Origin of the sequence: Ectothiorhodospira marina, assembly GCF_900109495.1 — a bacterium.
In the GTDB taxonomy this organism is placed as follows: Bacteria; Pseudomonadota; Gammaproteobacteria; order Ectothiorhodospirales; family Ectothiorhodospiraceae; genus Ectothiorhodospira; species Ectothiorhodospira marina.
On record NZ_FOAA01000007.1, the window covers coordinates 57,672 to 143,237 of the forward strand.

Annotated in this window: 84 protein-coding genes, 1 tRNA gene, 1 other RNA gene and 1 riboswitch (1 of these 87 cut by a window edge); of the genes, 56 read left to right on the forward strand and 30 right to left on the reverse strand. The window is 63.7% G+C overall.

Going from position 1 to position 85,566, the window contains the following annotated elements; genetic code table 11:
* The 3 genes from BMY52_RS07700 to BMY52_RS07715 all read left to right on the forward strand — a co-directional run.
* A protein-coding gene (locus tag BMY52_RS07700) for a molybdopterin oxidoreductase family protein (RefSeq protein WP_090253006.1) crosses the window boundary here: on the forward strand, positions 1-2,314 show its 3' portion. It extends 587 nt beyond the left edge of the window; the window shows 2,314 of its 2,901 coding nt (coding positions 588-2,901); its start codon lies beyond the left edge, outside the window; it ends in the stop codon at positions 2,312-2,314.
* 172 nt (positions 2,315-2,486) lie between these two features.
* Positions 2,487-3,182 carry a 4Fe-4S dicluster domain-containing protein gene (locus BMY52_RS07705; RefSeq protein ID WP_090253008.1) on the forward strand — a complete coding sequence of 232 codons (696 nt, stop codon included), beginning with the start codon at positions 2,487-2,489 and terminating at the stop codon, positions 3,180-3,182.
* 187 nt (positions 3,183-3,369) lie between these two features.
* Positions 3,370-4,308: a dimethyl sulfoxide reductase anchor subunit family protein gene (locus BMY52_RS07715; protein WP_090253014.1), complete on the forward strand. Its 939-nt coding sequence runs from the start codon at positions 3,370-3,372 to the stop codon at positions 4,306-4,308.
* A 130-nt stretch (positions 4,309-4,438) separates the two neighbouring features.
* Here BMY52_RS07715 and rhlB read toward each other — a convergent pair whose 3' ends face one another.
* Positions 4,439-5,755: an ATP-dependent RNA helicase RhlB gene (rhlB, locus tag BMY52_RS07720; RefSeq protein ID WP_090253016.1), complete on the reverse strand. Its 1,317-nt coding sequence runs from the start codon at positions 5,753-5,755 to the stop codon at positions 4,439-4,441.
* A gap of 140 nt (positions 5,756-5,895) precedes the next feature.
* On the opposite strand from rhlB, the gene trxA reads away from it, so the two are divergent.
* Together trxA and rho are read left to right on the forward strand one after the other, a co-directional pair.
* Positions 5,896-6,222, forward strand: coding sequence for a thioredoxin TrxA (trxA, locus tag BMY52_RS07725; protein WP_025280414.1), 327 nt, complete (start codon positions 5,896-5,898; stop codon positions 6,220-6,222).
* 219 nt (positions 6,223-6,441) lie between these two features.
* Positions 6,442-7,701, forward strand: a complete 1,260-nt coding sequence (gene rho / locus BMY52_RS07730) for a transcription termination factor Rho (RefSeq protein ID WP_090253019.1) — start codon at positions 6,442-6,444, stop codon at positions 7,699-7,701.
* A 603-nt stretch (positions 7,702-8,304) separates the two neighbouring features.
* On the opposite strand, the gene BMY52_RS07735 is transcribed toward rho, so the two are convergent.
* From BMY52_RS07735 to BMY52_RS07755, 5 genes are all read right to left on the reverse strand, one after another.
* The gene (locus BMY52_RS07735; protein ID WP_177169892.1) at positions 8,305-10,779 is read right to left on the reverse strand and encodes a glycogen/starch/alpha-glucan phosphorylase; all 2,475 of its coding nucleotides are present in this window, start codon (positions 10,777-10,779) and stop codon (positions 8,305-8,307) included.
* 234 nt (positions 10,780-11,013) lie between these two features.
* On the reverse strand, positions 11,014-12,306 hold the full coding sequence (gene purD, locus BMY52_RS07740) for a phosphoribosylamine--glycine ligase (protein ID WP_090253021.1): 1,293 nt from the start codon (positions 12,304-12,306) through the stop codon (positions 11,014-11,016).
* Between the two features lie 368 nt (positions 12,307-12,674).
* A complete protein-coding gene (gene purH / locus BMY52_RS07745; protein WP_090253024.1) occupies positions 12,675-14,255 on the reverse strand; it encodes a bifunctional phosphoribosylaminoimidazolecarboxamide formyltransferase/IMP cyclohydrolase in 1,581 nt (526 codons plus the stop codon).
* A 324-nt stretch (positions 14,256-14,579) separates the two neighbouring features.
* Complete coding sequence (locus BMY52_RS07750; RefSeq protein ID WP_090253027.1) at positions 14,580-14,885, reverse strand: (2Fe-2S) ferredoxin domain-containing protein; 306 nt, start codon at positions 14,883-14,885, stop codon at positions 14,580-14,582.
* A 1-nt stretch (position 14,886) separates the two neighbouring features.
* Positions 14,887-15,624, reverse strand: a complete 738-nt coding sequence (locus tag BMY52_RS07755) for a DUF481 domain-containing protein (RefSeq protein WP_090253030.1) — start codon at positions 15,622-15,624, stop codon at positions 14,887-14,889.
* Positions 15,625-15,786: 162 nt separating this feature from the next.
* Between BMY52_RS07755 and BMY52_RS15940 the strand changes: the two genes are divergently transcribed.
* From BMY52_RS15940 to BMY52_RS07835, 16 genes are all read left to right on the forward strand, one after another.
* Positions 15,787-17,502, forward strand: a complete 1,716-nt coding sequence (locus BMY52_RS15940; protein WP_425429227.1) for a (Fe-S)-binding protein — start codon at positions 15,787-15,789, stop codon at positions 17,500-17,502.
* A 476-nt stretch (positions 17,503-17,978) separates the two neighbouring features.
* Positions 17,979-18,620 carry a 2-polyprenyl-3-methyl-6-methoxy-1,4-benzoquinone monooxygenase gene (gene coq7 / locus BMY52_RS07765; protein ID WP_090253033.1) on the forward strand — a complete coding sequence of 214 codons (642 nt, stop codon included), beginning with the start codon at positions 17,979-17,981 and terminating at the stop codon, positions 18,618-18,620.
* A 74-nt stretch (positions 18,621-18,694) separates the two neighbouring features.
* Positions 18,695-19,123, forward strand: coding sequence for a 50S ribosomal protein L13 (gene rplM, locus BMY52_RS07770; RefSeq protein ID WP_090253036.1), 429 nt, complete (start codon positions 18,695-18,697; stop codon positions 19,121-19,123).
* Positions 19,124-19,184: 61 nt separating this feature from the next.
* Positions 19,185-19,577, forward strand: coding sequence for a 30S ribosomal protein S9 (gene rpsI / locus BMY52_RS07775; RefSeq protein WP_090253038.1), 393 nt, complete (start codon positions 19,185-19,187; stop codon positions 19,575-19,577).
* Between the two features lie 72 nt (positions 19,578-19,649).
* Positions 19,650-19,723, forward strand: a tRNA-Gln gene (locus tag BMY52_RS07780).
* 262 nt (positions 19,724-19,985) lie between these two features.
* Complete coding sequence (locus BMY52_RS07785) at positions 19,986-21,386, forward strand: sigma-54 interaction domain-containing protein (RefSeq protein WP_177169893.1); 1,401 nt, start codon at positions 19,986-19,988, stop codon at positions 21,384-21,386.
* A 382-nt stretch (positions 21,387-21,768) separates the two neighbouring features.
* Complete coding sequence (locus BMY52_RS07790) at positions 21,769-23,016, forward strand: capsule assembly Wzi family protein (RefSeq protein ID WP_177169894.1); 1,248 nt, start codon at positions 21,769-21,771, stop codon at positions 23,014-23,016.
* 15 nt (positions 23,017-23,031) lie between these two features.
* Entirely contained in the window at positions 23,032-25,569 is a 2,538-nt protein-coding gene (locus BMY52_RS07795) for an SLBB domain-containing protein (protein ID WP_090253044.1), read from the forward strand.
* A 24-nt stretch (positions 25,570-25,593) separates the two neighbouring features.
* Positions 25,594-26,580 carry a Wzz/FepE/Etk N-terminal domain-containing protein gene (locus BMY52_RS07800; RefSeq protein WP_090253218.1) on the forward strand — a complete coding sequence of 329 codons (987 nt, stop codon included), beginning with the start codon at positions 25,594-25,596 and terminating at the stop codon, positions 26,578-26,580.
* Between the two features lie 162 nt (positions 26,581-26,742).
* Positions 26,743-27,003 (forward strand): hypothetical protein, encoded by a 261-nt coding sequence (locus BMY52_RS07805; protein WP_090253047.1) that lies wholly within the window; start codon positions 26,743-26,745, stop codon positions 27,001-27,003.
* A 162-nt stretch (positions 27,004-27,165) separates the two neighbouring features.
* A complete protein-coding gene (locus tag BMY52_RS07810) occupies positions 27,166-27,762 on the forward strand; it encodes a YjbF family lipoprotein (RefSeq protein ID WP_177169895.1) in 597 nt (198 codons plus the stop codon).
* A 58-nt stretch (positions 27,763-27,820) separates the two neighbouring features.
* A complete protein-coding gene (locus BMY52_RS07815) occupies positions 27,821-28,567 on the forward strand; it encodes a capsule biosynthesis GfcC family protein (protein WP_177169896.1) in 747 nt (248 codons plus the stop codon).
* A gap of 5 nt (positions 28,568-28,572) precedes the next feature.
* Complete coding sequence (locus BMY52_RS07820; protein ID WP_218140410.1) at positions 28,573-30,648, forward strand: YjbH domain-containing protein; 2,076 nt, start codon at positions 28,573-28,575, stop codon at positions 30,646-30,648.
* 204 nt (positions 30,649-30,852) lie between these two features.
* On the forward strand, positions 30,853-31,914 hold the full coding sequence (locus tag BMY52_RS07825; RefSeq protein ID WP_090253054.1) for a porin: 1,062 nt from the start codon (positions 30,853-30,855) through the stop codon (positions 31,912-31,914).
* Between the two features lie 225 nt (positions 31,915-32,139).
* On the forward strand, positions 32,140-33,261 hold the full coding sequence (locus BMY52_RS07830; RefSeq protein ID WP_090253056.1) for a porin: 1,122 nt from the start codon (positions 32,140-32,142) through the stop codon (positions 33,259-33,261).
* 578 nt (positions 33,262-33,839) lie between these two features.
* The gene (locus tag BMY52_RS07835) at positions 33,840-37,685 is read left to right on the forward strand and encodes a DUF3683 domain-containing protein (RefSeq protein ID WP_090253059.1); all 3,846 of its coding nucleotides are present in this window, start codon (positions 33,840-33,842) and stop codon (positions 37,683-37,685) included.
* Between the two features lie 147 nt (positions 37,686-37,832).
* Here the strand turns inward: BMY52_RS07835 and BMY52_RS07840 are convergent, their stop codons facing one another.
* Both BMY52_RS07840 and rpiA read right to left on the reverse strand, forming a co-directional pair.
* A complete protein-coding gene (locus tag BMY52_RS07840) occupies positions 37,833-38,009 on the reverse strand; it encodes a DUF2905 domain-containing protein (protein ID WP_245740705.1) in 177 nt (58 codons plus the stop codon).
* A 455-nt stretch (positions 38,010-38,464) separates the two neighbouring features.
* On the reverse strand, positions 38,465-39,124 hold the full coding sequence (rpiA, locus tag BMY52_RS07845; protein WP_090253061.1) for a ribose-5-phosphate isomerase RpiA: 660 nt from the start codon (positions 39,122-39,124) through the stop codon (positions 38,465-38,467).
* A 387-nt stretch (positions 39,125-39,511) separates the two neighbouring features.
* Between rpiA and ilvA the strand changes: the two genes are divergently transcribed.
* A complete protein-coding gene (gene ilvA / locus BMY52_RS07850; RefSeq protein WP_090253064.1) occupies positions 39,512-41,026 on the forward strand; it encodes a threonine ammonia-lyase, biosynthetic in 1,515 nt (504 codons plus the stop codon).
* Between the two features lie 120 nt (positions 41,027-41,146).
* On the opposite strand, the gene BMY52_RS07855 is transcribed toward ilvA, so the two are convergent.
* Complete coding sequence (locus tag BMY52_RS07855; RefSeq protein WP_090253067.1) at positions 41,147-41,470, reverse strand: hypothetical protein; 324 nt, start codon at positions 41,468-41,470, stop codon at positions 41,147-41,149.
* 133 nt (positions 41,471-41,603) lie between these two features.
* Between BMY52_RS07855 and BMY52_RS07860 the strand changes: the two genes are divergently transcribed.
* Both BMY52_RS07860 and BMY52_RS07865 read left to right on the forward strand, forming a co-directional pair.
* Positions 41,604-41,879 carry a BrnT family toxin gene (locus BMY52_RS07860; protein ID WP_090253226.1) on the forward strand — a complete coding sequence of 92 codons (276 nt, stop codon included), beginning with the start codon at positions 41,604-41,606 and terminating at the stop codon, positions 41,877-41,879.
* Entirely contained in the window at positions 41,857-42,138 is a 282-nt protein-coding gene (locus BMY52_RS07865; RefSeq protein ID WP_090253068.1) for a BrnA antitoxin family protein, read from the forward strand. Before BMY52_RS07860 ends, BMY52_RS07865 begins: the two co-directional genes overlap by 23 nt.
* A gap of 12 nt (positions 42,139-42,150) precedes the next feature.
* On the opposite strand, the gene BMY52_RS07870 is transcribed toward BMY52_RS07865, so the two are convergent.
* From BMY52_RS07870 to BMY52_RS07895, 6 genes are all read right to left on the reverse strand, one after another.
* Entirely contained in the window at positions 42,151-42,612 is a 462-nt protein-coding gene (locus tag BMY52_RS07870; protein WP_090253071.1) for an EVE domain-containing protein, read from the reverse strand.
* Positions 42,613-43,415: 803 nt separating this feature from the next.
* A complete protein-coding gene (locus BMY52_RS07875; RefSeq protein WP_090253074.1) occupies positions 43,416-43,955 on the reverse strand; it encodes a transposase in 540 nt (179 codons plus the stop codon).
* Between the two features lie 706 nt (positions 43,956-44,661).
* A complete protein-coding gene (locus BMY52_RS07880) occupies positions 44,662-45,282 on the reverse strand; it encodes a 5-formyltetrahydrofolate cyclo-ligase (protein ID WP_090253076.1) in 621 nt (206 codons plus the stop codon).
* Positions 45,283-45,357: 75 nt separating this feature from the next.
* Positions 45,358-45,542, reverse strand: a non-coding RNA gene (gene ssrS, locus BMY52_RS07885) — 6S RNA.
* Between the two features lie 92 nt (positions 45,543-45,634).
* On the reverse strand, positions 45,635-45,937 hold the full coding sequence (locus BMY52_RS07890) for a cell division protein ZapA (protein WP_090253079.1): 303 nt from the start codon (positions 45,935-45,937) through the stop codon (positions 45,635-45,637).
* Positions 45,934-46,167 carry a TIGR02449 family protein gene (locus tag BMY52_RS07895; protein WP_090253081.1) on the reverse strand — a complete coding sequence of 78 codons (234 nt, stop codon included), beginning with the start codon at positions 46,165-46,167 and terminating at the stop codon, positions 45,934-45,936. Before BMY52_RS07895 ends, BMY52_RS07890 begins: the two co-directional genes overlap by 4 nt.
* Positions 46,168-46,385: 218 nt before the next feature.
* Between BMY52_RS07895 and BMY52_RS07900 the strand changes: the two genes are divergently transcribed.
* From BMY52_RS07900 to BMY52_RS07965, 13 genes are all read left to right on the forward strand, one after another.
* A complete protein-coding gene (locus BMY52_RS07900) occupies positions 46,386-46,688 on the forward strand; it encodes a hypothetical protein (RefSeq protein ID WP_245740693.1) in 303 nt (100 codons plus the stop codon).
* A gap of 104 nt (positions 46,689-46,792) precedes the next feature.
* A complete protein-coding gene (locus BMY52_RS07905; RefSeq protein ID WP_090253084.1) occupies positions 46,793-47,341 on the forward strand; it encodes a UPF0149 family protein in 549 nt (182 codons plus the stop codon).
* 15 nt (positions 47,342-47,356) lie between these two features.
* Positions 47,357-48,682: a Xaa-Pro aminopeptidase gene (gene pepP / locus BMY52_RS07910; protein WP_090253086.1), complete on the forward strand. Its 1,326-nt coding sequence runs from the start codon at positions 47,357-47,359 to the stop codon at positions 48,680-48,682.
* Positions 48,679-49,881, forward strand: a complete 1,203-nt coding sequence (gene ubiH, locus BMY52_RS07915) for a 2-octaprenyl-6-methoxyphenyl hydroxylase (RefSeq protein ID WP_090253089.1) — start codon at positions 48,679-48,681, stop codon at positions 49,879-49,881. The genes pepP and ubiH overlap by 4 nt, the downstream gene beginning before the upstream one ends.
* Positions 49,882-49,926: 45 nt before the next feature.
* Positions 49,927-51,126 (forward strand): UbiH/UbiF/VisC/COQ6 family ubiquinone biosynthesis hydroxylase, encoded by a 1,200-nt coding sequence (locus tag BMY52_RS07920; RefSeq protein ID WP_090253092.1) that lies wholly within the window; start codon positions 49,927-49,929, stop codon positions 51,124-51,126.
* Positions 51,127-51,383: 257 nt separating this feature from the next.
* Complete coding sequence (locus BMY52_RS07930) at positions 51,384-51,986, forward strand: class I SAM-dependent methyltransferase (protein ID WP_090253097.1); 603 nt, start codon at positions 51,384-51,386, stop codon at positions 51,984-51,986.
* A 100-nt stretch (positions 51,987-52,086) separates the two neighbouring features.
* Positions 52,087-52,174: riboswitch (glycine riboswitch) on the forward strand.
* A gap of 153 nt (positions 52,175-52,327) precedes the next feature.
* A complete protein-coding gene (gene gcvT / locus BMY52_RS07935) occupies positions 52,328-53,437 on the forward strand; it encodes a glycine cleavage system aminomethyltransferase GcvT (protein WP_090253101.1) in 1,110 nt (369 codons plus the stop codon).
* 104 nt (positions 53,438-53,541) lie between these two features.
* The gene (gene gcvH / locus BMY52_RS07940; protein ID WP_090253104.1) at positions 53,542-53,934 is read left to right on the forward strand and encodes a glycine cleavage system protein GcvH; all 393 of its coding nucleotides are present in this window, start codon (positions 53,542-53,544) and stop codon (positions 53,932-53,934) included.
* Positions 53,935-54,000: 66 nt separating this feature from the next.
* On the forward strand, positions 54,001-55,365 hold the full coding sequence (gene gcvPA, locus BMY52_RS07945; RefSeq protein ID WP_090253106.1) for an aminomethyl-transferring glycine dehydrogenase subunit GcvPA: 1,365 nt from the start codon (positions 54,001-54,003) through the stop codon (positions 55,363-55,365).
* A 178-nt stretch (positions 55,366-55,543) separates the two neighbouring features.
* Positions 55,544-56,044 (forward strand): thiol peroxidase, encoded by a 501-nt coding sequence (tpx, locus tag BMY52_RS07950; RefSeq protein WP_090253109.1) that lies wholly within the window; start codon positions 55,544-55,546, stop codon positions 56,042-56,044.
* A 149-nt stretch (positions 56,045-56,193) separates the two neighbouring features.
* Positions 56,194-57,690: an aminomethyl-transferring glycine dehydrogenase subunit GcvPB gene (gene gcvPB, locus BMY52_RS07955; RefSeq protein WP_090253111.1), complete on the forward strand. Its 1,497-nt coding sequence runs from the start codon at positions 56,194-56,196 to the stop codon at positions 57,688-57,690.
* Complete coding sequence (locus BMY52_RS07960) at positions 57,690-58,052, forward strand: diacylglycerol kinase (RefSeq protein WP_090253113.1); 363 nt, start codon at positions 57,690-57,692, stop codon at positions 58,050-58,052. The genes gcvPB and BMY52_RS07960 overlap by 1 nt, the downstream gene beginning before the upstream one ends.
* 122 nt (positions 58,053-58,174) lie before the next feature.
* On the forward strand, positions 58,175-58,678 hold the full coding sequence (locus tag BMY52_RS07965; RefSeq protein WP_090253116.1) for a GlcG/HbpS family heme-binding protein: 504 nt from the start codon (positions 58,175-58,177) through the stop codon (positions 58,676-58,678).
* A 179-nt stretch (positions 58,679-58,857) separates the two neighbouring features.
* Here BMY52_RS07965 and znuA read toward each other — a convergent pair whose 3' ends face one another.
* The gene (gene znuA, locus BMY52_RS07970) at positions 58,858-59,841 is read right to left on the reverse strand and encodes a zinc ABC transporter substrate-binding protein ZnuA (protein WP_090253119.1); all 984 of its coding nucleotides are present in this window, start codon (positions 59,839-59,841) and stop codon (positions 58,858-58,860) included.
* Between the two features lie 220 nt (positions 59,842-60,061).
* Here znuA and BMY52_RS07975 point away from each other — a divergent pair, with 220 nt between their 5' ends.
* Together BMY52_RS07975 and znuB are read left to right on the forward strand one after the other, a co-directional pair.
* Entirely contained in the window at positions 60,062-60,865 is an 804-nt protein-coding gene (locus BMY52_RS07975; RefSeq protein WP_245740697.1) for an ATP-binding cassette domain-containing protein, read from the forward strand.
* The gene (gene znuB / locus BMY52_RS07980) at positions 60,865-61,677 is read left to right on the forward strand and encodes a zinc ABC transporter permease subunit ZnuB (RefSeq protein ID WP_090253234.1); all 813 of its coding nucleotides are present in this window, start codon (positions 60,865-60,867) and stop codon (positions 61,675-61,677) included. Before BMY52_RS07975 ends, znuB begins: the two co-directional genes overlap by 1 nt.
* Positions 61,678-61,705: 28 nt before the next feature.
* Here the strand turns inward: znuB and BMY52_RS07985 are convergent, their stop codons facing one another.
* The 4 genes from BMY52_RS07985 to BMY52_RS08000 all read right to left on the reverse strand — a co-directional run bounded on the left by BMY52_RS07985 (position 61,706) and on the right by BMY52_RS08000 (position 65,026).
* Entirely contained in the window at positions 61,706-62,218 is a 513-nt protein-coding gene (locus tag BMY52_RS07985; protein ID WP_090253122.1) for a dihydrofolate reductase, read from the reverse strand.
* 10 nt (positions 62,219-62,228) lie between these two features.
* The gene (locus BMY52_RS07990; RefSeq protein ID WP_090253123.1) at positions 62,229-63,062 is read right to left on the reverse strand and encodes a thymidylate synthase; all 834 of its coding nucleotides are present in this window, start codon (positions 63,060-63,062) and stop codon (positions 62,229-62,231) included.
* Between the two features lie 6 nt (positions 63,063-63,068).
* Entirely contained in the window at positions 63,069-63,884 is an 816-nt protein-coding gene (lgt, locus tag BMY52_RS07995; protein ID WP_090253126.1) for a prolipoprotein diacylglyceryl transferase, read from the reverse strand.
* A 629-nt stretch (positions 63,885-64,513) separates the two neighbouring features.
* Entirely contained in the window at positions 64,514-65,026 is a 513-nt protein-coding gene (locus BMY52_RS08000; RefSeq protein ID WP_090253128.1) for a protease complex subunit PrcB family protein, read from the reverse strand.
* Positions 65,027-65,103: 77 nt separating this feature from the next.
* Between BMY52_RS08000 and BMY52_RS08005 the strand changes: the two genes are divergently transcribed.
* Complete coding sequence (locus tag BMY52_RS08005) at positions 65,104-65,874, forward strand: lysophospholipid acyltransferase family protein (protein ID WP_090253131.1); 771 nt, start codon at positions 65,104-65,106, stop codon at positions 65,872-65,874.
* 38 nt (positions 65,875-65,912) lie between these two features.
* Here BMY52_RS08005 and BMY52_RS08010 read toward each other — a convergent pair whose 3' ends face one another.
* From BMY52_RS08010 to BMY52_RS08030, 5 genes are all read right to left on the reverse strand, one after another.
* Positions 65,913-66,743, reverse strand: a complete 831-nt coding sequence (locus tag BMY52_RS08010) for a symmetrical bis(5'-nucleosyl)-tetraphosphatase (protein ID WP_090253133.1) — start codon at positions 66,741-66,743, stop codon at positions 65,913-65,915.
* Entirely contained in the window at positions 66,743-67,405 is a 663-nt protein-coding gene (locus BMY52_RS08015) for a class I SAM-dependent methyltransferase (RefSeq protein ID WP_177169898.1), read from the reverse strand. Before BMY52_RS08015 ends, BMY52_RS08010 begins: the two co-directional genes overlap by 1 nt.
* An 80-nt stretch (positions 67,406-67,485) precedes the next feature.
* On the reverse strand, positions 67,486-67,869 hold the full coding sequence (gene apaG / locus BMY52_RS08020) for a Co2+/Mg2+ efflux protein ApaG (RefSeq protein ID WP_090253138.1): 384 nt from the start codon (positions 67,867-67,869) through the stop codon (positions 67,486-67,488).
* A 111-nt stretch (positions 67,870-67,980) separates the two neighbouring features.
* The gene (locus tag BMY52_RS08025) at positions 67,981-68,499 is read right to left on the reverse strand and encodes a hypothetical protein (protein ID WP_143050448.1); all 519 of its coding nucleotides are present in this window, start codon (positions 68,497-68,499) and stop codon (positions 67,981-67,983) included.
* Positions 68,500-68,515: 16 nt separating this feature from the next.
* Positions 68,516-68,752: a hypothetical protein gene (locus BMY52_RS08030; RefSeq protein WP_090253142.1), complete on the reverse strand. Its 237-nt coding sequence runs from the start codon at positions 68,750-68,752 to the stop codon at positions 68,516-68,518.
* 210 nt (positions 68,753-68,962) lie between these two features.
* Between BMY52_RS08030 and BMY52_RS08035 the strand changes: the two genes are divergently transcribed.
* Complete coding sequence (locus BMY52_RS08035; protein WP_090253145.1) at positions 68,963-69,643, forward strand: hypothetical protein; 681 nt, start codon at positions 68,963-68,965, stop codon at positions 69,641-69,643.
* Positions 69,640-70,101: a YcgN family cysteine cluster protein gene (locus BMY52_RS08040; RefSeq protein WP_281244075.1), complete on the forward strand. Its 462-nt coding sequence runs from the start codon at positions 69,640-69,642 to the stop codon at positions 70,099-70,101. The genes BMY52_RS08035 and BMY52_RS08040 overlap by 4 nt, the downstream gene beginning before the upstream one ends.
* A 9-nt stretch (positions 70,102-70,110) precedes the next feature.
* On the opposite strand, the gene BMY52_RS08045 is transcribed toward BMY52_RS08040, so the two are convergent.
* The gene (locus BMY52_RS08045; protein ID WP_177169900.1) at positions 70,111-70,782 is read right to left on the reverse strand and encodes a glutathione S-transferase family protein; all 672 of its coding nucleotides are present in this window, start codon (positions 70,780-70,782) and stop codon (positions 70,111-70,113) included.
* Positions 70,783-70,831: 49 nt separating this feature from the next.
* On the opposite strand from BMY52_RS08045, the gene BMY52_RS08050 reads away from it, so the two are divergent.
* Positions 70,832-71,224 (forward strand): RNA-binding S4 domain-containing protein, encoded by a 393-nt coding sequence (locus tag BMY52_RS08050; protein ID WP_090253149.1) that lies wholly within the window; start codon positions 70,832-70,834, stop codon positions 71,222-71,224.
* A gap of 7 nt (positions 71,225-71,231) precedes the next feature.
* Positions 71,232-71,645: an NUDIX domain-containing protein gene (locus tag BMY52_RS08055; RefSeq protein ID WP_090253153.1), complete on the forward strand. Its 414-nt coding sequence runs from the start codon at positions 71,232-71,234 to the stop codon at positions 71,643-71,645.
* Between the two features lie 57 nt (positions 71,646-71,702).
* Here the strand turns inward: BMY52_RS08055 and BMY52_RS08060 are convergent, their stop codons facing one another.
* Together BMY52_RS08060 and phaE are read right to left on the reverse strand one after the other, a co-directional pair.
* Positions 71,703-72,776 carry a class III poly(R)-hydroxyalkanoic acid synthase subunit PhaC gene (locus BMY52_RS08060; protein ID WP_090253156.1) on the reverse strand — a complete coding sequence of 358 codons (1,074 nt, stop codon included), beginning with the start codon at positions 72,774-72,776 and terminating at the stop codon, positions 71,703-71,705.
* Between the two features lie 14 nt (positions 72,777-72,790).
* Positions 72,791-73,996 carry a class III poly(R)-hydroxyalkanoic acid synthase subunit PhaE gene (gene phaE / locus BMY52_RS08065; RefSeq protein ID WP_090253158.1) on the reverse strand — a complete coding sequence of 402 codons (1,206 nt, stop codon included), beginning with the start codon at positions 73,994-73,996 and terminating at the stop codon, positions 72,791-72,793.
* 321 nt (positions 73,997-74,317) lie between these two features.
* Here phaE and BMY52_RS08070 point away from each other — a divergent pair, with 321 nt between their 5' ends.
* The 12 genes from BMY52_RS08070 to panD all read left to right on the forward strand — a co-directional run bounded on the left by BMY52_RS08070 (position 74,318) and on the right by panD (position 84,847).
* A complete protein-coding gene (locus BMY52_RS08070; RefSeq protein WP_090253161.1) occupies positions 74,318-75,505 on the forward strand; it encodes an acetyl-CoA C-acetyltransferase in 1,188 nt (395 codons plus the stop codon).
* A gap of 117 nt (positions 75,506-75,622) precedes the next feature.
* A complete protein-coding gene (gene phaR / locus BMY52_RS08075; protein WP_177169899.1) occupies positions 75,623-76,177 on the forward strand; it encodes a polyhydroxyalkanoate synthesis repressor PhaR in 555 nt (184 codons plus the stop codon).
* Between the two features lie 134 nt (positions 76,178-76,311).
* Positions 76,312-76,680 (forward strand): phasin family protein, encoded by a 369-nt coding sequence (locus tag BMY52_RS08080; RefSeq protein ID WP_238627790.1) that lies wholly within the window; start codon positions 76,312-76,314, stop codon positions 76,678-76,680.
* A gap of 56 nt (positions 76,681-76,736) precedes the next feature.
* Positions 76,737-77,483 carry an acetoacetyl-CoA reductase gene (gene phbB / locus BMY52_RS08085; protein WP_090253166.1) on the forward strand — a complete coding sequence of 249 codons (747 nt, stop codon included), beginning with the start codon at positions 76,737-76,739 and terminating at the stop codon, positions 77,481-77,483.
* Between the two features lie 524 nt (positions 77,484-78,007).
* A complete protein-coding gene (locus BMY52_RS08095; protein WP_425429228.1) occupies positions 78,008-79,309 on the forward strand; it encodes a peptidoglycan DD-metalloendopeptidase family protein in 1,302 nt (433 codons plus the stop codon).
* A gap of 130 nt (positions 79,310-79,439) precedes the next feature.
* Positions 79,440-79,727, forward strand: a complete 288-nt coding sequence (locus BMY52_RS08100) for a sll1863 family stress response protein (protein ID WP_090253171.1) — start codon at positions 79,440-79,442, stop codon at positions 79,725-79,727.
* 201 nt (positions 79,728-79,928) lie between these two features.
* Positions 79,929-81,281: a polynucleotide adenylyltransferase PcnB gene (pcnB, locus tag BMY52_RS08105; protein WP_245740701.1), complete on the forward strand. Its 1,353-nt coding sequence runs from the start codon at positions 79,929-79,931 to the stop codon at positions 81,279-81,281.
* Positions 81,278-81,769 (forward strand): 2-amino-4-hydroxy-6-hydroxymethyldihydropteridine diphosphokinase, encoded by a 492-nt coding sequence (gene folK, locus BMY52_RS08110; protein WP_090253177.1) that lies wholly within the window; start codon positions 81,278-81,280, stop codon positions 81,767-81,769. The genes pcnB and folK overlap by 4 nt, the downstream gene beginning before the upstream one ends.
* 238 nt (positions 81,770-82,007) lie before the next feature.
* Positions 82,008-82,670 (forward strand): deoxynucleoside kinase, encoded by a 663-nt coding sequence (locus BMY52_RS08115; RefSeq protein WP_090253179.1) that lies wholly within the window; start codon positions 82,008-82,010, stop codon positions 82,668-82,670.
* 49 nt (positions 82,671-82,719) lie between these two features.
* Positions 82,720-83,535: a 3-methyl-2-oxobutanoate hydroxymethyltransferase gene (gene panB, locus BMY52_RS08120; RefSeq protein WP_090253182.1), complete on the forward strand. Its 816-nt coding sequence runs from the start codon at positions 82,720-82,722 to the stop codon at positions 83,533-83,535.
* A gap of 2 nt (positions 83,536-83,537) precedes the next feature.
* Positions 83,538-84,398, forward strand: a complete 861-nt coding sequence (gene panC, locus BMY52_RS08125) for a pantoate--beta-alanine ligase (RefSeq protein ID WP_090253184.1) — start codon at positions 83,538-83,540, stop codon at positions 84,396-84,398.
* 68 nt (positions 84,399-84,466) lie between these two features.
* A complete protein-coding gene (gene panD, locus BMY52_RS08130) occupies positions 84,467-84,847 on the forward strand; it encodes an aspartate 1-decarboxylase (RefSeq protein ID WP_090253187.1) in 381 nt (126 codons plus the stop codon).
* A gap of 84 nt (positions 84,848-84,931) precedes the next feature.
* On the opposite strand, the gene BMY52_RS08135 is transcribed toward panD, so the two are convergent.
* Both BMY52_RS08135 and BMY52_RS08140 read right to left on the reverse strand, forming a co-directional pair.
* Positions 84,932-85,129, reverse strand: coding sequence for an SAP domain-containing protein (locus tag BMY52_RS08135; RefSeq protein WP_143050449.1), 198 nt, complete (start codon positions 85,127-85,129; stop codon positions 84,932-84,934).
* A 192-nt stretch (positions 85,130-85,321) separates the two neighbouring features.
* Positions 85,322-85,566, reverse strand: a 245-nt coding sequence (locus tag BMY52_RS08140) for a phosphoenolpyruvate carboxylase (RefSeq protein WP_143050450.1), incomplete at its 5' end; no start/stop codon positions are given.

Consider the following 85,566-nt stretch of genomic DNA (forward strand, 5'->3'; position numbering starts at 1 on the left):
ACAGGTCAAGCGCCACGGCGCCAAGTTCGTTTCCGTGAACCCGGTGCGCACCGGCTATCAGGCGGTGGCCGACGAGTGGGTGTCCATCCGCCCGGGCACGGACGGCCTGCTGGCCCTGTCCATGATCCATGTGCTGCTGCGCAACGACTGCATTGATCAGACCTTCCTGGTGCGCTACACCAACGCCCCGTGGCTGGTGGTGGACACCCCTGGGCAGAAGGGCCACGGTCTCATCCTCCGGGACAAGCAGGGCCAGCCCCAGTGCTGGGATCAGGAGGCCAACGCCGTTACCGACGCCTCCCAGGTGGAGATCCAGCCCGCCCTGTTCGGCGAATACACCGCCCCGGATGGTCGCCCGGTGAAGACGGTCATGACCCTGCTGGCCGAACGCTATCTGGATACGCAGTACGCCCCGGAGAACGTGGCCGAGCGCTGTGGCGTGCCCGCCGAGCAGATCGAGCGCCTGGCCCTGGAGATGGCCCACGTGGCCTTCAAGGAGACCATCGAGATCGAATGCGAGTGGACCGATGCCTACGGTCGCACCCACGACCGCTTCGTGGGGCGCCCGGTCTCCATGCACGCCATGCGGGGTATCTCTGCCCACTCCAACGGTTTTCAGACCTGCCGCGCCATCCACCTGCTGCAGATCCTGCTGGGCACCATCGATGTCCCCGGTGGACATTTGTCCAAGCCGCCTTATCCCAAACACATCCCCCCGGGCATCAAGCCCGCCCGGGAGATGGCCCCCAACACGCCCCTCAAGAGCCCGCCACTGGGTTTTCCCACCGGCCCCGAGGACCTGGTGATCGACAAGCAGGGCAATCCCTTGCGCATCGACAAGGCCTATTCCTGGGATGCCCCCATGGCCAACCATGGCCTGATGCACATGGTGATCACCAATGCCGTGAAGGGGGATCCGTACCCCATCGATACGCTGATCCTGTTCATGGCCAACATGACCTGGAACTCCAGCATGAACACCCGTCAGGTGATGGACATGCTGCGGGAGAAGGGCGAGGACGGGGAATACAAGATCCCCTTCCTGGTGGTATCCGACGCCTTCCACTCGGAGACGGTCAACTTCGCCGATCTGGTGCTGCCGGATTGCACCTATCTGGAGCGGCACGACACCATCTCCATGCTGGACCGCCCCATCTCCGAACCCCACGCGGCGGCGGACTCCATCCGCCAGCCCATTCTGGAGAAGGATCGGGATGTACGTCCCTGGCAGGAGGTGCTGGTGGATCTGGCCGGGCGGCTCAAATTCCCGGCGTTCACCGGTGAAGACGGCAAGCCCCGCTATACCTCCTATCAGGACTTCATCGTCAACTTCCAGAAAGAGCCGGGCATCGGCTTTCTGTCCGGCTGGCGAGGGGAGCAGGGCGATCAGGGGCTTCGCGGCGAGCCCAATCCGCGGCAGTGGGAGGCCTATGCCGAAAACCAGTGCTTCTTTGTGCATCATCTGGAAGACAGCCAGAAATATTACCGCTACTGCAACCAGGATTACCTGACCCTGGCCCGGCATGCGGGCTGGGTGGGGTCCACCGACCCCATCGTGCTGGAGTTGTACTCCGAGACCCAGCAGCGCTTCAAGCTGGCGGGGCAGGGGCTCTATGACGGGCCAACCCCCACTCGCGAGGAGCACAAGGAGCGGCTCACCCGCTACTTTGATCCGTTGCCTATCTGGTATCCCCCGCTGGAACACGGCCGCATTGATACCGATGCGTATCCCTTCCATGCCATCACCCAGCGCCCCATGTTCATGTACCACTCCTGGGATTCCCAGAACGCTTGGCTGCGGCAGATCTGTGCCGGCAATCGGCTATACATGAATCGGGGGCGGGCCCAGTCCATGGGCATTGAGGACGATGCCTGGGTCTGGGTGGAGTCCCACCACGGCCGCATTCGTGCCCAGGTGAAACTGATCGAAGCGGTGGAGCCGGACACGGTCTGGACCTGGAACGCCATCGGCAAGCAGGCCGGCGCCTGGGGGCTGTCAACGGATGCAGATGAATCCCGCAAGGGCTTCCTGCTCAATCACCTGATCTCCGAGTTGCTGCCCCAGCAGGGGGACGGACTGGACAATGTCACCAATTCCGACCCCATCACCGGCCAGGCGGCCTGGTATGACCTGCGCGTGAAGATCACCCCCGCCAAGCCGGGGGAGGTGGGTTCCTGGCCCCAATTCGATCCGGTGAAACCTCTGCCGGGCATGGGGGTATCGCCCAGCGCTGTACGCTATCAAACGCACCGTGGCGTGAATCTGAAACGCGGCCTCTGGGATGTACTGACGCGGGGCAAGCACCGGCGGTGAACCGGGCCCTCACCCCAACCCCTCTCCCGCGAGCGGGAGAAGGGCTCTAAACTTCCTTCTCCCCCAAGGAGTGAGAACTAACGCCCCCCTTCTCCCCTCGGGGGAGAAGGGACGGGGATGAGGGGAGCGGAGGGCACATGCCTTCGAGGCAGACGACTTGAGGAGCGATTCAATGCGATTGGGTCTGGTAATCGACCTGGACACCTGCGTGGGCTGCCATGCCTGTGCCGTGGCCTGCAAACAGTGGAATACCTCCGGCACCACCGGTCCGCTGACCGACATCTCCGCCTATGGCGCCGAGCCCAGTGGCGTCTGGTTCAATCGCATCCGTCACTACGAGGTGGGCGACTACCCCAACAACAAGACCGTGAACATGCCCATGTCCTGCATGCACTGCGAGGATGCGGATTGCGTGACCGTGTGTCCCACCGGGGCCTCCTACAAGCGCAAGGAGGATGGCATCGTCCTGGTGGATCAGGACAAGTGCATGGGTTGCAACCTGTGCGCCTGGGCCTGCCCCTACGGTGCCCGGGAACTGGATCCGGTGGATGGCGTGATGAAAAAGTGCACCCTGTGCATCGATCGCATCTACGACAAGACCCTGGACCCGGAGGATCGCCAGCCCGCCTGTGTGATCACCTGTCCGGCCCACGCCCGCTTCTTCGGCGACCTGGATGACCCGGATTCCGAGGTGAGCCGCCTGACCCGGGAACGGGCCGGGCAGAAACTCATGCCCGAGCTGGGCTACAAGCCCACCAACACCTATCTGCCGCCGCGCCTCACCCGGCCGGTGCCCACGGCAGACGTGCGGCGCAAGAGCCTGATCAGCAGTGTGAAGGAATGGGTGAATCAGGCCATTGTTCGTTGATGTGGACCTCGGCCCTCACCCCAACCCCTCTCCCGCCAGCGGGAGAGGGGCTCAAGGGCTTCCCTGCAGGCGCGGAGACCCAGACGCCCTTCTCCCCTCCGGGGAGAAGGGCCGGGGATGAGGGGGCGGCCGGCACGTTGCCCTTCGATCCGGGAGCAAACCAGAGCAACCAACAGGATGACACCCCATGCACCCAGCCCTTTCCGTGATCTTCTTTACCGTGCTTTCCGGCGCCGGCTATGGCCTGTTCATGCTGGTGGCCGTGCTGCATCTGGCCGGCGGGTACCCGGACGCCTCCGGGAGTGAGCTCCAAACGCAGCTGGCCGTGGCCCTGGTGCTGATCACCATCGGGCTCATGTCATCCAGCCTGCACCTGCACAACCCCCGTAATGCCTGGCGTGCCTTCATGCGGGTGCGCACCTCCTGGCTCTCCCGGGAGGCGGTGCTGGCCGTGGCCTTCTATCCCTTTGCCCTGTGGTATGCCTGGGAGACCCGGACCACCGGCGGTGATGTGGGTCAGGTGGGCAGGATCATGGGCATCATCGCCGTGCTGCTGGCGGGGCTGACCATCTTCTCCACCGGCATGATCTACGCCAGCCTCAAGACCATCCGCCAATGGCACACGGCCCTCACCCCGGCCAACTACCTGCTCCTGGGCCTGGCCCTGGGCGCCGTGGCCCTGGTAGCCATTCACGGCTGGTTCGTGGGGGCCAGCCCCCTGCTGGCGGGAATCGCCCTGGCCTTGCTGGTGCTGGCGGCGATCATGAAAGGCATCTATTTCCTGTGGATCCGCGAGGTGACCGGCCCCACCATCAACACCGCCACCGGATTCACCCGCGCCCCGGTGCGGATTCTGGACCCGGGCCATACCGCCGGCACCTTCCTCACCCGTGAGTTCGGTTTCGACCCGGGGCGCCGGGTCATCCAGCGCGCCCGCCTGGGCGTCTTTGCCCTGGGCTTTGCCCTGCCCATCCTGCTCCTGGCCTGGGTACTGACCGGCGCCCCGGTCCACTGGCTCAACCTGGCCCTGCTCTCCGCCCTGGCTGGGATCGGCCTGGAACGCTGGCTGTTCTTCGCCGAGGCCCGCCACGGGGTGATGCTGTATCACGGGAGGCAGCATACATAATCGAAAAGGGGGGGGGAGAAAAAGGGGGGAGAAAAAGGGGACAGACCCCTTTTCCGCGCGCCAGCGGCGCGCACAGAAAAGGGGTCTGTCCCCTTTTTCTCCCCCCTTTTTCTCCTTTTTCCGCCCTTCGCTATGACGGCGTGGCGGGCCGTGGTTTGCGTGAGCCACGTTTGCGGGGGGCGTTGCCGCCGGAAGGCTTGCCCGATCGCCCGCCGGAGCGGCCACGGGGTGAGTCGGCGGATTCCCTCTTGCGCTTGGCCGGGGGGGCCAGGTCGGTGGCCAGGACCGACGGGTCGGTCATCTCCGAGGTGATCTTGAAGCCGATGTATTCCTCGATCTCCGGCAGATGAAAGGCGAAGTCCTCGCAGGCAAAGCTGATGGCGTCGCCCTCGGCGCCGGCGCGTCCGGTGCGTCCGATGCGATGGACATAGTCCTCCCCCGACTGCGGTAGATCGAAATTGAATACATGGGAGACATCCGGTATGTGCAGGCCCCGGGCCGCCACATCGGTGGCCACCAGCACCTGATACTCGCTCTGCTCGAACTTGGCCAGCAGGCTCTGACGCTTGCGTTGTGGCACATCCCCCGAGAGCAGGGCCACGCGGATGCCGTTGCCTTCCAGCCAGGCCGTGACCTTCTCAGCCCAGTGCTTGGTGTTCACGAATACCATGGACCGCTCCGGCCCCAGTGTCTGCATCAGGCCCAGCAGCAACGGGATCTTCTGGTCATTGGCCGGATAGTACACGCACTGACGCACCCGTTCGGCGGTGACCTGTTCATCCTGGGTTTGTACCTTGGCCGGGTTGTTCATGTGTTCATAGGCCAGCTCCATCACCCGCCAGGAGAGGGTGGCGGAGAACAGCATGGACTGGCGCTCCGCGGGTGGGGGCATGCGCCTGAGCAGGAAACGCACGTCCTTGATGAAGCCCAGATCGAACATGCGATCCGCCTCGTCCAGCACCAGGGTTTGAGCATGGCGCAGATCGAAGACCTTCTGCTTGAAGTAATCGATGATGCGGCCAGGGGTGCCGATGAGGATGTCCACGCCCTCGGCCAGTTGCTTGCGCTGCTTGTCGTAATCGGTGCCGCCGTAGGCCAGTCCGAGGGTGAGGCCGGTATGGCTGCCGAGCACCTGAGCATCCTTGTGGATCTGGATGGCCAGTTCCCGTGTGGGCGCCAGGATCAGGGCCCGCACCTGGTTGGGCCGGCGCTGCTCCGGGGCCGGGTGACGCAGCAGATGCGTAAAGACGGTGATCAGAAAGGCTGCCGTCTTGCCGGTGCCTGTCTGAGCCTGCCCGGCCACGTCCTTGCCTTCCAGTGCTGGGGGCAGTGCAAGACCCTGAATCGGGGTGCAATGGGTGAATCCGGCGTCCTTCAAGCCCGCGCGAACCGGGTCCGGGAGGTCGAAACTTGCGAAGTGGGTATCAGAAACGTGTTGATCCGTCATGGAGTTGGGGCCTTTCCTCGCGGTATCATGTATGGACTTGAAATGGTGTGCCGAATCGGCTCCAATGATTCAATGCGCGGTGCATGCAGGCGAAATTCGCCAATTGCCCGTGCAGACATTCTAACCGGAGGTCAATCGCAGTGAGTGAAAACATCACCTATGTCACGGATGGAAGTTTCGAGGAGGATGTCCTCAAGTCTGATCAGCCTGTGCTGGTGGACTATTGGGCGGAGTGGTGCGGTCCCTGCAAGATGATTGCCCCCATCCTCGACGAGATCGCCGCGGAATACGACGGCAAGCTCAAGGTGGCCAAGCTCAACATCGACGAAAACCCGGCCACCCCACCCAAATTCGGCATCCGCGGCATCCCCACCCTGATGCTGTTCAAGGGCGGTAACGTGGAGGCCACCAAGGTGGGTGCACTGTCCAAATCCCAGCTGACAGCCTTCATCGATCAGAATATCTGAGCCTTTTTCGGGGTGTCCCGGTCGTTTCGGGCTGGACGCCCCGAAGATTTAATGGTAACGTCACAAAAAAATAATCTATACCCGGCTTGCCGTCCTGGCATTGTCGGTTCTCGACCCCAAAGCCGACCTCACGATCATGCGCCTTAGGCACGCCCTCCCTGGGCCTGCGCTGTCTGCGCGATAAAACCGATAGCCCACTCCCGCCTCCGCGAACCCTTTATGAACCTCACCGAACTCAAGCATAAGTCGGCCTCCGAGCTGGTGGAAGTCGCCCAGTCCATGGATCTCGAAGGGATGGCGAGGTCGCGCAAGCAGGACATCATCTTCTCGATCCTCAAGGCGCATGCCAAGGGCGGCGAAGACATCTTCGGGGACGGCGTGCTGGAAATCCTGCAGGATGGCTTTGGTTTTCTGCGCAGTTCCGACAGTTCCTATCTGGCCGGGCCGGACGATATCTACGTCTCACCCAGCCAGATCCGCCGCTTCAGCCTGCGCACCGGGGATACCATCTCCGGCAAGATCCGCCCCCCCAAGGAAGGCGAGCGTTACTTTGCGCTGCTCAAGGTGGACAAGATCAACTTCGAGGCCCCCGAGGCGGCCAAGAACAAGGTCCTGTTCGAGAACCTCACGCCCCTGCATGCCTCCCATCGCATGCGCATGGAGCGGGGTAACGGCTCCACGGAAGATATTACTGCCCGCATCATCGATATTGTCGCCCCCTTCGGTAAGGGGCAGCGTGGTCTGATCGTCTCGCCACCCAAGGCGGGTAAGACCATCATGTTGCAGAATATCGCCCAGAGCATCACCGCCAACTACCCTGAGTGCTACCTGATCGTGTTGCTCATCGATGAGCGCCCGGAGGAAGTGACCGAGATGTCGCGCATGGTGCAAGGGGAAGTGGTCTCATCCACCTTCGATGAACCGGCCAGCCGGCACGTGCAGGTGGCTGAAATGGTCATTGAAAAGGCCAAGCGGCTGGTGGAGCATCGCCGCGACGTGGTCATCCTGCTGGACTCCATCACGCGTCTGGCCCGGGCCTACAATACCGTGGTGCCCTCGTCGGGCAAGGTGCTCACCGGTGGCGTGGATGCCAACGCCCTGCACCGGCCCAAGCGCTTCTTTGGCGCAGCCCGTAACATTGAGGAGGGGGGGAGCCTCACCATCCTGGCCACTGCCCTGGTAGAGACCGGCTCCAAGATGGACGAGGTCATCTACGAGGAATTCAAGGGTACGGGCAACATGGAGGTGCACATGGATCGCCGCATCAGCGAGAAGCGCATCTACCCGGCCATCAACATCAATCGCTCCGGCACCCGTCGCGAAGAGTTGCTCACCGATCCGGAAGAGTTGCAGAAGCTGTGGATCCTGCGCAAGTTCCTGCATCCCATGGACGAGCTGGAGGCCATGGAATTCCTTCTGGCCCGCCTGCAGTCCACCAAGACCAACAACGAATTTTTCGACATGATGAAGCGCAGCTGACAGCGGCGAGCCTCGCCTGGGTGCGAGGCATGCTCATGTCGCGAATCACGGGTCACCCGTGTGTGTCGCAGAAAGCCTTCCCCGCGGACACCATCCCGTAGGGGCGCTTCGCGAAGCGCCCGGCCGGTGCCGAGGCTGTCATCGTACCCATCCGACAGGTCTTGGCAGTCAGACACACCGCCCGGGTCGTTCGCGAACGACCCCTACGTTACCCGTGTGTCTTCATGCCATACGGAGCATCGTAGAGCGCCCGGGTCGTTCGCGAACGACCCGAGCGAATCACGGGCCACCCGTGTGTGTCGCAGAAAGCCTTCCCCGCGGACACCATCCCGTAGGGGCGCTTCGCGAAGCGCCCGGCCGGTGCCGAGGTTGTCATCGTACCCATCCGACAGGTCTTGGCAGTCAGACACACCGCCCGGGTCGTTCGCGAACGACCCCTACGTTACCCGTGTGTCTCCATGCCATACGGAGCATCGTAGAGCGCCCGGGTCGTTCGCGAACGACCCCTACGTATCCGTGTGTCTTCATGTCATACGGGCCATCGTAGAGCGTACGGGTCGTTCGTGAACGACCCTTGCTGCCCCTCGGGCTCAGTCCCGCCAGTCAGTCCCATCCCTCCGGCGTGATCCCCCACACCTTCTCGGCATACTCCGCCACCGTCCGGTCGATGGAGAAATAGCCCATGCGTGCAGTATTGAGCATGGCGTGTCGCGTCCAGGCCTCCTGATCCCGGTAGAGTTCATCCACCCGCTCCTGCTCGCGGATATAGGACTCGTAGTCCGCCAGCACCATGAAGGTGTCCACCTCCAGCAGATGATCCACCAGATCCCGGTAGCGTCCGGGATCAGAGGGTGAGAAGAATCCATCACGGATCATGTCCAGTGCCCGGCGCAGCTCCTGATTGGACTCGTAGTAATCCCGTGGTCGGTAACCCTCGGCTCGCAACTGATCCACCTCGTCCGCGTTCAGGCCAAAGATGAAGATGTTTTCTTCGCCCACAGCCTGACGAATCTCGATATTGGCGCCGTCCAGGGTGCCGATGGTCATGGCCCCGTTGAGGGCCAGCTTCATGTTGCCCGTCCCCGAGGCCTCGGTCCCGGCTGTGGAGATCTGCTCCGATAAATCTGCCGCCGGGATGATGATCGAGGCACTGCTCACATCATAGTTGGGGATGAAAGCCACCTGTTGTTTGCCGGCCACCACCGGGTCGTGGTTGACCACATCGGCCACATCGTTGATCAGATGAATGATCTGCTTGGCGCGCACATACGAAGGCGCTGCCTTGCCGGCAAAGATGCTCACCCGCTCCACCTGCTCTTCCGTGCAACCGTCACGGATGCGGTTGTAATAGTTGATGATATGCAGCACGTTCAGGAGCTGGCGCTTGTACTCATGGATGCGCTTGATCTGCACATCGAACATGGCGTCCGGGTTCACCGTCAGCCCCAGCTCAGTCTTGATCATGGCGGCAAGGCGCTGCTTGTTGGAGCGTTTTACCTGCTGGAAGCGCTCCCGGAAGCCCGGGTTGTCGATCAGGGGCTCCAGCTGGGCCAACTGCTGCAGGTCCATCACCCACTTGTCGCCGATGTGTTCACTGATCAGGTCACGCAGATCCGGGTTGGCCTGGTTCAGCCATAGCCGCGGCGTGATCCCATTGGTGATGCTCACGAAACGACCCGGCCACAGGCGGTGAAAATCCCGGAACAGGTTTTTCTTCAGCAACTGGGTGTGCAGGGCCGCCACCCCGTTGACCCTATGGCTGCCCACCACGGCCAGATGGGCCATGCGCACCCGCCGGCCATTGGCCTCGTCGATGATGGACAGGCGCTGGACGATGTCATTGTCGCCAGGGAAGTTGTGGCGCACCTCGTTGAGGAAGTGGAAATTGATCTCGTAGATGATCTGCATGTGCCGTGGCAGTACCCGCTCCATCAGGTGTACCGGCCAGGTCTCCAGGGCCTCGGGCATCAGGGTGTGGTTGGTATAGGAGAACACCCCGCAGGTGATCTGCCAGGCCTGCTTCCAGGGCACATGATGCTGGTCCACCAGCAGGCGCATGAGTTCCGCGATGGCGATGGCCGGGTGGGTGTCGTTGAGCTGGATGGCCACCTTGTCGGGCAGCTCCTTCATGCCATAGCCCAGCTGGAGATGGCGCGACACGATGTCCTGGATGGAGGCGGAGACAAAGAAATACTCCTGCTTCAGGCGCAGTTCCCGGCCAACGGCGGTGGCATCGTTGGGGTAGAGCACCATGGAGATGGTTTCCGACTCGATCTTCTCCTGCACTGCGCGGATGTAATCGCCCTCGTTGAAATAATCCAGGTCGAAGTCCCGGGTGGCCTTGGCAGCCCACAGCCGCAGGTTGTTCACGTTCTTGTTGCCAAAGCCTGGGGTGGGCAGGTCGTAGGCCATGGCGATGACCTCTTCGCCATCCTCCCAGTGATGCCGGGTGACACCCCGTTCACGGTGCTCCACCACGTAGCCATAGAAGTGCACCGGGTAGATCTTTTCCGGGCGCGGAAACTCCCAGGGATTGCCGTAGCGCAGCCAGTTGTCCGGGTGTTCCACCTGCTCGCCTTCTTCCACATGCTGATGGAACATGCCGAACTCATAGCGGATGCCATAACCGTAGCCGGGCAGGCATTGGGTGGCCATGGAGTCCAGGATGCAGGCCGCCAGCCGGCCCAGGCCACCATTGCCCAGGGCAGCGTCCGATTCCAGGCCGACGATCTCATGGAGGTCCACGCCCATCTCCTGGAGGGCCTCCTTGCAGTTCTCGTAGAAGCCGAGATTCATCAGGCTGTTCACCAGCATGCGGCCGATGAGGTATTCCATGGAGAGATAGTACACCCGCTTCACCTGTTCCTGATTGAACAGGCGCTTGGTGTACATGCGGCGCTCGATGATGCGTTCGCGGGCGGCGTAGGACACGGCCTGCAGCCAGTCGCGCCGGGTCGCGTTAAGCGGGTCCTTGCCCACGGTGTGTATCAGTGCCTCGCGGATGGAGTCCTTGAGTGCGTCCTTGTCGCAAGACAACGGGGTCGGGTCGTAGTCGTGCACCATTTCCAGCTTTTTCATAGGCCTGTATCCGTGGGGGTGGTAGGTTCTGTATCCAGTCTCCGGACTTACGCGCTCACTGGCAAGGGGTGAGCCAGACGGTAGAATCGCGGTTCAGGCCGGCTCCGGCGGGGCCGTTCCCGAACGGCCCGTACAGGGGGCCGTGGTGGGTGTTGGGTGGGTGTCTTATCAAGCGCGTACGGGCCGTTCGGGAACGGCCCGGGCCCAGGCGTCCGGTTGACGGGTTGCCCGGAATTACGCTCCCGTCGATTCCCGGGCCACCGCGCGATGGCCGATGTCGGTGCGATAATACACGTCCCACCAGCAGATGTTGCGTGCCAGGGCATAGGCCCTGGCCTGGGCATCGCTGACCCGGTCCCCCAGGCCCACCGCGCACAGCACCCGCCCCCCCTGGGTGACCACCTTGCCATCCTGCTCGGTCGTGCCGGCATGAAAGATCTTGGCGTCGGTTCCCGTGTCCGTATCCAGCCCCAGGACCTCGTCCCCCTTGCGGTAACTCCCGGGATAGCCCCCGGCCGCCAGGACCACCCCCAGGGCGGCGCGTGGATCCCAGTCGGCGGCTACCTGATCCAGACGTCCCGCCAGGGCCGCCTCCACCAGATCCACCAGGTCGGAGCGCAGGCGCATGAGGATGGGCTGGGTTTCCGGGTCTCCGAAGCGGCAGTTGAATTCCAGCACCTTGGGGATGCCCTGGGCATCGATCATCACCCCCGCATAGAGGAAACCGGTATAGGGATGACCCTCGGCCGCCATACCTCGCACCGTGGGCAGGATCACCTGTTCCATGATCCGATCGTGGATCTCCGGGGTGACCACCGGTGCCGGGGAGTAGGCCCCCATGCCGCCGGTGTTGGGGCCTTGATCGCCATTGTCCCGGGCCTTGTGGTCCTGGGAGCTGGCCATGGGCAGCACGTGTTCACCGTCCACCATGCAGATGAAGCTGGCCTCCTCACCCTGCAGGAACTCCTCGATCACCACCCGACTGCCGGCGGCGCCGAAGGCGTTGCCCGCCAGCATGTCGCGCACGGCGGCCTCGGCCTCCTCCAGGGTCTGAGCCAGGATCACCCCCTTGCCGGCCGCCAGGCCATCGGCCTTGACCACGATGGGGGCGCCCTGTTGCTGCAGGTAGGCCAGGGCCGCGTCCAGGTCGGTGAAGCTGCCATAGGCGGCGGTGGGGATGTGATGCCGGGCCAGAAAGTCCTTGGAGAAGGCCTTGGAGCCCTCCAGCTGGGCGGAGGCCCGGCTGGGCCCGAAGATGGCCAGGCCCTGGGCCTGAAAGGCATCCACGATACCCGCCACCAGGGGGGCCTCAGGGCCGACGAGGGTCAGGTCGATGCCTTGCTCTTGGGCAAAGGAGAGCAGGGCGTCGATGTCGGTGGCCTCGATGGGGGTGTTCTCACACTTGGGCTCGCGCGCCGTGCCCGCGTTGCCCGGCGCCACGAAGACACGCCCCACCCGGTCCGACTGGGCCACCTTCCAGGCCAGGGCGTGTTCACGGCCGCCGTTACCGATGATCAGGATCTTCACTGTTGGCACCTCAATACCACTCAAAGTCAATTATTCACCGCGGGAGCGGCCCCGAAAAATGGGGACAGACCCCTTTTTGCCCCCCCCTTTTTTTGGGACCTGTTTTCTGCAAGGCCAAAAAGGGGTCTGTCCCCATTTTTCCTATCCCCATTTTCCGCCATTTTTCCGTACTCCTTTCGCGGCCAAGGGCCGCTCCCACGCTCTTCCGAACGACACCGGAGCCCCCGCCCTTGTGGGAGCGGCCCCCGGCCGCGAAAGGCGGAGCCCATGAACCCTGCATGCCCCTTTCGCGGCCAAGGGCCGCTCCCACATTGTTCGGGGCCTCCTGGATTGTCCCAGGGCTGTCCCGGATTGTCAGGGCCTTGCGCCTAGTGCCGGAAGTGGCGCATGCCGGTGAACATCATCGCCATGCCGTGCTCGTTGGCGGCGGCGATGACCTCTTCGTCCCGCATGGAGCCGCCGGGCTGGATCACGGCGGTGATGCCCGCCTCGTGGGCGGCATCGATGCCGTCGCGGAAGGGGAAGAAGGCGTCCGAGGCCATCACCGAGCCGGCCACCTGCAGGTTCTCATCGGCGGCCTTGATCCCGGCGATGCGGGCGGAATACACCCGGCTCATCTGCCCGGCACCCACGCCGATGGTCTGGCCGTCGCGCACATAGACAATCGCATTGGACTTGACGAACTTCGCCGCCCGCCAGGCAAACAGCAGATCCGACTGCTCCTGCACGGTAGGGGCCCGCTCGGACACCTGGCGCAGGTCTGCTGCCAGCACCTGCCCCAGGTCGCGATCCTGGACCAGCAGGCCGCCATTGACGCGCTTGAAGTCCCAGGCGGGCGAGGGGTTGTCATCCCACTGACCGCACTCCAGCAGGCGCACATTGGGCTTGCCGGCCACGGCCTGGGCCGCCTCGGGCAGCACCTGCGGGGCGATGATCACCTCCACGAACTGGCGGGCGACGATGGCCTGGGCCGTGGCGCCGTCCAGGGGGCGGTTGAAGGCGATGATGCCGCCGAAGGCGGAGGTGGGGTCGGTCTGAAAGGCCTTGTCATAGGCGGAGAGGCAGTCATGGGCCACCGCCACGCCGCAGGGGTTGGCATGCTTGACGATCACGCAGGCCGGCTCGGCAAACTGCTTCACGCACTCCAGGGCGGCATCGGTATCGGCAATATTGTTGAAGGACAGGGCCTTGCCCTGGATCTGCCGGGCCGAGGCCACGCCGGCCTCGGCGGGCTGGTGCTCACGGTAGAAGGCGGCGGCCTGGTGCGGGTTCTCCCCGTAACGCAGGTCCAGGGCCTTCTCGAACTGCACCGAGAAGGTACCCGGGAAGGCCTCACGGCTGCCGTCCTCGGCCATGGTGGTCAGATAGTTGGCGATGGCGCTGTCATAGCGACCGGTATGGGCATAGGCCTTGGCCGCCAGTTCAAAGCGCAGGCGTTGGGGTAGGGCACCGTTGCCGCTCTCCAGGGCGTCGAGCACCCGATCGTAGTCGGCCGGGTCCACGACGATGCCCACCGAGGCGTGATTCTTGGCCGCGGCCCGCACCATGGCGGGTCCGCCAATGTCGATGTTCTCGATGGCGTCTTCCAGGGTGCAGTCGGGCTTGGCCACGGTGGCCTCGAACGGGTACAGATTCACCACCACCAGGTCGATGGGCGGGATGTCATGTGCCTGCATGGCCTCATCGTCCACGCCGCGACGACCCAGGATGCCCCCGTGAATCTTCGGGTGCAGGGTCTTCACCCGCCCGGCCATCATCTCGGGGAAGCCGGTGTGGGCCGACACCTCCTTGACGGGCACGCCAGCCTCGGCCAGCAAACGGGCGGTGCCGCCGGTGGAGAGGATCTCCACTCCGCGCCCGGCCAGGGCCTGGGCAAAGGGCAGCAGCCCCGTCTTGTCGGAAACGCTGATCAGGGCGCGGGTCACGGGTCGGGAATCGGCTTGGGTCATGGTCGTCTACTACGGTTGGGGGCGAAAAAAACGGGAATTATACGCGGCGGGCACAGCACAAGGCCAACGATGCCAGGCTGCTGCGAAAGGGCCTGACCCTGACGATCGGCCAAAAAAAAGCGCGGCTTGAGGAGCCGCGCCAAAACCACCAAAGGAGGATGGAGGAGTATACCGAACCCCGGAATTGCTCCAGGAAACAGTATGGCTCTAATATCGTATGCTGCAGTGCACATGTCAAGCCCCACAGTGGGTTAGCCGCGATCTGGGTGATGAGCGGCCGGACTCCGGGGATGAATGGTGCGATGCACCATCGGGGTGCGGCCATCAGAGCTTGAGACGCTCCACCACCCGTCCATGCTGCAGGTGCTCATCGACGATCTCGTCGATGTCCTGCTCATCCGCAAATGTGTACCAGACCCCTTCCGGGTAGACGACGGCCACCGGTCCCTCGTTGCAGCGATCCAGGCAGCCAGCCACGTTTACCCGCACGCCGCCCTTGCCGGTGAGGTTCAGGGCCTTGGCGCGTTGCTTGGCGTGGTTGCGCAGCTCGCTGGCGCGGAAGTGCTCGCAGCAGTTGCCGTCGTCACGGTCGTTGGTGCAGAAGAAGATGTGTCGCTTGTAATAGGCCATATCAGTTCCACAGATCGTAGACCAGGCTGATGGAGGTGACGGTATCCGTCTTTTCCCGATCCTCGGGCACATCGGTATTATGCTTCACTGTGAGGGCAAATCGAGTGGTGAACTTGTCATTCAGGCGATAGCGCAGGGCGCTGATGGATTCCACCTCGGTATTGTTGTCGCCCGCCTGGATCAGCAGGTCCTCCGTGAAGCGCAGGGCGTCGTTGATGCGGTAATCCAGGGCGCCAGCGCCTCGAAGGATCGTTTCATCTTCGTTTCCCCCCCCTTCAAGTCGAGCCTGCCGCAGACCGGCACCCGCCTCCAGGTCCAGTCGGAAGTGTTCGGTATCGGCCACGCGGCGACCGTAGCCTGCCGACAGGGCGCGTTGGTAATCATAGCCGCTGAAGCGATCCTTCTCGCCGCGCAGCACCCCGAACAGGTAATCCCGTTCGGTGAGTTTGCGATCCGTCTGGAAGGTGCCCAGGTAGCGTTCCTGGGTGGTTGCACCATCCTCCGAGCCGCTATAAGCCTCCAGCTGCAACGTGTGTCGCCACAGGGGGATTTCGTAGCGCAGGCGGCTGCGCGCGGTGATGTTCTGCGCATCGGTGTTGCCAGTGGAGAGCATGGCCCCGAACTCCGCATCTCCGCTCCAGCCTGCATCTTCTCCCCACTCGGCGGACAGGATGGGGGAGACCAGCATCAAGGCACTGCTACAATAGGCGCAAAGCAACCGCGTACGAAACACGTTCATCACTCCCTTTATGATCCAGTTTGAGGGCGAACCCTAACAGATCCGCCGCTTGCAGTTCTCGGTCACCGCCTGAAACCCAACCCGAGTCAGCACCGCATGAATCCCCTTGCCCTGTTCCGCAGATCCCAACCAGCACCCGCGCGGAAACCCGGATCCTCCCTGGTGCCCTTCGCGCCCCGGAAGAAGGACTATACGTCCCTCGAGGATACGGACCTGTGCGTCAAGTGCGGCCTGTGTCTGCCTCATTGCCCCACCTATCGGGTCACCCTGGACGAGGGAGACTCGCCCAGGGGTCGGATCACGCTCATGCAGGGGCTGATGCAGGGCCATCTTCAGGATGATGCGGCGGTGCGCCGGCATCTGGAGAGCTGCGTGCAATGCCGGGCCTGCGAGGCGGTGTGCCCCTCCCTGGTGCCCTTCGGGCGTCTCATGGACGCGGCACGTGCCGAATTGATCCCCCCAGGCGGTCGCGGGCCGATGAAGGGCTACCTGCTGCGCCACGAGCGGGGTCGGCGCGTGGCGGCGCGTTCCTTCCGTTTGGCACAGATGCTGGGCCTGGTGCGCCTGGCCAGCTGGCTGGGCTCCCGTCGCCGTCCCGGGATGGCCCGGGCAGCTTCCTACGTCCTGGGCATGCCGCTGACCCGGGGCCTTCGGGTCATTCCCGTGAAAGAGGTGCCCCGGTTGCCCGCGCCTGGGGTGGATACATCGCCGGCCGACACATCCGGTCGCCCCCTGCCAAGCCTGTCGGCCCCAAGACCGCCGCAGCAGTCGGTGGCTCCGGAGGCGGATACGTCATCATCGCAGTCGGAACGGGCAGGGCGGCCGGACGCTGGTGCACCTCCGGCAGGGCGTCAGGAGGCCTCCCGGCAGGGTCAGCAGGGTCAGCAGGGTCAGCAGGGTCAGCAGGGTCAGCAGGGTCAGCAGGGTCAGCAGGATAAGCAGGATAAGCAGGATAAGCAGGATAAGCAGGATAGGCAGGATAGGCAGGATAGGCAGGATAGGCAGGAGGCTGACGGCGCGGCCGGTCAGGGCGCCGCGAAGCCCGCGGCTGCCTCGGTGGTCGCCAAGATGCCGCGTGCCGAGAAAGGCCAGGGAAACAGTCAGGACAAGCTTCCGGTGTTGACTGGCAAGGCCCAGACCCAGGCCCAGGCCCGGGCCATCACCCTGTTCACCGGCTGCACCGGCGAGGCCCTGGATGCCCAGGCCGTGCAGGCCACCCGTCAGGTGCTGGAATGCCTGGGTTATCGGGTGGCGGTCCCCGAGGGACAGGTGTGCTGCGGTGCTCTGGACCAGCACGCCGGTCGCCCCAAGGCCGCCGCCGACCTGGCGCGGCGCAACCAGGCGCTCATGGGCGGGCAGGGCGGCCCGGTGCTCAGCCTGAACAGCGGCTGCCGGGCACATCTCAAGTCCGAGGCCTATGCCTTCCCCGAGTTGGGCGATCATGCCCTGATGGGCCGGGTGGCCGACCTGTGCGTGTTGCTGGCCAAGGAGGATCTCAAGCCCCTGAAGCTGCGTCGCGAGCCGCTCAAGGTGGCCGTACACACCCCGTGCACCCTGCGCCATGTCCTCAAGGAACACGAGGCCCTGGAGGCCCTGGCCCGTCGTCTGCCGGGTGTGGAAGTGCTCACCCTGCCGGAGAATGCCCTGTGCTGCGGCGCCGCCGGCAGCTACATGCTCACGCATCCTAAAATGGCCGATCAACTGCTGGCGCCAAAACTGGATGCCCTGGCGCAGATGGCGCCGGATGTACTGCTCACCGCCAATGTGGGCTGCGCCATCCATTTCGTCACAGGCCTCAAGCGCCGCCGCCTCCCCATCCAGGTGCTGGGCCCGGCTGAGTTACTCCAGGCCCGGACCACCCAGGGCCACCCCGGCTGACCGACGATATGACCGTTGTAACCGTTGTGAATGATATGTAGGGGTCGTTCGCGAACGACCCGCGCGGTGTATTCGAGGTACATGCCCTGTCAGTCAGGCGCAGTGGCATCCGAAGCAGCGGCCGGGCGCTTCGCGAAGCGCCCGTACGAAAAAGGGGTCCGTCCCCTTTTCACGCAGGCCCGGACCACCCAGGGCCACCCCGGCTGACCGACGATATGACCGTTGTAACCGTTGTGAATGATATGTAGGGGTCGTTCGCGAACGACCCGCGCGGTGTATTCGAGGTGCATGCCCTGTCAGTCAGGCGCAGTGGCATCCGAAGCAGCGGCCGGGCGCTTCGCGAAGCGCCCGTACGAAAAAAGGGGTCCGTCCCCTTTTTCTGCTTTTCACTAGGGCCGCTCCCACTAGGGTTCCGGCTTGAGTGGTGGCGGTGTCACCCTGTACTCTTGTCAGGTATCCACCCGAGACTTGCACCCATGCGCCGACTCTCCCCCACCGATCGCCTGCTGTCTGCGTGCGACGAGGCCCTGTGTACGCTGTTTGGTCGCCCCCGGGCCACCGAACGCCCCAATCCCGCCGAGCAGATCCCCGAGCCCGATCTGGATGACAACGCACGGGCGCTCTCCGCCCGCCTGATGCGGGTGAATCACGCCGGCGAGGTGGCAGCCCAAGGGCTGTACCAGGGCCAGGCACTCACTGCCCGCAGCGAGGAAGTGCGTCAGCGCATGGAGCGCTCCGCCCGGGAGGAGAACGATCACCTGGCCTGGTGCTCCCGCCGCCTGGAGTTCCTGGATGGGCACACCAGCCTGCTCAACCCCCTATGGTATGCCGGCTCGTTTACCCTGGGGGCCCTGGCCGGTGCGGCCGGGGACAAGTGGAGCCTGGGGTTCGTGAACGAGACGGAGCAGCAGGTGGTACGCCACCTGGATGAGCATCTGGGGCGCATTGTTCCCGAGGATGCCCCCACTCGCGCCGTGCTGGAACAGATGAAGATCGACGAAGCCCATCATGGCGAACTGGCCATGTCCCTGGGGGGCGCACAACTGCCCTGGCCGGTGCGGCGATTGATGATGCCCATGGTGGCCAAGGTCATGACCCGGACCGCGTATTGGGTTTGAGACTTGAAACAGTGGGCGGATATAGCTAAACTTCCGCGCTTTCCGTAATTCAAGACCACCCTGGAGTTCAGGCAATGAAGACCTTTAGCGCCAAGCCCGCTGAAGTCAACCGCGATTGGTACGTGGTGGACGCCTCCGGCAAGACCCTGGGCCGGCTCGCCACCGAATTGGCTCGTCGCCTGCGTGGCAAGCACAAGCCCGAGTACACCCCCCACGTGGACACCGGTGACTACATCGTGGTCGTCAATGCCTCCAAGGTACGCCTGAGTGGCAACAAGGACTCCGACAAGATGTACTACCGGCATACCGGTTACATCGGTCACATGAAATCCGCCAGTGCCCAGCAGATCCGGGACACCCACCCCGAGCGGCTGATTGAAACCGCCGTGAAGGGCATGCTGCCCAAGAACCCTCTGGGTCGGGCCATGTTCAAGAAGCTGAAGGTCTACGGCGGCAGCGAACATCGCCACACCGCCCAGCAGCCGCAGCCGCTGGATATCTGAATCACATTACCCGTGCGCCGCCCCGTTGCGGCGCCGGACAGCACACAGAGCAGGTCAAGCCATGGCAACAACCCAGAACTACGGAACCGGACGCCGCAAAGAGGCCTCTGCGCGTGTCTTCCTGCGCCCGGGCAACGGTGACATCGTCGTCAACAAGAAGCCGCTGGAAGAGTTCTTCGGCCGCGAAACCTCCCGCATGGTGGTTCGCCAGCCGCTGGAAGTCACCGAGAACCTGAATCGCTTCGACGTGGTGGCCACGGTCGCCGGTGGCGGCGCCAACGGTCAGGCCGGCGCCATCCGCCTGGGCATTGCCCGCGCCCTGGTGGAATACGACGAAAACCTGCGCGGCAAGATGCGCGAGTTCGGCTACCTCACCCGCGACGCCCGTGAGGTTGAGCGTAAGAAGGTCGGCCTGCGCAAGGCCCGCCGCGCCACGCAGTACAGCAAGCGCTAAGCTTTTCTGTTGCTGCCCAGGATCGGCACTTGAATTGTCAAGTGCCGATCCTGTAGCGTTAAAGCCATCCCTTGGGGGATCGTCTAGCGGTAGGACTACGGACTCTGACTCCGTCAACCCAGGTTCGAATCCTGGTCCCCCAGCCATATCCACAGAAAAGGCCCCCTTGCGGGGCCTTTTCTGTGGGTATCTGTTTGAGGTGCTCCAGGGTTCGAACCTGGAAGGTTCACGGTGGGAGCGGGCCTCGCCCGCGAAAGCGGTGGGCACATAGCTTGGCCCAGGCGCTGCTGTCGCAGCGCATCGCCGGCAGGCCGGCTCCCACAAAAAGGTGTCCCCTTTTCTTTCCTTTCTGTTTCCCAGTTGTCCCCCCGCCCCCGGATTGCTATCGTCTCTCCCATGACTCCACCCGTGAAACCACCCGCATCCTCGGGTCGCATGTTTTCACTGCATCAGTCACCGCCGCCGCTGGTTCACCCAGACGGGGAACAGGTGATCGAACTCATTCCCGAACCCTTTCTCATCCTGGATAACGCCCACCGTGTGGTGGCGGCCAACCAGGCCGCCGCCCGGCTGCTCTCCCAGACCCGGGGCATGCTGATGGGGCAGGGCTGCCAGGAGTTGCTCTTTGGCCGGCCTGGCCCCTGTCCCGGCGGCGACGCCTGCCCGCTGACGCTCCAGTCCGGGGCTGGGCAGGTCACCGAGCAAAGGGTGGAGGCCCGCAACCATCAGGGACGGTCCCGCCCATTGAAGATCCGGATGAGCCGCGTGGCAGGCGATGCCGAGGGCCTGGTGGGCCTGCAACTCCTGGCAGAAAACGGAACGCAGGCACACAAGGAGAAGATGCCAGCACGGGTTGTGGGTCGCTCCCAGGCCATGGCCAGGCTCATGCACGTGGTGGAGCGTGTGGCCCCCACCAGTGCCACCGTGCTCCTGCTGGGGGAAAGTGGGGTCGGCAAGGAGCGGGTGGCAGAGCACCTGCACCGCTGCTCGGAGCGGGCCGACGGCCCCCTGGTGGTGGTGGACTGCTCGGCCCTGGGTGAACAACTGATCGAGGCCGAACTGTTCGGCTATGAAAAGGGGGCATTCACCGGCGCCGACCGGCGCAAGATCGGCCTGTTCGAGGCCGCCCAGGGGGGGACGCTCTTCATCGACGAGGTGGGGGAGATGCCCCTGGCCATGCAGAGCAAGCTGCTGCGGGCCCTGGAGGCATCCCGCATCCGCCGCGTGGGGGGAACCGACTATATCGACGTGGACGCCCGCGTGGTGGCCGCCACCCACCGGGATCTGGGGGCCATGGTCGCTCGGGGCGAGTTCCGCGAAGACCTCTACTACCGTCTGGCTGCCTTTCCCGTGGACATCCCGCCGTTGCGGGAGCGCCGCGAGGATATCATCGCCCTGGCCGAACACTTCCTGGAAGAGGCGGGCGGCGCCCACCAATTGCCTCTGGCCCGCTCCGTGGCGGAACTGCTCACCGATTATCAGTTCCCCGGCAATGTCCGCGAACTCAAGAACATCATCGGTCGCGCGGCAATACTGGCCGGCCCCGGGCCGGTGCTCCCCGAACATATTGCCTTTCAGTCCCGTCAGGGCCCCGCTGTGCCATCGACCCAGGACGCGTTCGATGTTCCCTCTGGCGCGGATGCCTTGCCTTTCCCGCCACCTCGCCGCACCCGCAATGGCCTCACCCGCGAACGCATTCGTGCCGCCCTGGAGGCCAGCGATGGCCATCGTTCCGAGGCCGCTCAGCGCCTGGGGGTGAGTGAACGCACCTTGTATCGTCACCTGCAGCGTCTGAGTTCGGGCCCTTGAATGCCCGCGTCCGAGGGCCTGGCGGGTTTGCCGCGATCCATTGGATGGGGTAATGTCACGGCCCATCGAGTATCACCCCCGGCGAGTCGGGCCGTCATGTCATGGACCTGCCTCAAAGTGACTTTCTTGTCTACTGGAACCCATACCATTGGCTTTTGATGTGAAATCGCTCAAGGCGTCTTCACCGCTTCCATGTGGCCTCCGCGGGTTCCTCGTCATCATGCTCGCCGGAGTGGCGGCCTCATCGCCAGTCCAGGCATCCCCATGGATTGATCCCGGTGATGTGCGGATGCGACACAGCCTGCAAAGGATGTCGGACGCCGGCCATTCCCCCCTATTGACGAGCACCTGGCCTCTTCCCTGGTCCGATGTGGCACAGGCCGTGCGGCTGACACCCGGACGGACGGGAGCAGAGGTCGATGTATTTCACCAGCGCTCCTATGTCCAGTTTGAACTCAATCGCGCCACCCGTCGTGCATGGTCATCCGAAGCCGTATTGGGGGGGGCTACCCAGGCGCCGTTGCTACGCGGTTTTGCCGCGCTCCCGCGTGAGCAGGCAGAACTGGGCGTGGACAGGCACTGGCAAGGAGATCGCTTCGCTGCGGCCCTGGATCTGACCTATGCCGATGATCCTGTGGAAGGCTTTGAACTACGCTTCGATGGGAGCTACCTGGCGGGGCGCATTGGCGGCTGGGTGCTGGGGGGCGGCTCCATCGATCGCTGGTGGGGGCCCGGCTGGCAATCGAGCCTGGTACTCTCCACCAATGCCCGTCCCGTGATGGGTGCATGGTTCCAGCGCCAAACGACCGAACCCTCCCAATGGCCGGGGCTCTCCTGGATGGGACCCTGGCAGTTGACGGGCTTCACGGGGGAGCTGGATGATGACCGCGAGGTGTCCGGGACTCAGTTAAGTGGCATGCGGCTCACCATGATGCCGATTCAGGGGCTGGAAATCGGCGCGAGCCGAACCGTGTTGTGGGGTGGGGACGGCCAATCGGGCGGGCTGTCCGGCCTGAGGGATGCCTGGTTTCGGGATCAAGAGGACGATGACGCCGCACGGGACCTCCTGGCACTGGATATGCGCTACGGCTTCGCCCTGGGTGGCCGCACGGCAGGTGTTTACGCCCAGACCAGCGTGGTGGATGATGGCCACGGATTTTCTTCCCGCCACAGCCATCTTCTGGGTCTGGATTGGACCACGCCCTGGTGGGGAGCAGACCAGCAATGGTTCCTGGAGGCCGTGGAAACGGCAAGGGATGAACACGACACCTACGCCAGCGGATACCGCTACAATGGCCGCGATCTGGCCACAAGTTTTGATGGTGATGCCCTGGCCGTGACACTCGGGCTACACCATTTTTTCCGCAATGGTCATCACCTGAGCGGATCATTGACCCGCGCCGAACTGAATCGGGGTGGACAGCTGGACTCACGATTGATCGATGCGCCAATCCCTTACGCCGTGGCGGATGCGGAGACGCAGTTCTGGGCGGCCAGCATCGGTTACCAGCGTACGGCACTCGGGGGCTGGCTCGAACTGCGGGGCGAATGGCGGGATCACGCATTCAGCACCCTGGACCAGGACGAAGACCGCTGGCAATGGGCCGGGCGGTGGCGTTATCGCTTTTAATGGATAGAGAGACAGATGGGCTACACACGAAAAATCACCTACTGGCTGCTGGTGCTGGTCATCATCGCCCCAGCGGCTGTCCTGTCCAATCAGGTGCTTGCTCAGGGTCTCCCGCCCGGAGTGTCCCAGCAGCAGGTTGAGCAGTTCCGGAGCCTGCCCCGGTCACAGCAGGAGGCCCTGGCCCGTGAGCACGGGGTGGATCTTGACGATTATTCGTCCAATGGTTCCAGGGTGGAGCGGTCGCAAACCGCTGACAGGCAAGACACCGGGCGGTCACAAACCGTCGACGCGCAGGACCTCGTGCAGCCGATCCAGGATCCTGACGGCCTCGGTGAACAAGCCGAGAGGCTCTACGATGGCCTCAAGCCCTTCGGGTATGACCTCTTTGCCGGCCGGCCCACCACCTTCGCGCCAGCGACCCAGATCCCCGTTCCTTCGGAGTACACCCTGGGCCCCGGTGACGTCCTACGAATTCAGATGTGGGGCAATGAAAACCGGCAGATGGAATTACCGGTGAGCCGGGACGGCAGCATCGACATGCCCAATGTGGGCCCTGTCCCGGTGGCCGGGCAGAGTTTCGACAACGTCAGGTCGCAATTGCAGTCCATCATCCAGGAAACCTTTATCGGCGCCCAATCCCACGTGGGGCTGGGCGAATTGCGCAGCATCCAGGTATTCGTGCTGGGTGAGGCGCGCAACCCCGGTGCCTACACCGTCAGTTCCCTCTCCACCATCACCAATGCGCTGATGGTGTCCGGAGGTGTGCAACACACCGGTTCCTTGCGCAACATCCAGCTCAAGCGCCGCGGTGAGGTGGTCGGGGATCTGGACCTCTACGACCTGCTGTTGCGCGGCGACACCCGCAATGACCTGCGCCTGCAGCCCGGCGACGTGATCTTCGTGCCGCCCGTGGGCCCCACGGCCGGCATCCGTGGAGAGGTGCGCCGACCCGCGGTGTACGAACTCGATGGGCGCCAGAGCCTGGAGAGCCTGGTCAGGCTGGCCGGAGGATTTACCCCCGATGCCAGTCCACGTTTTACCCAGGTGATGAGAGTCACCGAAAGGCGCCAGCGCAACGTGATTGACGTGAACATGGCAACGTCCAATGGCGCCCGCACAGCGGTCAATAATGGCGATCTGGTGCGGGTGGGTTCCATTAATGACCTGGTGGAAGGGTTTGTCTCCATCAAGGGTGCCGTGGTGCGGCCGGGATCCTATCGCTGGGAGCCAGGGCTCAGGGTCAGCGACCTGATCGGCTCACTCAGCCACGATCTGGATCCGGATGCCGACCTGGACTACGGATTGATCGTGCGTGAAATCGATCCTCGTCGCCGCATCGAGGTGTATCAGTTCAGTCCCGGCGACGCCATCCACCGCCCCGGCAGTGACCGGGATCCACGCCTTGAGGATCTGGATCGCGTGCTGATCTTCTCCGCCCATCACCAGGAAGATCAGTACCTGGAGAATATGACAGCAAGACCCGTCATGCTTGAGAGTGTCATCGAGCGGCTTGAGCGTCAGGCACGACCCGGTGATCCGCTTCGCGTCATCACCGTGGGCGGCGCCGTGCGATTCCCCGGTGATTATCCCCTGCCGGCCGACGGTACCCTCAAGGACCTGATCACCGCCGCCGGCGGACTCCTGGACTCGGCTCACATCCTCAAGGCCGAGATTGCCCGATTCCAACGCACCGAATCGGGGGAGGCCCACACGCGCATCATTCCGGTATCGCTGGAGGAGGCGCTGCGAGGGAGTGGGCAAGGCCCCGACCTGCAAGGCCGGGATCGGCTTTTGATCAAACATGTGCCCGAATATGGTCAGCGCATCACGGTGACCCTGGATGGCGAAGTGCGGTTCCCGGGCGACTATACCGTCCGGCGGGGTGAAACCCTGGGCGAACTGCTGGAGCGGGCCGGTGGCCTGCGGGATGTGGCCTACCCGGCGGGCGCCATCTTTTCCCGGGAACAACTGCGCGAAATGGAACGGGAACGTCTTGATGATGCGCAGCAACGCCTGCGTCGGGACCTGATCGGCCTCACGCTGGACCAGGAGGCCGCCGGGGAAAACGCCCAGGTGGTGGGACAGCTGGAGTCGTTGTTGGCGGCCGTTGAGCGGGCCGAACCCCTGGGGCGCATGGTCATCGACCTGCCCGCCATCCTTGAGGGAAGATCAGCCCAGAAAATCGTTCTGCAGGACGGGGATGAATTGCGCGTGCCGCCTCAACCCCAGTCGGTGAGCGTGTTCGGCGAGGTGCAGTTTGCCACCAGCCACCTCCACCAGAGCGGTCTGACCGTGGATGATTATCTGGAACGCAGTGGTGGCACCACTGGAGAGGCCGATGACTCGCGGGTCTACGTGGTCCAGGCCAATGGCTCGGTCTGGTTGCCGCGGCGTTCCGCCTGGTACGAGGGCGCCAGTCGCAGGTTGCAGCCGGGCGATACCATCGTCGTGCCCCTGAAGGTGGACCGGGTCGATCAGTTGCAGTTGTGGAGCGGTGTGAGCCAGGTGTTCTATCAGCTCGCTCTCGGCGCTGCCGCCATCAACAGTTTCTGATCCGCTGAATCCCGGGGTATGAACATGAATGAACAATCCGCACAGCCGGTTTCAACGCCTCCCCATGCGGGGGGGCAACCGGCGGTCCATGGTGACGATGAGATTGATCTGCTGGAACTCATCGGGGTTATCTGGGAAGGCAAATGGTGGATCATCCTTTCGGTCTTCCTGTTTGGTGCCGGTGGAGTGGCCTATGCCCTGATGCAGCCCCACCAGTATCAGTCAGAAGCGCTGCTGGCTCCCTCCCAGGAAGAGGGGGGCGCCGATATCAGTGGCCGTCTGGGGGGGCTGGCCTCGTTGGCCGGGGTCCGCATGGGCGGTGGAGGAGGGCAGGAGGCCAAGATCGCCATGGAAACCCTCAAATCCCGGGCCTTTCTCATCGACTTCATCCGACGCCACGACCTGCTGGTACCGCTGTTTGCCGTGGAGGAATACAACCGGGAAGACGGCACCTGGACCATCGATCGGTCCCGCTACAACCCGGAAACCGGGCAATGGCTGGGGGAAGAAGAGCCTGTGGCGCCCACGCCATGGGAGGCGTATCGCAAACTGAACAACATGCTCAATGTCTCGAGCACCGATGATGGCCTGCTACGCATCTCCATCACCCATCAGGTGCCCGAGTTGACGCGGGACTGGGTGGCCTGGCTGGTGCGGGACATCAATGATTACATGCGTGATGAGGCCGTGACCGAGGCCGAGCAGACCATCGCCTATCTGGAGGCCAAGATTGACGAAACCTCCGCAGCCGGCATGCGGCAGGTGTTCTATCAGCTCATCGAAGAGGAAATGCAGACCATGATGCTGGCCAACGTGCGTGGCGAGTATGTGTTTCGCACCATCGACCCGCCCATGATGCCGGATATGCCCAGTGCGCCCAATCGCAAACTGATTGCGGTGCTTGCCGTGGTGCTGGGCGGGATGATCGGCGTCTTTGCCGTGTTTGTGCGCCAGATGGTGCGTTCCGCGCGCGCACGGAGCGCACCCGTGGAGACATCTTCTTCCGCCTGACATCAGCGTGATCCGGTTCCGTGCCGGGGTGGGGGATGGTGCTTGTGAGCAACCCCCTCGTGCGGTATTGTTTGACGCGTGCATCCTCAACGCATCGCCCGTGGGTTGATACCCACGACCCATCAAGAACACTCGAATATCGAGTGGCAAGGAGGTAGAAACATGAGCAGCAAGTACGCAGCAATCGCCCTGAGTGCAGCCATGCTGGCGGTATCCCCGCTGGCCTTTGCCCAGACCACCGGGGGTGAAGCGGGTGCAACCGCTGGAACCGGTACCGCCGCCGGGGCCGGTGCCGCAGGCGCCGCCACCGCCGTGACCACGGGTGCCATCGTCACCGGTGTGGCTGTGGTGGGCGTTGTCGCCGCCGCCTCTTCCAGCAGTGGTAGCTCCTCGGGCACCACCACGGGAACCGGTACCGAGTAAGTGCAGTACGGCAACATGAACGCCGCTCAAGGCCGCCTCCGGGCGGCCTTGAGCGTGTCTGGGCCCGGGGCAGGGTGGGCCTGGCTGCCCCTCATGGCTTTGGTGGGGGGCATCACGGGAGGATGTGCCACCGGCTCGGCGGTCAATCCGGTTGCCGAGACGATGGCTTCCCTTCTTGGGAGCACCCCCGACTTCTCCGAGCGCGCCGCTGACTTGCCCTATGCCTCCATGGAACTCACCGCCGGCCGCAGTTCCGCCCTTGTGGTGCTGGCCTATATCCAGGGGGATGACCCGGAATACACCTACTGGCAGTCCAGCAACCGGGTCACCTTCCAGTTTCGTGATGGCCGCCCGTTTGCCACGGCCGGGCTTGAGGGGCGCTTGCTCAGCCTGGAACGGCTGGAGAATGACCTGCCCACGCCTCAGGGCGATGCAGACACCTATCGCGTACGAGCCCATTGGGTCGACCCACAGGACCAGGAGCATGTGGCGGTGGGCGAGGCCCACTGGGCATGCGCCGCCCCCGCATCCGTGGAATTGCCCCTGCGCACGTTGGAACTGCGGCGCTGTGAGGAAACCATCCGCTGGGAAGGATTCGGTAGGCAAGTGAATGTCTTTCACCTCTCACCGGACAGTCAGCGCGTATGGGCCGGTGAAACCCGTCAGTGGCCGGGCGGCCCCGCCCTGAACTGGCAAGTGGCACGTCCCTGGTGGTCGGCTACCCCGAATGCTGATGCCCCCCCAAGGGATGCTCCCTGAAACCGCCTCGACCCATGACCGCACGCATGCCCCCAAGCGCCTGCTCCAGGATTGCCCCATGTCGCTCCTTGCACGTACACCTCTGATCTGGATGGTCGCGGCGGTTGCCGGCCTGGGCGCATGGCCTGCCGCTGCCGCTTCCCCAACCCTGAGCCAGCAATGGCTCGCCAGCGGTGAGGCACCCGAGCATCCCGGTTATGCCTTTTTCCAGCTTCATCGGGACGAGCCAGCCCAGCAGGATCAGGCACGGGAACTCCTTGAGCGCTTGCAGCGCCTGGAGGAGCGGGTGGGTACGGGGCGGGGGCCGCGAGTGCCCGAAGGCACCCCCGCTGCCTGGCGGGGTCAACTGCGGGCACAGGTCGACCAGCCGGGTCGTTCCCATGGCAGGGCCGACCCCGCCGGCCTGCTGGCGGCCCCGCGCCATGATCCGTCCCTGAATCTCATCCGCCACTATGGTCACTGCACCCCGCCCACCTGGGTGGAGCTATGGACACTTGAGGGGGTTGAACGTGTGCCCTGGGAGCCGGGCATGAGCGTGAGCAGCGTTGTCCGGGCCTTGCCGGCAGCAGCCCGGCGCCGTGTGGACAACGCCGCCCTGGTGGATACCCGGGGCCAGGTCCGACGCCTTGGCGTGGCCGCCTGGAACCGGGAAGACGCCCCGCTGCCCCCCGGGGCAAGACTCATCCTTGAGTGGCCAGGCGAGGATCCCGACGGGGTCTGGCTCAACGAGCATCTCCCCGCCTATCTGGGCACGCGGTTGCCCAGTGATCAGTGCACGGTTCTGTCAATTCAGGTCAGGGACTGAAAACCATGATCGATGATTCAAAGCGCATGGGCGCGTGTCCGCCCGTCCCACTGCTGCTGGCGGCGCTGGTCGCGCTGGCCGTGGCACCGCATCAGGTACGGGCAGGCACCGGTGAGGGGCAGAGCGATTTTGGGGGCGTGGGCCTGATGCAGACACCCACCGCCCGCATGATGGAGGTCGGCCGACTGGATTTCAGCATCAGCCGCACTGAACCCTACCGCCGTTACAACCTCTTCCTGCAGCCCCTGGATTGGGTGGAGTTGGGGCTGAGTTATACCCAGGTGGAGAATCGCCCCTACGGCACCGTTGCCGAGGACCGGGATCTGATCGACAAGAGTGGCGACCTCAAGCTGCGTCTGCTGCAGGAGAATCGCTACCGACCTCAGGTGGCCGTGGGGTTCCGCGATCTGGGCGGTACCACCCTGTTTGGCGCTGAATACCTGGTGGCCAGCAAGCGCTGGAATGACTTCGACTTTTCCCTGGGGGTGGGCTGGGGGTACCTGGGGGGGCAGGACGACCTGGGCAGCCCCGCCCGGGTGTTCGGTGAGCGCTACGAGGACCGCCCGGGGCGCGCGGGCGGCAGCGATGGTGGCGAGCCCGCCTTGTCGGCCATGTTTCGTGGCCCGGCCGCCGTGTTCGGGGGCGTGGAGTACCAGACACCCCTTGAGCCCCTGCAACTCATGGTGGAATACGAGGGCAACGATTACCAGAGCGAACCCCAGGAGAATCAGCAGGATCAGGATTCCCGCTTCAACCTGGGCGCCCGCTGGCGCCTGAATGATCATATGGCGCTCACGGTGGGCTGGCAGCGGGGCAATACCGGCATGGTGGGGCTCTCCCTGGGGGCCAACCTGGCCGAACTCACTCAGGTGAAGGAGGATCCGCCTCCGGCCGACGTGGGACAGCCTGCCGCCGAGATCCCTGCACAGTGGCAGCCCCTGGTGGGTGCCCTGAACGACAATGCGGGGCTCGTGGTGCAGGACATCCATCGTGATGGGGACGAGATCATCGTCACGGCCCGGCCCCAGCGTTTCAGGGATCTGCGCGAGAGTGAGGCGCGGGCCAACCGCCTGCTGCATCATCATCTCCCGGCAGGGATTGATACCTTCACCTACCGCTGGCAGGAGCGGGGCGTGGCAGTGCGGGAAACCCGTCACGATCGCGCCCTGTTCGTGGCAGCCGCCCGCTCCGTGTACGAAGAGGCGCCGTATCTTGAGGACCGCCAGGTCGTTGACCCGCCGCCGGCCGTATCCGGCGAGCGCCTGCACCGCAGTGGGCGCGGCGGGTTCTCCAGTGCCCTGCGCCCCGGCATCGAGCAGAATTTCGGTGGCCCGGATGGCTATCTCTATCAGGTCTTTCTCAGCCTGGATATGGAGTACCAGTTCCGTCCTTCCACCTGGGTGACCGGTGCGCTGGGCCTGACCCTGGCCGATAACCTGGATAAGTACGAGTACATTGCCGATTCCGACCTGCCCCGGGTGCGAACCTACATCGGTGATTATCTCTCGGAAAGCCGCACCGCCATCGGTGTGCTGCAACTCAACCAGACCGGTCGCCTGGGGCAGGACTGGTACGTGATGGGCTACGGCGGTCTGCTGGAGAGCATGTATGCCGGGGTGGGGGGGGAAATCCTTTACCGCCCCCTGGGCAGCCCGCTGGCCGTGGGCCTGGATGTGAACCGGGTGCGCCAACGTGGTTTTGCACGAGACTTCCAACTGCGGGACTACGAGGCCTGGACCGGGCATCTCACCGCCTACTGGGACACGGGCCTTCAGGACATCCATGCCCGGGTGAGTGCCGGACGCTACCTGGCCGAGGACTGGGGGGTGACCGTGGACCTGTCCCGGGAGTTTGCCTCCGGTGTGCGCATGGGGGCCTGGGCCACCGAGACGGAGGCCCGGGATGACTTTGGTGAGGGCAGTTTCGACAAGGGGATTTACCTGTCCTTCCCCTTCGACAGCTTCTTCACCCGCTCCAGTCGGGACCGCGCCAACATCGCCTGGCGTCCCCTCACCCGGGATGGCGGTGCCATGCTGCAGCGTCAGGAGACCCTCTTCGACGTGACGCAGGAGCGCCGCTAGGCCCGCCTGTGAGGTGTTACATTCTTACCACACGCCCCGCAAAGACATGACAGTGTCATGTCTTTGTCAGTTTCTGTGTCATGGAGTGGTGAATTTGCAACGTGTAAATCAGTCACTTAGCGGTTGGCACGGCTCCTGCACTGTTGTGTGTGACTGACAAGTTCAGACAAACACATAAGAACTCCCTGCAGAGGATTCATTACTATGAAAAAAACCGTACTTGCATTCGCAGTCGCCGCCGCCGTGGGCGTGCCCGCCGTTGCTGCCGCCGACACCGCCCTGTATGGCCGCATGAACGTGTCCCTGGACGCCGTGGACAACGGTGAAGATTCCTCCGGTCAGTTGGCCTCCAACTCCTCCCGCCTGGGCGTGCGCGGTTCGGAAGACCTGGGCTTTGCGGGTCTGAAGGGGGTGTATCAGATTGAGGCTGCGCTGAACGCTGCGAATGAGGATAAAGCATTTGATGGTAGCAACCTGACCGGCCGCAACACCTTCCTGGGCCTGGCCGGTGGCTTCGGTGAACTGCGCCTGGGCAAGCATGACACCGCCTACAAGATGTCCACCCTGCGCCTGAACTTCTTTGCGGATACGCTGGGCGACATGTATGGCATGGCTGGGCAGTTCAGTGCTGGAGACGTGGACGACAACTTCTACACCCGTCAGGACAACTCCATCGTCTACATGAGCCCCAAGTTTGATGGCCTGCAAGTCATGGCCCATTACACCACCGACCGTGAAAACGATCGCCCCTCTGAGGATGCAAACGACCGCGACAGCATGTCCCTGGCAGGCACCTTCGAGCAGGGTCCGATGTTCGTGACGGTGGCCTTTGAACAGCGGAACGACATGGATGGTGAGGCTGAGCCGACCGCCTGGAAGGTGGGTGGTACCTACGGGATTCAGGATCTGACCCTGGCGGCCATGTATGAGAATATCGATTCCGATACCGAGATGTACGGTGATCGTGATCTCTTTCACCTGGGTGCCAAGTACCAGCTGGGTCAGGCCTATCTGATGGGTTCTTATACTGCGGCTAATGACAGTGACGAAGATGATACAGGCGCCAACATGTGGGCCCTGGGTGCTGGCTATGACTTCACCAAGCGCACCGGCATGTATGCCACCTACGCCCAGGTGAGCAATGATGACAATGCCGGTTATGGCTTCGGTGGCGGCAAGGGCAAGCCTGTTAGCCCTGCAATTGCCACTGACGGCACCACCGAAGACGTCTCCGGCTTCCAGGTCGGCGTGACCCACAACTTCTAAGAAGTCGGTCACAAAGCACTGATGGATGGGCTGTCACCCTGCGTGGCAGCCCATCTAGCCTGAGAGCGCCGAGGCCAGTGTGTCTGGCGCTCTTTTTGTTGGGTGGCACGTCGGGAAATGGCATGGATCCTGGGGGATGGGCTAGCCTCAGGGGTTCAGGCTCGACACTGTCACTGAATCACCCATTCACAGAGTTTCCGACTGCCCACCATCAAGGAGATTGATATGAAAAGATCCGTTATTGCATTGGCCGTTGCCGGCGCCGTGGCCATGCCCGCCGCCGCCATCGCGGACGCCACCACCCTCTACGGTCGCATGAATGTGTCCCTGGACGCCGTGGACAACGGTGAGGATTCCTCCGGCCAGCTGGCCTCCAACTCCTCCCGCCTGGGTGTGCGTGGCTCGGAAGATCTGGGCATCGCCGGTCTGCGCGGTGTCTTCCAGATCGAGGCTGGCCTGTACAGCGACAACCAGACCTTCGGCAATTCTGACCTGACCGCTCGCAACACCTTCCTGGGTCTGGCCGGTGATTTCGGTGAGCTGCGCCTGGGTAAGCACGACACCCCCTACAAGATGGCCACGCTGCCCCTGAATTTCTTCGCCGACACCCTGGGTGACATCAACCATGTGACCAGCCGTATGGGCGGGACCGCAGGGCCGATTGATCCCACATTCTATCGTCGTCTGGACAATACCGTGGTATTCATGAGCCCCGACTTCAATGGCATGAAGGTGATGGCCTCCTACACCACGGACCGTGGTGATGACCGCCCCTCAGCCACGAACCGTACCTTTGACGGCATCGCTCAGAGTGACGTCGATGCCAACGATCAGAGCGCTGGCTCCGTGGCTGCAACGTTTAGCGAAGGCCCGATGTATGTGGCAGTGGCCTACGAGCGCCTCAATCGGGCTTCGTTTGATCCAGCCAATGGTGGGACCATTGAAGACGCCGAGGCCTGGAAGGTGGGCGGCACTTACAAGATCCAGGATCTCACCCTGGCCGCCATGTACGAAAACATCGACTCCGGTACGAGCACCTTCGGCGATCGGGATGCCTTCCATCTGGGTGCCAAATACCAGTTGGGCCAGGCCTACCTGATGGGTTCCTACACCGCCGCCGGTGACAACGATGCGGATGACACCGCCGCGCAGATGTTCGCCCTGGGTGCCGGCTATGACTTCAGCCGCCGCACCGGTATGTATGCCACTTATGCCACGGTCCGTAACGATGACGCCGCTGACTACGGCTTCGTGGGTTCCGGTAAGGGCAAGGGCGTGGGCTTGCCTGAAGGTACGGTTGGCGAAGACGTCTCCGGCTTCCAGGTCGGCGTGACCCACAACTTCTAAGAAGTCGGTCCCAACAGCCGACCCGCACACCCGCCGCTTGCCGGCGGGGTGCAAGAAGCACTCAGAGCGCGGCAGGGTTCCCCCCTGTCGCGCTCTTTTTTTTGCTGTCCCCGTGGCTCTCTCTCCTAACTAATCCCCCATTCCCCCCATCCCCCCCCCCATTCCCCGTAGGGGCGCTTCGAGAAGCGCCCGGCCGCTGCCAACGATGCCACCCAACCCCACCCGTCAGGCCACCCACATGAGCCACCCCGCCGGGGGTCGTTCGCGAACGACCCGTACGTGGCTCGGGGTTGTAGCAATCCCCCCATCCCCCCCATTCCCCGTAGGGGCGCTTCGAGAAGCGCCCGGCCGCCGCCAACGATGCCACCCAACCCCACCCGTCAGGCCACCCACATGAGCCACCCCGCCGGGGGTCGTTCGCGAACGACCCGTATGTGGCAACGACCCGTACGAGGCAACGACCCGTACATGGCTTGCGGTTGCTGAGATAGCCCGGGCCAACGCCGGCCCCAGCTTGTCACCCCCGGCGCCTCCCTGCTACTCTGCTCAGTTCTCTCCGCAATCCCCTCCCCGCATCCATGACCTCAACCACCCGCATTCGCGAGATTCCCTACAACTACACATCCTATTCCGATCGCGAGATCGTCCTTCGTTTTCTCGGGCAGCCCATGTGGGATGTGCTCAATGAATTGCGCGGTGAAAGGCGCACCGGCGTCTCCGCCCGCATGCTGTTTGAAGTCCTGGGGGACATGTGGGTGGTCACCCGCAACCCCTATATCCAGGACGACCTGATGGCCGACCGCAAGCGCCTGGCCAACCTGGTGGGCGCCATGGATCATCGGGTGGATCAGATCATCGCCCGGGCCCAGGGCAACGAGCGCGCCCTTGCCCTGGCCGAAGAGGCCCGCAAGGCCGTGCGCCGGTTCGAGGCCTGGTTCCCGGCGCAGCGCGAACTGCGCGCCCGGGTGCGCCGGCGTTTGATGAAGCACACCCGCAAGGACAACATCCAGTTCGATGGCCTGGCCCGGGTGTCCCATGTGACCGATGCCACCGACTGGCGTGTGGAGCTGCCCTTTGTGGTGGTGAATCCCGATTCCGAGGAGGAGATGGCCGCGCTTGTGGCGGCCTGCCTGGAGCTGGGGCTGACCGTGATCCCCCGTGGGGGCGGCACCGGCTATACCGGCGGCGCCGTGCCCCTCACCGACGATGCGGCGGTGATCAACACCGAAAAGCTGGATGCCGTGGGTGAGGTGGAATTCAAGCGCCTGCCCGGGCTGGATGAGCCCGTGGCCACGGTGCGTGCCGAGGCCGGTGTGGTCACCCGCCGGGTGGCGGAATCCGCGTCCCGCGGCGGCCATGTGTTCGCTGTGGACCCCACCTCCCAGGATGCCTCCACCATCGGTGGCAACATTGCCATGAACGCCGGCGGCAAGAAGGCCGTGCTCTGGGGAACGGCCCTGGACAACCTGGTCTCCTGGCGCATGGTCACCCCCGATGCCCGCTGGGTGGAGGTGGAACGCCTCAACCACAACCTGGGCAAGATCCACGACCAGACAGAGGTGACCTTCCGCATCAGCCGCTACCAGGCCGATGGACGCACCCTGGACGGTGAACCCGAGATCCTGTCCTTCCCCGGCCAGGCCTGCCGCAAGGAAGGGTTGGGCAAAGATGTCACCGATAAGCGCCTGCAGAACCTGCCCGGGGTGCAGAAGGAAGGCTGCGACGGCCTGATCACCTCGGCGGTGTTCGTGGTGCATCAGATGGCATCCCACATGCGCACCGTGTGCCTGGAGTTCTATGGCACCGATCTGCACGAGGCGGTGCCCGCCATTGTCGAGATCAAGGATGCCCTGGAGGCCAACCCCAAGGTCCAGCTGGCGGGCCTTGAGCACCTGGACGAACGCTATGTGCGCGCCGTGCGCTACACCCCCAAGGGCGCGCGCCGCGAACGCCCCAAGATGCTGCTGGTGGCCGACCTGGCCTCCGAGGACGAGAAGGCCGTGGCCGAGGCCGCCTCCCATATGGTGCGCCTGGCCAATGCCCGTAACGGGGATGGTTTCATTGCCATCAGTCCGGAAGCCCGCCTGCGCTTCTGGGCCGACCGCTCCCGCACTGCGGCCATCGCCGCCCACACCAACGCCTTCAAGATCAACGAGGACGTGGTCATCCCCCTGGATGGCCTGGGCGAGTACAGCGAGGGCATCGAACGCATCAACATCCAGCAGTCCATGGCCAACAAGCTGCGCATGGCCGAGGAGATCCTGGCCTGCCTGGCCAAGGACCACAAGGCCCTGGTGGACAAGCTGGGGCTGGACAACGACGAGGCCCGCGCCTGGTTCGAGAAGCGCCGTCGCGCTGCTGAGGATCAGGTGACCGCGGTGCGCGACCGCTGGCGGGCGATCCGGGACAACCTGGAATCCGATGCACGGGAACACGACGCCCTGCTGGATGACAAGGCCCGGGCAGACCTGCGTCCCGGGGATCGGCTGATCCAGCTGATCCTGCGGCGCAGCCTGGTGATCTCCTACCGGCGTGAGATCGAGGATCCGCTGTACGAGATCTTCGATGGTCGCGACCTGGATCCGGTGCGCCAGAACATCCAGCAGATCCATGACCGGGTGCTCACCAGTCGCCTGTTCGTGGCCCTGCACATGCACGCCGGCGACGGCAACGTGCACACCAATATCCCGGTGAACTCCAACGACTACGCCATGATGCACGAGGCCGAGCGCATCGTGGATCAGGTGATGGATCTGGCCCGCAAACTGGGCGGCGTCATCTCCGGCGAGCACGGCATCGGCCTTACCAAGATGCAGTACCTGGAGCCCGAGGATGTGGAGGCCTTTGCCGAGTACAAGCGTCGGGTGGACCCGGACGACCGCTTCAACCGGGGCAAGCTGCGCGCCGGTTCCGGCCTGACCACCGCCTATACCCCGTCGCTGCGACTGGTACAGGAGGAGGCGCTGATCCTGGAGCAGAGCGAGCTGGGCGACCTCAACGACGACATCAAGGACTGCCTGCGCTGCGGCAAGTGCAAGCCCGTGTGCAACACCCATGTGCCCCGGGCCAATCTGCTGTATTCACCGCGTAACAAGATCCTGGCCACGGGCTTGATCATCGAGGCCTTCCTGTACGAGGAGCAGACCCGTCGCGGCCTGTCCTTCCGGCATTTCGATGAGCTCAACGATGTGGCGGACCATTGCACCGTCTGCCACAAGTGTCTCACGCCGTGCCCGGTGGACATCGATTTTGGCCAGGTTACATCGCGGATGCGTGCCATCCTCAAGGATCGCGGTCAGCGCAAGACCAGTCTGGCGGCACGGATCTCCATGGCCTTCCTGAACATCAAGGACCCGTCCACCGTGAAGGTCATGCGCAAGGCCCTGGCCCAATGGGGCTTTGCCGGTCAGCACCTGGGGCATCAGGTGTTTCGTCGCCTCGGGCTGCTCAATGGCGGCAAGCGTCCATCGGCCACCACCGGTCCGGCACCCATCCAGGAGCAGGTCATCCACATGGTGAGACACCCCCTGCCCACCGGTCTGCCCAAGCAGACCACCCGGGCCATGCTGGGGCTGGAGGACCCGAGCCAGGTGGCCATCGTCCGCGATCCCACCCAGGTGGAGGAGAACGGCGAGGCGGTGTTCTATTTCCCCGGCTGCGGCTCCGAGCGCCTGTTCAGTCAGGTGGGCCTGGCCACCCTGGCCATGCTCTACCGCACCGGTGCCCAGACCGTGCTGCCCCCGGGGTACCTGTGCTGCGGCTATCCCCAGGAGGCCAATGGCGACACGGCCCGAGGGCGTGCCATCACCACCGAGAACCGGGTGCTGTTCCACCGGGTGGCCAACACCCTGAACTACCTGGACATCAAGACGGTGGTGGTCTCCTGCGGCACCTGTATGGATCAGCTGCTCAAATACGAGTTCGAGCGCATCTTCCCCGGCTGCCGCCTGCTGGACATCCACGAGTACCTGATGGAGAAAGGCGTGAAGCTGGAGGGTGTGGAAGGGGTGCAGTACCTGTACCACGACCCCTGCCACAGCCCCATGAAGACCTATGCCCCCACCGAGGTGGCCGGCAAGCTGCTGGGCCAGCCCGTGACCCTGTCGGACCGCTGCTGCGGCGAGGCCGGCACCTTCGCGGTGAGCCGCCCGGACGTGGCCACCCAGGTGCGCTTCCGCAAGGAGGAGGAGATCCACAAGGGCGTCACCCAGCTCAGCGGTGACCCGGTGGCCGTGGGCGGCAACGTGAAGATGCTCACCGCCTGTCCTGCCTGTCAGCAGGGTCTGTCCCGTTATCGTGAGGATACGGGGACGGAGACGGATTACATCGTGGTGGAGATGGCCAACACCCTGCTGGGGCAACAGTGGCAGCAGGAGTTCATCCAGAAGGCGCGCAGTGGCGGCATCGAGAAGGTGCTGCTTTAATCCCCAGGGAAGCGGGTGGTGGCGAACCACTCGCGCAATCCTGCCGCCCCATCCCGGTGTGCTTCTGGGTCGGGCCGGGGCCGGCACAGCACCGTGTCACGGTCCCGGCTTGGGCCATGGGCTGGCCTCTTGGGAGGGTCTGGATGCCTAACGGTTGAAGAACCACAGCACCACCGACAGCAGCAGGCTGACGATGATGGCCGTGGTCACGGGGAAGTAGAAGCTGAAATTCTCCCGCTGGATGATGATGTCCCCGGGCAGCCGCCCGAGCCCCTGGTTTCCTCGTAGGGGCGCTTCGCGAAGCGCCCGGCCGGCGCCGAGGATGTCATCGTACCCATCCGACAGATCTTGGCAGTCGGACACACCGCGCGGGTCGTTCGCGAACGACCCGTACGGATTCCTGAGTCACCTGCGTGTGTCGCAGGAAGCCTTCCCTGCGAAGCGCCCGAACGGCGCATCCCATGCCCCTGGTTCCTCGTAGGGGCGCTTCGCGAAGCGCCCGGCCGGCGCCGAGGATGTCATCGTACCCATCCGACAGATCTTGGCAGTCGGACACACCGCGCGGGTCGTTCGCGAACGACCCGTACGGATTCCTGAGTCACTTGCGTGCGTCGCAGGAAGCCTTCCCTGCGAAGCGCCCGGCCGGTGCCGAGGATGTCATCGTATCCATCCGACAAATCTTGGCAGTCGGACACACCGCGCGGGTCGTTCGCGAACGACCCGTACGGATTCCTGAGTCACCTGCGTGGGTCGCAGAAAGCCTTCCCCATACCCCGGCCTTACCTCAGCGTCCGCACCCCATCCTTCCCGCTCAGGATCAACACATCCGCCGGCCGCCGCGCGAAGATCCCCACGGTGACCACGCCGGCGATCTGGTTCAACTGGCCCTCCAGTTCCACCGGGTTGGCGATCTGCAGGTTGTGGATGTCCAGGATGAGGTTGCCATTGTCGGTGATGAAGCCCTGGCGCAGTTCCGGCTGTCCGCCCATCTTCAAGATCTCCCGGGCCACGTAGCTGCGGGCCATGGGGATCACCTCCACGGGCAGGGGGAAGGCCCCCAGGGTGCCCACCAGCTTGGATTCGTCGGCGATGCAGACGAAGGTCTCGCTGGCCGCGGCCACAATCTTCTCCCGGGTGAGGGCGCCACCGCCGCCCTTGATCAGGTGCAGGTGCTCGGTGGCTTCGTCGGCGCCGTCCACGTACAGGGGCAGCTGTCCGGCGCTGTTCAGGTCCATCACCGGGATGCCATGCTTGCGCAGCCGATCGGCACTGACCTCGGAGGAGGCCACGGTGCCCTCGATGCGGGCCTTCATGCCGGCCAGCAGGTCGATGAAGTGGTTGGCGGTGGACCCGGTGCCCACGCCCACGATCATGTCGTCTTCCACGTATTGCATGGCCGCTTCGGCGGCGGCCTTCTTGAGTTGGTCGGCGTTGCTCATGCTCGGATCCTCTCCTTTGGTTTTATGCGGGCATTCTACTCAGGTGAAGGGAATATAGGCCAGTATCCGGCTTACGGAGACTATCCCGCAGGGGCGCTTCGCGAAGCGCCCGGCCGGCGCCGAGGGGGTCATCGTACCCATCCGACAGATCTTGGCAGTCGGACACACCGCGCGGGTCGTTCGCGAACGACCCGTACGGATTCCTGAGTCACCTGCGTGCGTCGCAGAAAGCCTTCCCTGCGAAGCGCCCGAACGGCGCATCCCATGCCCCCGATTCCTTGTAGGGGCGCTTCGCGAAGCGCCCGCCTGGGGCCGAGGATGTCACCATGCCCCTGTTTGACCCCTTTTGTCTTGCGGCCCTTGAACCCGCCACTGTATCTTCATGGGATGTCCTACCCCTACCTTCAGAAGATCCTCACAGCCCGGGTTTACGATGTGGCGCGCGAAACGCCGCTGGACCCCATGCCCACCCTCACACGCCGCCTGGGTAACCAGATTCTGCTCAAGCGCGAAGACCTGCAACCGGTCTTCTCCTTCAAGCTGCGCGGCGCGTATCACAAGATGGTCAACCTCCCCAGGGAGGTGCGCGAGAAGGGGGTGATCTGCGCCTCGGCCGGCAACCATGCCCAGGGGGTGGCGCTGTCGGCGAAACGTCTGGGCATCAAGGCGGTGATCGTCATGCCCCAGACCACACCTTCCATCAAGGTGGAGGCCGTGCGGGCGCTGGGCGGCGAGGCCATCCTGCATGGGGATTCCTACGATGATGCCTACCAGCTCACCCAGGAGTTGATGGAAAAGCATGGCTACGCCTTCATCCACCCCTTCGATGACCCGGACGTGATCGCGGGCCAGGGCACGGTGGCCCTGGAGCTGCTGCGCCAGCACCCCGACCCCCTGGATGCTGTGTTCATCCCCGTGGGCGGCGGCGGCCTGGCGGCGGGGATGGCGGTGTACATCAAGGCCCTGCGCCCGGACATCAAGGTGATCGGTGTGGAGCCCGAAGATGCCCCTTGCATGCATCATGCCCTGGAGAAGAAACGGCGCATCATCCTGGATCAGGTGGGCATCTTCGCCGACGGGGTGGCGGTGCGACAGGCCGGCAAGGAGAACTACCGGATCTGCCGGGAGCACATGGACGAGGTGATCCTGGTGACCACCGACGAGATCTGCGCCGCCACCAAGGATGTCTTCGACGACACCCGGGTGATGGCCGAGCCCGCCGGCGCCCTGTCGGTGGCGGGGCTGAAGAAATACATCGAGCGCGAGGGCGCGCGAGATGGCCGGTATGCGGCGGTGCTCAGTGGCGCCAACATCAATTTTGACCGCCTGCGGCATGTGACGGAGCGGGCGGAGCTGGGTGAGCACCGGGAGGCCCTGTTTGCCGCCATCATCCCGGAGCGCCCGGGGAGTTTCCGGGCCTTTTGCGAGGCCATCGGCAAGCGGGGCATCACCGAGTTCAACTACCGCTATGCGGACCAGGACGAGGCCTGCATCTTCGTGGGGGTGCAACTCAGCGGCGGCGAGCCCGAGGGCCGGGCCTTGCTGGAGGATCTCCGGGCCAAGGGCTATCCCATCGAGGATCTCAGTGGCAACGAGGTGGCCAAGGTGCATCTGCGCCACATGGTGGGCGGGCATGCCAGTCATGTGGGGGACGAGATCGTCTACCGTTTCGAGTTCCCGGAGCGGCCGGGGGCGTTGATGCGGTTCTTATCCCAGATGGGGCAGGACTGGAACATCAGTCTGTTCCATTACCGCAACCATGGCGCCGCCTACGGGCGGGTGCTGGTGGGCATCCAGGTCCCCCCACGGGACAAGCCCCGCTTCCGGCGTTTCCTGAAGGAGCTGGGGTACATGCACTGGGAGGAGACGGAGAATCCGGTGTACCGGTTGTTCCTGGGTTGAGGAAGGACACCCTTCTCCCCCTTGGGGAGAAGGGCTGGGGATGAGGGGTGGCGGTGGGCAGGGTGCCTGGGTTTGCCCCTCACCCCAACCCCTCTCCCCGGAGGGGGAGAGGGGCTCTGATCACTTCTCCTTCAAGGCCTCCTCATTGAAGGCGTCATCAATCCCGGTGATGGTCTTCTCCACCATCCGGAAACCCTCCACCGGGGCATCGTCTCCCATGTACTTGAGACGCAGCGGGCCCAGCGCCTTCACCGCCTGGGCCCGGTCGATGGGGGTCTGCCCATCCCGTTCACCGGCCCCGCCCAGGGCCTTGACGATCTCCCCGGCGATGGGCCCCCGGTGTTCACCATCCAGGGCCTTGTCCAGGGTCTCCTGGGGCGAGCCATCCAGCAGCCCCAGGCCAGAATGTGCATCCAGGTGGGTCAGCAGTTCGCTCAGGGTCATGGTCAAGGCGCTCCGGTGTGATGCTGTCTGACCCTCAACATGGCACGGGGCGCGGGGCGATTCAACCACGGGATTTGCCGGTCAATCGCTGCTTGAACTGGTCCGGTTGGAAGCTTGTCCATACAATAAGCTCATGAGGATCGACTTCGACCCACGCAAGAGCGAGCGGAACGCAAGGGAGCGTGGTTTGCCGTTCACGGCCGTGAAACATTTCGATTGGGAAAACGCGGTCTTCTGTGAAGACCAGCGCTTCGACTACCCCGAAACGCGTTTCATCGGTCTCGGCAAGATCGGGACACGTGTGCATGTGATGTGCTTTACGCCCGTTGAGGGCGGCATTCGCGTGATCAGCCTGAGAAAAGCCAACCCGCGGGAGGTGAGGCGCTATGAAAACGCCATTGACGGATGAGGACGGTGAGGTGCGGGAGTTGACGGATGATGACGTGAGCCGGATGCGCCCTTTGAGAGAGGCTTTACCGGAAGCCCTGCAGCGCTCCATTGGCCAGCGGGGCCGTCAGCGCAGACCCGCAAAAGTGAAAACCTCCATTCGTCTGTCACCAGAGGTGGTGGAGCATTTCAGGGCCGAAGGTCACGGCTGGCAAAGTCGTATAGACCAGGCACTCAAGCAGTACATTCAGGAGCACGGCCAAGGTAAAAACCGTCCCTGATACACAAAGCTTCTAAGCCTCCTCCAACATCGACAGGATGAAATCCCACTCCGCCTCGGACACCGGCATGATGGACAGGCGGTTGCCCCGGCGGACCAGGGGCATGTCGGCCAGCTCGGGGGCCTGCTTCAGGTCTGCCAGGGGGATCACCCGCTCGAATTTTTGCTCGAAGGCCACGTCCACCCGGTACCAGCGGGGATTGTCTGCCGGGCTTTTGGGGTCGTAGTACTTGTGCTCCGGGTCCCAGGCGGCCTCATCCGGATAGCCGGACCGGGCGATGCGCATGATCCCCACCACGCCGGGCACCTTGCAGTTGGAGTGGTAGAAGAAGGCCAGATCCCCCTCCTGCATCTCGTCGCGCATCATGTTGCGCGCCTGGTAATTGCGTACGCCCTCCCAGGGTTCCACCCGCACACGTTCCAGATCGTCAATGCCGAAGACATCGGGTTCGGATTTCATCAGCCAGTAGGCCATGGTGTGGCTCCAGGTTGGTAGTAGGGGTGATGCAGGGGCCGTTCTCGAACGACCCGGGCGGTGTGACCGGTGTCACTGGCTTTCGGTTTTGGCATCGTGGCTGGACGAATCCCTGCAGGGGTCGTTCGCGAACGGCCCGTACGGATTGGTTGCCTGCGCACGCCCTGGTGCCTGCATGGGCGATGGGGTTGGCCGCGTTGGCCCCAGTGCCTGCATCGGCGGTTTGGTTGGCTGCGTTGGCCCCGGTGTCTGCATGGGCGGTTTCGTTGGCTGCGTTGGCCCCGGTGCTGAGGAGTGTATGTAGGGGTCGTTCGCGAACGACCCGGGCGGTGTGACCGGTGTCACTGGCTTTCGGTTTTGGCATTGTGGCTGGACGAATCCCTGCAGGGGCCGTTCGCGAACGGCCCGTACGGATTGGTTGCCTGCGCACGCCCTGGTGCCGGCGTGGGCGATGGGGCTGGCTGCGTTGGCCCCGGTGCCTGCATCGGCGGTTTGGTTGGCTGCGTTGGCCCCGGTGTCTGCATGGGCGGTTTCGTTGGCTGCGTTGGCCCCGGTGCTGAGGAGTGTATGTAGGGGTCGTTCGCGAACGACCCGGGCGGTGTGACCGGTGTCACTGGCTTTCGGTTTTGGCATTGTGGCTGGACGAATCCCTGCAGGGGCCGTTCGCGAACGGCCCGTACGGATTGGTTGCCTGCGCACGCCCTGGTGCCTGCATGGGCGATGGGGTTGGCTGCGTTGGCCCCGGTGCCTGCATCGGCGATGTGGCTGACCTTGCTTGCCGGGGGCTGGCGATTGCTCAGTAATTATCTCATACGCCGCTCAGGGGGCGAGCGCACGGAGGTGCGATGCTCGGGATTCAGGCGATCCAGTTCCCATTTCAGTGGATTGTTCCGGATGTACTCTCGAACGGTATCCAGTTCCTGCTGATTTCTTATGACACGGTCCCAGTAATTCCGATGCCACAGTCTTTCCGGTGGATGGGGTAGCTCCTTGACCCGGCGGGTGGATACTGCCTTGAAGGCTCCGATCAGTCGCCCGAGGGGCTTGTGCGGGATGGGTGATCGAGCAGCCTGCTGGTCGGTCAGGAAGATGATGCCATGGAGATGGTTGGGCATGATCACCTGCTCATCCAGCACGATATGTTCGTGGTGATCTCCCAACCAGTGCCAGGTGGTGTCGATGATGTCGCCGATGGCGTTCAAGGACATCCGTCCTTGCTCGATATGTCCAAAAAGGCAGGCGTGATGCCGGGTGCATAAGGTCACAAAATAGGCCCCCGGCCCGGCATAATCGTAATGCGTCAGGCGAGGAGATCGTCTGCGGGGTAGTGCCTTCCTTGTCATTGAATTCCCTCCGTGGGTGTCTTGTTGTTCCGGTCGTGGTGTAGCTGGGGCAGGCCCCGGCGGGGGTCGTTCACGAACGACCCGTACGGTGGGGTGGCTACCTTCGCCATTGTTCCCGTGTCTGCCTGTTGGGGTCGTTCTCGAACGACCCGTACGGTGGGGTGGCTACCTTCGCCATTGTTCCCGTGTCTGCCTGTGGGGGTCGTTCTCGAACGACCCCCACGAGGGGAGTGGCCACCTTCGTCATTGTTCCCGCGTCTGCCTGTGGGGGTCGTTCTCGAACGACCCGTACGGTGGGGTGGTTACCTTCGCCATTGTTCCCGCGTCTGCCTGTGGGGGTCGTTCACGAACGACCCGTACGGTGGGGTGGTTACCTTCGCCATTGTTCCCGCGTCTGCCTGTTGGGGTCGTTCTCGAACGACCCGTACGAGGGGATTGGCTACCTTCGCCATTGTTCCCGCGTCTGCCTGTTGGGGTCGTTCTCGAACGACCCGTACGGTGGGGTGGCTACCTTCGCCATTCTTCCCGCGTCCGCCTGTAGGGGTCGTTCGTGAACGACCCGAGCGGTGTCTTCGGAGTCACCGTGCTCAGTGTATGGGCGCCGGTCAGCGACAAACAATGATGAGAGTCACCTGACAAACAGGATGAGAAAGCCGAGACCTTGGGTGGTCGAGGTGGGGTTTGGCAGTCGGTTCTCGAACGACTGCTATGTGGCGTTTCTCAGGGCGGTGGGCGACATGACTTGGGCAGGCCAACGGATCACACCCCGCTCGGTGGCCACCGCATCCAGGTTCACATCCCAAGGGCGACGGGGGAGGGCGTCCACCTGCTGGAAGTCATAGGCCAGGCCCAGCAGGCGGGGGCGATGCCAGTGGTCGTGGCGATTGCGGTGGGCGAAGGTGGTGTCGTAGAAGCCGCCGCCCATGCCCAGCCGGGTGCCTTCACCATCGAACCCCACCAGGGGCGTGATGATCAGGTCCAGGGCCCGGACCGGGAGGCGGTGGCGCTTGCTCACCGGGGGTTCAGGGATGCCAAAGCGGTTGGGGATCAGGCGGGTATCCGCGTCCCAGGCCACGAACCACAACAGCCTGGGGTGAATCGGTGCCAGTACCGGCAGATACAGCCGTTTGCCGGCAGCGCGTGCCGCCGCCATCAGGGGGGCGGGATCCACTTCGCCGCGATCCGGCAGATAGACGGCAATGCGCCGGGCCGAGGTGAACAGGGGGTGGTGCACCACATGGCGGGCAATGCGCCGTGAACGGGCGAGGCGCTCCGCCGGGGGCAGGGCGAGTCGTTGCGCGCGCAGTGTCTGGCGGAGGGTCTTCATGGCCTGGCCTGAGTGCAAAGGGGATCCCATGAAAAAGGCCGGACCCGTGACAGGCCCGGCCTTGCTTTGTAGAGGACACGCTCCGCGAATGCCGTGGCGACTTTCGACCTTGAACCAGCGGTTCAAGTGGGTGCCGTCGCAGTGAATCAAGGCTTTCCGCTACGTGGCGGACATGCACAACATCACTGCAGAGTGGCTCCCGGGGTAGTTCATTAGGCTCAAGGATAATACCCAGCCGCTCACGAACACCGCAGAGGTGCCCAAACCTTAAAATCGTTGTGGGTGCAGGGCTTCAACATACCATGGTCCCTGACCTTAATCTTCGCGGCCAAGCGCCGCTCCCACTGAATTGTCAGTGTTCTTCGCCTTCCTTGTCCAGGGCCGAATCAACCCGGGCACGCAAGGCCTGAATCCGTTTGTCCATCTCTGCCTGCTGATCCTTCAGCGTGAGCAGTTCGTGGGTGATGTTCAGGGCCGCCATCACGGCGATCCGGTCTCCGCCCACCACCTTGCCGGTGTCCCGGATCTCCCGCATGCGGCGATCCAGCAGGCTGGCCGAGGTGATCAGGGCATGGCGCTGATCTTCCGGGCAGGCCACCCGGTATTCCTTGCCCAGGATCTGAACCGTGACCGGTTCAGCGACGGCTTCCGTCATACGGCCTGCTCCATGGACTTGAGACGGTTGATCATCGATTCCACCTTGATGCGCGCCTGTTCTCCACGCTCGGTCAGTATGGACCGTTCCGTGAGCAATTGCTCGTTTTGGTGACGCAGCATGCGGTTTTCATCCCGCAGCCGGTCGCAGGCACGCGCCAGCGCTTCAACCTGCGTTTCCAGCTCGCGCAGGGTTTGATGGGCTTCGGCGCTGTGGTGAATCGTGTTCATGGGCTCAATATAGGCCTGCCCGCCGGGGGGCGTCAACGGGGCCGACCACCCCCTTCACGGTGATCGTCACGGGGCCCGACAGGATCCCCTCCGCGCACCGGCGGGGACGGCCTTGAACCAGGCTGTCGTGTGGCCATCCGCGGTGAGGTGGCCCATGGCCTCGCGTGGCGCGAGCTTGCTAGACTGTGGGATCCTCAGGCCTTCATGGATCCGCGCACATGCCCCCGGATGACCTTTCCGCCTTCGCGTCGGCCCCCGAAGGTTCCGTTGTGGTCGAGTCGGTCACCACCGCGGGCAAGCCCTGCCGCATCGTCGATACCACCGGTACGGTCCGTCGGGACGTGCTGGCTTCGCTGCTGGAGCAACTGATCGCCGAGCGGCGTTTCGGTCTCTCCGCCCTGTCGGCGGCGGGGAGCGGGGTGATCAACCTGGATGAGCCCCAGTTTGCCCATGTGCAACTGGACGAGGCCCTGTATCGTCTGATCCTGCTGCCTGACGAGGCGCGGCTGGAGCCCTTCTGATTCCATCGGCCCCCGGGTTGATGCCACCCCATGGGCACCGGTCGGCCCGGAACCGTTTGCCGCCGATTGTTGTCCTGATCGCTATCCCGTGATGAGATTGCCCCATGTTGCCCCAATATCAAGCCGTTGAAGATGCCCTGCAGACTGCCGGTGCCACCGCCGGTGCCGCCGAGGTGCATGGCACCCTGTGCGGTATGCTCAGTGCCAACCTGGGTGCCGGGGTGGAGGGCTGGATACGTGAACTGTTCCCGGAGGCGCAGCCTGGCGGGATGCCTACCGGCGAGCCCCGGCAGTTGCTGGGCCAGCTGTTCGACGAGACCCGCACGCAGCTCTCGGATGCCCTGCTGAGCTTTGAACTGCTGCTGCCCGGGGATGATGACGACCTGGATGGCCGGGTCTCGGCCCTGGGCCACTGGTGCCAGGGATTCCTCTATGGGTTGGCCGTGGCCGGCGTGACCGATCCGGGCAAACTGCCGCAAGACTCGGCGGAGTTCATCAAGGACCTCTCCGAGATTGCCGGCACCGGTTTCGACGTGGAGGAAGATGAGGAGAACGAAGAGGCCTACCAGGAGATCCAGGAGTACATCCGCATGGGGGTGCTGCTGGTCAGCGAGGAACTCCAACCCTTGAAGGGTCCATCGCGGATCCAGTAACCGGAACCCAGCCCCATGCCTCTGAACAAGACCCAGCAAAAGGAATTCGCCCGCCGCCGCCGCCAGCTCATGCGTGCCATGGGGGAGGGCGGCATCGCCGTGATTCCCGCCGCTCCGGCGCGGGCGCGTAACCGCGACGTGGAATATCCTTACCGCCAGGACAGCGACTTCTGGTATCTCACCGGTTTCACCGAACCGGGGGCCGTGGCGGTACTGGTGCCGGGTCGGGAGCAGGGGGAGTTCATCCTGTTCTGCCGCGAGCGAGATCCGGTGCTGGAGACCTGGCATGGCCGGCGTGCCGGTCAGGACGGGGCCGTGAAGGGTTTCGGGGCGGATGACTCCTTCCCCATCGGGGACATGGACGAGATCCTGCCGGGTCTGCTGGAAAATCGCGAGCGCGTGTACACCAGCCTCGGGCGTGACCCGGAGCTGGACAGAAAACTCATCGGCTGGGTGAACCGCATCCGCGACCAGGTCCGTTCCGGGGCCCGGCCGCCCCACGAATTCGTGGCCCTGGAATACCTGCTCCACGACATGCGCCTGTTCAAGTCCGCCTTCGAACTCAAGGCCATGCGCCAGGCGGCCAGAATCACCAGCGAGGCGCATGTTCAAGCCATGCGGGCTTGTCGGCCGGGGGTATGGGAGTACCAGGTGGAGGCGGAATTGCTGTATGCCTTTCGCCGCGCCGGCACCGAGCCTGCGTATCCCTCCATTGTGGGGGGCGGGGAAAATGGCTGCATCCTGCACTACACGGAGAATGAGGCTCAGCTCAAGGAGGGCGACCTGCTGCTGATCGATGCCGGTTGCGAGTTTCAGGGCTATGCCAGTGATATCACCCGAACATTCCCGGTCAATGGACGCTTCTCCCCGGCCCAGCGGGAGGTGTATGAGCTGGTGCTGGAGGCCCAGAAGGCCGCCATTGCCCAGGTGGTCCCCGGCAATCACTGGGATGACCCCCACATGGCAGCGGTCAAGGTGCTCACCAAGGGACTGGTGGAACTGGGGCTGCTCAAGGGCAAGCCGGCCAAGCTGATCAAGGAGGGTGTGTATCGTCAGTTCTACATGCACCGCACCGGCCACTGGCTGGGCATGGACGTTCACGACGTGGGGGATTACAAGCTGGGGGATGCCTGGCGGCTGCTGGAACCCGGCATGGCCATGACCATCGAGCCGGGGCTGTATCTGAGCCGCGCCCTCAAGGGCGTGCCCAAGGCCTACCGGGATATCGGCATTCGCATCGAGGATGACGTGGTGGTGACGAAGGACGGGCACGAGGTGCTCACGGTGGACTGCCCCAAGGAGCCCGATGAGCTGGAATCCCTGGTGGGGAGCCAGCCATGACACGCCCGCTACCGGATGTGGATCTGGCGGTGATCGGTGGCGGCATGGTGGGTGCCACCCTGGCCTTGGCGGCGGCCCGTGCCGGATGCTCCGTCCGTGTGATCGAGGCGCACCCACCCGGAGCCGCCGGGCAGCCCAGTTATGACGATCGGGCGACGGCCCTCTCCCATGGCAGTCGCCGGATCCTTGAGGACCTGGGGGTCTGGGAGGCCCTGGCGCCCCAGGCCGAACCCATTCGCCGCATCCATGTATCCCAGCGCGGTTATCTGGGGGCCACCCGCATGGATCACCGCGAGTATGGCGTGGAGGCCCTGGGCTATGTGCTCATCAATCGGCACCTGGGGCCGGTGCTGCATCAGGCCCTGGAGGCCAGCGGCGTGAGCGTGATGACCCCGGCGCGACTGCTGGATGACCAGGAGGGGGAGGATCACCTGATCCTCAAGGTCCGTCACGGCGAGGAGGCGCAGTCCCTGCGGGCCCGTCTCGTGGTGGGCGCCGATGGCACCGGCTCGCGCCTGCGGTCCCTGGCCGGGATCGATGTGCGCGAGTCCCCCTATGAGCAGTCGGCCGTCATCGCCAATGTCACGCCGGGGCAGGATCACCAGGGTGTGGCCTATGAGCGCTTTACCGATGAGGGGCCCATTGCCCTGTTGCCGCTTGGTCGCGGGCCGGACCATGAACGGCGCTGCTCCCTGGTATGGGTGCGCCCACAGGCGCGGATCGCCCAGACCCTGGCGTGGAGTGACGGGGAATTTCTGGCCCGATTGCAGGAGCGTTTTGGCCATCGCCTGGGGTGTTTTCGCAGGGTGGGGCAGCGTACGGCCTATCCACTGAGTCTGGTTCGGGCGAAACGGGACACGGCCACCCGGCTGATTCTGGTGGGCAATGCCGCGCACACCCTCCATCCGGTGGCAGGGCAGGGGTTCAACCTGGCGCTGCGGGATGTGCGGACCCTGGCAGACCTGCTGGCCCGCGCCCGGGCGGATGGTGAGGATGTGGGTTCTCCGGCCTTGCTGGGTGAATATGCATCCCGTCGCGCGGGGGATCTGGACGCGGTGGTCCACGCCACCGATGCCCTGGCGCGCCTGTTCGCCACCCCGTTTTCGCCCCTGGCCCATCTGCGCGGCGCCGGCCTGATGCTGCTGGACCGTTGCGGGCCCCTGCGACGGCAGGTGGCCAGGAAGGGGATGGGCTTGTAGTCATCAGTGCCGTTCCGGCCTGGCTGAAACACGGAGAGAACACGCATGTCCGACGCGAAGACCCCGGAGTTCCACACCATCGTCATCGGCGGCGGCATGGTCGGCGCTGCCCTGGCGGCCGAACTGGCCCGGTCCGGGCACCGGGTGGCCCTGGTGGAGGTGCAGCCGCCGGGGCCGTTTGACCCGGATGGCGACCCGGATCTGCGCGTCTCTGCCATCAACCGGGCGGCGCAGCGGGTGTTCCAGTCCCTGGGGGCCTGGGAGGGCATGACCGCCCTGCGGGCCCACCCCTATCAGGCCATGGAGGTCTGGGACGCCGCCGGGTCCGGGCGCATCCGTTTCGAGGCCCGGGATCTGGCGGAGCCGGACCTGGGCCACATCATCGAGAATCGCGTCGTGCAGCGTGCCCTGTGGGACCGGCTGGAGCAGGATCCCATGGTGGAGATCATCGCCCCGGATACCCTCATGGGGCTGGATGTGCGGCGCAGTCACGCCGAGGTCACGTTGGCCAGCGGTCGTCGGCTCAAGGCTTACCTGGTGGTGGGGGCCGACGGTGCCCGCTCGCGCCTGCGGGAGCTGGCGGGCATTCGCGTGAACAGCCGGCACTACGGTCAGCAGGCACTGGTGGCCAACGTGCGCACGGCCCTGCCCCATGAGGACACCGCCTGGCAACGCTTCCTGCCCACCGGGCCCCTGGCCTTCCTGCCCCTGGGGGATGGGGCCTGCTCCATTGTGTGGTCGGCGGACGACGCCCGCGCGGAGGGGCTTCGGGATCTGGACGATGACGGTTTTTGTCAGGCCCTCTCGGAGGGGCTGGATTATCGCCTCGGTCACGTGCTGGAGACCTCGAAGCGGGCGGCCTTCCCCTTGCGCGGTTCCCAGGCGGAACACTATGTGCGCCCGCGGATCGCCCTGGTGGGGGATGCGGCCCATACCATCCACCCCCTGGCGGGGCAGGGGGCCAACCTGGGGTTTCAGGATGCCCATGCCCTGGTCAGCGCGGTCTGCGCCCCGGGGGTGAGGGATGCCGGTGATCTTCGGGTATTGCGTCGCTATGAGCGGGCCCGTCGCGGCGATAACCTGATCATGATGCGGTCCATGGAGGGCTTTCGGTATCTGTTCGGCAGCGAACAGCCGCCCCTGGCGGCGCTGCGGGGGCTGGGCCTGAATCTGGCTCAGCAGGTGACCCCGCTCAAGCATCTGCTGATGCGCCATGCCCTGGGCCTGGGGGATGGCCACCGCTGACCTGTGGGAGCGGCCCTTGGCCGCGAAGGGGGCCAGACAGGCCGCCGCTGTCGCGTCGGTTCGCCGGCAGGCCGGCTCCCACAGGAGGGCCAAGGCATTCCAGGCCCCGGGGCTGGGGGGCAGCGCCCCTGACCTGTGGGAGCGGCCCTTGGCCGCGAAGGGGGTCGGTACAGACTGCCTGGGCCTGCCTGTGAGTTCTTGATGGCAGGCTGTACAATGTTTCGTCCGCCACAGGGGTGCCTAAGGGGTTGCTCGCCATGAAAGAATTCTGGGATACCCGCTACTCCGGTTCGGAGTATGTCTATGGGACGGCCCCCAATGCCTATCTGCTGGCCCATCATGGCCTGTATCGAGCTGGGCAACGGGTGCTTGCCGTGGGGGATGGAGAGGGGCGCAACGGGGTCTGGCTGGCATCGCGGGGGCTGTCGGTCACCTCGGTGGACTTCTCCCAGCAGGCCCTGGCCAAGGCCCAGGCCCTGGCTCAGCACCAGGGGGTGATTCTGGAAACGGTCTGGGCGGACCTGGTGGGCTGGAAGTGGCCCAAGGGCGAGTTCGATCATGTGATCTCCATCTATGTGCATCTGCCCCCCGCTCAGCGCCGGCAGGTGCATCGGTCCATGCTGGAGTCGCTCAAGCCTGGTGGCTGGTTGTTGCTGGAGGCCTTTCATCCGGAGCAGATCAACTACGACAGCGGCGGCCCCCGGAATCCCGACATGCTCTACAGCAGTGTGATGCTGCGCGAGGATCTGGTCGGTGCCGAGTTCATGGAGCTGGCCGAGGTGGCAGTGCAATTGAACGAGGGCCCGGGACACCGTGGCCGCGCGGCGGTCACCCGGGCCCTGATTCGTCGCCCTGAATAGCCTCAGCCTATCTTTTCCATGAACTTTATATGACCATCAGTGCTTCCGAACCCGTGGCCGCTGGGTTATAGTGGTCACATTGATACGGGTGCCACGGTGCCCAGGCAGTGCGGGAGAGACCCCTTACGGGGCGCCGAAGGCGCAACTTCCGCCCGGAAACGCTCAGGCAAAAGGACCGCGCTGCCATAATCGACTCTGGAGAGTGGTCTGTTTTCAGGCCCACCGAAGGGGATAACCCGTGCCTTGGCACGAGTTTAATCTCTCAGGTTTCAGGACAGAGGGGCGGTCGACACAACGATACGTGTCGGCCGCCCCTTTTTCGTTTTCCGGGAGCCGAAAAGATGACAACACTCAAGCAGACAACACTCCATGATGCGCACGTCGCCGCTGGCGCCCGCATGGTGGACTTCGCCGGCTGGTCCATGCCGGTGCATTACGGTTCCCAGCTGGAAGAGCACCATGGGGTGCGCCGCGAGGCCGGGATGTTCGATGTGTCCCACATGACCGTGGTGGATGTCACCGGCCCCGGTGCATGGGACTATCTGCGTTACCTGCTGGCCAATGATGTGGACAAGCTCAAGGAGAATGGTCGTGCCCTGTACAGCTGCATGCTCAATGACCAGGGTGGGGTGCTGGACGACCTGATCACCTATCGCCGTGATCAGGGTTACCGTGTGGTGGTGAATGCCGCCACCCGTGACAAGGATCTGGCATGGATGCAGCAGGTGGCCCGTGACATGCCCGGTGCCCCCCAGGTATCCGTGCAGGAGCGGGACGATCTGGACATGATCGCCGTGCAGGGCCCCCAGGCCCGGGCGCTGTGCCTGCCGTTGTTGCCTGAAGCACTGCGTGCCGACGTGGAGGCCCTGTCGCCGTTCCGCGCCACGGAATGGCAGGACTGGTTCGTGGCACGCACCGGCTACACTGGCGAGGATGGTTTCGAGGTGGTGCTGCCCAAGGACCAGACCCGTGCCCTGTGGGATGCCCTGGCGGCTGCCGGCGTGCACCCCACGGGCCTGGGGGCCCGCGATACCCTGCGCCTGGAGGCGGGCATGAACCTCTACGGCACCGATATGGATGAGCAGGTGACCCCCCTGGAATCCGGCCTGGACTGGACCGTGGCCCTGAAGCCTGCCGACCGGGATTTCATGGGGCGTGCCGCGCTGGAAAAGCAGCAGGCCGAGGGGGCCACACGGCGCCTGGTGGGTCTGGTGCTCCAGGGCCGTGGCGTGTTGCGTGGGCACATGCCGGTGTCGGCAGGAGAGGCTGGCCAGGGTGAGACCACCAGCGGCAGCTTTTCCCCCACCCTTGGCGTAGCCATCGCCCTGGCGCGCATCCCCGCAGGCGCCGGCGAGCAGGTTCAGGTGGAGATTCGCGGCAAGCAGGTACCGGCCCGGGTGGTGAAGCCGCCCTTCGTGCGCAACGGTCAGGCCCTGGTCGAGATCCACTGAGACCCCATACGGTTTATATTCACGGGGGAGGCCGACCGGCCTCTCCCGTCCTCCCTTGTCACCTTATCCGCTGATTCTCGATTTCATCCTTTGGAGACGATCCCATGAGCCATGTCCCTGCTGAACTGAAATACGCCAAGTCCCATGAATGGGTACGCCAGGAATCCGATGGCACCCTGACCGTGGGCATCTCCGACCATGCCCAGGAGCTGCTGGGTGATCTGGTCTTTGTCGAAACCCCGGAAGAGGGCGCCACCCTGGATGCCGGGACTGCCTGTGCCGTGGTGGAGTCCGTGAAGGCGGCCTCGGACGTGTATGCCCCCGTGAGCGGTGAGGTGGTGGCCGTGAACGAACAACTGGGTGACAGCCCCGAACTGGTGAACAGTGACGCCTATGGCGAGGGCTGGATCTTCCGCGTCAAGCCCGGCGATGCCAGCGAACTGGACGCCCTGATGGACGCCGACGCCTACAATCAGCATCTGGAGGCCGAGGGCTGAGGCGAACCCCTGACCGCCGCTTGCCTCAACACACGCCGCCAGCAGCCCGGAGACCCCCGAGAAGCCATGCCCTTCATTCCCCATACTGAATCTGATGTGCGCGAGATGCTCGACGCCATTGGCGCCGATAGCGTCGAAGCCCTGTTCGACGAAATCCCTTCCGCCCTGCGCGTGGACGGCCTCCGGGGCGTGCCGCCGGCGATGAGTGAAATGGAGGTCACCCGGCTGATGGAGGCCCGTGCCGGCGAGGATGCCACCTGCCTGAACTTCATCGGCGCGGGTGCCTATGAGCACCATATCCCGGCGGCCGTGTGGCAGATTGCCACCCGTGGCGAGTTCTACAGTGCCTACACCCCCTACCAGGCCGAGGCCAGCCAGGGGACCCTGCAACTCATCTATGAATACCAGACCATGATGAGTCGGCTCACCGGGCTGCCCATGTCCAACGCCTCCTTGTATGACGGGGCTTCGGCCCTGGCCGAGGCGGTGCTCATGGCGGTGCGCGCCAACCGCAAGTCCAAGGCCCGCAAGGTGCTCATGCCCACCAGCGTGCATCCGGCCTATCGTGCGGTGACGCGGAGCATCGTGGGCAGTCAGGGGATCGACCTGGTGGAAGTGCCTTTCGATCGGGCGTCCGGTCGGGTGGATGTGGCCTCTCTATCGGGCTTTGAGGGGGGGGATGTGACGGCCCTGGTGATCCCGCAGCCCAACTTCTTTGGCGTGATGGAAGAGGTGGACGCACTCACCGACTGGGCTCATGCCAACGGTGCGCAAGCCATCGGTGTGGTCAACCCCGTCTCCCTGGCACTGCTCAAGGCCCCCGGTGAATGGGGTGCCAAGGGTGCCGACATGGTGGTGGGTGAGGGTCAGCCCCTGGGGGCCCCGCTGTCTTCCGGTGGGCCGTACTTCGGCTTCATGTGCTGCCGCAAGGAGCATGTGCGTCAGATGCCGGGACGCGTCGTGGGCCGTACGCAGGACGCGGATGGTCGTGAGGGCTTCGTGCTCACCCTGCAGGCCCGGGAGCAGCACATCCGCCGCTCCAAGGCCACGTCGAATATCTGCACCAACCAGGGGCTGGTGGTGACGGCCGCCACCATCCACATGGCCCTGCTGGGGCCGGAAGGCCTGGAACGGGTGGCCGGCACCTGCATGAACAACACCGCCGCCCTGGTGGAAAAACTCAAGGCCAAGGGCTTCGAGGTGGCCTTTTCCGGGGAGCGTTTCCATGAGGCCGCCATCCGTTTGGGCGCCGATGCCGAACAGGTGATGCAGCGCATGGCTGACGAAGGTGTGCTGGGGGGATATCCCCTGGGCCGGGACGACCCGGATCTCAAGGATGTCTTGCTGCTGTGCGTGACCGAGACCAAGACAGAGGCAGACCTGGATGCCTATGTGGAGGCGCTGGAAACGGCGGTGTCATCCGTCAGATAGCGGGCTCACTGAACCGGGCTCGGGCTGGGATTGCCCAACCAATGAGCCCGGCCGTTGAGCCTGGGTTGACCGTTGCCTTCCCGCTACGGCGCCGGGCATTGCCCGGGATCGGGTGGATGGGTAACACAGACCGGGGGCATGAACCCTCGATGCGGACCAAAACCGGAGGAGATTCTCCATGGCCAAGATCACTCTGCAGGGCAATCCCATCCACACCAGCGGTGACCTGCCCGAAGTGGGCAGCAAGGCACCGGCGTTTACCCTGGTGGACAAGGATCTGAACGACGTCAGTCTCGCCGACTTCAACGGCAAGAAGAAGATCCTGTCCATCGTCCCCAGCCTGGATACTCCTGTCTGTGCCCTGTCGGCAAAGAAGTTCGACGAGTGGGTGGCGGGGCGTGACGATGTGGTGATCCTCACCGTATCGGCTGATTTGCCTTTCGCTCAGGGGCGGTTCTGCGGCAGCGAAAATGTGGAGCGGGTGAAGACCCTATCCATGATGCGGTCACGGAATTTCGGCAAGGATTATGGCGTGCTCATCGTGGATGGTCCCCTGGCCGGGATCACGGCCAGGGCGCTGCTGGTGCTGGATGAGAAGGACACCATTGTCCACACGGAGCTGGTCCCTGAGATTGCCCAGGAGCCGGATTATGACAAGGCTTACTCCGCCCTTGGGTGAGTGGGCCGCCGCCCGCCCCTCACCCCAACCCCTCTCCCCTGGGGGGGAGAGGGGCCAGACGGTTGTACTCCCTTCTCCCCTGAGGGAAGAAGGGCCGGGGATGAGGGGGAGCGGTGGGCACATTGCCATCCCCGCCCCCTGTACCGAACATGATTTTCCAGACCCAGGAGCAAGGTATGTTGATCTTTGAACTCTCCCGTCCCGGGCGTCGGGCCACCAGCCAGGCGCCCTTGGCCGCACCCGCCGCGCCGGCCGTGCCCGAGCGCTTCCGGCGGGGCAGCCGGGTGCCTTTGCCCGAGGTCTCGGAACTGGATGTGGTGCGTCATTACACGCGGCTGTCGCAGAAGAATTTCTCCATCGACACCCATTTTTATCCGCTGGGCTCGTGCACCATGAAGTACAACCCGCGGGCCAGCAACACCCTGGCCATGCTGCCGGGCTTCCTGCGTCGTCACCCCTATGCCCCGGATCAGGCGAGTCAGGGATTCATGGCCTGCATGTATGAGTTGCAGGAGATGCTCATGGACGTGACCGGGATGAAGCGGGTGTCGCTCACCCCCATGGCGGGGGCGCAGGGCGAATTCGCCGGCGTGGCCATGATTCGTGCCTATCACCGGTCCCGGGGCGATGAGGCGCGCACGGAGATCATCGTCCCCGACGCCGCCCATGGCACTAACCCGGCCACGGCCACCATGTGTGGCTACACGGTACGGGAGATCCCCACTGATGCCGATGGGGATGTGAACATGGAGGCGCTGAAAGAGGCAGTGGGGCCCACCACTGCGGGCATCATGCTCACCAATCCCTCCACTGTGGGTGTGTTCGAGCGGCGCATCAAGGAGATCGCCGAGGTGGTCCATGACGCCGGCGGCCTGCTGTACTACGACGGCGCCAACCTCAATGCCATCCTGGGCAAGGTGCGTCCTGGCGATATGGGCTTTGACGTCATCCATATGAACCTGCACAAGACGTTCTCCACACCCCATGGGGGCGGCGGTCCAGGTGCCGGGGCCGTGGGCGTGAGCGAGCGCCTGCGTCCCTTCGTGCCGGTGCCGGTGGTGGACAAGCAGGGGGATGCCTACCGCTGGTTGACGGACAAGGACCTGCCCGAGAGCATCGGTCGCCTGTCCGCCTTTGCCGGTAACGCCGGTGTGCTGCTGCGGGCCTATGTGTACATGCGCTTGCTGGGTCGGGAGGGGATGCCGCGGGTGGCGGACTTCTCCACCCTGAACGCCAACTACGTGATGGCCCGTCTGAAGGCGAAGGGTTTCGACCTGGCCTTCCCGAATCGCCGCGCCACCCACGAGTTCATCGTCACCCTGCGCCGCCAGGCCAAGGAGAATGGGGTCACGGCCATGGATGTGGCCAAGCGCCTGCTGGACTACGGTTTCCATGCGCCCACCACCTACTTCCCGCTGCTGGTACCCGAGTGCCTGCTGCTGGAGCCCACGGAGACGGAGAGCAAGGAAACCCTGGATGCCTTCGTGGAGGCCATGGGCCAGATCCTGGATGAGGCACGCAACGATCCGGATACGGTGAAGGGTGCGCCTTATACCCAGCCCAATCGTCGGTTCGACGAAGTGCGTGCGGCCAAGGAGCTGGACGTGGCCTGGTCGGGTTCAATACGCGAGGCGTCGGTGGGCTGATGGCATACAGTGGTCACCGGGGCCTGACCCGCATTATCAAGGCCGCCGGTTATTCCTGGAAAGGCCTGAGCAGCACCTTCAAGCATGAGGCGGCCTTTCGCCAGGAACTGATGGCCATGCTGATCCTGGTGCCCCTGGCCCTGTGGCTGGGGGACACCGGTCTGGAGCGGGCGTTGCTGCTGGGGTCTTTGTTGCTGGTGCTCATCGTCGAGTTGCTCAACAGCAGCGTGGAGGCCGCCATCGATCGTATTGGCGAAGAGCTTCATCCACTCTCGGCCCGGGCCAAGGACATGGGCTCGGCGGCGGTCTTTCTGGCCATCGCCCATGCGGTGGTGGTCTGGATGTTGGTGTTGTGGGGCTGATGCTGGTGTGCCGGGGATATTGATCTTTCTCAGGCGCAACTTCCGGTCTACACTCTGTGAGGCATGTGAAGGCGCCGGCGACGTATCGGTGCCCGTTTGATCACCACACAGAGGAGAACACCATGAAACGTCTCTCGGCAGCCCTTGCCACCGCCACGCTCGCCCTGGGCATGGGGTCCGTCGCCCAGGCTCAGGAATCCCCCGCCCTGAATATCAAGGTGATGACTCTGGATACGGCCTACGATCTGGCCCGGGCCACCCTGGAGGCCTGTCGCGAGGAGGGGGTGAATGTGGCGGTGACCGTGGTGGACCGTGGCGGCAACACGCAGGTGGTCCTGCGGGATACCCTGGCCATGGATATCACCCTGGCCATCAGTCAGCAAAAGGCCTACACCGCCATGTCCTTCAATGGACCCCTTTCCGGGATGGAGGATCGTTTCACCAAGCCCTTCCAGGTGGGCAAGGTGGACGGCCTGGTGTTCTCTGCCGGCGGACTGCCCATCCATGCTGCAGGCCGCATCATCGGCGGAGTGGGCGTCAGCGGGGCACCTTCGGGTGAGACCGATGAGGCCTGCGCCCGCGCCGGCATCGACGCCGTGCAGATGGATCTGGAGATGATGCAGTAAGGCTTCACTGAGCGAGGTTCCCGCAGGGTTCCCCGAAAGCAGGGTCATTGTGGGAGCGGCCCTTGGCCGCGAACGGCGGTGTCTTCGTGTGCCTCCCTTTCGCGGTCAGGCCCGCTGCCCGGGTTCTGGCCCCGTGCCCAGGGTTCCCGGGGCTTGCGAATGCCTGCTACCGTCCATGACTACTGGCCGTGGCCCAGGCAGTCCGTGAGACTGTCGGCCAGATTCTCCAGTAGTTGATAGTAGCTTTCCTCGCCCGGCGGCAGCTTTGCACCGATGGGGTCCAGGATTCCAACCCGTGCACCGGTCCCCTCGGTCAGGGTTTCCACGATGGCCGGGCGGAATTGGGGTTCCGTGAGCACGCAGATGGCATCCGATCCCTGGATGCGTTCCCGAAGCGCCGATACGCGCTGGGCACCGGGGCTGCGGGAAGGGTCCACCGTGATGGAGCCGGCAGGCGTCAGGCCGTAGTGTTTCTCGAAATACTGGTAGGCATCGTGAAAGACGACGAAGGGTTGCTCCCGTACCGGGGCCAGCTGTGCCTTCAGTTGGTCGTCCAGGGCCTCCAGGCGCGACAGCATGCGATCCCGATTCGCCTCGTAGCGCCCGGCATTGTCCGGGTCCGACTCTGCCAGTACCGTGGCCATGTGACGCACGATGGCAGCGCCATTGTCGGGGCTCAGCCAGATGTGCGCATCCATCTCGTGTCCATGGGCGTGATCATCCTCCGCGTGCCCATGATCCTGATGGCCGTCGTCGCCGTGGGCATGGTCTTCACCATGATCATGGCGATGGGCTTCCCAGACGCCCCCCTCTCGGCCTGAGTGCACGGTCAGATCCGCGTCCTTGAGCAGGGTGACTTTTCGGACCGACTCTGGCAGGGTCGCGATCGGGCGCTCCAGGAAGGTTTCCAGGTGGGGCCCGACCCAGACGAGGACATCGGCGGATTGCATGTGTCGCCGATCCGATGGGCGCATGCTGTAGCTGTGCGGCGAGACGCCCGCCGGCACCAGCAGGGTGGGTTCCCCGACGCCATCCATCACGCCACTCACCAGGTTATGGATGGGCGGGATGCTCACCACCACCTGGGGGGCGGCAGAGGCCGTGACCGGCCCGATCAACAGGGCACCGAGGACAGCAGAGATCGTCAGGCGTGACAGTTTCATGTGGATTCCTCTTGTCTTTTTTCAGGCGAAACCCGGGTGTATCCGAACCTCGTCGTGGCCGTTTCTTCGGGAGCGGCTGCCAAGCCTACAGGGATGTAACCAAGAAAAGGGGACAGACCCCTTTTCTCCCCGGCCGCCCGGTGGCGGGGGCTTCGGTCCTCTTCGTCTACAGTGAAGACGATATACTATAACGATTCACCAGAAAACCGGATTTCATCCAGTGTTTGAATTCTTGAAGAAACCCCAGCCAACCGACGGCCTGCAAGGCCGCCTCCTGGAAGCCCGGGGGATCGGTCTGGAACTGAGTGGGCGGCGCATCCTGCGGGATGTGGATATGACCGTGGAGCCCGGGCGGATCACTACCATCATCGGACCCAATGGCGCCGGCAAGACCACACTGCTGCGTATCCTGCTGGGTCTGCAGGCACCCACCGAGGGCCGGTTGCTGCGTCGTCCGGGGCTGCGCATCGGCTACATGCCTCAGCGCATCGTGGTGGATGAGGTCATGCCCATCACCGTACAGCGTTTTCTGGCACTGGGTGGGCGTGCGCCCCGGGATGAGCTTCGCCGGGTACTGGGCGAGGTCGGTGTGTCGCACCTGCTGGAACAACCGGTGCAGTCGGTGTCCGGTGGCGAGATGCAGCGCATCCTCCTGGCCCGGGCGCTGCTGCGCCGTCCGCATCTGTTGGCACTGGACGAGCCCGCCCAGGGGGTGGATGTTTCAGGGCAGGGCGAGGTCTTCCAGTTGATCGCGGCCCTGCGGGATCGCTATGGCTGCGGGGTGGTGATGGTGTCCCATGAGCTGCATCTGGTGATGGAGGCGGCCGACTCGGTGGTCTGCCTGAATCAGCACGTTTGTTGCACCGGGCGTCCCGAGGCGGTGAGCCAGGATCCGGCCTATCTGCGACTGTTTGGTCATTCCATCCCGCCGGGGGTAGCGGTCTACACCCATCATCACGACCATCGTCATGATCTTCACGGTGATGTGGTCAAGGACGTGGCACCGGATCGGGAGGAATGCTGATGGACGATTTCATTCTCAGGGCCCTGTTGGGTGGCCTGGCCGTGGCCCTGGTGGCTGGCCCGCTGGGCTCCTTCATGGTCTGGCGACGCATGGCCTATTTCGGTGACACCCTGGCCCACTCGGCCCTGCTGGGCGTGGCGCTGGGGTTTATCATCGGCATCAGTGTGAATCTCACGGTGATCGTCCTGTGCGTCTCCCTGGCCATGCTGCTGGTCGTGTTGCAGCGTCAGCGGCGCCTGGCCTCGGATACCCTGCTGGGCATCCTCGCCCACAGCGCGCTGTCCCTGGGCCTGGTGGCCATCTCCTTCCTGGAGGGGGTGCGTATCGATCTGATGGCCTATCTCTTTGGTGACATCCTGGCCGTGTCCTGGAATGACCTGTGGTGGATCTTCGCCGGCGGCCTGGTGGCCTTGATGCTGCTGCTGGTGCTGTGGCGCCCGCTGCTGGCGGTGACGGTGCACGAGGACCTGGCCCGAGTGGAGGGCGTGCGGGTGAGCCTGGTGAGCATCGGCTTCATGCTGCTCATCGCCCTGGTGATCGCCGTGGCCATGAAGGTGGTGGGGATCCTGCTGATCACCTCCTTGATGATCATCCCGGCGGCAGCGGCCCGGCGCCTGTCATCCACCCCGGAACAGATGGCCTTGCTGGCCGCCGTGATCGGCTCGCTGGCGGTGGCCGGGGGGGTCTGGGGGTCTCTGGAATGGGATACACCGACGGGCCCCTCCATCGTGGTAGCGGCCGCCGTGCTGTTCGCGGTGATCTTTGCCCTGCCCGGGATGGGCGCGCTGAAGCGGGTCGTGGCGCGTCGCTGAACCCCTTGCCGGGCCCGGGTGGGGTTTCTCAGCGTCCGGCCATTCCTGGGCGTTCCAGGGTGATGAACCGGTACGGCCAGGCGTTACGCTCGTCCGGTGCGTGTGCCTCACCAGAGACCTCCTGCCAGCCCTCGTCCAACTCCGGCATCCAGGTGTCCCCCTCGAATGCATGATCGATGATCGTCAGGTGCAGACGCTGGCATCGGGGGAGCAGTTGTTCGAACAACCGGGCACCACCGATGACGAAGATCTCCGGGATGTCCCCCGCGGCGTCCAGGGCCTCTTCCACTGAGCCCACCACCGTGCAGCCCTCGGCCTGAAATCCCGGATCGCGACTGAGCACGATACTGCGCCGCTGGGGCAGGGGGCGGCCGATGGATTCGCAGGTGCGGCGCCCCATGAGCAGGGTGCCACCCAGGGTGAGGCGCTTGAAATGGGCCAGGTCTGCCGGCAGATGCCAGGGCAGGCGGTTGTCGGCGCCGATGAGGCGTTGACGATCCATGGCCACCACGCAGGTGAGGATGGGCTGTTGCTGACTCATGGGGATACCGTCATATGGCGACCGGGGCCTTGATATGGGGATGGGCCTGATAGCCGTCCAGGGTGATGTCCTCGTAGCGGAAATCGAACAGTGAGGTGACCTGCGGATTCAGCACCAGCCGCGGTCGGGGGTAGGGCGCACGGGTCAGTTGTTCCCGCGCCTGTTCCAGATGATTCAGGTACAGGTGCACATCGCCGAAGGTGTGGATGAAGTCTCCCGGCTTGAGGCCGGTGACCTGGGCCACCATATGGGTGAGCAACGCATAGGAGGCGATATTGAACGGCACCCCCAGGAAGATGTCCGCGCTGCGCTGGTACAACTGGCAGGACAGCCGCCCATCGGCCACGTAGAACTGGAACAGGCAGTGACAGGGGGCCAGGGCCATGCGGTTTGCCCGGGCATTGTCCTGGGGGGATGTACCTTCGTCCGGCAGGTCGGCCACGTTCCAGGCATTGACGATCAGGCGTCGGGAATCGGGACGGGTGCGGATCTGTTCCAGTACCTCACTCAGTTGATCCACGTGGTGGCCGCCGGGCGTGGGCCAGGCGCGCCACTGAGCCCCGTAAATGGGTCCCAGATCCCCTTCTTCGGTGGCCCATTCATCCCAGATACGCACGCCATGCTCGCGCAGGTAGTCGATCCGGGTGTCGCCGCGCAGGAACCACAGCAGTTCATGGATGATGGATCGCAGATGCAGCTTCTTGGTGGTGATCAGGGGGAAGCCTTCCTCCAGGTTGAAGCGCATCTGATGGCCGAACAGGGAGCGGGTACCCGTACCGGTGCGGTCGGTCTTTTCCGTGCCGTGGTTCAGCAGGTATTCAAGCAGGTCCAGATAGGGTCTCATGATGCCTCAGCTTTCCTGTTTCCGGGCGGTGCCGGCTTGGCTGCGGCTGCGGTAGGCCCAGACCATGATGGCGATGCCGGCCAGGATCATGGGCAGGCTGAGCAGTTGGCCCATGGTGACCCAGCCAAAGGCCAGGTAGCCGAGATGGGCGTCGGGTTCGCGCACGAATTCCACCAGGAAGCGGAACAGGCCATAGAAGATCAGGAACAGCCCCGAGACCGCACCCACCGGGCGCCAGCGCCGGGCAAAGAACCAGAGGATGAGGAACAGGATAACGCCCTCCAGGACGGCCTGGTAGAGCTGTGAGGGGTGGCGGGGCAACATGTCCACTGCGGGAAAGATCATGGACCAGGGCAACTCCGCCGGTTTGCCCCAGAGTTCGCCATTGATCCAGTTGCCGATGCGTCCAGCCCCCAGGCCGACAGGAATCAGCGGGGCCACGAAGTCAGTGAGCTGGAAGAAGGAAACCCCCAGATGACGGGCAAACAGGGCGCTGGCAACGAGCACGCCGATCAACCCCCCATGGAAGCTCATGCCCCCCTCCCAGAGGCGTAGCAGGAGCAGCGGATCGCTGGCGAAGGTTTCCAGATTGTAGAAGAGCACGTAGCCCAGTCGGCCACCGATGATCACGCCGACCACACCGTAGAAGAGCAGGTCGCTCAACTGAGAGGCATTGAGTGGACTCCAGGGCTGACGTACCTGGATCAGTCCCAGGATCCAGAACGCGGCAAAACCCACCAGATACATCAGGCCGTACCAGTGGATATCCAGTGGCCCGAGGCTGATGGCCACGGGGTCGATGAAGGGATGCGTGGGGTACATGGGCAGGGGGACTTTCGTTGGCCTCTGGGCAGGCAGATCTTAACAGCATCCTGCCCGGCTATAAATCGGCCCTCGCCGCGAGGGGGTCGTTTGTGTGCGGGAAAAGGACAGACCCCTTTTCCGTTGACCCCTTTCCCGTTTCCCTCGTCCGTAGGGGCGCTTCGCGAAGCGCCCGGCCGGGGCATCGGACACGCTCTTGCCCACTCTTTAGCCACTAAGAAAAAGGGGTCTGTCCCCTTTTTCTCTTTTCCGTGCCCGGGAAAAGGGGTCTGTCCCCTTTTTCTTCGGGAAAAGGGGTCTGTCCCCTTTTTCTTAGGCGGGGTTTTAACATCGGGGTGGGCACCTTGGCGGGGCCATGCCTCCGTCCGCGGGACGCCGTGAATACGTCCCTGTAGGCTTGACCGTCGCATCCATGCGACGAACACCCGCTCCCGGAGGCATGGCCCCGCCAAGGTTCGGACCTCTTTGGGGCTTCGCCATTGCTCAAAAAAGGGGTCTGTCCCCTTTTCCCCGGCCGGGGCATCGGGCACATCCTCGCCCACCCTTTGGCCATTGGCGGTCGGGCATTTTCGACCGGGCCGTTCTCGAACGGCCACCTACGGATCCTCTGCCTGGGTGAGGGCGGGCCGCTAGGGTTTCAGCGCGGACTCGCCGAGCAGGGTGTCGTGTTGGTCTTTGACCTGGAGGGACTCCATGGGGCGGCGTTCCATGACCAGGAGCAGGCAGGGGCTGCTCAGGGCCTGGGCGACGATGGCATCCGCGGGTGGCTCCCGGTTCAGCACCTGTAGACGACCCACCTGATTGAGGATGCGCACCGAGTTGTCGGCCAGCTCCAGGCTGTAGCCCAGGGTGGGCTTTTGGCCCTGGTGGATCAGGATCACCCGTTCATCATCGAAGTCGGGTCGGGCATTATTCTCGACGCGCAAGCCGGTATGGTCCAGCGCCTGTTGCAGGGCGGTGGCATCCCGGAGGATGTGGACGCGGGGGGTGGCTTCGTCATGGCCGCAATGGGCGCCGGAGGCGAGTACGCGGACCTGGGCGGCCTGGGAGGCGTTCTCGGGTAGGGCGCCGGGGCAGCCCCCCAGGGCGGGCAGGATGGCGACGCAGGCGGTGAGCAGCAGTGTCTGGCGGATGTAGGTCATGGTTGCCCTCGGGACAGTGGCTTTGAAGCCGGTCTCCTTAGTACGATTCAGTATAAACCCTCACTGAAGCACTGCCCATGAGACTGATTCGACGACTCTACCGCATCCTGCTGCTCCTGCCCCATGTGCTGCTGGGGGTGCTGATCACCCTGGCACTGGGGCGGCCGGATGAGTCCGGTTTGCCCCGACCACGGTTTCGCCGCGCGATCCTGCTGTGGTATCGGATTTTCTGCTGGATTGTCGGACTGCGGATTCATGTGCAGGGTGAGCCAACGTCGCAGACCGTGCTGTCGGTCTCCAATCACGTTTCCTGGCTGGATATCCCGGTGCTGGGGGCCTATGTGCCCGCTGGGTTCCTCTCCAAGTCGGAGGTGCGTCATTGGCCGGTGATCGGCTGGCTGGCGCAGCGCAATGGGACGGTCTTCATTCGTCGTGGGGAGCATGGGGCGGCAAATCAGGTGACGGACCAGATGGCGGACCACCTGAAGGCGGGGGGGAGTGTGCATGTCTTTCCGGAGGGCACCACGACCCGGGGCGAGTCGGTGCGCAGGTTCCACTATCGTCTGTTCTCCGCCGCCCAGCTCGCCCGGTGTCCGGTACAGCCGGTGGGCCTGTATTACCGCCCCCGGGATGATGGCAGCGAATCGCCGGCACCCTTTGTGGGTAATGACACGCTGGTGCCGCATACCTGGCGCGTGCTGGCGGAGCCACACCTGGATGTGGACCTGGTCTTCAAGCCACCGATCCCGGTGGAGGATGTGGATCGCCGCACCCTGGCCCGCACCGCCGAGCAGGGGGTGGCTGAGGTGGTGGCAGCCGGTCAGCAGGAGGCGTTGTCTCGTTCTTGAGTCAGGTCAGGCAGCCCCTGGGCACCCCTGGGATGGGGTTATCCCGGGGGCTGGTGCGTGGGGCAACGCCACTGGGTGATTTCCGGTTCAGGGGCGTCCAGGCGGGCCAGGGTCATCTTGCCGCCCCAGATGCAGCCGGTGTCCAGTGAGAGCACGTTGTGCTCGAACCGGTAGCCCAGCGTGGACCAGTGGCCCACCACCAGACGGTGATCCTGGGTCCGGCGGTCCTCCATGGCATGCCAGGGGATCAGGTGCGGCGGATGCTGGCCCGGAGCCGCTTTGCAGTTCATGTCCAGTCGCCCGTCCCGGGTGCAGTAGCGCATCCGGGTGAAGCTGTTGGTGATGAACCTAAGCCGCGACCAGCCGGTGAGGGTGGGGGCCCAGCGATCCGGTTGGTCGCCGTACATGCGCTGCAGTAGCTGGGTATGCCCCGGTCCTCGTAAGACCTGGTGAAACTCATCGGCGCAGGCCAGGGCCGTCTCCAGATCCCATTGTGGTGGCAGGCCGGCATGCACCATGGTCCAGCCCACTGCGGCGTCGTGATGGAGGATGGGCCTGTGCCGTAGCCACTCCATCAGTTCCTCTCGATCGGGGCTGTCCAGAATGGCCTGGACGGTGTCCTTGCGCCGGGGTTTGTGCAGGCCGGCGTGGATGGCCAGCAGGTGCAGGTCATGATTGCCCAGGACGGTGACGGCGGCATCGCCCAGGTCGCGCACGAAGCGCAGACACCCCAGAGACTCAGGCCCCCGGTTGACCAGATCGCCCACCAGCCACAGCCGGTCCCGGGCCGGGTCAAAGCAGACCCGGTCCAGGAGTCGTTTCAGAGGATCAAGGCAGCCCTGCAGGTCGCCAATGGCATATAGCGCCATCAGGAGGCCGGGTTGTCCTGGGTGGGGGCGGCTTCAGCTGATGGCTCGGGGCTGGTCGCCTGAGTAACGGGCTTTTCCAGGGTGATGTGCCGGAACCAGCCACGCATCATGGCCGGGCTGTCTTCCAGAATCTTGAGTTCCTGACGCTTTTTCATCAGGGATTCGAAGACCACGTCGGTGCGAGAGGCCAGTGGGCCGGATACCAGGCCCACCAGGCGTCGGAAGGGGGCGCTCTCGCCGGGCTTGAGGAACTTGTCCATGACCAGGATGCGCCCGCCGGGCTTGAGCACCCGGGAGGCCTCGGCCAGCGCCAGATGCGGTTTGGGGACCACAGCCAGGATGGTGTGCAGGATCACCACATCGAAGCGCTCATCTTCATAAGGCAGGTCCATGGCATTGCCCTGGCGCATGTCGATGGAAAGGTTCAGGGCAGCAGCGCGCTCCTCGGCCTTTTTCAGCATCGCGGGTGTCAGGTCAAGGCCATGGTAATCAGCCCCCTGGGGTAGGTGGGGTAGATCCAGGCCTGTACCCAATCCGACGATCAGGATGGATTGCCCCTCGACATTGCCCAGCCTTTCCAGGCTGCGTTGTCTGGCATGGCGAGTGGGTTTTTCAACAAAACGATCGTAGATAGGGGCCCAGAGTGTGTATGGAATGCGCATACGGATTGCCTGTGGTTGGGGGTTGACCTTGCCGATTGTAGTCCCCGTGAATTCCCCTGTCTAAAGCAGGGTCAAGGGCCTCAGTGCAGCACGCGAGGCACCGACAGGGTGAAGGAGGGAATGGGGGCATCAAACTCCACGCCATCGTCTCCGATCATCCGGTAACTGCCCTGCATGGTACCTACCGGCGTCTCGATCATGGCGCCGCTGGTGTATTTGAAGCCCTGACCGGGTTGCAGGTGGGGCTGCTCACCCACGACGCCCTCGCCGCGCACCTCCTGCACCTTGCCGTTGGAGTCGTGGATGACCCAGTGACGGCTGACAAGCTTGGCGGGCTGCGGGCCCTGGTTGTGGATGGTCACGGTGTAGGCGAAGACAAAGCGCCCGTGCATGGGGTCGGACTGGGATTCCACATAGGTGCTTTGCACATCGACGCGGATTGGGTGTTCGCTGCTTGCCGGCATGGTACGGAGATGCCTCCAGCCTGGATTGGGGGATACCTCAAGGTATCATAAAAAAAGCCGCCATCCGCGTGTGCGGACGGCGGCCATGGGTCCGGCCGGGGAGGGTGTCCGTCAGACCACTTCGTTCAGGGTGCTCCGAGCCTCCTGGGCCTGAGGGGCAGCAACGTCGACAGCCCGCTCCAGGCGGTCCTCCAGTCGCTGCTGCAAGGCCGCCTGTTCGCTGTCGGGTCGACCAGCGGGGTTATCCTGGCCCTGTTGGCTGGTCTGGACCTCATTCAACTGCCCCTGAGGTGCCTCGTTGGCGGGCGCCGGGTTCAAGCTGCCTGCATCCACCGCAGCCCCCTGCGGGGCATCGCTGCCTTCTCGAGCCACCTGTAGGCGCGCCTCAGCGGCCAGGGCAGCATCGTCCCGCGCTGCTGCTGCCTGGCTGCCTTCGTCCTGGGTATTCTGGGGGGCGTTCTGGCCGGGATTGGGGTTGCTCTGCTGGGTTTCCTGAGCATCCGAGACAGGACGGGCGGTCTCCATTTCCACGGCGGTCCCTCCACCTCCCAGGCGATCCGTGGGCGTCGGCATCACCGGATTGGTGGTGGCGGGCATCACCGGGTTGAATGCGGGCATATTGACGTTCATGGTTTCCACCTTTTGCCTAGACCTTCATATCAATCAACGTGCCAAGCATCTGGTTTTCCGTTTGCAGAACCTTGGCTGAAGCTTCCACTTGATTGGCATTCACGCGCTGCTCCACCAGTGGCTGCTCGATGCCGCGAGTGCTCTGGCCGCCCAGTGTGGCAGCACTGGCAATCTCGACCGCATTACCGCGCAGACCCTGCATGCCAGCCTGAATGCCCGACAAGACGTTACTTGATGTGATTGAGACGGTCATGGCCTCCTCGTAAGAATGTCGCTTACTACCAAGTATAGAAGATACAGGGCGCCCATGCAGTCCGTCCGCCGGCAGGGCGGTGCCGTTGGAGCGTCGCGTCTACCCGGGCGCCTGTTTCTATGACCTGGATAGACCCCCTGCGTTCCCTGTTTGGGGGTGATAACCTTGCGCTTACCGTTTTCTGTCTCCACTTTTCCAGTTGACCCCACCATGCTTAGAAAAACCCTGATTTTCCTGATTCTGGCCATTCCTTTCTTTGGCCTGTCATTGTTGTTGACGGGGCCACCGCCTCAGCCCCACGAGGATGAGTTGCCCTGGAATGTGGAGGTCCTGGAAGACGGCAAGTCGCGGGTGTTCGGTGTCACCCTGGAGCAGACACCGCTCCAGGTGTTGCGCGAGCGCCTGAAGCTGTTCCCGAGTCTGGCGCTGTTTGTTTCCCCCGACGGGGACCGGCGACTGGAGGCCTATTTTGGTTCGGTGAAGCTGGGGCCGTTCGAGACCAATCTGCTGGCGCGCCTCAAGGTGGATGAGGGCACCCTGGACGCCATGGCTGCGCGTTCCGTGAATGACAAGCCCATGCCCAGCGGTGCGCGTCGACTGACGCTCTCGGAGCAGGATACCCGCCGGGCCCTGGATCTGCCGGTAGCTGAGCTGTCCTATGTGCCACGTGCCCGGTATGACGAGGAGACCGTGCTGGAGCGCTTTGGTCGGGAACCTCAGAAGCTGACCATGGATGATGGGCGCCAGTATTTCCTGTACCCCGAGTCTGGGGTGGCAATCCTGCTGACGCCCGATGGACGGGATACCCTGCATTTTGTTTCGCCTCGGCATTTTGATGTTTTGCGGGCGCGCATCGAAGAGGGTGAATCCCTGCAAAGGCCCCTGCCGTGACCGACGGAACCCAGTCCAGGGCGGGGGCCCGTTTCTGGGAGGCACTGAGCCTGGAGGCGATGGACACACGGCAGTGGGAGGCCTTGTGTGATGGTTGTGGGCGCTGTTGTCTGCACAAGCTCCAGGACGAGGACACGGACGAGATCTACTACACGGATGTGGCCTGCCGCCTGCTGGATGGGCACTCGTGCCGTTGCGGAGATTATGATCATCGGGCCCATGAGGTTCCCGATTGTGTCTCGCTCACGGCCAGGGAGGTGAAGCAGATCCCCTGGTTGCCGCGGACCTGCGCCTACCGGCTGCTGGCAGAGGGGCAACCCCTGCCCCAGTGGCATCCCCTGATCACCGGAGATCCTGACAGTGTGCATGCCGCCGGGATCTCGGTACGAGGGCGCATCGTGGACGAAGAGGCCATGACCGGTGATTGGGAAGATCACATCGTTGATTGGCCAGCCTGAGCCAATGGCTCAGGCGTTGCTGAAGCGTTTTGGCCCGTAGCCCTCCTTTCCGCTCAGGTAGTGGCGCAGCCGCTGTGGGAAGTCGTCGGGTACCGAGCCGGTAACGGCATCCAGGCCGAGCAGTTGATCGCCCCAGGCCTTGATGCGGGGGAACTCATCCTCATCGAACAGCGGGGTACTGGCATTCATCAGGCGGTAACGCATCAACAGCGGGGCAAAGGCGGCGTCCACCAGGGAGAAGTCCGCGCCGTTGAACCAGGGCCCCTGGCCCAGTTGCGCCTCGAGGCGGTGCAGTCCGGCGAGGGCCGAGGCCTGGTGGTCTTCCATGTCCTGCTCGGTCTCGGCCGTCATGATCCGGTACTGGTCAATGATGGCTGTGGAGCCAAACTCGATCCAGGCGCGGTTGAAGGCCAGGGTGAGGGGGTCGGCGGGTTTGAGGGTGGGTGGGGTGATGTCATCCACATACTCGTTGATCACGGCCGACTCGAATAAATGGGTGTTGCCATCCACTTCCAGCACCGGCACCTTGCCGGTAGGCGACACCCGCGAGAACCAGGCGGGTGGATTTTCCAGGTCGATGTACTCGATCTCATAAGGCGCCTTTTTGTACCGCAGGGTGATGACACTGCGTTGCACGAAGGGGCAAAGGTCGAAGCTGATGAGTTTCAGTGGCATGGGTATCAAGGATGTGGGTCTGGTGTGAGAGTCTAGCAGTCCGAAAGGGGGAACCATGAACGAACCCGCGACATCCGTGCGTCTGGATAAATGGCTCTGGGCCGCACGATTTTTCAAGACCCGTTCCCTGGCGGCCGAAGCGGTCAGTGGCGGACGGGTGCATGTGAACGGGGACCGCGTAAAACCCTCCCGGGGGGTGCGGGTGGGGGATCGGTTGCGGATCAACCGCTCGGGTGAGAGTTGGGTTGTGGATGTGCTGGGCCTCAATGACAAGCGTCGCCCGGCTGCCGAGGCTCGGGAATTGTATGAGGAAACCCCGGAGGGGCAGGCCGCCCGGGAGAAGGAAGCCGAGGCCCGGCGTCTGGCCCGCCTGGCTACGCCCCATACCGATCATCGCCCGGACCGCCGGGATCGTCGTCATATCCGCCGTTTCATCGGCAAGGATTGAAGTCCCCATGCCCAGACCCGTGACACCCCTGATTGCCGCCGACCTGATCATCCGTCGTCATGAAGACGAGGATGGCCGCATCCTGTTGATCGAGCGTCTTCATCCGCCCCATGGATGGGCCTTGCCCGGAGGCTTTGTGGATGTAGGGGAGACTGTGGAGCAGGCGGCCGTCCGCGAGGCCCTGGAAGAGACACGCCTTGAGGTCAGTCTGGAGGGATTGCTGGGGCTGTATTCGGATCCCGGGCGGGATCCCAGGGGGCATACGGTCAGTGCCGTCTATCTGGCCAGTGCCCGGGGTGAGCCCCAGGCAGCCGATGACGCAGCAGCCGTCAGGTGGGTGGACCCAGCGGCACCGGGGGTGCCGCTGGCCTTCGATCATGCTCGTATCCTGGCCGATTATCTGGACCAGCGAGCCTCCTGAGCGGTGGGTCGGTGGCATGGGCATGGCCCAAGCCACCGATCAAGGGCCTTTGCCTGCTTACTTCTCGGTGCGCTCGTTCACCCACTTGCCGATGGCTGGGGGCACCATCTTCTGGGCCTTGCCACTCACGTAGATGCCGATGTGGCCACCGGGGAAGGAGAGCTCGGTGTAGTCCTTGGTGCCCAGCTTCTTGCCCATGGCCTTGGAGGCGTCGGGTGGCACCAGGTGATCCTGCTCGGCAAAGATGTTCAGCACCGGCATGGTCACGTTGGACAGGTCCACCTCGTGATCGCCAATGTGCAGACCACCGTTCATCAGCTTGTTCTGCTGGTAGAAGTCCTTGATGAACTGTCGGTAGGTCTCGCCAGCCTGGTCGGGGCTGTCGAAGATCCACTTTTCCATGCGCAGGAAGTTGTCCAGCTTGTCCTTGTCCTGCAGCACTTCGACCATGTCCAGGTACTTCTGGCCCATGAGTTGATAGGGTTTGAGGTTGAGGAAGGTCCAGTTGAGCAGTTCACCCGGAATGTTCCCCATGGTGTCCACCAGGGTATCCACGTCCACATGCTTGACCCAGTGGGAGAGGATGTTGTCCGGCGTATGGAAGTCCACCGGGGTCACCATGGTGATCAGGTTCTGCACCTTCTCCGGGTTCATGGCGCTGTAGCACAGGCTGAAGGTGCCCCCCTGGCAGATGCCCAGCAGGTTGACCTTGTCCACGCCATGGCGCCAGCGGATCTCGTCCACGCAACGGTCCACATAGCCGTTGATATAGTCGTCCATGGTCAGGAACCGGTCGGCGCGGTCGGGATAGCCCCAGTCGATCAGGTACACGTCCATGCCTGCGTCCAGCAGGCCTTGAACCGTGGAGCGGTTCTCCTGCAGATCGGTCATGTAGGGGCGGTTCACCAGCGCGTAGACAATCAGCACCGGCACGGGGTTCTGGACTGCCGAGGTGGAAGGCTGGAAGCGGTACAGGGTCAGCTTGTCCTCGCGATAGACGGCTTCCTTGGGCGTCACGCCACTGGGGATGTCGTCAGCGTCGGCCAGGTTCTGCAGGCCAGTGGTGAGTTTCTTCTGGAATGTGGAAATCTCATCCATCACCTGGTCGGGGCGGATCTGAATCGGGATCATGTCCTGTCTCTCCTTCAGTTCTTGGGCTCGTCAGCCTTTTTGGCGGCGCCCGCATTCGGGGTCTTCGCGGCGGAGGATGCGTTGCTGGTGGTGTTGCTGGCGCTGCCTGCGCTGGAACCACCTGCACTGGTGCTGTCCGCCTTGGCCGAGGACTGCGTGCTGGCGGCCTTGTTCTGGGTGCCGGTGCTACCCGACTTGGGGGTGCTGGACCGGGTCGACGAGGTCTTGCGGCTGGGGGTGGCCTTGGCCTTTTCCTTTTTGTCTTCCTGCTGGAGGTCGCGCAAGGCCGCTTTGATCTGGTGCATCTCGCGGCGGCTCTCCTGCAGGCGACGGTGCAGCGTATTCACTTCGCGGCGGGTGGGCATGTTGAGGCTTTCGGTCACCTCGTCCATGAGGCGGGTGCCCTGGCGCTTCACCGCCATCAGGCTGTTGACCATGTCGCCGTAAACCTTGGCATATTCCTCGGACATGACGAACTCGCCATAGACCTCCTCGGAGACATCCACCCACTCATCGTACAGGCCGCGCATGGAGGTGATGGGAGTGTCCTGGCGACCGGCGTCGTCGAGGCGAGCACGGAAGCGATCCACCGAGTCCAGACCCACCTTGGCGAATGCCTGCTGGTACTGTTGCATGGCCTGCTGGTACTCCATCATCAGCTTGGCCAGGTTCTGGTACTGCTCCTGCGATTCGCGGGTGTAGCCCACGCCCGGCACGGAGAGGAAGCGATCCATTTGTTCCTGCATGACATCGCCGTAGGGCGGACGGGCCGCGGGGCGCAGGGCCTGCATGAAGTCGCCTGGCATGGGCATGAAGCTGGAACCGGCGCGGCTCCAGGTATCCATGGGCATCTGCCAGAAGGGGTTGATGCTCTTGCCAGGCATCTGGCCCAGACCCATGTTCTTGAAGGCGTTGGTCATCTGGTCCAGCCACTGGGTGACGGCCTGACCGGCATCCGCCTGGCCATTGGTGCCCTTGTAGAAGTTCTCCGCCATGGCGAAGTAGTTGCGGCCCATCTGCATCATCTGATCCATCATCTGATTGTTGCCGCCAGGCAGGCCTTGGGAGGCGGCCTGCCACCATTGATCGAGCCCCTGTGGCCAACTGGGCGCGTTGCTCTGCCCGCCCATCGCCTTGCGGCTCATGTCCAGCCAGGCGTCCCAGTACTTGCGCTGGGCATCCAGCCATTCATCGGGAGCAAAAGGGTTCGAATCAGCCATTCAGTCTTCTCCTGTGGATCCTGTCATCACCGGGAGGGCCCCGGTGGGTCGGGTTTGCGAGTGTATAAAGCCATTGCTCGGTTATTAAGCATAACGGCAAAAGCCAGGAACCCAACGCTTACCCGGCTTAATGGGTCAAGATTAGCATACTGGTTGTGCACTGCAACAATGCTGCGGGTATCCATCGTGGGTTCATTGGTCACGCGTGTCCTGGTTCTGGTATAAACAAGCTGTTGTGCACGACAACATTGTAGATGTTCACCCCGACGGTGTGTGTCGTGTGACGAATTTTTCGATAACGATTCCAAAGCAGGAGGATTTATGGCTGATTCCACGGTCATCGTCAGTGCCGGCCGCACCCCCGTCGGTACCTTCAACGGCTCACTGGCGAAGATTCCCGCTTCCACCCTGGGAGCCCTGGTCATCAAGGGGCTGCTGGAACGCTCGGGGATGTCCCCCGAACAGGTCGACGAAATCATCCTGGGGCAGGTGCTCCAGGCTGGCGTGGGCCAGAACGCCGCCCGCCAGGCGGCCGTGGAGGCAGGCATTCCCTATACCTCGCCAGCCATGACCATCAACAAGGTCTGCGGTAGCGGCCTCAAGTCGGTTCAGTTGGCCTGGCAGGCCATTCGCTGTGGTGATGCCGGTGTGGTGATCGCAGGCGGGCAGGAGAACATGAGCGCCGCGCCTCACGTGCTCCCCAACTCCCGTCAGGGCACCAAGATGGGTGACTGGAAGATGGTGGACACCATGATCCGCGACGGTCTGTGGTGCGCCTTCAATGACTATCACATGGGCACCACCGCCGAAAATGTGGCGACCGAGTTCAAGATCAGCCGCGAAGAGCAGGACGCCTTTGCCGCCCAGTCGCAACAGCGAGCCGAGGCGGCCCAGAAGGCCGGTCACTTCAAGGACGAGATCATCCCCGTGGAGGTGCCCGGTCGCAAGAAGGGCGAATTCACGGTTTTTGATACCGACGAGTTCCCCCGGCATGGCACCACTGCAGAGGGTCTGGGCCGGTTGCGCTCCGCCTTCAGTCGTGACGGTACCGTGACCGCCGGCAATGCCTCCGGCATCAACGACGGCGCCGCAGCCGTGATCGTGATGCCCGAGTCCAGGGCGCGTGAACTGGGTCTGACCCCATTGGCACGCATCGTGTCGTTCTCTTCGGCGGGCGTGGATCCGGCCATCATGGGGACCGGCCCCATCCCGGCGGCCACCCAGTGTCTGGAAAAGGCTGGCTGGAAGCCCGGAGACCTGGACATGGTGGAGGCCAACGAGGCCTTTGCGGCCCAGGCCATCGCTGTGAACAAGTCTCTGGGTTGGGATCTGTCCAAGGTGAATGTCAGTGGTGGTGCCATTGCCATTGGCCACCCCATCGGCGCCTCGGGTGCCCGTGTGCTGGTCACCCTGTTGCATGGCATGAAGCGCACGGGGGCCCAGAAGGGGCTGGCAACCCTCTGCATCGGTGGTGGACAGGGCGTGGCGCTGGCGGTGGAGAGCGTCTGATCCGGCTCCTGCCGACAACATCACTACAAGGGCGGCCTGGCCGCCACGACGGGCGGCACCTCCGGGGGCCGCCCGTTAATGTGTTTTGCAAAACCAATCTGTAGATGGGAGAAACGGGTGAACGAGCCGCGAATAGTCAAGAAGTACCCTAACCGGCGCCTGTACGATACGGAAGAGAGTCGTTATGTCACCCTGGCCGACGTGCAGCAACTGGTGCGGCGCGGGGTCGAGGTGAAGGTGATTGATAGCCAGTCGGGCAACGACATCACCCGGGGCATCCTGATCCAGATCATCACGGAGCAGGAGACCGGAGGGGAGCCCCTGTTCACCACGGAGATGCTGGTCCGTTTCATTCGTTTTTACGACGAGGCCGTGCACGACGCCTTTTCCAACTACCTGGATCACAGTCTCAAGTTCTTCGCCGATCAGCAGCGGGAGTTCAACGAGCGGATGCGCGATGTCCTGGGTGGGCGGGCGGCCTGGGACATGGCTGAAATGACGCGCCGCAACCTGGAATTCTGGCAGGACATGCAGGGGCAGTTCTTCAAGGCAACGGTCTTCAACGGAGAGGAGGATTCGCCTTCTGGCAAGTTGTCCACCCAGAGCCACGGCAAGGAGATGCCGAGCGGCGACAAAGGGGGGAAGTCCCCGGGCTCGGATCGTAAGAAGTAGTTCTCAAAACGCGTGCTGGAGCCGGGGGTCGGGCTTGACGCGAGGGGGAAGTGAGGTTATACGTTGCACTGCAGCAATGCCGCGGTGCAGCAAAGGCGGCCCGCGTCCCTTTCAGCAAACAGGAGGCTTATCTCATGAATGAAATGTTCGAAACCTTCAGCAAGGCCAACCAGTCCGTGTTCGATACCCTGTGCAAGGTGAACGAGATCAATCAGAAGGCCATGGAAAAGCTGCTGTCCCAGCAACTGGACTTGACCACGGCCATGGTCGATGTGAGCATGAAGAACATTGAACTGGTCTCCAAGGCCAAGGGCTACCAGGAACTCCTGAGTGGCCAGGCCGATCTGGCTCGCGATTGCAGCCAGACCCTGATGACCAGCTACAAGCAGGGTCACGATGTCCTCAACGAGGCACGTGAGTCCATGACCAAGCTGATGGACGAGTCCGTGAAGTCCGCTGAAGAGACCGTCAAGCAGGCCACGAGCATCAAGAAGGCTGCCTGAGCACGGTGACCGTCAGCCTTGATGGCCATAACCCCAAAGCCTAGGAGCCTGAAATCGTGAGCAAACGAGTAGCGTTAGTGACCGGCGGTACCGGTGGTATCGGTGGCGAGATCTGCAAGAAGCTGGCCCAGCAGGGCCACAAGGTCGTGGCAAACTACCTGCCTGCCCTGAAGGATGAGGCGGAAGCCTGGCAGAAGCAGATGAAGGATGAAGGGTTCGAGATGGACATCGCCTCGGGCGACGTGTCCTCCTTCGAATCCTGCGCCGAGATGGTCAAGGATGTGGAGTCCCGCGTCGGGCCCATCGATATCCTGGTCAATTGTGCCGGTATCACCCGGGACAAGACTCTGCGCAAGATGGAAGAGAAGCAGTGGACGGACGTCATCAACATCAATCTGAACAGCGTCTTCAACACGACGCGTCAGGTGGTGGAAGGGATGACCTCCCGCGGCTTTGGTCGCATCGTCAACATCTCCTCCGTCAATGGTCAGAAGGGCCAGTTCGGTCAGGCCAACTACTCGGCCGCGAAGGCAGGCATGCACGGCTTTACCATGGCCGTGGCTCAGGAGACCGCTGCCAAGGGCGTGACCGTGAATACCGTGTCCCCCGGCTATACCGCCACGGCCATGACCGAAGCCATGCCCGAGGATGTGCGCAATGCCATCGTCGCGCAGGTTCCGGCTGGCCGCATGGGCAGCACCAAGGACATCGCCTTTGCGGTGGCCATGCTGTGTGACGAGGATGCCGGCTACATCACCGGTGCCAACCTCCCCGTGAACGGCGGTCTGTTCACGTCCTTCTAAGCCATTCCCGGTGGGCGCCCTTGGCGCCTGTCGTTCAGGCTGTTCCGCAACGGGCCCCTCTTCAGGGGCCCGTTGTCTGTGCGTCTTTGTTTCCTCCCTGACACCTCCTTATCCGCAAATAATATTTCAAAAAAGTGAAAGTCGTCTGATAAAAAAGCATTGGTCCCGATTGATTTGCTGATCATTATTCTCATGCACACACCGATGGTGTTATTCTCCTGCGTGCTTTGGGGGTTTCCGGAAGGCAACCGCCCGGAGCGGTCAGTTCGACTGCTGGAAGTGGACCCCAGGCGGTTGATTCCAAGAACAATGGGGGCACCATGCCGTTTGCCAAATCGCGTCTGAAGGCGCCCAGCTTCAAGATCGTCATGGCCGCGGTGGCCGTTGGCCTCATCATCACCGGGATATACCCCAAGATCCTCTCCGGTTTTGGCATGGACGAGGGGGAGTCCTCCGCGCGAATGGTCCAATCCCTGGCCTTGCCTGTGGAGGGTGCAGACGCCAGTGCGCACACCCAGGTGGCCATGGCGCGTTCTTCCCGGGACCCGGCTGATCCGCCCGGGCCCTCCGGTTCCCTGGAAAACCCCGCCCGTGCCCAGCAGGCGGCCATGATCCAGGAGGATGATATCCGCACCGAGCTGGACGCACCGGAGAACCCCACCTCGTACGAGTCCTTTGAACTGGAAGAGACCGAAGTCGACCGACCGGAATGGAATGAATACACGCTCAGGCGTGGGGACCGACTCTCCGCACTGTGGGCGAACGACTGGGATCTGCCTCGGGCCACCCTGTATCGACTACTGAATGACCGAGATAATGCGCGCGTCCTGAATCGGGTGCGCGATGGCCAGCGCGTAGAGTGGCAAACCGATGAAGAGGGTTACCTCACCCGCCTGCGTATCTGGACATCCCGTACCGAGGGTACCGAGTGGCAGCGGGAGGAGGATGGCTGGGACTTCACCCGAAAGACGGTCGAAAACCAGGGCGAGATCAGTCATCTGGTGATCACCGCTCAGGTGGATGGCAGTATCTCCGCCGCGCTCGCCCAGCGACAGGAGCTCTCCGGGCGGGCCGCCGGCGCACTGGCCGTGTTGCTGGACCGACACCTGCCGGTGCGGGCGCGTGCCCGCACCGGCGACAGCTTCACCCTGCTGGTGGAACAGGAAACCCTGCCGGGTGAGGATGAGCCTCACCATCTGCGCTTGCTGGCCTTTGACTACCGGGGGGAGCACTTGAGCGCCACCGCCGCCCGGCATGCCAATGGCCGCTTCTACACCCCTGATGGCGAGGGTCTGTTGCCGCCGTTTGATCGGCGTCCCTTTGCGGGCCATTATCGCATCAGTTCCCCCTTCGATACCCGTCGGCGGCACCCGATCACGGGTCGGGTGGCACCCCACCACGGTACCGACTTCGCCATGCCCATCGGTACACTCCTCCAGGCCCCGGCCGACGGTCGTGTCACACGTGTTGACAGTCACCCCTTGGCGGGGCGTTTCCTGGTCATCGAGCACGGACAGGGGTACACCACACGCTACCTGCACCTGAGCCGTGCATTGGTGCGTCCGGGGCGGACGGTGGAGCGTGGCGATCGCATTGCCCTCTCTGGCAATACCGGCCGCAGCACTGGCCCGCATCTGCACTATGAGTTGCACGTCAGCGGTCGCCCGGTGGACGCCATGCGCGCCGAACTGCCAGAAAGTGATTCACTGGCCGGGGAAGAACTCGAGCGTTTCAAGGAGATCAGCAGCGCCTTGCTGGCTGAGGTGAAGCAATCCGGTGAAACGCGCCGCGTGGCCATGTCTCCCTTCTCCGATATGGCGATGTAATCCGCGCGTGGGCGCTTGACACTCCTGCCTCGGCAATCCTATCGTCCCGACAAGGAGTTTCGCGGGGGCGGAATGGTCCACCACCGCGGAGCCCCAGGGTTCAATTCAAACCTGACTGGAGGGACGCCGGATGAGTGAACGTGACGAGTGGATTCAGAAGATGCAGGCCAAGCTGGATGAATGGCAGGCCGAGATCGACAAGTTGTCCGCCAAGGCCGAGCAGGCCGAGGCGGATGCCAAGATGAAGTACCAGGAACAGATCCAGGAACTCAAGAAGCAGCAGGAAGAGGGCAAACAAAAAATGCGTGAGATGCAGGATGCCAGCGAGGATGCCTGGGATCGCATGCGCGAGGGCATGGAGTCAGCCTGGGAGAGCATGAGCCAGGCCTTCAAGGATGCGATGAACCGCTTCAAGTAAGAGACCCTCTCCATCCCCACCCCAGCCCCTCTCCCAGCCTCGGGAGAGGGGCGCTCGGTTTGACTCCCTCTCCCGCAGGGCAATCTCCTGCTCCACCGATGGCGACGTGAATCGGTGTTGTCACTCAATGACACCGTGTCATCCTCATGGCCGCCCGAAGCTGTTATCATGCATAAGTCCATAAGCATCACGATGACATGCGTGCCCGAAGAATCCCGTTCCAATCCCCCTGAACAGCGCTCCCCTCGGGTGTACGCCCGCGCCGAACACGGCATCTCCCGCGCCAATATCAGCGACAATGCCCTGAAGGTCCTCTACCGACTCAAGGACGCGGGCTTCCGCGCCTGCCTGGTGGGTGGCGGGGTACGTGACTTGCTGCTGGGGCGCGAGCCCAAGGACTTCGATGTGGCTACCGATGCCCATCCGGAGGAGGTGCGCAAGGTCTTTCGTAATTGCCGCCTGATCGGCCGTCGGTTCCGTCTGGCCCATGTGTATTTCGGGCGCGAGATCATCGAGGTGGCCACCTTCCGTGCCCCCCACGAAGACTCCACCGATGATCCGGATCTGGAGGCCGACGACGCCGGCAGCCGGCAGGCCCTGGTGGAGGATGGCCGCATCATCCGCGACAATGTCTACGGCACCATCGAGCAGGATGCCTGGCGCCGCGATTTCAGCATCAATGCCCTGTACTACGACATCAATGATTTCTCCGTGGTGGATTACACCGATGGCATGGAGGACCTCAAGGATGGCGTGCTGCGGCTGATCGGCGATCCGGAGGTGCGTTACCGGGAGGATCCTGTGCGCATGCTTCGGGCAGTCCGGTTTGCCGCCAAACTCGGGTTCCGCCTGGATCCGGCGGCCGAGGAGGGGATGGTTGAACTGGGGGATTTGCTGGAAGACGTGGCGCCGGCACGACTGTTTGACGAGGTGGTCAAGCTCTTCCATGGTGGCCATGCCCTGCAGACCTTTGAGATGCTGCGTCACTACGACCTGTTCCAGTACCTGTTCCCGCTGACGGAAGAGTCTCTGGAACACGAGGAGCAAGGGTTTCCCATCACCTTTGTGGCCAATGCCCTGCGCAATACGGACGATCGCATTCAGTCCGGCAAGGGCGTGAATCCCGCCTTTCTCTATGCGGTCCTTCTGTGGGAGCCGGTGCGCCACCTGGCGGAGCGGTTCATGGAGGACGGTGTCTCCGAGTTGCCCGCATTACAACGGGCCGGCGGTCAGATCCTCGCCGAGCAGGCCCAATTCATTTCCATCCCCAAGCGATTTTCCCTGCCCGTGCGGGAAATCTGGGAGATGCAGCCGCGTTTCGAGATACGCCAGGGTGTCCGTCCCCTGAAACTGATCACCCACCCACGCTTTCGTGCCGGATATGACTTCTACTGCCTGCGGGGTCGCTCCGGGGAGGCCCTTGAGGACGGCTGTGAATGGTGGACGCGCCTGCAGGAGGTGAACGAGGCTGAGCAGCGGCGTATGGTGGAGGCCCAGGGCAAGTCCGCTCGCTCCAAGCGTCGGCGGCGACGTCGCAAACCCGCCTCCACATGAAGCTGGTCATCGCCTATGTGGGCCTGGGCGCCAATCTGGATGACCCCGTCGCCCACGTGACCCGGGCCCTGGAGGAATTGTGCCAGTTGCCCGGTACTCGCCAGGTGAGCTGTTCAGCGCTCTATCGCAGTGATCCCATGGGTCCACCGGATCAGCCCGACTACATCAACGCCGTCTGCGCCCTGAGCACCAGGCTCTCTGCCGAGGCCCTGCTGGACGCCCTGCGAGCCCTGGAGGCCCAGCACGGCCGCCTGCGGGACGGTACCCGCTGGGGGCCGCGCACCCTGGACCTGGACATCCTGCTCTACGGGGACGCGTCCATCCAGGAAGAGCACTTGAAGATCCCCCATCCCGGCATGGCCGAGCGCGCCTTTGTGCTCTACCCCCTGGCAGAGATCGCTCCGGACCTGAATATCCCCGGGCTCGGCGCCCTGGGGGAGTTGTTGAGGCGCTGTCCACGGGATGGACTCCAGCCACTGCCCGACTGAAACGAGCGCTGATTGTTTTCGTTTCACGGTACTCCACCTCGCCAGGGTTCTGCCACATAGTTGGAAACCCGGGCACAACCTGGAACCCGGGTACAAGAAGTACCGTGTGGGTCCTTCGCGGCCAGGGCCGCTCCCACGCAAGCCTGTTTGGCCGCTGTGGGCTGGCTTTGCCCCGCGCATGCCTAGTAAGATCCGCCTCATAGACCCTTTGTCCCCCTAACGCCCCGAACCCTCTGCCATGAACCAGACTGAATTGACGGAACCGAGCCTGATTGCGGTGGAAGGCCCCATCGGCGTGGGCAAGACCAGTCTGGCTACCCGTCTGGCCGAGGCCCTGGGGGCCGAATTGGTGCTGGAATCTCCGGATCACAATCCATTTCTTGAGCGTTTTTATCAGGATCCCCGTCATCAGGCCCTGGCCACGCAGTTGTTCTTCCTGACCCAGCGACTGGATCAATGGCAGGGGCTGCGGCGAAACGCTAGCGACATGCCGGCCTTGCGAGTGACCGACTTTGTGCTGGACAAGGATGACCTCTTCGCCCAGGTGACCCTGGAGGAGGAGGAATATCGTCTGTACCAACGTATCCGTCAGGGCCTTCAACGGGATGTGGTCCGCCCCGATCTGGTCATCTACCTGCAGGCACCTGTGGAAATCCTCCGCGAACGCATTGCCCAGCGGGGGCGGACCTATGAAAAACTCATGGATAGCGTGTATCTTCAGCGCCTGAGTGATACCTATGCGAGTTTCTTCTATCATTATGCAGAGGCGCCCTTGCTGATCGTGAATGCCGGTGAGATCGATTGGGTCAATCGGGATGACGATTTCCAGCAATTGCTGGATTTCATGCGCACGGTTCGTGCCGGACGTCATTATTTCAATCCCCTGCCTTCCGCCGTCTGAATGGCGCCGGGGCGCCGCCCCTTCACAGTGTTAAACCCGCGGATAAAGCGTGAGCGTACAGACTCAGACAAAGCGACTGACCCTGCGCGACCTGCAGGGCTTGCGAGAGCAGGCCGAGCCCATCGCCAGTCTCACCGCCTATGACGCCACCCAGGCCCGTTTGCTGGACGAGGCGGGAGTGGACGTGGTTCTGGTGGGTGACTCCCTGGGGATGGTGGTGCTGGGCCACGACACCACCATTCCCGTCACGGTGGATGACATGATCTACCACACCCGGGCCGTGTCCAGGGGGCTGAATCGTGCCCTGCTGATGGCAGACATGCCGTTCATGAGTTATGCCAGCATTGATCAGGCCGTGACCACCGCAGCCAGACTCATGCAGGAAGGGGGGGCACAGGTGGTCAAGCTGGAGGGCGATGCCCAGCAGGTGGCTGTGGTCAGCGCGCTCTCTCATCACGGGATTCCGGTGTGCGCTCACCTGGGCCTGCGGCCGCAATCGATCCACAAGCTGGGTGGGTACCGGGTGCAGGGCCGTGCCGCAAGCGAGGCGGAACAGATGATGAAGGACGCCCAGGCCCTGGAAGAGGCCGGTGCGGATATCCTGTTGCTGGAATGCGTGCCGTCCAGGTTGGCCGTCGAGATTCGTTCCATGGCCCGCATCCCCGTGATCGGGATTGGTGCCGGTGTGGATTGCGACGGTCAGATCCTGGTGCTGCACGATGTGCTGGGTATGACCGCCCGCGCCCCCCGGTTCTCCCACAACTTCCTGGCGGGTCACAACAGCATCCAGGATGCGCTGGCCGCCTACGTGTGGTCCGTCAAGCGTCGCGAATTCCCCGCCCCGGAACACGCCTTTTCCTCCTGATCATGGATACCATACATCGAGTGACATCACTGCGTGATGTGCGCGCTGGCTGGCGCGACGCTCACGACTCCGTGGCACTGGTGCCGACCATGGGTAACCTGCACGAGGGCCATCTGGCCCTGGTGCGCCAGGCCCGCCTTCAGGCGGATCGGGTGGTGGTGAGCATTTTCGTCAATCCCCTGCAATTTGATCGGCCGGAGGATCTGGCGGCCTACCCGCGTACCCTGGCGGAGGATTGTGAACTGCTGGCCCGGGAAGGCGTGGATCTGGTCTTTGCACCGGGGGATGACGAACTCTATCGCCGCCCCCGAAGCGACATCACCCGGGTGGAGGTGCCCGGCCTGTCGGACCTGCTGGAAGGCGCCCACCGGCCCGGGCATTTTGCCGGCGTCGCCACGGTGGTATGCAAGCTCTTCAACCTGGTGCAGCCGGACCTGGCCATCTTTGGAGAAAAGGATTTTCAGCAACTCATGCTCATCCGTCGCATGGTGGATGATCTGGATCTCCCGGTCGAGGTGCTCAGCGGTGCAACGGTGCGGGAGCCCGACGGCCTAGCCTTGAGTTCCCGCAATGCCTACCTGGACAGGACCCAGCGGGAGAGAGCCCCGGGGTTGTACCAGACCCTCTCCGAGGTGGGGCGGCAAGTGGCTGAAGGGGCAAGGGATTACCTCCGTCTGGAGGATGAAGCGATGAAAGGGCTTGAAATACGAGGCTTTGAGCCTGATTATGTTGCAGTGCGGCGAAGCGCCGACCTGCTGCCCCCAGGGCCGCAGGATTCTCAACTGGTGGTGCTGGCCGCAGCCTGGCTTGGCCGGGCCCGCCTGATCGACAACCTGATGATGGACGTGCCGACCGGGGACTGAACACCCGGCATCACGTGGGCCCCGGGGGATGACCAGGGGGGCCGAAGACCTGGAGGATGTGTTTACCCATGTTTCTGACCCTGCTCAAATGCAAGCTTCACCGCGCCGCGGTCACCCATGCCGAACTGGACTATGAAGGTTCCTGTGCCATCGACTCGGATCTGCTGGAGATGTCCGGCATCCGCCCTTACGAACAGATCCAGATCTACAATGTGACCAATGGTGAGCGTTTCACCACCTATGCCATCCGCGCCGAGGCGGGTAGCCGGGTGATCTCCGTGAACGGCGCCGCAGCCCACAAGGCCAGCCCCGGTGACCGGGTGATCATCTGTGCCTATGCGCAGATGAGCGAGGAGCAGGTGGAGCTGTTCAAGCCGACGCTGATCTACCTGAACGAGTCCAACCAAGTGACAGGCACGGGCGACGAGATCGCCACCCAGGCGGCTTGAGATACTTCTCCCTTCTCCCCTCTGGGGAGAAGGGCCGGGGATGAGGGGCCGCGGCGGGCACGATCCCCAGATTCTCGGTGCGGCTCAGCGACGCCGCGACCGCCTCAGGCAGTCCTCGTGCCAGTGGCATTCCACCTCCTTGCAGAACCCCTCCTCGGCAGTCGCAAAGCAGGGCACGTTACCCTCATTGACCTGTATCGTCCGGATCAGATCCTGCTTGCACAGCGAACCCGGTGTAACCCCTTTGTTTTGGGCAATGTAGCGAACAGTGGCAAGGTTCATGGGTCGGACATCCTCAATGACGGTGAGCCTGCCTCGCCGGAATGTCATCCTGTCCTCAGGGTGCGCCCCATCGGGGCGGGTGGCATGGGCGAGAGTCTTGATTGCCACGCCTAAGTATGGCTGTTTCTCCCGCCGGTGCCAGTTTTTTACCTCCTAACTGTCTATCAGTTATCGGTTTTTTCTGTCCGCTGGTCAACCGGTATTGCGCATGCCCGCGGCAATGGCATTGATGGAGCGCAGCAGCGGCGATATCCAGGGATCCTCCGCCTTCTCGCCTTGGGCGTGCAGTGCCCGATATCGGCGCAGCAGGATGATCTGAATATGGTTCAACGGATCCAGATATGCGTATTCCGGAGCAAGGTTGCCACTGATTCCACGGCAAGCCTGCCACCCATTCCAGGGGAAAGCTGCCACTGATTCCACGGCAAGGCTGCCAC

What these genes read in the sequence shown, in the direction of transcription:
- BMY52_RS08055 (WP_090253153.1), top strand. Translation starts at nt 71,232, where the DNA reads ATGCCCAGACCCGTGACACCCCTGATTGCCGCCGACCTGATCATCCGT.
- purH (WP_090253024.1), bottom strand. Translation starts at nt 14,255, where the DNA reads ATGACCCAAGCCGATTCCCGACCCGTGACCCGCGCCCTGATCAGCGTT.
- BMY52_RS08025 (WP_143050448.1), bottom strand. Translation starts at nt 68,499, where the DNA reads ATGAACGTCAATATGCCCGCATTCAACCCGGTGATGCCCGCCACCACC.
- BMY52_RS07810 (WP_177169895.1), top strand. Translation starts at nt 27,166, where the DNA reads ATGGCTTCCCTTCTTGGGAGCACCCCCGACTTCTCCGAGCGCGCCGCT.
- BMY52_RS08050 (WP_090253149.1), top strand. Translation starts at nt 70,832, where the DNA reads ATGAACGAACCCGCGACATCCGTGCGTCTGGATAAATGGCTCTGGGCC.
- BMY52_RS07880 (WP_090253076.1), bottom strand. Translation starts at nt 45,282, where the DNA reads ATGAAGACCCTCCGCCAGACACTGCGCGCGCAACGACTCGCCCTGCCC.
- BMY52_RS08115 (WP_090253179.1), top strand. Translation starts at nt 82,008, where the DNA reads ATGAACCAGACTGAATTGACGGAACCGAGCCTGATTGCGGTGGAAGGC.
- BMY52_RS07930 (WP_090253097.1), top strand. Translation starts at nt 51,384, where the DNA reads ATGAAAGAATTCTGGGATACCCGCTACTCCGGTTCGGAGTATGTCTAT.
- BMY52_RS07990 (WP_090253123.1), bottom strand. Translation starts at nt 63,062, where the DNA reads ATGAGACCCTATCTGGACCTGCTTGAATACCTGCTGAACCACGGCACG.
- BMY52_RS07750 (WP_090253027.1), bottom strand. Translation starts at nt 14,885, where the DNA reads ATGGCCTATTACAAGCGACACATCTTCTTCTGCACCAACGACCGTGAC.
- BMY52_RS07965 (WP_090253116.1), top strand. Translation starts at nt 58,175, where the DNA reads ATGAAACGTCTCTCGGCAGCCCTTGCCACCGCCACGCTCGCCCTGGGC.
- BMY52_RS07920 (WP_090253092.1), top strand. Translation starts at nt 49,927, where the DNA reads ATGTCCGACGCGAAGACCCCGGAGTTCCACACCATCGTCATCGGCGGC.
- BMY52_RS07905 (WP_090253084.1), top strand. Translation starts at nt 46,793, where the DNA reads ATGTTGCCCCAATATCAAGCCGTTGAAGATGCCCTGCAGACTGCCGGT.
- BMY52_RS07805 (WP_090253047.1), top strand. Translation starts at nt 26,743, where the DNA reads ATGAGCAGCAAGTACGCAGCAATCGCCCTGAGTGCAGCCATGCTGGCG.
- rpsI (WP_090253038.1), top strand. Translation starts at nt 19,185, where the DNA reads ATGGCAACAACCCAGAACTACGGAACCGGACGCCGCAAAGAGGCCTCT.
- ilvA (WP_090253064.1), top strand. Translation starts at nt 39,512, where the DNA reads ATGTCCTACCCCTACCTTCAGAAGATCCTCACAGCCCGGGTTTACGAT.
- panD (WP_090253187.1), top strand. Translation starts at nt 84,467, where the DNA reads ATGTTTCTGACCCTGCTCAAATGCAAGCTTCACCGCGCCGCGGTCACC.
- folK (WP_090253177.1), top strand. Translation starts at nt 81,278, where the DNA reads ATGAAGCTGGTCATCGCCTATGTGGGCCTGGGCGCCAATCTGGATGAC.
- gcvPA (WP_090253106.1), top strand. Translation starts at nt 54,001, where the DNA reads ATGCCCTTCATTCCCCATACTGAATCTGATGTGCGCGAGATGCTCGAC.
- BMY52_RS08000 (WP_090253128.1), bottom strand. Translation starts at nt 65,026, where the DNA reads ATGACCTACATCCGCCAGACACTGCTGCTCACCGCCTGCGTCGCCATC.
- BMY52_RS07875 (WP_090253074.1), bottom strand. Translation starts at nt 43,955, where the DNA reads ATGACAAGGAAGGCACTACCCCGCAGACGATCTCCTCGCCTGACGCAT.
- pepP (WP_090253086.1), top strand. Translation starts at nt 47,357, where the DNA reads ATGCCTCTGAACAAGACCCAGCAAAAGGAATTCGCCCGCCGCCGCCGC.
- BMY52_RS08060 (WP_090253156.1), bottom strand. Translation starts at nt 72,776, where the DNA reads ATGATCCCGATTCAGATCCGCCCCGACCAGGTGATGGATGAGATTTCC.
- BMY52_RS07870 (WP_090253071.1), bottom strand. Translation starts at nt 42,612, where the DNA reads ATGGCCTACTGGCTGATGAAATCCGAACCCGATGTCTTCGGCATTGAC.
- panC (WP_090253184.1), top strand. Translation starts at nt 83,538, where the DNA reads ATGGATACCATACATCGAGTGACATCACTGCGTGATGTGCGCGCTGGC.
- BMY52_RS07985 (WP_090253122.1), bottom strand. Translation starts at nt 62,218, where the DNA reads ATGAGTCAGCAACAGCCCATCCTCACCTGCGTGGTGGCCATGGATCGT.
- gcvH (WP_090253104.1), top strand. Translation starts at nt 53,542, where the DNA reads ATGAGCCATGTCCCTGCTGAACTGAAATACGCCAAGTCCCATGAATGG.
- BMY52_RS07755 (WP_090253030.1), bottom strand. Translation starts at nt 15,624, where the DNA reads ATGAACGTGTTTCGTACGCGGTTGCTTTGCGCCTATTGTAGCAGTGCC.
- BMY52_RS07825 (WP_090253054.1), top strand. Translation starts at nt 30,853, where the DNA reads ATGAAAAAAACCGTACTTGCATTCGCAGTCGCCGCCGCCGTGGGCGTG.
- znuB (WP_090253234.1), top strand. Translation starts at nt 60,865, where the DNA reads ATGGACGATTTCATTCTCAGGGCCCTGTTGGGTGGCCTGGCCGTGGCC.
- BMY52_RS07895 (WP_090253081.1), bottom strand. Translation starts at nt 46,167, where the DNA reads ATGAACACGATTCACCACAGCGCCGAAGCCCATCAAACCCTGCGCGAG.
- lgt (WP_090253126.1), bottom strand. Translation starts at nt 63,884, where the DNA reads ATGTACCCCACGCATCCCTTCATCGACCCCGTGGCCATCAGCCTCGGG.
- BMY52_RS07830 (WP_090253056.1), top strand. Translation starts at nt 32,140, where the DNA reads ATGAAAAGATCCGTTATTGCATTGGCCGTTGCCGGCGCCGTGGCCATG.
- BMY52_RS08005 (WP_090253131.1), top strand. Translation starts at nt 65,104, where the DNA reads ATGAGACTGATTCGACGACTCTACCGCATCCTGCTGCTCCTGCCCCAT.
- BMY52_RS08070 (WP_090253161.1), top strand. Translation starts at nt 74,318, where the DNA reads ATGGCTGATTCCACGGTCATCGTCAGTGCCGGCCGCACCCCCGTCGGT.
- BMY52_RS07835 (WP_090253059.1), top strand. Translation starts at nt 33,840, where the DNA reads ATGACCTCAACCACCCGCATTCGCGAGATTCCCTACAACTACACATCC.
- znuA (WP_090253119.1), bottom strand. Translation starts at nt 59,841, where the DNA reads ATGAAACTGTCACGCCTGACGATCTCTGCTGTCCTCGGTGCCCTGTTG.
- gcvPB (WP_090253111.1), top strand. Translation starts at nt 56,194, where the DNA reads ATGATTTTCCAGACCCAGGAGCAAGGTATGTTGATCTTTGAACTCTCC.
- phaE (WP_090253158.1), bottom strand. Translation starts at nt 73,996, where the DNA reads ATGGCTGATTCGAACCCTTTTGCTCCCGATGAATGGCTGGATGCCCAG.
- BMY52_RS08030 (WP_090253142.1), bottom strand. Translation starts at nt 68,752, where the DNA reads ATGACCGTCTCAATCACATCAAGTAACGTCTTGTCGGGCATTCAGGCT.
- gcvT (WP_090253101.1), top strand. Translation starts at nt 52,328, where the DNA reads ATGACAACACTCAAGCAGACAACACTCCATGATGCGCACGTCGCCGCT.
- BMY52_RS07795 (WP_090253044.1), top strand. Translation starts at nt 23,032, where the DNA reads ATGGGCTACACACGAAAAATCACCTACTGGCTGCTGGTGCTGGTCATC.
- BMY52_RS08080 (WP_238627790.1), top strand. Translation starts at nt 76,312, where the DNA reads ATGAATGAAATGTTCGAAACCTTCAGCAAGGCCAACCAGTCCGTGTTC.
- BMY52_RS07815 (WP_177169896.1), top strand. Translation starts at nt 27,821, where the DNA reads ATGTCGCTCCTTGCACGTACACCTCTGATCTGGATGGTCGCGGCGGTT.
- BMY52_RS07705 (WP_090253008.1), top strand. Translation starts at nt 2,487, where the DNA reads ATGCGATTGGGTCTGGTAATCGACCTGGACACCTGCGTGGGCTGCCAT.
- BMY52_RS07735 (WP_177169892.1), bottom strand. Translation starts at nt 10,779, where the DNA reads ATGAAAAAGCTGGAAATGGTGCACGACTACGACCCGACCCCGTTGTCT.
- rpiA (WP_090253061.1), bottom strand. Translation starts at nt 39,124, where the DNA reads ATGAGCAACGCCGACCAACTCAAGAAGGCCGCCGCCGAAGCGGCCATG.
- BMY52_RS07900 (WP_245740693.1), top strand. Translation starts at nt 46,386, where the DNA reads ATGCCCCCGGATGACCTTTCCGCCTTCGCGTCGGCCCCCGAAGGTTCC.
- BMY52_RS08015 (WP_177169898.1), bottom strand. Translation starts at nt 67,405, where the DNA reads ATGCGCATTCCATACACACTCTGGGCCCCTATCTACGATCGTTTTGTT.
- BMY52_RS08100 (WP_090253171.1), top strand. Translation starts at nt 79,440, where the DNA reads ATGAGTGAACGTGACGAGTGGATTCAGAAGATGCAGGCCAAGCTGGAT.
- BMY52_RS07865 (WP_090253068.1), top strand. Translation starts at nt 41,857, where the DNA reads ATGAAAACGCCATTGACGGATGAGGACGGTGAGGTGCGGGAGTTGACG.
- rhlB (WP_090253016.1), bottom strand. Translation starts at nt 5,755, where the DNA reads ATGACGGATCAACACGTTTCTGATACCCACTTCGCAAGTTTCGACCTC.
- BMY52_RS07890 (WP_090253079.1), bottom strand. Translation starts at nt 45,937, where the DNA reads ATGACGGAAGCCGTCGCTGAACCGGTCACGGTTCAGATCCTGGGCAAG.
- BMY52_RS07960 (WP_090253113.1), top strand. Translation starts at nt 57,690, where the DNA reads ATGGCATACAGTGGTCACCGGGGCCTGACCCGCATTATCAAGGCCGCC.
- ubiH (WP_090253089.1), top strand. Translation starts at nt 48,679, where the DNA reads ATGACACGCCCGCTACCGGATGTGGATCTGGCGGTGATCGGTGGCGGC.
- coq7 (WP_090253033.1), top strand. Translation starts at nt 17,979, where the DNA reads ATGCGCCGACTCTCCCCCACCGATCGCCTGCTGTCTGCGTGCGACGAG.
- rplM (WP_090253036.1), top strand. Translation starts at nt 18,695, where the DNA reads ATGAAGACCTTTAGCGCCAAGCCCGCTGAAGTCAACCGCGATTGGTAC.
- BMY52_RS07820 (WP_218140410.1), top strand. Translation starts at nt 28,573, where the DNA reads ATGATCGATGATTCAAAGCGCATGGGCGCGTGTCCGCCCGTCCCACTG.
- BMY52_RS07715 (WP_090253014.1), top strand. Translation starts at nt 3,370, where the DNA reads ATGCACCCAGCCCTTTCCGTGATCTTCTTTACCGTGCTTTCCGGCGCC.
- apaG (WP_090253138.1), bottom strand. Translation starts at nt 67,869, where the DNA reads ATGCCGGCAAGCAGCGAACACCCAATCCGCGTCGATGTGCAAAGCACC.
- BMY52_RS07855 (WP_090253067.1), bottom strand. Translation starts at nt 41,470, where the DNA reads ATGACCCTGAGCGAACTGCTGACCCACCTGGATGCACATTCTGGCCTG.
- BMY52_RS08135 (WP_143050449.1), bottom strand. Translation starts at nt 85,129, where the DNA reads ATGAACCTTGCCACTGTTCGCTACATTGCCCAAAACAAAGGGGTTACA.
- BMY52_RS08010 (WP_090253133.1), bottom strand. Translation starts at nt 66,743, where the DNA reads ATGGCGCTATATGCCATTGGCGACCTGCAGGGCTGCCTTGATCCTCTG.
- BMY52_RS08095 (WP_425429228.1), top strand. Translation starts at nt 78,008, where the DNA reads ATGGCGCGTTCTTCCCGGGACCCGGCTGATCCGCCCGGGCCCTCCGGT.
- BMY52_RS07860 (WP_090253226.1), top strand. Translation starts at nt 41,604, where the DNA reads ATGAGGATCGACTTCGACCCACGCAAGAGCGAGCGGAACGCAAGGGAG.
- tpx (WP_090253109.1), top strand. Translation starts at nt 55,544, where the DNA reads ATGGCCAAGATCACTCTGCAGGGCAATCCCATCCACACCAGCGGTGAC.
- BMY52_RS08035 (WP_090253145.1), top strand. Translation starts at nt 68,963, where the DNA reads ATGCTTAGAAAAACCCTGATTTTCCTGATTCTGGCCATTCCTTTCTTT.
- rho (WP_090253019.1), top strand. Translation starts at nt 6,442, where the DNA reads ATGAACCTCACCGAACTCAAGCATAAGTCGGCCTCCGAGCTGGTGGAA.
- BMY52_RS07800 (WP_090253218.1), top strand. Translation starts at nt 25,594, where the DNA reads ATGAATGAACAATCCGCACAGCCGGTTTCAACGCCTCCCCATGCGGGG.